The organism is Fructilactobacillus sp. X2R1C1 (assembly GCF_059901435.1).
Genome location: NZ_JBWXUV010000002.1, coordinates 230,687 through 346,029, shown reverse-complemented (window position 1 = coordinate 346,029; position 115,343 = coordinate 230,687). Strand labels below are relative to the sequence as shown.

At 37.0% G+C, this 115,343-nt stretch carries 121 protein-coding genes, 3 tRNA genes and 3 other annotated features (1 of these 127 cut by a window edge); of the genes, 104 read left to right on the top strand and 20 right to left on the bottom strand.

The window, feature by feature from the left end:
- Both leuS and AC6UDG_RS04710 read left to right on the top strand, forming a co-directional pair.
- Window positions 1-143 carry the 3' end of a leucine--tRNA ligase gene (gene leuS, locus AC6UDG_RS04715; protein ID WP_500706633.1) on the top strand. The gene continues 2,275 nt to the left of window position 1, outside the view, so 143 of the gene's 2,418 nt are visible here — the last part of the coding sequence; its start codon lies beyond the left edge, outside the window; the stop codon is at window positions 141-143.
- 73 nt (window positions 144-216) lie between these two features.
- Window positions 217-1,899: a putative polysaccharide biosynthesis protein gene (locus AC6UDG_RS04710; RefSeq protein ID WP_500693626.1), complete on the top strand. Its 1,683-nt coding sequence runs from the start codon at window positions 217-219 to the stop codon at window positions 1,897-1,899.
- 44 nt (window positions 1,900-1,943) lie between these two features.
- Here AC6UDG_RS04710 and AC6UDG_RS04705 read toward each other — a convergent pair whose 3' ends face one another.
- Window positions 1,944-2,768 (bottom strand): NAD(P)H-hydrate dehydratase, encoded by an 825-nt coding sequence (locus AC6UDG_RS04705; RefSeq protein ID WP_500706631.1) that lies wholly within the window; start codon window positions 2,766-2,768, stop codon window positions 1,944-1,946.
- Between the two features lie 110 nt (window positions 2,769-2,878).
- Between AC6UDG_RS04705 and pepV the strand changes: the two genes are divergently transcribed.
- Window positions 2,879-4,282: a dipeptidase PepV gene (gene pepV / locus AC6UDG_RS04700; RefSeq protein ID WP_500706630.1), complete on the top strand. Its 1,404-nt coding sequence runs from the start codon at window positions 2,879-2,881 to the stop codon at window positions 4,280-4,282.
- A gap of 36 nt (window positions 4,283-4,318) precedes the next feature.
- Here pepV and AC6UDG_RS04695 read toward each other — a convergent pair whose 3' ends face one another.
- Window positions 4,319-4,951 (bottom strand): deoxynucleoside kinase, encoded by a 633-nt coding sequence (locus AC6UDG_RS04695; RefSeq protein ID WP_500706628.1) that lies wholly within the window; start codon window positions 4,949-4,951, stop codon window positions 4,319-4,321.
- 157 nt (window positions 4,952-5,108) lie between these two features.
- Between AC6UDG_RS04695 and AC6UDG_RS04690 the strand changes: the two genes are divergently transcribed.
- From AC6UDG_RS04690 to AC6UDG_RS04680, 3 genes are read left to right on the top strand one after another with little or no spacing between them, the layout of a single operon-like run.
- Entirely contained in the window at window positions 5,109-5,795 is a 687-nt protein-coding gene (locus AC6UDG_RS04690; protein ID WP_500706626.1) for a CPBP family glutamic-type intramembrane protease, read from the top strand.
- Window positions 5,796-5,809: 14 nt separating this feature from the next.
- Entirely contained in the window at window positions 5,810-6,436 is a 627-nt protein-coding gene (locus AC6UDG_RS04685; protein WP_500706624.1) for a hypothetical protein, read from the top strand.
- Window positions 6,437-6,439: 3 nt separating this feature from the next.
- Window positions 6,440-6,940, top strand: a complete 501-nt coding sequence (locus tag AC6UDG_RS04680; protein WP_500693632.1) for a phosphatidylglycerophosphatase A family protein — start codon at window positions 6,440-6,442, stop codon at window positions 6,938-6,940.
- A gap of 31 nt (window positions 6,941-6,971) precedes the next feature.
- Here the strand turns inward: AC6UDG_RS04680 and AC6UDG_RS04675 are convergent, their stop codons facing one another.
- Window positions 6,972-7,199: an SH3 domain-containing protein gene (locus tag AC6UDG_RS04675; protein WP_500693633.1), complete on the bottom strand. Its 228-nt coding sequence runs from the start codon at window positions 7,197-7,199 to the stop codon at window positions 6,972-6,974.
- Between the two features lie 588 nt (window positions 7,200-7,787).
- On the opposite strand from AC6UDG_RS04675, the gene AC6UDG_RS04670 reads away from it, so the two are divergent.
- The 3 genes from AC6UDG_RS04670 to AC6UDG_RS04660 all read left to right on the top strand — a co-directional run bounded on the left by AC6UDG_RS04670 (window position 7,788) and on the right by AC6UDG_RS04660 (window position 10,543).
- Entirely contained in the window at window positions 7,788-8,024 is a 237-nt protein-coding gene (locus tag AC6UDG_RS04670) for a hypothetical protein (protein ID WP_500693634.1), read from the top strand.
- Between the two features lie 297 nt (window positions 8,025-8,321).
- A complete protein-coding gene (locus AC6UDG_RS04665) occupies window positions 8,322-9,593 on the top strand; it encodes a BspA family leucine-rich repeat surface protein (protein ID WP_500706622.1) in 1,272 nt (423 codons plus the stop codon).
- A 104-nt stretch (window positions 9,594-9,697) separates the two neighbouring features.
- The gene (locus tag AC6UDG_RS04660; protein ID WP_500706620.1) at window positions 9,698-10,543 is read left to right on the top strand and encodes a glycosyltransferase family 8 protein; all 846 of its coding nucleotides are present in this window, start codon (window positions 9,698-9,700) and stop codon (window positions 10,541-10,543) included.
- Between the two features lie 111 nt (window positions 10,544-10,654).
- Here AC6UDG_RS04660 and AC6UDG_RS04655 read toward each other — a convergent pair.
- Window positions 10,655-10,738 (bottom strand) — tRNA-Leu (locus tag AC6UDG_RS04655).
- Window positions 10,739-10,869: 131 nt separating this feature from the next.
- Between AC6UDG_RS04655 and AC6UDG_RS04650 the strand changes: the two genes are divergently transcribed.
- From AC6UDG_RS04650 to AC6UDG_RS04635, 4 genes are all read left to right on the top strand, one after another.
- Window positions 10,870-11,328 carry a MarR family winged helix-turn-helix transcriptional regulator gene (locus AC6UDG_RS04650; protein WP_500706618.1) on the top strand — a complete coding sequence of 153 codons (459 nt, stop codon included), beginning with the start codon at window positions 10,870-10,872 and terminating at the stop codon, window positions 11,326-11,328.
- Window positions 11,329-11,538: 210 nt separating this feature from the next.
- On the top strand, window positions 11,539-13,086 hold the full coding sequence (locus tag AC6UDG_RS04645) for a UDP-N-acetylmuramoyl-L-alanyl-D-glutamate--2,6-diaminopimelate ligase (RefSeq protein ID WP_500706616.1): 1,548 nt from the start codon (window positions 11,539-11,541) through the stop codon (window positions 13,084-13,086).
- A complete protein-coding gene (locus AC6UDG_RS04640; RefSeq protein ID WP_500695733.1) occupies window positions 13,076-14,332 on the top strand; it encodes a carboxylate--amine ligase in 1,257 nt (418 codons plus the stop codon). The genes AC6UDG_RS04645 and AC6UDG_RS04640 overlap by 11 nt, the downstream gene beginning before the upstream one ends.
- Window positions 14,333-14,336: 4 nt before the next feature.
- Entirely contained in the window at window positions 14,337-15,062 is a 726-nt protein-coding gene (locus AC6UDG_RS04635) for an aspartate/glutamate racemase family protein (protein ID WP_500706614.1), read from the top strand.
- A gap of 22 nt (window positions 15,063-15,084) precedes the next feature.
- Here AC6UDG_RS04635 and AC6UDG_RS04630 read toward each other — a convergent pair whose 3' ends face one another.
- The gene (locus AC6UDG_RS04630; protein ID WP_500693640.1) at window positions 15,085-15,420 is read right to left on the bottom strand and encodes a DUF1516 family protein; all 336 of its coding nucleotides are present in this window, start codon (window positions 15,418-15,420) and stop codon (window positions 15,085-15,087) included.
- A 91-nt stretch (window positions 15,421-15,511) separates the two neighbouring features.
- Between AC6UDG_RS04630 and AC6UDG_RS04625 the strand changes: the two genes are divergently transcribed.
- The 7 genes from AC6UDG_RS04625 (at window position 15,512) to AC6UDG_RS04595 (ending at window position 24,907) form a co-directional block, all read left to right on the top strand.
- Window positions 15,512-15,582, top strand: a tRNA-Gly gene (locus AC6UDG_RS04625).
- Window positions 15,583-15,802: 220 nt separating this feature from the next.
- Window positions 15,803-17,494: an arginine--tRNA ligase gene (argS, locus tag AC6UDG_RS04620; protein ID WP_500693641.1), complete on the top strand. Its 1,692-nt coding sequence runs from the start codon at window positions 15,803-15,805 to the stop codon at window positions 17,492-17,494.
- A 100-nt stretch (window positions 17,495-17,594) separates the two neighbouring features.
- Window positions 17,595-19,709, top strand: coding sequence for a transglycosylase domain-containing protein (locus AC6UDG_RS04615; protein WP_500693642.1), 2,115 nt, complete (start codon window positions 17,595-17,597; stop codon window positions 19,707-19,709).
- A 53-nt stretch (window positions 19,710-19,762) separates the two neighbouring features.
- Window positions 19,763-20,110 (top strand): YlbF family regulator, encoded by a 348-nt coding sequence (locus AC6UDG_RS04610; protein ID WP_500693643.1) that lies wholly within the window; start codon window positions 19,763-19,765, stop codon window positions 20,108-20,110.
- 59 nt (window positions 20,111-20,169) lie between these two features.
- A complete protein-coding gene (locus AC6UDG_RS04605; RefSeq protein ID WP_500706612.1) occupies window positions 20,170-21,381 on the top strand; it encodes a metallophosphoesterase family protein in 1,212 nt (403 codons plus the stop codon).
- Window positions 21,371-23,932 carry an AAA family ATPase gene (locus tag AC6UDG_RS04600; RefSeq protein WP_500706610.1) on the top strand — a complete coding sequence of 854 codons (2,562 nt, stop codon included), beginning with the start codon at window positions 21,371-21,373 and terminating at the stop codon, window positions 23,930-23,932. The genes AC6UDG_RS04605 and AC6UDG_RS04600 overlap by 11 nt, the downstream gene beginning before the upstream one ends.
- A gap of 15 nt (window positions 23,933-23,947) precedes the next feature.
- On the top strand, window positions 23,948-24,907 hold the full coding sequence (locus AC6UDG_RS04595; protein WP_500695728.1) for a 3'-5' exoribonuclease YhaM family protein: 960 nt from the start codon (window positions 23,948-23,950) through the stop codon (window positions 24,905-24,907).
- A gap of 37 nt (window positions 24,908-24,944) precedes the next feature.
- Here AC6UDG_RS04595 and AC6UDG_RS04590 read toward each other — a convergent pair whose 3' ends face one another.
- From AC6UDG_RS04590 to AC6UDG_RS04580, 3 genes are all read right to left on the bottom strand, one after another.
- Window positions 24,945-25,826, bottom strand: coding sequence for a peptidylprolyl isomerase (locus AC6UDG_RS04590; RefSeq protein ID WP_500695727.1), 882 nt, complete (start codon window positions 25,824-25,826; stop codon window positions 24,945-24,947).
- Window positions 25,827-25,946: 120 nt separating this feature from the next.
- Window positions 25,947-26,237: a hypothetical protein gene (locus AC6UDG_RS04585; protein ID WP_500706608.1), complete on the bottom strand. Its 291-nt coding sequence runs from the start codon at window positions 26,235-26,237 to the stop codon at window positions 25,947-25,949.
- Between the two features lie 3 nt (window positions 26,238-26,240).
- On the bottom strand, window positions 26,241-26,681 hold the full coding sequence (locus AC6UDG_RS04580; RefSeq protein WP_500706606.1) for an HIT family protein: 441 nt from the start codon (window positions 26,679-26,681) through the stop codon (window positions 26,241-26,243).
- Window positions 26,682-26,796: 115 nt separating this feature from the next.
- On the opposite strand from AC6UDG_RS04580, the gene AC6UDG_RS04575 reads away from it, so the two are divergent.
- Genes AC6UDG_RS04575 through trmB form a run of 3 tightly spaced genes read left to right on the top strand, consistent with a single transcriptional unit; the run spans window position 26,797 to window position 29,392 of the window.
- Window positions 26,797-27,534, top strand: coding sequence for an ABC transporter ATP-binding protein (locus tag AC6UDG_RS04575; RefSeq protein WP_500706604.1), 738 nt, complete (start codon window positions 26,797-26,799; stop codon window positions 27,532-27,534).
- A complete protein-coding gene (locus AC6UDG_RS04570) occupies window positions 27,527-28,741 on the top strand; it encodes an ABC transporter permease (RefSeq protein WP_500706602.1) in 1,215 nt (404 codons plus the stop codon). The genes AC6UDG_RS04575 and AC6UDG_RS04570 overlap by 8 nt, the downstream gene beginning before the upstream one ends.
- 9 nt (window positions 28,742-28,750) lie before the next feature.
- Complete coding sequence (gene trmB, locus AC6UDG_RS04565) at window positions 28,751-29,392, top strand: tRNA (guanosine(46)-N7)-methyltransferase TrmB (RefSeq protein ID WP_500699530.1); 642 nt, start codon at window positions 28,751-28,753, stop codon at window positions 29,390-29,392.
- Here the strand turns inward: trmB and AC6UDG_RS04560 are convergent.
- Window positions 29,389-29,721, bottom strand: a complete 333-nt coding sequence (locus tag AC6UDG_RS04560; protein WP_500693653.1) for a hypothetical protein — start codon at window positions 29,719-29,721, stop codon at window positions 29,389-29,391. The two genes, trmB and AC6UDG_RS04560, sit on opposite strands and share 4 nt — an antisense overlap.
- Before the next feature lie 82 nt (window positions 29,722-29,803).
- Here AC6UDG_RS04560 and AC6UDG_RS04555 point away from each other — a divergent pair, with 82 nt between their 5' ends.
- From AC6UDG_RS04555 to rpmF, 25 genes are all read left to right on the top strand, one after another.
- Window positions 29,804-30,127 carry a thioredoxin family protein gene (locus tag AC6UDG_RS04555; RefSeq protein WP_500699529.1) on the top strand — a complete coding sequence of 108 codons (324 nt, stop codon included), beginning with the start codon at window positions 29,804-29,806 and terminating at the stop codon, window positions 30,125-30,127.
- Window positions 30,128-30,146: 19 nt separating this feature from the next.
- Entirely contained in the window at window positions 30,147-30,785 is a 639-nt protein-coding gene (gene ytpR / locus AC6UDG_RS04550; RefSeq protein WP_500693655.1) for a YtpR family tRNA-binding protein, read from the top strand.
- A gap of 44 nt (window positions 30,786-30,829) precedes the next feature.
- The gene (locus AC6UDG_RS04545) at window positions 30,830-33,148 is read left to right on the top strand and encodes a DNA translocase FtsK (protein ID WP_500706600.1); all 2,319 of its coding nucleotides are present in this window, start codon (window positions 30,830-30,832) and stop codon (window positions 33,146-33,148) included.
- 77 nt (window positions 33,149-33,225) lie between these two features.
- Complete coding sequence (gene murC / locus AC6UDG_RS04540; RefSeq protein WP_500693956.1) at window positions 33,226-34,557, top strand: UDP-N-acetylmuramate--L-alanine ligase; 1,332 nt, start codon at window positions 33,226-33,228, stop codon at window positions 34,555-34,557.
- 12 nt (window positions 34,558-34,569) lie between these two features.
- A complete protein-coding gene (locus tag AC6UDG_RS04535; protein ID WP_500693657.1) occupies window positions 34,570-35,271 on the top strand; it encodes a Bax inhibitor-1/YccA family protein in 702 nt (233 codons plus the stop codon).
- A gap of 93 nt (window positions 35,272-35,364) precedes the next feature.
- Window positions 35,365-38,028, top strand: coding sequence for a DNA polymerase I (gene polA, locus AC6UDG_RS04530; protein WP_500706598.1), 2,664 nt, complete (start codon window positions 35,365-35,367; stop codon window positions 38,026-38,028).
- Window positions 38,029-38,040: 12 nt separating this feature from the next.
- Window positions 38,041-38,883, top strand: coding sequence for a DNA-formamidopyrimidine glycosylase (gene mutM / locus AC6UDG_RS04525; protein ID WP_500706596.1), 843 nt, complete (start codon window positions 38,041-38,043; stop codon window positions 38,881-38,883).
- The gene (gene coaE, locus AC6UDG_RS04520) at window positions 38,876-39,469 is read left to right on the top strand and encodes a dephospho-CoA kinase (RefSeq protein ID WP_500706594.1); all 594 of its coding nucleotides are present in this window, start codon (window positions 38,876-38,878) and stop codon (window positions 39,467-39,469) included. The genes mutM and coaE overlap by 8 nt, the downstream gene beginning before the upstream one ends.
- Window positions 39,470-39,486: 17 nt before the next feature.
- On the top strand, window positions 39,487-39,978 hold the full coding sequence (gene nrdR, locus AC6UDG_RS04515) for a transcriptional regulator NrdR (protein WP_500693661.1): 492 nt from the start codon (window positions 39,487-39,489) through the stop codon (window positions 39,976-39,978).
- Window positions 39,975-41,318 carry a DnaD domain protein gene (locus AC6UDG_RS04510; protein ID WP_500695716.1) on the top strand — a complete coding sequence of 448 codons (1,344 nt, stop codon included), beginning with the start codon at window positions 39,975-39,977 and terminating at the stop codon, window positions 41,316-41,318. Before nrdR ends, AC6UDG_RS04510 begins: the two co-directional genes overlap by 4 nt.
- Before the next feature lie 2 nt (window positions 41,319-41,320).
- On the top strand, window positions 41,321-42,247 hold the full coding sequence (dnaI, locus tag AC6UDG_RS04505) for a primosomal protein DnaI (RefSeq protein ID WP_500706592.1): 927 nt from the start codon (window positions 41,321-41,323) through the stop codon (window positions 42,245-42,247).
- A 261-nt stretch (window positions 42,248-42,508) separates the two neighbouring features.
- The gene (thrS, locus tag AC6UDG_RS04500) at window positions 42,509-44,482 is read left to right on the top strand and encodes a threonine--tRNA ligase (RefSeq protein WP_500706658.1); all 1,974 of its coding nucleotides are present in this window, start codon (window positions 42,509-42,511) and stop codon (window positions 44,480-44,482) included.
- Window positions 44,483-44,499: 17 nt separating this feature from the next.
- Window positions 44,500-44,624: a sequence feature (ribosomal protein L20 leader region), on the top strand.
- Window positions 44,625-44,662: 38 nt separating this feature from the next.
- The gene (gene infC, locus AC6UDG_RS04495) at window positions 44,663-45,169 is read left to right on the top strand and encodes a translation initiation factor IF-3 (RefSeq protein WP_500693664.1); all 507 of its coding nucleotides are present in this window, start codon (window positions 44,663-44,665) and stop codon (window positions 45,167-45,169) included.
- Between the two features lie 41 nt (window positions 45,170-45,210).
- On the top strand, window positions 45,211-45,405 hold the full coding sequence (rpmI, locus tag AC6UDG_RS04490; protein ID WP_010021583.1) for a 50S ribosomal protein L35: 195 nt from the start codon (window positions 45,211-45,213) through the stop codon (window positions 45,403-45,405).
- 34 nt (window positions 45,406-45,439) lie between these two features.
- On the top strand, window positions 45,440-45,796 hold the full coding sequence (rplT, locus tag AC6UDG_RS04485; protein ID WP_010021582.1) for a 50S ribosomal protein L20: 357 nt from the start codon (window positions 45,440-45,442) through the stop codon (window positions 45,794-45,796).
- Between the two features lie 103 nt (window positions 45,797-45,899).
- Window positions 45,900-46,445, top strand: a complete 546-nt coding sequence (locus tag AC6UDG_RS04480; RefSeq protein ID WP_500695754.1) for a YqeG family HAD IIIA-type phosphatase — start codon at window positions 45,900-45,902, stop codon at window positions 46,443-46,445.
- Window positions 46,445-47,563 (top strand): ribosome biogenesis GTPase YqeH, encoded by a 1,119-nt coding sequence (gene yqeH / locus AC6UDG_RS04475; RefSeq protein ID WP_500706590.1) that lies wholly within the window; start codon window positions 46,445-46,447, stop codon window positions 47,561-47,563. The genes AC6UDG_RS04480 and yqeH overlap by 1 nt, the downstream gene beginning before the upstream one ends.
- A gap of 12 nt (window positions 47,564-47,575) precedes the next feature.
- A complete protein-coding gene (gene yhbY, locus AC6UDG_RS04470) occupies window positions 47,576-47,887 on the top strand; it encodes a ribosome assembly RNA-binding protein YhbY (protein WP_500695713.1) in 312 nt (103 codons plus the stop codon).
- Between the two features lie 11 nt (window positions 47,888-47,898).
- Window positions 47,899-48,468: a nicotinate-nucleotide adenylyltransferase gene (locus AC6UDG_RS04465; protein ID WP_500695712.1), complete on the top strand. Its 570-nt coding sequence runs from the start codon at window positions 47,899-47,901 to the stop codon at window positions 48,466-48,468.
- Window positions 48,461-49,063, top strand: a complete 603-nt coding sequence (yqeK, locus tag AC6UDG_RS04460; RefSeq protein WP_500693668.1) for a bis(5'-nucleosyl)-tetraphosphatase (symmetrical) YqeK — start codon at window positions 48,461-48,463, stop codon at window positions 49,061-49,063. The genes AC6UDG_RS04465 and yqeK overlap by 8 nt, the downstream gene beginning before the upstream one ends.
- Window positions 49,064-49,071: 8 nt before the next feature.
- Window positions 49,072-49,431: a ribosome silencing factor gene (rsfS, locus tag AC6UDG_RS04455; RefSeq protein WP_500693669.1), complete on the top strand. Its 360-nt coding sequence runs from the start codon at window positions 49,072-49,074 to the stop codon at window positions 49,429-49,431.
- Window position 49,432: 1 nt separating this feature from the next.
- Complete coding sequence (locus AC6UDG_RS04450; RefSeq protein WP_500706588.1) at window positions 49,433-50,170, top strand: class I SAM-dependent DNA methyltransferase; 738 nt, start codon at window positions 49,433-49,435, stop codon at window positions 50,168-50,170.
- A 5-nt stretch (window positions 50,171-50,175) separates the two neighbouring features.
- The gene (locus AC6UDG_RS04445; protein ID WP_500706586.1) at window positions 50,176-51,294 is read left to right on the top strand and encodes a nucleotidyltransferase; all 1,119 of its coding nucleotides are present in this window, start codon (window positions 50,176-50,178) and stop codon (window positions 51,292-51,294) included.
- A gap of 82 nt (window positions 51,295-51,376) precedes the next feature.
- Complete coding sequence (locus AC6UDG_RS04440; protein ID WP_500706584.1) at window positions 51,377-51,931, top strand: YceD family protein; 555 nt, start codon at window positions 51,377-51,379, stop codon at window positions 51,929-51,931.
- 42 nt (window positions 51,932-51,973) lie between these two features.
- On the top strand, window positions 51,974-52,153 hold the full coding sequence (gene rpmF / locus AC6UDG_RS04435; protein ID WP_010021570.1) for a 50S ribosomal protein L32: 180 nt from the start codon (window positions 51,974-51,976) through the stop codon (window positions 52,151-52,153).
- Between the two features lie 87 nt (window positions 52,154-52,240).
- Here rpmF and yidC read toward each other — a convergent pair whose 3' ends face one another.
- Entirely contained in the window at window positions 52,241-53,212 is a 972-nt protein-coding gene (gene yidC, locus AC6UDG_RS04430) for a membrane protein insertase YidC (RefSeq protein WP_500706582.1), read from the bottom strand.
- Window positions 53,213-53,282: 70 nt separating this feature from the next.
- The gene (locus AC6UDG_RS04425; RefSeq protein WP_500706580.1) at window positions 53,283-53,567 is read right to left on the bottom strand and encodes an acylphosphatase; all 285 of its coding nucleotides are present in this window, start codon (window positions 53,565-53,567) and stop codon (window positions 53,283-53,285) included.
- 86 nt (window positions 53,568-53,653) lie between these two features.
- On the opposite strand from AC6UDG_RS04425, the gene AC6UDG_RS04420 reads away from it, so the two are divergent.
- From AC6UDG_RS04420 to greA, 8 genes are all read left to right on the top strand, one after another.
- Window positions 53,654-54,421, top strand: coding sequence for a TrmH family RNA methyltransferase (locus AC6UDG_RS04420; protein ID WP_500701034.1), 768 nt, complete (start codon window positions 53,654-53,656; stop codon window positions 54,419-54,421).
- A gap of 87 nt (window positions 54,422-54,508) precedes the next feature.
- On the top strand, window positions 54,509-54,991 hold the full coding sequence (locus AC6UDG_RS04415) for an HDIG domain-containing metalloprotein (RefSeq protein WP_500693675.1): 483 nt from the start codon (window positions 54,509-54,511) through the stop codon (window positions 54,989-54,991).
- A gap of 17 nt (window positions 54,992-55,008) precedes the next feature.
- Window positions 55,009-55,347: a winged helix-turn-helix transcriptional regulator gene (locus AC6UDG_RS04410; protein ID WP_500693676.1), complete on the top strand. Its 339-nt coding sequence runs from the start codon at window positions 55,009-55,011 to the stop codon at window positions 55,345-55,347.
- A gap of 29 nt (window positions 55,348-55,376) precedes the next feature.
- Window positions 55,377-55,572, top strand: a binding site (T-box leader).
- A gap of 37 nt (window positions 55,573-55,609) precedes the next feature.
- A complete protein-coding gene (pheS, locus tag AC6UDG_RS04405) occupies window positions 55,610-56,647 on the top strand; it encodes a phenylalanine--tRNA ligase subunit alpha (RefSeq protein ID WP_500695707.1) in 1,038 nt (345 codons plus the stop codon).
- 14 nt (window positions 56,648-56,661) lie between these two features.
- Window positions 56,662-59,073, top strand: a complete 2,412-nt coding sequence (pheT, locus tag AC6UDG_RS04400; protein ID WP_500706578.1) for a phenylalanine--tRNA ligase subunit beta — start codon at window positions 56,662-56,664, stop codon at window positions 59,071-59,073.
- 13 nt (window positions 59,074-59,086) lie between these two features.
- Window positions 59,087-60,214, top strand: coding sequence for an endolytic transglycosylase MltG (mltG, locus tag AC6UDG_RS04395; protein WP_500706576.1), 1,128 nt, complete (start codon window positions 59,087-59,089; stop codon window positions 60,212-60,214).
- Window positions 60,215-60,226: 12 nt separating this feature from the next.
- A complete protein-coding gene (gene udk, locus AC6UDG_RS04390) occupies window positions 60,227-60,901 on the top strand; it encodes a uridine kinase (protein WP_500693960.1) in 675 nt (224 codons plus the stop codon).
- A gap of 63 nt (window positions 60,902-60,964) precedes the next feature.
- On the top strand, window positions 60,965-61,441 hold the full coding sequence (gene greA, locus AC6UDG_RS04385) for a transcription elongation factor GreA (RefSeq protein WP_500693680.1): 477 nt from the start codon (window positions 60,965-60,967) through the stop codon (window positions 61,439-61,441).
- A gap of 45 nt (window positions 61,442-61,486) precedes the next feature.
- Here the strand turns inward: greA and AC6UDG_RS04380 are convergent, their stop codons facing one another.
- Window positions 61,487-64,126, bottom strand: a complete 2,640-nt coding sequence (locus AC6UDG_RS04380) for a YfhO family protein (protein ID WP_500706574.1) — start codon at window positions 64,124-64,126, stop codon at window positions 61,487-61,489.
- A gap of 147 nt (window positions 64,127-64,273) precedes the next feature.
- Between AC6UDG_RS04380 and AC6UDG_RS04375 the strand changes: the two genes are divergently transcribed.
- The 7 genes from AC6UDG_RS04375 (at window position 64,274) to AC6UDG_RS04345 (ending at window position 69,536) form a co-directional block, all read left to right on the top strand.
- Window positions 64,274-66,337, top strand: coding sequence for a peptidoglycan D,D-transpeptidase FtsI family protein (locus tag AC6UDG_RS04375; RefSeq protein ID WP_500696738.1), 2,064 nt, complete (start codon window positions 64,274-64,276; stop codon window positions 66,335-66,337).
- A gap of 122 nt (window positions 66,338-66,459) precedes the next feature.
- Window positions 66,460-66,609, top strand: coding sequence for a 50S ribosomal protein L33 (gene rpmG / locus AC6UDG_RS04370; RefSeq protein WP_500693683.1), 150 nt, complete (start codon window positions 66,460-66,462; stop codon window positions 66,607-66,609).
- A gap of 55 nt (window positions 66,610-66,664) precedes the next feature.
- Entirely contained in the window at window positions 66,665-67,198 is a 534-nt protein-coding gene (locus AC6UDG_RS04365) for a 5-formyltetrahydrofolate cyclo-ligase (protein ID WP_500706572.1), read from the top strand.
- Between the two features lie 10 nt (window positions 67,199-67,208).
- Window positions 67,209-67,883, top strand: a complete 675-nt coding sequence (locus AC6UDG_RS04360) for a rhomboid family intramembrane serine protease (RefSeq protein ID WP_500706570.1) — start codon at window positions 67,209-67,211, stop codon at window positions 67,881-67,883.
- Between the two features lie 36 nt (window positions 67,884-67,919).
- Window positions 67,920-68,147 (top strand): YqgQ family protein, encoded by a 228-nt coding sequence (locus AC6UDG_RS04355; RefSeq protein WP_010021549.1) that lies wholly within the window; start codon window positions 67,920-67,922, stop codon window positions 68,145-68,147.
- Window position 68,148: 1 nt separating this feature from the next.
- Window positions 68,149-69,111 (top strand): ROK family glucokinase, encoded by a 963-nt coding sequence (locus tag AC6UDG_RS04350; RefSeq protein ID WP_500693686.1) that lies wholly within the window; start codon window positions 68,149-68,151, stop codon window positions 69,109-69,111.
- 20 nt (window positions 69,112-69,131) lie between these two features.
- Entirely contained in the window at window positions 69,132-69,536 is a 405-nt protein-coding gene (locus AC6UDG_RS04345; RefSeq protein WP_500696736.1) for a rhodanese-like domain-containing protein, read from the top strand.
- A 43-nt stretch (window positions 69,537-69,579) separates the two neighbouring features.
- On the opposite strand, the gene AC6UDG_RS04340 is transcribed toward AC6UDG_RS04345, so the two are convergent.
- Window positions 69,580-69,756 carry a DUF3042 family protein gene (locus AC6UDG_RS04340; RefSeq protein WP_500693688.1) on the bottom strand — a complete coding sequence of 59 codons (177 nt, stop codon included), beginning with the start codon at window positions 69,754-69,756 and terminating at the stop codon, window positions 69,580-69,582.
- 92 nt (window positions 69,757-69,848) lie between these two features.
- Here AC6UDG_RS04340 and miaA point away from each other — a divergent pair, with 92 nt between their 5' ends.
- The 24 genes from miaA to AC6UDG_RS04220 all read left to right on the top strand — a co-directional run bounded on the left by miaA (window position 69,849) and on the right by AC6UDG_RS04220 (window position 89,227).
- Entirely contained in the window at window positions 69,849-70,769 is a 921-nt protein-coding gene (miaA, locus tag AC6UDG_RS04335) for a tRNA (adenosine(37)-N6)-dimethylallyltransferase MiaA (protein WP_500706567.1), read from the top strand.
- On the top strand, window positions 70,756-71,280 hold the full coding sequence (locus tag AC6UDG_RS04330) for a hypothetical protein (RefSeq protein WP_500706565.1): 525 nt from the start codon (window positions 70,756-70,758) through the stop codon (window positions 71,278-71,280). Before miaA ends, AC6UDG_RS04330 begins: the two co-directional genes overlap by 14 nt.
- Before the next feature lie 74 nt (window positions 71,281-71,354).
- Window positions 71,355-71,428: transfer RNA gene (locus AC6UDG_RS04325), tRNA-Arg, on the top strand.
- Between the two features lie 98 nt (window positions 71,429-71,526).
- Window positions 71,527-71,599: a sequence feature (ribosomal protein L21 leader region), on the top strand.
- A 16-nt stretch (window positions 71,600-71,615) separates the two neighbouring features.
- Window positions 71,616-71,924, top strand: coding sequence for a 50S ribosomal protein L21 (gene rplU, locus AC6UDG_RS04320; RefSeq protein WP_500693691.1), 309 nt, complete (start codon window positions 71,616-71,618; stop codon window positions 71,922-71,924).
- 5 nt (window positions 71,925-71,929) lie between these two features.
- Window positions 71,930-72,250, top strand: coding sequence for a ribosomal-processing cysteine protease Prp (locus AC6UDG_RS04315; RefSeq protein WP_500701043.1), 321 nt, complete (start codon window positions 71,930-71,932; stop codon window positions 72,248-72,250).
- Window positions 72,251-72,276: 26 nt separating this feature from the next.
- A complete protein-coding gene (rpmA, locus tag AC6UDG_RS04310) occupies window positions 72,277-72,573 on the top strand; it encodes a 50S ribosomal protein L27 (RefSeq protein ID WP_010021538.1) in 297 nt (98 codons plus the stop codon).
- Window positions 72,574-72,687: 114 nt separating this feature from the next.
- On the top strand, window positions 72,688-73,248 hold the full coding sequence (gene efp, locus AC6UDG_RS04305; RefSeq protein WP_039143941.1) for an elongation factor P: 561 nt from the start codon (window positions 72,688-72,690) through the stop codon (window positions 73,246-73,248).
- 43 nt (window positions 73,249-73,291) lie between these two features.
- Window positions 73,292-73,720, top strand: a complete 429-nt coding sequence (locus AC6UDG_RS04300; protein ID WP_500693693.1) for an Asp23/Gls24 family envelope stress response protein — start codon at window positions 73,292-73,294, stop codon at window positions 73,718-73,720.
- On the top strand, window positions 73,717-74,115 hold the full coding sequence (gene nusB, locus AC6UDG_RS04295; RefSeq protein WP_500693694.1) for a transcription antitermination factor NusB: 399 nt from the start codon (window positions 73,717-73,719) through the stop codon (window positions 74,113-74,115). Before AC6UDG_RS04300 ends, nusB begins: the two co-directional genes overlap by 4 nt.
- A gap of 91 nt (window positions 74,116-74,206) precedes the next feature.
- Window positions 74,207-75,070: a bifunctional 5,10-methylenetetrahydrofolate dehydrogenase/5,10-methenyltetrahydrofolate cyclohydrolase gene (locus tag AC6UDG_RS04290; RefSeq protein WP_500706563.1), complete on the top strand. Its 864-nt coding sequence runs from the start codon at window positions 74,207-74,209 to the stop codon at window positions 75,068-75,070.
- Complete coding sequence (xseA, locus tag AC6UDG_RS04285; RefSeq protein WP_500706561.1) at window positions 75,060-76,409, top strand: exodeoxyribonuclease VII large subunit; 1,350 nt, start codon at window positions 75,060-75,062, stop codon at window positions 76,407-76,409. The genes AC6UDG_RS04290 and xseA overlap by 11 nt, the downstream gene beginning before the upstream one ends.
- Window positions 76,409-76,660 carry an exodeoxyribonuclease VII small subunit gene (locus tag AC6UDG_RS04280; protein WP_500693697.1) on the top strand — a complete coding sequence of 84 codons (252 nt, stop codon included), beginning with the start codon at window positions 76,409-76,411 and terminating at the stop codon, window positions 76,658-76,660. The genes xseA and AC6UDG_RS04280 overlap by 1 nt, the downstream gene beginning before the upstream one ends.
- Window positions 76,647-77,519, top strand: a complete 873-nt coding sequence (locus AC6UDG_RS04275; protein WP_500706559.1) for a polyprenyl synthetase family protein — start codon at window positions 76,647-76,649, stop codon at window positions 77,517-77,519. Before AC6UDG_RS04280 ends, AC6UDG_RS04275 begins: the two co-directional genes overlap by 14 nt.
- 7 nt (window positions 77,520-77,526) lie before the next feature.
- Window positions 77,527-78,345, top strand: a complete 819-nt coding sequence (locus AC6UDG_RS04270) for a TlyA family RNA methyltransferase (RefSeq protein ID WP_500706556.1) — start codon at window positions 77,527-77,529, stop codon at window positions 78,343-78,345.
- A gap of 12 nt (window positions 78,346-78,357) precedes the next feature.
- Window positions 78,358-80,064: a DNA repair protein RecN gene (recN, locus tag AC6UDG_RS04265; RefSeq protein ID WP_500706554.1), complete on the top strand. Its 1,707-nt coding sequence runs from the start codon at window positions 78,358-78,360 to the stop codon at window positions 80,062-80,064.
- An 82-nt stretch (window positions 80,065-80,146) separates the two neighbouring features.
- Entirely contained in the window at window positions 80,147-80,764 is a 618-nt protein-coding gene (gmk, locus tag AC6UDG_RS04260) for a guanylate kinase (RefSeq protein WP_500693701.1), read from the top strand.
- A complete protein-coding gene (gene rpoZ, locus AC6UDG_RS04255; RefSeq protein WP_500695688.1) occupies window positions 80,764-80,967 on the top strand; it encodes a DNA-directed RNA polymerase subunit omega in 204 nt (67 codons plus the stop codon). Before gmk ends, rpoZ begins: the two co-directional genes overlap by 1 nt.
- Window positions 80,968-81,071: 104 nt before the next feature.
- Window positions 81,072-82,277, top strand: a complete 1,206-nt coding sequence (gene coaBC, locus AC6UDG_RS04250) for a bifunctional phosphopantothenoylcysteine decarboxylase/phosphopantothenate--cysteine ligase CoaBC (protein WP_500706553.1) — start codon at window positions 81,072-81,074, stop codon at window positions 82,275-82,277.
- Between the two features lie 20 nt (window positions 82,278-82,297).
- On the top strand, window positions 82,298-84,721 hold the full coding sequence (priA, locus tag AC6UDG_RS04245) for a primosomal protein N' (RefSeq protein ID WP_500706551.1): 2,424 nt from the start codon (window positions 82,298-82,300) through the stop codon (window positions 84,719-84,721).
- A gap of 10 nt (window positions 84,722-84,731) precedes the next feature.
- Complete coding sequence (gene fmt / locus AC6UDG_RS04240; protein WP_500706550.1) at window positions 84,732-85,676, top strand: methionyl-tRNA formyltransferase; 945 nt, start codon at window positions 84,732-84,734, stop codon at window positions 85,674-85,676.
- On the top strand, window positions 85,663-87,003 hold the full coding sequence (rsmB, locus tag AC6UDG_RS04235; RefSeq protein WP_500706548.1) for a 16S rRNA (cytosine(967)-C(5))-methyltransferase RsmB: 1,341 nt from the start codon (window positions 85,663-85,665) through the stop codon (window positions 87,001-87,003). Before fmt ends, rsmB begins: the two co-directional genes overlap by 14 nt.
- 9 nt (window positions 87,004-87,012) lie before the next feature.
- Entirely contained in the window at window positions 87,013-87,918 is a 906-nt protein-coding gene (gene rsgA, locus AC6UDG_RS04230) for a ribosome small subunit-dependent GTPase A (protein ID WP_500706546.1), read from the top strand.
- A 2-nt stretch (window positions 87,919-87,920) separates the two neighbouring features.
- Window positions 87,921-88,580 carry a ribulose-phosphate 3-epimerase gene (gene rpe, locus AC6UDG_RS04225; protein WP_500695683.1) on the top strand — a complete coding sequence of 220 codons (660 nt, stop codon included), beginning with the start codon at window positions 87,921-87,923 and terminating at the stop codon, window positions 88,578-88,580.
- 2 nt (window positions 88,581-88,582) lie between these two features.
- Window positions 88,583-89,227, top strand: coding sequence for a thiamine diphosphokinase (locus AC6UDG_RS04220; RefSeq protein ID WP_500706544.1), 645 nt, complete (start codon window positions 88,583-88,585; stop codon window positions 89,225-89,227).
- A 60-nt stretch (window positions 89,228-89,287) separates the two neighbouring features.
- Here AC6UDG_RS04220 and rpmB read toward each other — a convergent pair whose 3' ends face one another.
- Entirely contained in the window at window positions 89,288-89,473 is a 186-nt protein-coding gene (gene rpmB / locus AC6UDG_RS04215) for a 50S ribosomal protein L28 (RefSeq protein WP_500693710.1), read from the bottom strand.
- A 193-nt stretch (window positions 89,474-89,666) separates the two neighbouring features.
- Here rpmB and AC6UDG_RS04210 point away from each other — a divergent pair, with 193 nt between their 5' ends.
- From AC6UDG_RS04210 to rplS, 15 genes are all read left to right on the top strand, one after another.
- On the top strand, window positions 89,667-90,029 hold the full coding sequence (locus AC6UDG_RS04210; protein ID WP_010021513.1) for an Asp23/Gls24 family envelope stress response protein: 363 nt from the start codon (window positions 89,667-89,669) through the stop codon (window positions 90,027-90,029).
- A gap of 30 nt (window positions 90,030-90,059) precedes the next feature.
- Window positions 90,060-91,760 (top strand): DAK2 domain-containing protein, encoded by a 1,701-nt coding sequence (locus tag AC6UDG_RS04205; RefSeq protein ID WP_500701052.1) that lies wholly within the window; start codon window positions 90,060-90,062, stop codon window positions 91,758-91,760.
- A gap of 76 nt (window positions 91,761-91,836) precedes the next feature.
- Window positions 91,837-93,867: an ATP-dependent DNA helicase RecG gene (recG, locus tag AC6UDG_RS04200; protein WP_500706542.1), complete on the top strand. Its 2,031-nt coding sequence runs from the start codon at window positions 91,837-91,839 to the stop codon at window positions 93,865-93,867.
- 15 nt (window positions 93,868-93,882) lie between these two features.
- On the top strand, window positions 93,883-94,914 hold the full coding sequence (gene plsX / locus AC6UDG_RS04195; RefSeq protein ID WP_500706540.1) for a phosphate acyltransferase PlsX: 1,032 nt from the start codon (window positions 93,883-93,885) through the stop codon (window positions 94,912-94,914).
- A 12-nt stretch (window positions 94,915-94,926) separates the two neighbouring features.
- Window positions 94,927-95,199, top strand: coding sequence for an acyl carrier protein (locus AC6UDG_RS04190; protein WP_500693715.1), 273 nt, complete (start codon window positions 94,927-94,929; stop codon window positions 95,197-95,199).
- Window positions 95,200-95,279: 80 nt separating this feature from the next.
- Entirely contained in the window at window positions 95,280-96,011 is a 732-nt protein-coding gene (gene rnc, locus AC6UDG_RS04185) for a ribonuclease III (protein ID WP_500693716.1), read from the top strand.
- Between the two features lie 13 nt (window positions 96,012-96,024).
- Window positions 96,025-99,558: a chromosome segregation protein SMC gene (gene smc / locus AC6UDG_RS04180; protein ID WP_500706538.1), complete on the top strand. Its 3,534-nt coding sequence runs from the start codon at window positions 96,025-96,027 to the stop codon at window positions 99,556-99,558.
- 2 nt (window positions 99,559-99,560) lie between these two features.
- Window positions 99,561-100,871 (top strand): signal recognition particle-docking protein FtsY, encoded by a 1,311-nt coding sequence (ftsY, locus tag AC6UDG_RS04175; protein WP_500706536.1) that lies wholly within the window; start codon window positions 99,561-99,563, stop codon window positions 100,869-100,871.
- A gap of 12 nt (window positions 100,872-100,883) precedes the next feature.
- A complete protein-coding gene (locus AC6UDG_RS04170; protein ID WP_500696716.1) occupies window positions 100,884-101,225 on the top strand; it encodes a putative DNA-binding protein in 342 nt (113 codons plus the stop codon).
- Between the two features lie 10 nt (window positions 101,226-101,235).
- Window positions 101,236-102,681, top strand: a complete 1,446-nt coding sequence (ffh, locus tag AC6UDG_RS04165) for a signal recognition particle protein (RefSeq protein ID WP_500701058.1) — start codon at window positions 101,236-101,238, stop codon at window positions 102,679-102,681.
- Between the two features lie 89 nt (window positions 102,682-102,770).
- Entirely contained in the window at window positions 102,771-103,049 is a 279-nt protein-coding gene (rpsP, locus tag AC6UDG_RS04160; RefSeq protein ID WP_500693721.1) for a 30S ribosomal protein S16, read from the top strand.
- 10 nt (window positions 103,050-103,059) lie between these two features.
- Window positions 103,060-103,308 carry a KH domain-containing protein gene (locus AC6UDG_RS04155; RefSeq protein WP_500696715.1) on the top strand — a complete coding sequence of 83 codons (249 nt, stop codon included), beginning with the start codon at window positions 103,060-103,062 and terminating at the stop codon, window positions 103,306-103,308.
- Between the two features lie 55 nt (window positions 103,309-103,363).
- On the top strand, window positions 103,364-103,879 hold the full coding sequence (rimM, locus tag AC6UDG_RS04150) for a ribosome maturation factor RimM (protein WP_500696714.1): 516 nt from the start codon (window positions 103,364-103,366) through the stop codon (window positions 103,877-103,879).
- Between the two features lie 2 nt (window positions 103,880-103,881).
- Window positions 103,882-104,634 carry a tRNA (guanosine(37)-N1)-methyltransferase TrmD gene (trmD, locus tag AC6UDG_RS04145; protein WP_500706534.1) on the top strand — a complete coding sequence of 251 codons (753 nt, stop codon included), beginning with the start codon at window positions 103,882-103,884 and terminating at the stop codon, window positions 104,632-104,634.
- Between the two features lie 109 nt (window positions 104,635-104,743).
- The gene (rplS, locus tag AC6UDG_RS04140) at window positions 104,744-105,103 is read left to right on the top strand and encodes a 50S ribosomal protein L19 (RefSeq protein WP_500695672.1); all 360 of its coding nucleotides are present in this window, start codon (window positions 104,744-104,746) and stop codon (window positions 105,101-105,103) included.
- Window positions 105,104-105,145: 42 nt separating this feature from the next.
- Here rplS and yjeM read toward each other — a convergent pair whose 3' ends face one another.
- Together yjeM and AC6UDG_RS04130 are read right to left on the bottom strand one after the other, a co-directional pair.
- Window positions 105,146-106,669, bottom strand: a complete 1,524-nt coding sequence (gene yjeM / locus AC6UDG_RS04135; protein ID WP_500706532.1) for a glutamate/gamma-aminobutyrate family transporter YjeM — start codon at window positions 106,667-106,669, stop codon at window positions 105,146-105,148.
- A 58-nt stretch (window positions 106,670-106,727) separates the two neighbouring features.
- Complete coding sequence (locus AC6UDG_RS04130; RefSeq protein ID WP_500706530.1) at window positions 106,728-108,158, bottom strand: C69 family dipeptidase; 1,431 nt, start codon at window positions 108,156-108,158, stop codon at window positions 106,728-106,730.
- 137 nt (window positions 108,159-108,295) lie between these two features.
- On the opposite strand from AC6UDG_RS04130, the gene glpK reads away from it, so the two are divergent.
- Both glpK and AC6UDG_RS04120 read left to right on the top strand, forming a co-directional pair.
- Window positions 108,296-109,792, top strand: a complete 1,497-nt coding sequence (glpK, locus tag AC6UDG_RS04125) for a glycerol kinase GlpK (protein WP_500706528.1) — start codon at window positions 108,296-108,298, stop codon at window positions 109,790-109,792.
- A gap of 15 nt (window positions 109,793-109,807) precedes the next feature.
- Entirely contained in the window at window positions 109,808-111,151 is a 1,344-nt protein-coding gene (locus AC6UDG_RS04120) for an RsmF rRNA methyltransferase first C-terminal domain-containing protein (protein ID WP_500706526.1), read from the top strand.
- Between the two features lie 39 nt (window positions 111,152-111,190).
- On the opposite strand, the gene fni is transcribed toward AC6UDG_RS04120, so the two are convergent.
- The 4 genes from fni to mvk are packed head-to-tail and all read right to left on the bottom strand — an operon-like array spanning window position 111,191 to window position 115,249.
- Window positions 111,191-112,216, bottom strand: a complete 1,026-nt coding sequence (gene fni / locus AC6UDG_RS04115; protein ID WP_500706525.1) for a type 2 isopentenyl-diphosphate Delta-isomerase — start codon at window positions 112,214-112,216, stop codon at window positions 111,191-111,193.
- Window positions 112,217-112,225: 9 nt separating this feature from the next.
- A complete protein-coding gene (locus tag AC6UDG_RS04110) occupies window positions 112,226-113,293 on the bottom strand; it encodes a phosphomevalonate kinase (protein WP_500706523.1) in 1,068 nt (355 codons plus the stop codon).
- A gap of 16 nt (window positions 113,294-113,309) precedes the next feature.
- Window positions 113,310-114,305, bottom strand: a complete 996-nt coding sequence (gene mvaD, locus AC6UDG_RS04105; RefSeq protein ID WP_500706521.1) for a diphosphomevalonate decarboxylase — start codon at window positions 114,303-114,305, stop codon at window positions 113,310-113,312.
- 11 nt (window positions 114,306-114,316) lie between these two features.
- A complete protein-coding gene (mvk, locus tag AC6UDG_RS04100) occupies window positions 114,317-115,249 on the bottom strand; it encodes a mevalonate kinase (RefSeq protein WP_500706519.1) in 933 nt (310 codons plus the stop codon).
- Window positions 115,250-115,343: the final 94 nt, after the last annotated feature.

Sequence of the window (115,343 nt, the reverse complement as noted above, 5' to 3'; positions counted from 1 at the left end):
TTAAAGTTGGCGTGGATGCTGGGAAGGACGAGTCTGAAAAAGTTGCTTTAAATGATGAAAATGTTAAATCATTCCTTGATGGAAAGACTGTTAGAAAGGTAATCGTCGTTCCAAAGAAAATTGTTAATATTGTTGCAAATTAAGCTTGAATAAATTTGAAATTATTTTTCGAAATGGTTAAAATTTATATTTGTAACGTGAAAGTAGGGGAAATTTGTGAACAACGATTTCGAACAAGATGAATTAGAAAAAGAAGAAATTGAAGATAGTGAAAGATCACAAGGTAAGATGGTTAAAGGATCAGCCTGGATGACCATTGGAAGCATCCTCTCACGAATTCTTGGTGCCATTTACATCATTCCTTGGCGATTGATTTTTGGAGCGTCATTGTTTCCGCTTGCCAACACGTTGTATACCATGGGTTACAACATTTATAGTGAGTTTTTGACAATTGCCATTGCGGGGATTCCGTCGGCGGTTGCAAAAGAAGTGGCCCATTATAATGCGTTAAATGAGTATGGGGTAAGTGCGCGACTTTATAAGAAGGGAATTACCCTTTCGGTTATTACCGGAGTCGTTTGTGCACTTTTAATCTATTTTTTTGCTCCAATCTTAGCTGGTAGTGGGGGTAAAAATGCGGTTCCGGTGATTCGTTCGTTAGCATGGGCCGTCCTAATTATTCCTGCGATGAGTTTAACTCGTGGATATTTTCAAGGCTTCCAACAGATGGCTCCGTCAGCAATGTCACAATTTGTTGAGCAACTCGCGCGTGTCATTTACATGTTGGCTTCAGCCTTCTTCATTATGATCGTGATCCACGGAAGTTGGGTAACCGCCGTTACCCAGTCAACTTTTGCCGCCTTCATCGGTGCTATTTTTGGTTTTTTAGCACTAGGATGGTATTACTGGCGACGACGTGATCATTTTCAGGGGCTTATTGCTTCAAGTGATAACGCTATTAACGTTAAGACTAACGATCTTTATAAAGAAATTATTAGTCAAGCGGTTCCGTTTATTATTCTTGGTTCTGGCATTACCATTTTTCAATTAATTGACCAATATTCCTTTTTTAGTATTATGCGTTGGGCAACTAATTATACTAATACTAATTTACAGTATATTTATGCTATTTTTGCGGCTAATGCGAATAAATTGATTATGATTGTGGTTTCGTTAGCTTCCGCCTTGGCAATTACCGTAGTTCCGTTGCTTTCTGAAGCCCGAACCAAAGGTGATATTCATTCAATTAGTAAGCAACTTAGTAATGCGTTAATTTTATTTGAATTCGTCATGCTTCCTGCAGCTTTAGGGATGGCAGCTATTGCTGGTCCGATCAACCGAACCTTTTATGGAACCGCCAATATGGATTTAGGAGCGGACATTTTAACGTTTTCTGCTATCATTTCAATTAGTCTAGGCTTGTTTACGGTGGTTACCGCATTAATGCAAGGAATCTCTGAAAATAGACGAGCAGTTAAATACTTTGTGGTTGGAATTGTAATTAAGTTAGTGGCGCAAGTTCCTTTAGTTTACTTCTTTGGAGCTTTTGGAGCCTTAATGGCAACCGCAGTTGGATTTACAGTTGCTAACTATCTGATTGTGCATTCCTTAAGACATGAGTTTGGATTGGAAATGAGTAGTATTAAATCTAATTCTGTTAAAATTTTAGCGTTTGCTTTGATCACATACTTTGTGGCCTTAATTGTAGTTTATGGAGCTAACTTCTTGTTTGGGATGGTAGTTAATTATAATAGTTCACTAATCAGTTTGTTTGTTTCGATTTTGGCTACGTTAGCTGGTGGATTTGTGTACCTATTCTTGGTACTTAAAAGTCGGGTAGCTGATAAGGTCTTAGGAAATAAGATGCAAAGTGTAAGGAAGTTTTTACACATTCGATAAAAAAAGAAGATCCAGTCAGGATCTTCTTTTTTTATCAGTTAAATTCATGCTTCGTGTTCATGCATGAATCGTGGAAGCTGTTTTGAGATTTGATGAGGGAGAACTACATACTGAGTGGCAGCTAGTTCATCGGCAATTGCACTGTGAGAATAAACAGCCGCTAAAACAGCATCTACCTCGTCGTCAAATTGGGCAACAAACCCACCGATAATTCCAGCAAGAGTGTCTCCCATTCCTCCAGTCGCTTGAGCAGGCGTTCCAGTTGTATTTTGGTATACTTCATCTGGGGTATAAACCTGAGTACGATCAGATTTAAGAACGACAATCCCACCAATTTTGTCGCGGGCTTCTCGGTTACGTGTCTCAGTTTGATCGGCCATTTTAATTCCGGATAAACGTTGCCACTCCATTTGATGCGGGGTAAAAATTAATTTGGCTTGTGGTAATTTTAACCCACGTTCAGCGATCATCGTGATTGCCGAACCATCAATTAGGAGGATTTGATCGGGGGTGACATTATCAAATACGGTTTCCATAATTTCACAACTATGATCATCGGTCCCAAGCCCAGAGCCAATGGTAATAACTTTCATAGCTTTAATGAGTTGAACCATTTGATCAGTGTCGTTATAGTCAGCAAACATTGCTTCGGGTAGCCAAGAGTGGAGCGCACTTTGATTCGTTGGATCCGTGATAGTAGTTGTGAGTCCAACGCCAGAATAAACTGCTCCAAGCGAACTCATTATGATTGCACCACCAAAGTTTTCGTTTCCACCAACTAAAGCGATTTTACCGTAAGTTCCTTTAAAACTATTTTTGGGTCGAATGCGAATGGTTTTAGTTAGAATTGATTTATCAATTTTCTTCATTTTGTTCACCTCGAATGCATTATATCATGCATTGGTTGAATGTTCTCCAAATGAGTTGTTACTTTCTTGATTATGTTAGAATAAGGAATAACTAAGTAGGAGGGTATAACATGGCAATTGACTGGAAAGATAAAGCACAAAATTACAAAGATGATTACTTAAATGACTTAAAAAAATTGATTTCAATTGATAGTTCAAGGGACTTGGAGCACGCAACGGACGAATACCCATTGGGCCCAGGTCCAGCTCATGCATTACAACAGTTTCTCTCTTTTGGTGATCGTGATGGGTTTACCACCAAAAACATTGATAACGTAGTGGGATACATTGAGTATGGTTCAGGCGATGAAACCATGGCAATTTTGTCACATGCTGATGAGATGCCCGGTGGCGCAGGTTGGGATTCCAATCCATTCGAACTAAAGCTTGTGGGTGACAATGCAATTGGTCGAGGAGTTTCTGATGACAAAGGACCAGGACTTGCCGCATATTATGGATTAAGAATGCTTAAAGATGCAGGGATTCAACCGAAGGTCAAAATTCGCTTGATAATTGGAACGGACGAAGAATGTGACTGGACTGGAATGAAACGCTATTTTGAGGTTGAACCAGATCCTTCATTTGGATTTTCGCCAGACGCCGAGTTTCCCTTGATCAATGGGGAAAAGGGTAATGTGACGCTTGAAACGCATTTTGCTTCCAATAAAAGTGATGGTGAGAACACCCTGATGCATTTTAATGCCGGATTGCGTGAAAATATGGTACCACGTGATGCAGAAGCTGACGTTGTTGCTGCAGATGTCTCCAAAATGGCCGATGAATTTGAAAAATATTTAGATAGGGTTCCCGTAACTGGAAGCTATGAAATTGAAGGGAACAATATTAAAATCAGTGTAGTCGGGAGAGCAGCACATGGAATGGAACCTAAGAACGGCATCAATGCTGGAACCTATTTAGCTGACTTTTTGGTTGATTATAGTTTTGATACTAGTGGTGCTAATATCCTGAACTTCATCGACGAAAAACTGCATGATGATTCTCGTGCTCATAAATTGGGGCTTAATTTTACTGATGATGTGATGGGAGAACTAACCATGAACGTCGGTCTAATGAATTTTGATCATGAAAATGGTGGGATGGTCAACACTAACTTTAGGTATCCCAAGGGGATTACTACTGATAAAATTTTAGCTAAAGTTCAAGATGCCGCTGATCGGTTTAACGGGTCAACCAAACAAATTTCGCAAATGGTGCCCCACTTTGTTGATGCAGACGATCCCATTGTAAAAACCTTAATGGGTGTTTATCGCGATCAAACTGATCAGGATGACGCTCAACCAGAAGTTGTTGGTGGTGGTACGTATGCGCGAATGATGAAACGTGGGGTTGCCTTTGGAGCACTTTTCCCAGGAACAGAGGACACGATGCACCAAGCTAACGAATACACACCTGTTAATGATTTGATTTTGGCAATGTCGATTTACGGTCAGTCAATTTATGAATTGTCTAAGTAGAGATAAAAAAACTTTGAACATCGTGTTCAAAGTTTTTTATCGGATCGTTTTTAATTTTTCATCAATTTTTGCCAATACCTTAGAAACGTTTTGGGGATCTTCTAGATCGTACTTTTGAAGATTAATTTTCATCTTAGGACTGACGTTGTATTCGTCATACCATTTTTGGTAAGCTTTCCACATTTTGTAATAATATTCTTCCAGTCCTGGATCGTTGTCCCATTGTTCATAGTCACGACCACGCTTTTTGATTCGGTATAAGATGGTATCGAAATCGCTGTAGGCATAGACTAAAAGGTCAGGACTTGTTTTTGGAAGCTCTTTAAGTTCATCCATCATATTGTCAAGCAGCTTTAAATAAACTTCTAATTCAACGTCAGAAATATTTCCCTCAGCATTATTTTCTTTGGTGAAAAGCGCGTCTTCGTAAATAGATCGATCCAACACGTTGTTGTCTTGTTTTAACGCCTTTTTAATCATCGAAAAACGTTTATTTAAAAAGTATATTTGAAGTAAAAAACCATACTGTTTTGGATCTTTATAATAAAGTGGCAAAACAGGATTGTCTCCCACTGGCTCGTAGAAGGGCTCTGTTCCATAATGTGCGGCAATTTTTCCCGTTAAGGTTGTCTTACCGACACCAATCATTCCAGCTGTAATAATCACCATGCTTAGCTCCTCTTTTAGTTTAATAACGTCTTTTAGTATATCATTTCGAATCAGTTAGGTTAACGATGGATTTGAACACTAATTTTCCTTCTTTGTTTCAGACGTTATTATTATGGTATTCTATGTTAGTGGAAAAATTTGGAGATGAATTGGATTAATGAAGTGGGAAATGAGTTTAATTAAATTTTTGAAAAGAGCCGTTGTATTTATTGGACTAATTTTTTTGATTTTTGCGGTTCAAGTACCAGTTCAAATGATTGGAATTCACGATTATCATGGATTCAAGACTTTTCTTTATGGAACTTCTTACATTGTTATTTTTCTTGTCGTAATTAGTTTAGCGCTATGGGCTTATCGAAGTGTGTACAGACAACGAAGTCATCGGCTTACTGGTCACGATTTAAAGATTATTTTATTGTCAATCTTTAGCTTTTTTGTTATTGAGATTGTGCTTCAAGTTTTAAATAAATTGATTTTTAACCAACTGGGAACAAAGAATAATAATGCCATTTTAAGTCTTTTTCAAAGTAACATGACGGTGTTGGTTTTGATGAGCTTTTCGGCGATTTTTTTATCTCCAGTGTTAGAGGAATTGGTGTTTAGGGGATTTTTTATTAATGCCTTTTTTAATCAAAATGCATTTTGGCTGCCAATTGTTTTTAGTGGATTACTTTTTTCTTGTGGTCATATGAGTTCGAACGTGATTAGTTTTATGATTTATGCTATTTTGGGAATGATTTTAGCGTATGTATACAAGAAGACTGGGAAGATTGAAGTTTCGATTGGGGTCCACTTTTTAAACAACTTAATTGCAACCGGATTTATGCTAATGGCAGCCTTATAGTGGTGGAGTGAAAAATGGATGTAGTTGAATTTAATTATTTTAATCAATTAAAGAATCAATTAGTGGCGGCCGATGAAGAGTTGGAGCAGCTTAAAAAGCAGTATTTACACTGGATCATGAATCTTGATCAACTCAAAAATGATTATGACGTGAACACAATTGATGAATTAGCTAGTGTTTTAAACGATGGGGATGACGATCAAAAGTCAGAGGATTTAAAAAATGCCCTACTCAATAATGATAAGGATTATTTGTTGAATCGGATGAAAGAGTTGAATAATACTGACTTTCAGAAGTGTAACGTAATTAATCAACGAATTCATAATTTAACCCAAAAATTACGTGAAGTTGAAATATTTTATAAGAATGTCGTTATTCCGATAGTTAACGAGATGAAGAAGAGTAAAATAATAGAGGTTATTGGCGTTTTAAGTTCTAGAAATAGTAGTGACGTGGTTTTGAACTTTAGATTTTTATCGAGTTTTGCCGAATTTCAAAGAGATTTTCATAAAGAGATGTACGTTGATGCAATTATAAAGGGTCATCTTAAGGATAAAAGTGTAATGACAATGATGATTACTCAAGATAATTATCCAAACGAATATGATATGACCCTGATGAAAGATATGGAGGAAGATTAACTAATGGTAGATCGAGGAGACTATAAATATCCTGACACTCAGGCGTATAATTTTGTGCTTAAGCGACTGAATGAACATGGAGTAACGATTAAAGATATTGCACAGATTGCAATTGATTTACAGAAAAAATATTCAAATGTTCCTGATTTAGACTATGTTTGTGGGATTGTTAATGATATTTTGCATAAAAGGGAAGTATTGAATAACGCAATGGTAGGGCTTGAACTGGATCGTTTAGCACAAGATGGCGAGTTAGAAGAGCCACTTGAAAGCATTGTCTCTCATGATTTAGGGGTGTTTGGCGTTGATGAAACGTTGGCACTTGGAATTGCTTCAATCTATGGGACGATTGGGGTTACTAATTATGGTGAAATTGACACTAATAAAAATGGAATTGTAAAAGAACTCGATACAAACGGTCAAATTGTCAATACTTTTATTGATGATATTGTTGGAGCTATTGCTGGCGCTACTGCCGCTAAAATTGCACATGATAATGCTTAAAAAAGGTCCTCACAAAAGTGAGGACCTTTTTTTAGTTTGACTTCTTTACTGCTTTGATGCATTTTGAATTAAACCTGAATTCATCATGAATACTGGTTGATTCACCAACGTCATGTCTCACGACTTTTAACCAATCGTCTTGGTTATCACCTAAGCCAGTTGGGTTAACAAATGTAACTTCGACTAAATCGCCAACTTCATAAGGAAGATTTTTATCGTATTCAACTAAATTATAAGTTTCATAAGCTTTTGTTTTCATATTATTTCCTCCATTGGTTAATTATATCAAATTATGTTTTAATCGCTAAAATTATGCAGTAAATTTTTGTCAATAAAGCGACTGATTGGTTATATTATATAATAATAATTATTATATTATGAGACAAAAGTGAATTAATAATTAGGGTAAATACTGATGTCAAGGTATTATAATTATGTTTTGTGAAATTTAAGACTCTATTGTCGTTGTTTTTAATAAAGTTTATAATCTAAATTGTGAAGTAAGCAGTAAGAGATTCATAATGAAATATTGAATGTTGAGATTAAAAATAACTAGATAATTTTGTGAATGCTAATGTAGGAAATAGTGTTCACGTGGTGTTAGAAAGTGTGAGAAGCTTTTAACACCGTAATTAATACTGTCATAAATGATAAGTTGGTGGAAGATAAGTGTTATTGAGTACGTGAAAAATCATTTAATGATAGCCTATGTCTTGTTATAAGATTTGAAATTAAAACAACTATGCGAATTTATTCGTATTTCAATATGATGAATACTCTGAAATACCATTTAGGTCATGCTACTTCGTAGTATGACCCTTTTTGATGGGAAAGGAGGTGAGTCATAATGAAGGAGTTTAAACTAGTAGTTCCAAGTACAGATCGAAGCGTTCGGCTTAGTGGTAGAACTATTTACTATTACAGTATTGGAAATAAAAACAATTACTCCGTTGTTTTTCCATATGATGCCGAATATTTGAACTTACCGAACGGGAAAATGGTTTTTCGCTCGATTACAGACGATTATTTTGGCAAGGCCACAGATGGTAGTTCTTATCACGCTACTATTCGTCTAAACGACTAGTTATTGTAGAACCAGAAGCTAATACTTCTGGTTCTTACATAGACTCCAATGATTTTTATTGGCATGGTGATAGTTTAATCAATGTTTTTATGGATAGATTATAACTATATAAATCCAATGATATAGATTTATAGAAACTAAAAGAGGGAATAATAACGCACATTATTATTCTCTTTTTACATAATTAATGTAATTATTATGGTATTTTTTTCACATGATAAAGCATAAATGTTGACATGACGGCATTTATGGCCTACTTTAGAAGTGTAAGGAAATATAAGAGAGTGAGATGATCTAATGAAAAAGGTAATTAAGGGAGCATTAATCGCAGGTGTGACCGTTGGTTTATTCTTTGGCTTGCAGATGAATAGTTCAGCAAGTCACACTGAAACTACATATGCAGCAGCAACGGATACTAAGGAAATGACCTCACAAGCTAGACCTAGGATTTCTAAATTAAGATATGATCGTGGTACGTGGGGACAGGTCAACTGGAACTATAATGAGATCAATCGGACTTTAACGTTGAGCGGTAAAGATAAAACCTTGGGAACCTATGCATATTCACAACTTGGAGATTTACGTCAGGCTTTAAATGACGCCCGGGTTATTAATATCCAAGATAAGATGTATGCCCCATCAAATTCTGATTATCTTTTTTCTCAATCGGCAGATGATGATCCACTCCACCAAGGCAATCAAGGATTAAAGAACCTGCAAACTATTAATGGTCTCGATAAATTGGATACATCAAAAGTATCCGGCATGGATTATATGTTTAATGGTGATACCGCACTAAAAAGTATCGATGTCACTCACTTTGACACCTCAAATGTTAATCGTATGAGACTGATGTTTGGTGCCGATATTAATCTTAAAGACATTGATGTCAGTCATTTTGACACTTCTAAAGTTGTCGATATGAGTTCAATGTTTGTTGATGACTATGCTGTTAAAAATATTGACGGTTTAACGAGTTTTAGGATTAATCCTAGTAATCGTAGCTTGAGCAATATGTTTCAGGATGACTATCAGTTACAAAACTTAGATTTGACTAGCTTCGATACTCGGGCTGCCTCAAAGGGTAAATATAATGGATTGTCCGCTTTCATGAAGGGTGATAATCAGCTTCACCAAATTAAGTTAGGTGATAAGACAATCTTAAAGGCTCCTGATGCACCTGGTGCAGGTCCAATTATTCCAGAACCGGTAGTAGGTACCCAGTTTGTATTTGACGGAAAAGATTACACTGTTAAATCACCCAATTGGATGAACATTGATAATAACAATCAATTGCAGAATAATTTAAGTCTTGCAGATGGACAATCACATCCCGGTAATTGGATTTGGGCAACCAACTACAATGTCCCTTCGATTTCCATAACTGAACAAGTTAATTTTGTAAATAAAAAGGGGCAGTACGTGAATGCAACTTCAGTTACTGGCATCCCAGGTGAAAAGCAAACTTTAATTGCTCCAACTGGATATCGATTTGAGAATAATAACGCTACCATTACCATTGGAAGTAAAAATGCGACGGTAAACGTTGTTGTTGTTCGAAATAGATAGGTCATAAAGTGGTCCACTTTTATAAATATCGCTACGAAAATTAGTGATACTTATTTTTACAAGTGGCCAAATAGTTTCAAATATTTTTGAAGGGGATAATGTGTATGATTACAATTGCATCTACTACTGATAACAATATGGCGATACCGCTGGCAGTCAACTATTCGTCAATATTGAACCATAATAAGAATTCAATTTTCACGTTTTACGTTGTTAATGATCATTTAAGTTCCAACAGTGCTGATTTGTTAAAGGCCCTGGAAAAAGTCTACGACAACTGTAAGGCAATTAACTTTTTGCAACCCAACACCGCTGCATATAAGGATGCTAATGTAAAATCTCCGGATAGTGCAATTAAGGAAAACACTTACTATCGAATTGAGATTCCTGAAGAAGTTCATGAACCTAAAATCCTTTATTTGGATGCTGACATGGTATGTGTGGGTGATATTTCGAATCTTTTTAATACCGATCTTGATGGCAATATTGTCGGTGCCGTTGAGGATTCTGGCTACGTTGATCGGTTAAAAAGGATGCATGTTAGTGATGAGCCGGGTCAATATTTTAACGCTGGTCTATTGCTGATTGATACGAAAGCTTGGAATGATAATGATACTTCTGAAAAGGTTAGAAAGTTAGCAATTGATAAACCTGATATGCTGAAGTATCAAGACCAAGATGCTCTAAACGCCATTTTTAATGGACACTGGAAAAAACTTGACCCTAAGTATAATTTGCAAAGTCATCTAGTTAAGGGTGAGAGTGGATTAAATCCTATCCCAGAGCGTCGAGCAGCTGAGGCAAATGCACTTAAGCACCCTGTGATTATTCATTACACTAATTTTGATAAGCCATGGATCGTTAAAAATAACCATCTTCATCCATTACGCAATTATTATTACCAAGCTAAGAACCAATTAATTTACGATCTAGGCGATTATATTAGATAAAAAGTAGTGAGAGAGTGGACAATTGTCCACTCTTTTTGTTTACATAATTTAATTACTATTAATGAAAAAAGACGATATCAATAAGCTTGATAACGTCTTGTTAGTAACGAATGCCCGAGATGAGATTCGAACTCATACTCAGTAAACTGAACAGCGACCTGAACGCTGCGCGTCTGCCAATTCCGCCACTCGGGCAATTACTACCTTTCAATCATACAATAAAAATGTCGTAAAATAAACACTCAATTTTGTGGTATCCTTGTATTTATTATTTAATTGTGTAAAATATAAGATAGTACAAGAGTTTTTAGAAAGAAGAGATTATAATGGTTGAACCACGTAAGATTGAAAGCCAGTTGTGTTTTGGAATCTATAATACAAGTAAAAAGTTTAGTCGGTACTACCAAATCGTTTTATCTCCATTTAATTTAACTTATCCACAATACATTACCATGTTGGTGTTATGGGAACATGCCCCAATGACCGTTCGTGAGCTTGGATCTTACTTAGACTTAGATAGTGGGACTTTAACTCCGTTGTTGAAACGGCTTGAAAAGCAGGGATGGGTGACAAGAACACGTAGTCATAAAGATGAACGAGTTGTCATCGTTGACACTACAGAATACGCTAAGGAACATCGTGATAAAGTATATGAACACGTTAATCAATGTTTTTCTGTTTTGGATATGAGCCAGGATGATATTGAAAAATGTTTGAAGATGGTGAATGCAGTTGGTGACCGATTGGATAATGTTAGTGAACAAAAATTAAAAGATGTTAAGTAGTAAAAAGACATTCTGTGTGAACTGGAATTAATTTAGTTTACGCAGAATGTTTTTTATTATATTAATTTATGTTTTCATTATTGGTTTTGAGTTAGTCATTATCTCTTTCTTTTGGTAGAATTGTCTAGGAGTAAATTAAAAACAAAATTAAAGTCCGAATGATTTATTTGGATTTCCATTACAAAAATTAGCGGAATGGAGCTGAATTTTTTGTCACTAAGCATTCAAGAAATTAAAAATATTCTTCGTGAACATGACTTATTAAAATCAGTTAATCAGACTAATGATAATGATTTTAACTATGTTAGTTATGATTCACGAGACATAAAACCGAAAACCTTATTCTTTGGGAAGGGAAACTTTAAGCCTGAATTTGTTACGTTAGCAAAAAAGGCTGGAGCAACTGGAATAGTGTGTGAAGATCATTTATCTGAAAGTAACGGAATGAATGAGATTTTGGTTACTAACATTCAAAAAGCAATGTCTTTGATCTCTGCTGCATTTTTCAATTATCCACAAGACGATTTGTTCATCATTGCCTATACGGGTACTAAGGGGAAAACGACTTCTTCATATTTCACTCGGGATGCAATTAGGAGGGCGAGTGGGGATAAAACCGCCTTATTTTCAACTATCAATACCGTGGTTGGTAATGAACCAAATCAAACATTTAAGTCACATCTAACTACTCCAGAATCACTAGATATTTTTAAGAATATGAGAGCCGCTGTCGATAATGGGATGAAATATCTCATTATGGAAGTTTCGTCTCAGGCATACTTAAAAAATCGGGTTTTTGGATTAAAGTATAACGTAGGTAATTTTTTAAATATTTCTCCCGATCACATTGGGGAAAACGAGCATCCGACTTTTGCAAACTATTTGCACTGTAAAGAACAACTCTTGGTTAATTCAAATAAGTGCATTTTGAATGCCGATTCAGACCACCTGATTGATATTTATTATGCTGCCAAAACCACAACTGATCCCCAAAATATTTATTTGTTTGGTAAAAAGGGGACGACTCCACAACTTGAAATCGACCTTGATTTCACGTACGAGCCAGTTTCAGATAGCTTGACTGATAACGATATTCAATTAAGTTCCATTTCTGATAAAGCTAAAAAGTTAGGCTTAGACGGAAATTATCGCATTGGTATTCCAGGTGATTACAATGAATCAAATGCAACCGCTTCGATCATATCGGCTGGACTTGCTGGCTTTAAACGTGGTGATATGTTAGATGGTTTGGCAGGAGCAAAAATTCCTGGAAGAATGGAAATCTTTAAGTCTAAAAACCATGGGAACGTTCATGTGGATTATGCCCATAATTATGCTAGTATGAATGCATTACTAGGATTTTTAAAACGACAAGACCCCAGTGGAAAAGTTATTGTAGTGGTTGGTAGCCCAGGCAATAAGGGAATCGACCGTCGAGAGGGATTTGGCAAAGCGTTGACTCAGAATGCCGATGTAGCGTTTTTAACTACTGACGACCCCGCTTATGAGGATCCCATGAAGATTGCAAAGGAAATTGATAGTCATATCGATCATGATAAGGTTGACGTTCATTTCGAAATGGACCGTGAAAAAGCCATTAAAAAGGCCATTAATTTTGGCAAACGTGGAGATATCATTGTAGTAGCGGGTAAAGGACGCGATCCTTATCAAAAGATTAATGGTGTTGATACACCTTATCCAACCGATTCGGTTATCGTGGAAGATTACTTGGAGGATTTAAATAGTAATGACAAATGAGAAAGTTCCAGATTTCACTCCAATCTTACTTGGAAGTGATTTTAATGTGTACGGGATGGCGCGTTCTTTCTACGAGTTGTATGGTAAGCGTGTCAAGGCTTATGCCCAGGAACGATTAGCCCCCACAAGATTTACCAAAATTGTGGATCTGACGTTTATTCCCGGCTTTAGTGAGGATCCAGTATGGTTTGAAGAGATGAAAAAGTTAAAAAAGAAGTATGCCAACCACAAAGAACCGGTCATTTTAATTGGGTGTGGGGATGGTTATGCTGAATTAATTTCTAAACATAAGAAAGATTTAGAAGATGTCTTTGTCTGTCCATACGTTGATTATTCGTTAATAAAACAACTTAATAGTAAAGAAAATTTTTATAAAATGTGTGATAAGTATGGAATGCCATATCCCGGCACCAAGATTATTTCCAAAAGCAATTTTGAAGATAATGACTTTGATCAACCATTTGATTATCCAATTGCACTTAAACCAACCAATAGCGTGGAATGGTTGGATATCCGTTTTGAGGGAAGAAAGAAAGCTTTTACCATTAAAAGTGATGCCGAGTATCGTGACATTGTTTCAAAAATTTATAATAATGGTTATACTTCAGACTTGATCGTCCAAGATTTCATCCCAGGTGATGACAGCAACATGCGGGTCTTAAATGCTTATGTTGACAAGAATCATCATGTTAAGATGATGTGTTTAGGCCATCCACTTTTGGAAGATCCGGCACCGTCTGCAATTGGTAACTACGTCACGATTATTCCTGACTTTGATCAACGGATTTATGATCAGATTCAACAGTTTTTAGAGTCGATTGAATTTACTGGGTATGCTAATTTTGACATGAAGTATGATGTTAGAGACGATACGTACAAGTTGTTTGAAATCAATTTGAGACAGGGACGCAGCAGTTTCTTTGTCACCCTAAATGGATATAACCTTGCTCAATGGGTGGTTCGTGATTACGTTCAAGATGACCTAGCGGACCAAAAGACAGTGTATGCCAATCAAGATCCTAAGAAATATTATTTATGGTTAGGGGTGCCCAATCGTGTTTTTCGTAAGTATGCCAAAGATAATGAAGATAAAAAGAAGGCAGAAGAGCTGATCAAAAAAGGTCAGTGGGGAACGACTTTTTGGTATAAAAAAGATGAAAACTTCATGCGTTGGCTACTTATGAAATGGATGGACCATAATTACGCAAAAAACTTCAAAAAATATTTTCATATGAATAAGGAATAAGATAATGAAAAAGTTTTTCACAATTATTGGTGGGATGGGGACCCAAGCGACTGAGAGTTATGTTCATTTACTAAATCAACGGACCCCAGCTCACTGTGATCAAGATTATTTAAATTATATATTAGTTAATCATGCGACGGTTCCAGACCGGACGGATTATATTACTGATCCAGAAAATAATCCGAGCCCACTAGTTCCACTTGAAGAAGATATTAAACAACAGAGCAAACTGGGACCAGAATTTTTTGCGTTACCATGTAATACTGCCCATTATTTTTATGATCAGTTACAGAGTATGACGGATGTTCCAATTTTGCATATGCCTAGGTTAGCGGTAGCCGCAATTGCTAAGAAGTTTCCACACGCTAAAAGAGTGGGGCTAATTGCCACTAAGGGAACTCTAAAGGACAAGGTATATGATAAAGAAATTACTAAAGCTGGATATGAAGTTGTGCACCCTACCGCTGAAATTGCGGATGAAACGATGGATTTAATTTATAAAGGTGTTAAGGAGCAGGATTATGTCGATCCAAAATTATATCATCATATTTTAAATCAAATGGTTAATGAATTGGATAGCGATGTGGTGATTTTAGGTTGTACTGAGATTTCGGTAGCAGAAGAGCGAGCTGGTAATCATGACTACCCTGTGATTGATGCGCAAGCGGAGCTAGTTGATGAATCAATTCGGTTAGCTGAAAAAATGCAAAAAAATAAATCATCCAAGTGATTGGATGATTTTTTAGTAGTAGTTATTGAATGAAAAACAAAAGCCCAATTGAGATTAAAATCGAAATCAATGTCAATAAAATTACGTAGGGTTTTAAATTACCTTGGATTTTTCTCTGGTAACAAATATCAATGAAAGAAATCGCGACGATTGTCATTATAAAACTTAAAGAGACCAAATAACGATGCTCGTTAAAGTGATTCAGGGTAAAAACCACTTCACTAATCAACAAAAGAATGTAAAACGCGCGCGTATAGACGACACCCTTAATAATCTTTTTGTCTTGTTTTCGCGTGATTCCGATTGTTAGTGAGATTAATAAAAGAATCCATAGTAAAGTAATTATGTAGATTAACATGATGTTTAGCCTCCACTTGAATTTTATCATACGGCTCTGTAGAAGTCTTGATGACAAGGGTTATAATTCATGATATAATTATACACGTATTGCGGGTGTAGTTTAGTGGTAAAATTTAAGCTTCCCAAGCTTACGTCGCGGGTTCGATTCCCGTCACCCGCTTTGGGAAGCTACCAACGATGAGAGTGTAGTACTAATTATAATTTCAAAGCAAATCTAAGTTGATGTGAGTTAGATAAATTGTGATTGGGAAGGCGTCCTTTCTAGGTATACAAATTTAATAATGAGTGGGTATTTCCAAATAGAGTGGTACCGCGGGTAATCTCGTCTCTTGCATTGATTTAATTAATGTAAGAGGCTTTTTATTTATGAGGAGGATATTATGGATTACAGACAACAAGTTGCAGACGTAGTTGCTGATGCAACTAACAACCAAATTTCAACGAGTGATATTTACGGAAAAATTGAGAAACCGAAAACTTCAGATAACGGGGACTTAGCATTTCCAACTTTTATTCTAGCTAAGGAGTTACATAAAGCTCCTCAACAGATCGCAAAGGATATCGTCAATAATGTTGATGGAAGTCAGTTTGATAAAGTCGTTGCCGTTGGTCCTTACGTTAACTTCTTCTTGGATAAAGGAAAAGTTAGTAAGCAAGTCATGTCAGAGGTTTTGACGGATAAAGAGCATTATGGTGATAATTACGATGGCAAGGATCAGACCGTGACCATTGATATGTCTTCTCCAAATATTGCTAAGCCAATGTCAATGGGACACCTTCGTTCCACTGTGATTGGAAATTCAATTTCCGAAATTTTAAGAAAAAATGGATATAAAACAATTAAAGATAATCATTTAGGTGATTGGGGAACCCAATTTGGTAAGTTAATTACGGCTTACTTAAAGTGGGGAAATGAAGAGGACGTAAAGCGTCATCCAATTCATTACTTAGTTCAGTATTACGTCAAATTTCATAAGGAAGATCAGAAAAATCCTGAACTAGACGAAGAAGCACGCGAATGGTTTAAAAAACTCGAAGATGGTGATCCCGAAGCTACCAAACTATGGAAGTGGTTTAGGGATGTGTCGTTAGAGGCTTTTAATAATACCTATAAAAAACTGGGCGTTAAATTTGATACCTATAATGGTGAGTCATTTTACAATGACAAAATGGATGAAGTGGTTGACATTCTAAAAAAAGATGGATTGCTTCAGGAATCTCAAGGAGCTCAAGTGGTCGATTTAAGTAACGCTAACCTAAATCCAGCACTTATCTTAAAGAGCGATGGGGCTTCTCTTTACATTACTAGAGACATTGCAACGGCGTTATACCGTGAACGGACGTATCATCCGGTCATGAATCTCTACGTGGTGGGATCCGAACAAACTAATTATTTCCATCAACTAAAAGCTGTCTTAAAAAAGATGGGCATAAAGAATGCGGATGGTGTTCATCATATCCCGTTTGGCTTAATTACGGTTAATGGTAAAAAGCTTTCAACTAGACGTGGAAATATTATTTTATTAAACAAAGTTTTAGATGATTCAATTACCATGGCAAAACAACAAATTGCTGAGAAGAATCCTGATTTACCAAATAAAGATGAAGTGGCTACACAAGTTGGGGTTGGTGCCATTATCTTTGGTGATCTTAAGAGTGAGCGAATCAATAGCATTGATTTCGTACTTAAAGACCAATTAAAATTTGAAGGTGAGACTGGCCCATACGTTCAGTATGCCCATGCTCGTGCTGAGAGTATTTTGCGGAAGTCTGGTAAAAAAGAATTTGATGAATCAGCAAATGAATTGACTGATGCAGGTGCTTTTGAAGTCATTAAGTTACTTCAGGCTTTTCCAGAAGTTGTAAAACAAGCTCGAAATGAATTCGAGCCTTCTGATATTGCTAAGTATTCGCTAAGACTAGCTAAGTCATTCAATAAATATTATGCTCATTCTAAGATTTTAGCGGACGATGATGAGCAAGACGCCCGTCTCGACCTTGTTAAAAGTGTTGCGATTGTATTAAAAGAGTCGTTAAGATTGTTGGGAATTAAAGCACCCGATCAAATGTAGAATAAAGTGGATGTCAATTGACATCCACTTTATCTTTTAAAATCCATTAATGTCCATGTGTTACAATAGCATTTAATGATAAAAGGAGATTTGGACTTTTATGGATAACAACAGCAAAAGTAAGTCAATATTTAAAAGAATTTGGGGTTACTTCAGAAAATTCTGGCGTAGATTTCAAATTACGAGATGGATTATTGTAGTTGTTTTATTCGTTATCTTGGTTTTAAGTAGTTATTTGACGATTGTGGCAAAGACTTCGCACGTTCGTGATCTTCAGTCTAATTTATCAAAATCGACTGTGATTTATGATTCACATCACCAAGAAGCTGGCAAATTGTACGCACAAAAGGGTACTTACGTTCAGATGAATAAGATTTCAAAAAATATTCCTAATGCGATTCTTTCGACGGAAGATCGCAATTTCTATAAGGAACATGGCTATTCGGTTAGTGGTTACGGGAGAGCCATTTTACTTGCAATTAAGAATAGGGTACTGGGTCGTGACTACATTAGTGGTGGAGGAAGTACAATTTCGCAGCAGTTAGCCAAGAACACTTTTCTTTCCCAGCAACAAACTTTAACCAGAAAACTTAAAGAATTATTCATTTCAATTGAGATTGAGAACGTTTATTCAAAGAACCAAATTTTGACGATGTATATGAACAACGCTTACTTTGGTAATGGCGTGTATGGGGTCGAAGATGCCTCGAAGCGATACTTTGGGCAGTCTGCGGAAGATTTACCGGTCCAGGATGCAGCTGTGTTAGCAGGGATGCTATCGAATCCTAGTAATAATCCGATTGATCATCCGGAGGCGGCACGTCAGAGGAGAAATGTGGTTCTTGATTTAATGGCAAAGAACCATAAGATCACTAATTCAGAGGCAAAAAAATACCAAGCCATGCCGTTGAACACTAAAAATTCCTATCGTTCTACTAATGGGTATAAATATCCCTATTATTTTGATGCTGTTATTAATGAGGCTATCTCAAAATATGGATTAACTGAATCTGACATCATGAATCATGGGTATAAAATTTATACGAATCTAAATCAGCAACAGCAGCAAAGCTTTCAGACTGATTTTAAAAATCCTAATTTGTTTCCTAATGATGCTTCGGATGGGACCAAGGTCCAAGCTGCATCAGTTGCTTTGAATCCAAAAAATGGTGGGGTTCAAGCGGTTGTTGGTGGACGTGGTAAGACGGTTTTCCGTGGTTATAATCGTGCGACCGATATTAAACGTCAGCCTGGTTCGACGATGAAACCACTTGCGGTCTATACGCCAGCTCTTGAAAACGGGTATTATTATGATTCTGAACTTGAAAACCAGAAGAAATCGTATGGATCAAACCACTATACTCCGCATAATTACAATGATGTTTATACAGGAAAAGTTCCGATGTACCAAGCTCTGGCACAGAGTATGAACGCGCCCGCAGTTTGGTTATTAAATAAGATCGGAGTAAACAAGGGATACGATTCGGTTAAAAAGTTCAACTTACCGGTCACGGATAAGGATAAGAATCTAGCATTGGCCCTTGGGGGCTTGTCCAACGGAGTTTCCCCACAACAAATGGCTGGTGCCTATACTGCTTTTGCTAATAAAGGGAAAATTTCACAGCCGTTCTATATTACTAAGATCGTTGATTCGACAGGGAAGACGGTCGTTGATAATGAACATCCAAGTTCAAAACAAATCATGTCTCCTTCAACGGCACGACAGATGACAAGTATGATGCTTGGTGTCTTTGATAATGGAACTGGTGTTGATGCTAAACCGAGCGGGTATCAAGTTGCCGGAAAAACTGGAAGTACTGAGGCTGATAATACTCCAGATTCCGATGCTACCAAAGATAAATGGATCATCGGATACACTCCTAACGTTGTGGTAGCAACTTGGGAAGGCTTTGATAGTACCAACTCTACGCATCATTTAGAGAATTTGACTGGGACCGACGTTGGTCCGTTGTACAAGACACAAATGCAACAAATTCTTCCGTACACCAAGGGAACCCAATTTGGTGTCCAAGACGCACAAACGGTGGCACGTGATGGTGATGAAGATAATGATACGCAGAATTCTAAACTATTTAAGGGTATTACTAATGATACTGGTAAAGTCGTTAAGGGAATCGTTAAAGAAGGTGCCAGTGGAATTAAAAAGGGTGCCTCAGAAGTTATTAGCGGTGCGAAAGCTTTACTAGGCCGATAGCTTCACGTATGTTAAAATATACACTGTAACAATATTTAAGGAGGGAAATAATTATGGCAGAAAATGATGTAATGAAAGACGCACAAACTTTACAGGATGCACTAGTAAAGACTGATGAATTTAAAGAACTCCAAGCCACATACGATGAGTTAAAGAAGGACAAAGATGCTTTTAAGACATTTAAGGACTTTCAAACTAATCAAAATGAATTAAGACAAAAGCAAATGGCTGGTCAACAAATTTCGCAAGATGATATGAAAAAAGCTCAAGATCTTGCCAATAAAATGAACAGTCTTGATATCATCAAAAAATTGATGGGTAAAGAAAAAGCAATGGGCAAAGTCATTGATGATGCTAATATGTTAATTACTAAGCCTTTACGTGATATGTATGAAGCTTAATTGATCGTTAATCGGAGCGCCCATTGGTGCTCCGATTTTTTTGTATGGGAGAAATTATAATGAAGTTTATTCATGCGGCAGATTTACATTTGGATAGTCCGTTTTTAGGAATCAGAGAGGATGCTACCACTCCGAGTAAGCTGTGGGACATTTTGCACGAGGCTCCATTCGATTCATTAAAGAAGATTATTGATGATGCCATTTTAGATGATGTTGATTTTGTTTTGCTAGTGGGAGATTTGTTTGACAGTAGTCACCAAAGTGTCAAAGCCATTAGTTTTTTGATTAAACAGTTAGAACGATTGGATGAACATGATATTCCTGTACTTCTTTCGTTTGGTAATCATGATTATCAAAGTGAAGGTGCCAAAAATTTCAATTTTCCGGCTAATGTTTACGTATTTCCCAAAGAAGTGACGACGCACACATTGACTCTTAAAGACGGAAGAACAGTTGCTATTACAGGTTTTAGTTACGCTACTAGGAATATTTCAGATGATATTATCTCTGGATTTCCAGAACGTTCAAACGCTGACTACCAAATTGGGATGGTTCACGGTGCTATTAAGGGTGGCAACGACTCACAGTATGCACCGTTTACCATTAACGAAATGGAAAATTTGGGATATGATTATTGGGCATTAGGGCATATTCATAAACGTCAGCAGTTAGGTCATCATCCCTTAATTGAATATCCGGGGAATATCCAGGGCCGTCATAAAAATGAAATGGGTGAAAAGGGGTACTTATTAGTCAGTGATGAGACTAATGGAGGTTTAAACGTTCAGTTTGAACCCACCTGTCCGCTCATTTGGTCAAATCTTTCAATGAATTTACGGGGAACTGACTCAGAAGAAGCGGTCGTTAATCAAATTATGGAGAAAATTGAGTCGAGTGATTTTTCTAAGCTTAATTTGTTGAGCGTGAAGTTAAATATGAATGAAGAAGCCAATTTTTCATCAGAAGAACTGCTCGACCGGGTTAAGGAAAAGTTACAATATGATTTTGAACGATTTAATGCTTGGGTTTATGAAATTGACGTTGTTGATAATTCTGGGATGAAATTTAATGATCTAGATCAGAAATTCTGGGATGACACTAAGCATGAAGTTTATAATGAAGAAAACCTTAAAAATTTGGCGAAGAAGCTTTTTAAGCACTCTTACATTCGTGACAACTTTTTAAGTGATGAAGCCATCTCTAAATTACTTGATGAAAGTATGAATTTAATTACTAGTAAAACGAAAGGGAACGTGAAGGATGAGGATTAAAAAAGTTGAAGTATTCGGCTTTGGAAAACTTCATAATTTAACACTGAACTTTAGTGGGTTCCAGGTTATTTATGGTAGAAACGAGGCTGGAAAAACAACCCTCTTAAATTTCATTAAAGATGTTTTATTTGGCTTTCGGGACAGTCGGAGTAAGCGAGACTTCACTCCCAAAGATGACTATAAAATGGGTGGTCGTTTAACGGTTGAACAAAATGGAACTACTTATCTTGTTCAAAGAAATGAAGGTAAAAATGGTGGGTTATTAACCGTTTTTGATCAAAATAAAAATGAATTACCTGCTGGAATTTTGGATAAAATTTTAGGTCCAATCAATCGGGAATCATATGATAACCTGTTTTATTTTGGCAACGTTGATTTAAATGATATTTCGAGATTAAATCGTGAAGAATTGTCAAAACGAATCCAGCGTGTTGGGGTCGTAGGGATTGATAACTGGATTGAACTAGAGGACGAAAATCAGGAAAATGGTGGTAAGATCTATAAGCCGACTGGTAAAAAGCCTGAGTTAAACCGACTTTTAGTTGATCGAGAAAGATTAAACGCGAAAGTACATGAAGCCAGTAATGAATATCCCAAGTACCATGAATTGACCATTCAAGCTAAAAAAGAACAAGAAAAAAAGACTCAGAATCGCAATAAAAGAAATAAATTTTCTGAGCGATTAAATCAGGTTAATCAAGATTTAGCGAACTGGGATAAATATGCTCAATTAAGACAGTTACAAGACGATAAATTAGCGGTTAAACACGGCTTTTCTGAGCATGACTTTGAAACATTTCAAGACATCCAAAATAAGATTAGTAATATTCAATTAGATGTTAAGAATGATGAACAAAACATTATTGATTTTAAGAATACGCATCAGGAATCCAATTCTGATTTGAAATTTTACAATGATAATGCTGATTTAATTCGTAATTTATATTTAGAACTGGACGGCCAAATCCAACAGGTCAGACGGATTGAACAGCTTGATCATGATATCAAAACATATCAGACTCGTTTGGCTAATGATGAATTTGATGCTGGTGGAAGTGAAAGTATTCCGTTTAATGATGATGAGATTGACAAAATATCGACCTTAATAGATGAGTATCAAAATGTAAAAGCACAAATAAACTATCAGGTTCATGCGATGCCCACAAATGAGAGCGGAGATAATTCGTTATCATTAATTGCTGATGCGGTTGGTCTAATAATTATTGGAATTGGAATTTTTATGGGTGGAGTAACTCTTCCTATTTTGGTGGTCATTGGGTTATTGTGTATTGGTTTTGGCATTTATCGTTATGTGCAAAAATCGAACCAACCAGTTAAAGAGGAGAATGATACTGACCATTTAAAGCGAAAATTGACTCAGATTGAGCAAGAGTTGGGTCAAATGGGAAACGAGCATCACATCCAGAGTATTCCATTTAACCAATGGACAAGTGCTTTACAAAACTCCATTAAACGACGTGACTTAGATCGTGATAGTTTACAGAATTTCATTGGAAACCAAAAGACAATGAATGAGAAGGTTGAGAGTTACCTCGATCGTTGGAATTTTGCTTCCAGTAAAATTGGTTTAAGTGATTCCGATAATGAAATGGTAGCGTTAAGTAAAATTAGACAGTTCATCTCAAATGTAAATGATCAAAAGCGAAATGCAGAACAGGTGAGCCATGAATTGAGTAGTTTAACTTCAATGGTTGATCGCCATCGTGAGCAGTTGAAAGAAGTAAGTGATCGTCTTGACCATTTCCTAAAGGAACGAAACGTTGCAAGTAGTAGTGATTTTAAAAAATTATACGATGAGCAGCGGATCGCTACGGATAAAAACAAACGTAAAGTGGAGTTAGAAAACTCACTTGATCAGACAATTGTTGAAAGATTACAAAAATACGATAATGTTAATCAGTTAAAAAACGTGATTAATGATCTTCAGAAACAAATTGGACAGTTGGACGCAGATTTTTCCGATCAATCTGATCGGTTGGCGCAACTTAACGTGCAAATTAATAACATGGAAAAAGATGGGACGCTTGATTCATTGACCCAGGAATTGGCCAGTATGGATACTAAAGTTAACGAATTGGTTCAAAAATGGTTGGTTTACCAGTTAACTAATCAGTGGATTGAAAAAGTACTCGATGCCGCTAGTAGTGGAAGAATTCCTAAAGTTAGAAAGGATGCAGCTAAATTCTTTGAAACACTAACGGACGGTCATTATAGTAAAATTGATTATAATAAGAGAAGTATTACGGTTGTTAACTCTGATGGAGTTAAGTTCAAGGTTGAGGAACTTTCAAAAGGAACCATGCAGCAGTTATACTTATCGTTGGTTTTTGCGTTAACGTTGGCTTTTAGTGATGAATATCCAATGCCAATTATGATTGATGATGGTTTTGCTGACTTTGATCACTTTAGAACTGATAAGGCAATTGAATTAATGAAAGCTTTGGCTAAAAGCACGCAGGTGATTTATTTTACGGCTGATGATCGAATTAGACACGATGTAAGTGGCGATCATTTAATTGAATTAAAGTAGTGGAGGTGGAGTCAAATGAGCAAAAAATTGAAAGAATATCAAATGGATGAAGAAATCGATGCGTTTGTATTGGTTAAGTCGGCCGATACTAGAATTGCTAAGAACGGAAAACAATTCATTTCGTTTGTTTTTGAAGATAATTCCGGAGAGATCGGTGGAAAACTTTGGGGTGCCAGTAATGAGGATGTAAAGACTTTTAAAGCTGGGCAGGTCGTTCACATTAATGGCAAACGGGAAGCTTACCAGGGAAGTCCACAAATTAAGATTAATCATCTTCGACAAACAGAATCTGGTGAACCCAGTGATCCATCTAAGTTTATGCAACATGCTCAAATGACTCGTTCCGAGATGGAAGAATATATTGGTCAGACAATTTTCGAAATTATTAATCCAACGTGGAATCGAATTGTTCGGGTACTTCTTAAAAAGCACCAGGATGAATTCTTTACTTTTCCGGCAGCTAAATCGAATCATCATGCTTATGCAGGCGGATTAGCATTTCACACCATTTCGATTTTGAAGCTGGCCAAGGAAGTCGCTAAGCTCTATCCACAAGTTAATTCTTCACTTCTGTATGCAGGTGCCATCCTTCATGATTTAGGCAAGACTACTGAGCTGTCAGGACCTGTTTCGACATCTTATACTAGTGAAGGTGATCTGTTAGGACATATCAGTATTATTGATGGGGAAATTGTTGAAGCTGCTGACCAACTAAAAATCGATCAGCATTCTGAAGATTTATTACTTCTAAGACATATGGTGCTCTCACATCATGGAATTAAGGAGTATGGATCCCCGGTTACGCCTGAATTGCTGGAAGCGCAGATTCTCCATGATTTAGATGAACTTGATGCTTCAATTAACATGATTACTGGGGCTTTAAATGATACGGAAGCAGGATCATTTAGTAAACGAATTTTTGGAATGGATCGAAATAAGTTTTATAAACCTGATAAAAAAGAAAATGGTCAGTAACTTTTAAGTTACTAACCATTTTCTTTTTTATGATTGATTATTTCATTGGCTTTGGAGTTGATGTGTAATCAGCCAAGATGTTTTGTAAGTCTTTGTCTTGGATCTTTACATCTCCATCTTTAAGAACTTTTGAAACGACAGCGTGTAAGACATTACTATCGCTCATGCGTTCAGTTGCCAACTGGTCTTTTAATTCAGCTTTGTGATCCTGATATTTACCCTTGGAAGGGTGGTTGACCATTTGGATTACTTGGTATCCAGCTTTAGTTTTGACAGGTTCTTTGGTGTATTCACCATTTTTGAGTTTAAAGGCAGCATTTTTGAAGTTATTGTCAAGACTTGGATCCATATTATCGAATGGAGCCATCTTGCCGCCGTCTTTCTTGTTAGCATCAGTTGAGTACTTCTTGGCTAAGTCAGAGAATTTTTGACCGTTTTCTAAGCCAGAAATTACTTTTTCAGCGTCACCTTGATTTTTGGTGGTAATCTCATTAACGGTTACTTTAGGTTGATATTTCTTGAATTGGTTTTGCAAATCTTTGTCAGAGAAACTTGTGTTAGCAATCACAGCTTGCTTTAACAGAAGATTATCTTTGATTTGTTCTTTTAAACTTTTCTCAGTTAAACCTTGTTGACTGAGAAGGGTTTTAAATTGAGAACCATATTGTGACTTGTATTGGTTAAATTGGTCATCAACTTGAGATGATTTGACTTTATTACCATATTCTTTGTTAAGAACTTTGTTCAAAATCATAGTTTGGAGAACTGTTTTACCCTGTGGGGTCTTCTTCATACTATTGTAATATTGACTTTCTGTAATTTTACCACCACTAGTAGTAGCAACTGTTTTACTACCACAGGCAACCAGTGAAACACTTAAAAGTAATCCTGCAACTCCAACGAGCCATTTTTTCTTCATATATTAGCACATCCATTTCTTCAAAATATTAAAGTACTCAATACATTCAGTACTCCATTTATTTTTAATATAACATATATTTGATGCAAATTAATATTTGGTCGAATAATTTAATTGAAATTAAATGTTATTTATTTCGTTAGATAAAAGATCAATTCTAGGCTTTAGCTGAAATTGGGCTTCCTGTACGTCACGATTAAGACCATCTATTATTGGTTTTGCATCATTTAAAGCTTTTGTGAATTGGTTTAAATTTTGGTTAACTGAACTAGCTGAATGAAAAATGTTTTTAAGGTCGGCAGTGGTTACGTTATCTGTGGGATTAGACTTCCTTTTTAAAAGTAGTAGACCCGTAACAGAAACACCAACTATTATTCCGGCACTAACTAAGCAAGCGGTCTTTTTTTTCATGAGTTAATCCCCCAATTGTTTGGTAATTGAATTGGCAACTTCTTGGTATTTAGTTTCGTCATATTCTTTAGAATTATCAGAAAAGTTAATTGAAAAAGTATCATCCACACTGTAACGGGGAATTAAATGAAAGTGAGCATGTGGAACAGATTGATAGGCAATTTTCCCGTTATCATTGACAATATTCATTCCCTTGATGTTTGGGTTAGAATTTTTGACCGCACGTGCAATTTCTGGTACTTTCGCAAATACTTTACTAGCTGTAGCTGAGTCAAAATGAAAAATATCCTGAATATGTTTTTTAGGAATCACCAGAGTGTGGCCTGGAGTTGTTTGGGAAATATCTAAAAATGCAAGAATTTCGTCATCTTCATAAACTTTATAACTAGGGATTTCACCCTTGACAATTTTACAAAAAACGCAATTTGGATCGTAATCAGTCATATAAATCTCTCCCTTCAAGTTAATCCAATTATACACTAACATTACCTGCATAATAAGTGATAGCAAGCAATTATGGTATACTGATTACAATAATGAAAAGAAATGAAGGGTAAATATGAGTTTGCAAGTAGAAGACTTGACTGGTGGCTACTCTGGTATGCCAGTCTTAAAAAATGAGACTTTTGATGTTAATGATGGCGAATTAGTTTCTTTAATTGGTTTAAATGGTGCTGGGAAGTCAACTACCATTAATCATATTATTGGACTCATGAAGCCATTTACTGGAACCGTTAAAGTCAATGGTTTGCAGATTGGTCAAAACATTGAAAAATACAAACAACAAATTGCATATATTCCGGAAATGCCAGTATTATACAAAGAATTAACTTTAAAAGAACACATTGATACTACTATCATGGCTTATAATTTGGATAAACAAGTAGCGTGGGAGAAAGCTAATCAGTTACTTAAGACTTTTCGGTTGGATAAACGACTTGATTGGTTTCCTGCCAACTTTTCAAAGGGAATGCGTCAGAAAGTGATGATTGTTTGTGCGTTCATTACTAATGCGTCGCTTTATGTAATTGATGAACCATTTTTAGGTCTCGATCCGCTCGCGGTCGATGATCTTTTGCAGTTGATTGAAGAAAAGAAGAGTAAGGGTGCCAGTATTTTAATGTCGACTCATGTTCTTGATACCGCAGAAAAGTATTGTGATCGTTTTGTGTTAATTAACAAAGGTGAGATTCAAACGGAAGGAACGATGGAACAGATTAGAAAAGAGTATCCCAATGATGGGAAGTCACTTTCAGATATTTATCTGTCTTTAGCAAGGGATGATAAAAATGAATAGGATTTTCCAAAAAAGGTTAAGCAATCATTTAATCGAAATGACTAAATACCTTAAATATGTTTTTAACGATTTTTTTGTGATTGCGATTATGTTCTTTGTGGGTGGCCTTGGCTACGCTTACTCTGGATTTTTAAAGCAATTATCAGGCAATTTATGGTGGGAGCGCCCGATTGCGATTTTGATTTTACTAGTGGTGCTTCAACTTGGTGGATTGGCAACTTTAATCAAGTCCGCTGATAAGGTTTTTATGGCCCCTAAGGAATACCAATTTGCTGGTTACTTTAAGGGAGCATTTCTCTATAGTTTGTTTATGGCATTGCTGATTGATTTAGTAACGTGGTTTGTACTAATGCCATTTTTAAGTGTTTCGATTGGATGGACAATTTCAGAGTTAATCGGGTTGTTAATCGTAATTTTGCTTTTGAAAACCGGTTGGATGTCATATCAAGTAATCAAACTCTATTTTCAGTTAAATCGACATGTAGTATTAGCCGGTGTAACTGAGTGGGTTATCCCCCTTATTATTCTGGTATTAGCATTGTACTTTAATGTTTTTATAGCTGCACTATTAGCATTAGTTGTGGCTGCATTGTTAATGTATGTCGCTATTCTAACCAAAAATAAGATCTTAAACTGGAATTATGCAATTGAACATGAAGATTCTCGTATGAATCTGATTTATCATTTTTATAGTTTATTCACCGAAGTCCCTGAACTTTCAGGTCGGATTCACCGCAGAAAATACTTGGATCCAATTTTTAAGTTGTTAAAAAAAGATCAAGGTCACGTCTATTCGAATTTGTATCTTCGATCATTATTAAGAGACAGTGGACCAGGGTCTCTTTACTTTCGCTTAATAATTATTGCCGTTATTTTGGTATTGATTATTCCTAATCAAATTATTGTTTCGTTAATGACAATTATTTTTGTTTATTTAGTCGGATTTCAGTTAATCCCATTTTATGAGCATTTTGAAAGTAATGTGTTTACCCATATTTATCCGGTTAGTCAGAAGATCCAGCTGACGGATTTTCGACAGATCGTTCAAATTTTACTTTTGTTTGAATGCTTTATCCTCCTGATTGCAATGTTAATCGCCCGGATGTCGGTTCCTGTAATCTTAATAACGGTGGTAATTTGGATTGTTGAGGGATATGTCTTAACGATTCCCTATTTAAATAAAAAAGTTAAACAAATTAGAAACTGAGGTTAAATGATGAGAGTTAGAAATAAGCCCTGGGCAAATCAATTTATTTTAGATCATCCTGAATTAATTGTTGATGATCCAGAAAAATACATGGGAAAGTGGGAAACACGTTTTTCTAGAGACGCCCCAATTTATGTCGAAATTGGTTGTGGTAAAGGAAAATTTATTACTGAAATGGCAGAAAAAAATCCCAATATTAATTTTATTGGGATTGAAATTCAAAAGTCAGTAATTGCAATGGCACTAAAAAAAGTCGTAAATAGTCGTTTAGATAACGTTCAATTGATTCATACTGATGGCGGTCTTGTGAACACCATTTTTAAAAAGGGTGAGGTTTCAAAAATTTTTCTAAACTTTTCTGATCCCTGGCCAAAGAAACGACATACAAAACGGCGACTTACCTCGCCGCGTTTTCTTAAGAGTTATCAAGACGTGTTACCTGACCAAGCTAAACTGGAGTTTAAAACTGATAATCGTGGATTATTTGAGTATTCGTTGGTTAGTTTGAATAATTTTGGGATGAAGTTTGAATCCGTTAATCTTGACTTGCATGCTAGCGATGCTGCTAAAGATAATGTAGAAACTGAATATGAAGAGAAATTTAAAGAAAAGGGTCCAATCTATAAGATTGTAGCCCAATTTGTTGATTAACTAATCGACTTTGTGTTTAAAAGTTGAACGTTATCGAGGTTATTTGTGGTCAAATCGAATGTAAATCCATATGATTTAATGTCATGGTTATCATCGTCTAAAATGTTGATTCCGCCAAGGAACTGGCCATCTTCGTTTTGGTTAAAGTCGATCCAGTAACCATACAACTCACTATTATCAAACTTTTTGCTTAATGTATCGGACAAGTGACGTCTAACCCGATCTTGGTCGCGTTCTTGCTTGAATTTAATAAGTGAATACAGCGAAACTCCCGCAATTACGGATCCAGTAATAAAAGCTAGTTTGTGTTTTATGATAATAAAAAGCATCCCTTCGATTGAATTTGTTGAATTTATTATATAACATTTTTAATACGAGTGGGTTATAATATTAATGTTTAGGAGGGATACGATGGAACAATTACCAGTAATGAATCTTAACGAATTAAAGCAAAAAATTAAGCATGGAAAGTACATCCTATTTTTCTCTGCCACATGGTGTCCAGATTGTGCGTTTATCAAGCCTGTTATGCCAGAAATTGTAAAAGATTTTCCAAACTATGACTTTATTGCAGTTGATCGAGATGAAAATATCGATTTAGCTAAGGAAATGAACATTTTTGGAATTCCAAGCTTCGTTGCCTTTGATAATGGGATTGAGACTGGTCGTTTGGTTAATAAAGATCGAAAAACCAAGGAACAAGTAGAAGATTTTATTAAATCTCTTCCACAATAAATTCGGAGGTGAGCTAAATTTGATGATCGCAAGTTATAATCCAAGCCAAATGGGTGATGTTTTGGTTGTCATTCTTGGAGAAGGATCGGAACCACAGAAAATATCAAAATCAAATGATATTGTTCAGATTAAAGATAAGAAGGGACACGTAGTTGGCTATAATTTTTTCAATGCCAGTGAGATTTTAGGGAACTTAAAATCAGAGAATGGAAAAGTTGATCTTTCAAGTAACGATGTTGAAGTTTTAAATGATGCGTTGAAAGAGGCTGGGTTTAAAACTTTCTTACCTACTAGTACCGAACCAAAGTTTGTGGTTGGCTACGTTGAAAAAATGGAAGATCATCCGAAGTCTGATCATCTTCACATAACTCAAACAAAAGTCCAGAATGGGGAAATGCTGCAACTTGTTAGTGGGTCTCCCAATATGAGACCGGGAATCAAAGTTGTCGTAGCGGAAGTTGGAGCCATGATGCCAAATGGACAAATTATTTGGCCAGGAGAGCTTCGTGGGGTAAAAAGTGATGGAATGATTTGTTCTGGAAGAGAATTAGACATTCCTAATGCACCCGATAAACCAGGAGCTTTAGTTTTACCCGATTCTTATGAAGTTGGGCAACCATTTGATTTTGATAAAGCAAAAAATCTTTTTGACGAATAGTTTCTATTCGTTTTTTTATACATAATTCTTTAAGGGTGATTAAATTGGAACATTATGATGGACCGGCATTTTATCGTAAATACTTTAATGGGAAAGTTCCCTTTAAGAGTAGCGATAAAAAAATCAATGATTTTCATAGAACAACAAAAAAATCAAATCAAGAAATTATCCGTAGTGACGATTCTAATGTTAAACAATCAGCCTATCAGTCTCGTTATCAACCAAAGTATCAGAGCGGATTTCAATTGCGATTTAAAGATGATAAAAAGCACTATGTTGAGTCCCGAAATTCCTTAGTGGAAAGAACAAAAGAATTTACTCCGCGTTCCCGTAACCAAAATAGTAATTTCTATTCCGTTCATCAGTCAGTCGGAAAACCATATCAAGATGCAGCCGTTGAATTGGAGAAGAATGATGATGATTTTGTTCTTTATCTAAATCCTAAAGATCCAACTGCCGTTCCAGCTGATGATCTAGATTTATGGGAAAATGACGTTCAACCAATTGTTAAAGAAAATGTAAATAAGAATGAAAACATTGTGGATAACTCTAAGCCTGTGGATAACTTTGAAGATGATAAAGAATCTTCAGCCAGTAAACGTGAATTAGGCCACTCGCTCGCAGATATCTTTAAAGAGGAGAGTGGCTTAGCGGCTAATCTAGCTTTGTTTAGTGATGATAGAAGAGATAATGATGATCAAAACGCATCAGGTACGGTATCAAGTAATCCCACTTTAAGTGAATCGGATCCACAAGATAAGTTAAAAGAACCTGATGAAAGAAGCGATAACGAGAAGACGTTTTCTCCAATTGATAGTACTGATAAGCGTCAAGATGAGGAAAAAGCACTTCTTCAACCTGCTAACGAACTTACTGATTCAAAAAGTGAAACCACAACGAATCATAGGCATTTGTCAGATACTTCAAGCAATCAGGAGGATCAGACTAATTATCAATTTCCTCGTCGTGACCTACTTAATCCACCAATTTCGACTTCTGATGATGGTTTGAATGAATGGATTGAAAAGCAAGTTCAAACACTTGATGATACATTAAGGGCGTTTGGGGTTCATGGTCACGTAGTTGATTGGACCGATGGACCGACCGTTACTCAGTTTCAAGTTAAGTTGGAACTTGGTGTTAAAGTAAGCAAAATCACTAACCTAACTGATGATTTAAAGATGGCCCTAGCAGCCAAAGATATTAGAATCGAGGCTCCAATTCCTGGTAAGTCGACGGTTGGAATCGAGATTCCTAATCCAAAGCCTAGACCAGTGATGCTTTCAGAGATTCTAGATTCAAATGAATTTGAATCTAGTCATTCACCGTTAGAAGTAGCATTAGGGATGAGTATTGGTGGCGCTTCTAAGACTGCCGATATTCAAAAAATGCCACATGCTTTGATTGCTGGTGCAACGGGATCTGGAAAGAGTGTGTTCATAAATAGTTTGCTTGTTTCATTGTTGTATCGCAATTCACCCCGTGATTTAAGGATGATTTTAATTGATCCTAAGGCGGTTGAATTAGCGCCATATAATGGGATTCCACATTTATTAACTCCGGTTGTTTCAGATCCGAAAGAGGCTTCTGCTGCTTTAAAATGGGTCACTGAGGAAATGGACAACCGTTATGAGCGGCTAGCTGTTGCTGGGGTCAGAAATTTAACTCAGTATAATCAAGAAGCACATAAAAATGGTCGTGATGCGGATAAGTTGCCACAAATCCTAGTTGTCATTGATGAACTTGCTGATTTGATGATGGTTGCATCAACTGAAGTCCAAGATTATATTGTTAGGATTACACAAAAGGCTCGGGCAGCTGGGATTCACTTGATTGTTGCCACTCAAAGACCGAGCGTTGATATTGTAACTGGGACCATTAAGAATAATATTCCAACACGAATTGCCTTTATGGTTTCAAGCCAGATTGATTCAAGAACAATCATTGATCAAAGCGGAGCTGAACGACTACTTGGTAAGGGAGATATGCTTTATCTGGGTAGTGGTGCCAGTCAACCAGTGCGACTTCAGAGTGCTTTTGTTACCAACCAAGAAGTTGAGCGAGTTTGTGATCAAGTTCGAAGTCAGGAAACACCAAAGTACGAGTTTCAGCCCAAATCATTGCTTAAAAGTGCAGAACAAGCTCAACAACATGATGACTTGTGGAAATCAGTTTTGAGTTATATTGCAGACGAAGATGGAATTTCAACTTCAAAATTGCAACGAGTGTTTTCCATTGGATACAATCGTGCTGCAAGTATTATTGATGATTTGGAGCAAAATAATTTTATTTCAGGTGAGCATGGATCTAAACCGCGAGATGTTTATTTGACGAAAAATGAACTTGCTAAATTGAATATTTAAATTTTTAGATTTTCATTACTTTAATTGGTATTATTAAACCAGACAATAAAAAGGGGAATTCCAACTAAATGACTAACATAAATAAAGACACTACTTATTTTTTTGTAGGAATTAAGGGTACTGGGATGAGTGCGATGGCACTTATTCTCCATGATCGCGGTTGTAAGGTCATGGGTTCTGACATTGAAAAATACACCTTTACTCAGCAAGGATTAGAAAATGCTGGAATTAAGATTGAACCATTCAATCCTGATAATATTAAAAAGGGAATGACGATTATTAAAGGGAATTCTTTCCCTGATACGCATCCGGAGATTGAAAGAGCCGAAGAGTTAGGACTAAAAATTTATAGTTATCCTGATTTCTTGGAAGAATTAATTGAGGGATACACGAGCATCGGAGTATGTGGTGCTCACGGAAAAACCAGTACCACTGGACTACTTTCTCACGTATTAGGCGGGATCGCACCAACTGATTATCTGATTGGTGATGGATCTGGGAAAGGAACCACTGATGCGCGTTTCTTTGTCTATGAGGCCGACGAGTATCGCCGCCATTTTCTGGCAACTTATCCGGATTATGCCATTATGACTAACATTGATTTTGATCATCCGGATTACTATACCGGAATTGAGGACGTTTTTGACGCTTTTCAAACCTTTGCAAACCAGGTTAAAAAGGCTATTTTTGCTTGGGGCGATGATCAGAATTTACGGAAGTTAAAAGCTTCAGTTCCAATTTATTACTATGGAACTAGTGATGATGACGATTTTCAGGCGGTGGATATTAAGCGAACAACTGCTGGATCGACTTTTCACGTTAAATATGACGGAAAGGACCTAGGGGAATTCAGTATTCCTTTGTATGGAGAACACAATGTCTTAAATTCTTTGGCGGTAATTGCCGTTGCATATTTTGAAGACGTTAATTTGGACGAAATCAGACGTGAACTTCAAACTTTCAAGGGGGTTAAGCGTCGTTTTTCTCAAGTTAAAGTTGGCGATATGACAATTATTGATGATTACGCACATCATCCCTCTGAGATTAAGGCCACTTTAGATGCCGCTAGACAAGAATATCCCAATAAGGAGATCATTGCTGTTTTTCAACCCCATACTTTTAGTCGAACGATTGCCTATCTTGATGACTTTGCTAAAACGTTAAGCAAAGCAGATAAGGTATACGTTACTAAAATTTATAGTTCTCCAAGAGAAAAGTCGGGACACGTTAAGAGCGAGGATTTGGTTAATAAAATTACCAAAGATGGTGGCTTAATTGAGGAAGAAAACATGTCTCCACTGTTGCAATATCACGATGCCGTGGTAATATTTATGGGTGCTGGAGATATTCAAAAGTACGAAAGAGCCTACGAGGAATTGTTAAGTCATTTAAGTAAGAAGGTTAATTAAAGGAGAATAAAAATGAATAATTTTGATGGAGAAAGTGGTCGTCGGGTAGTTGGCGATAATGCTGGACTCAACGCGTTTTTTACCAAAGTATATGGGATTATGGGAATTGCGGTTTTAATTTCTGCTATTTCTGCGTATTTAAGTAGTGTTTTTATGCCAAACATCAGTAGTGGAGCCTCAGGATTAGTAATTTTAATCGTTTGGTTCATAATTTCCTTTGTGATTTCGGGATTTGCACAAAGTAATCCGACGTTAAGCTTTATCGGATTATTGGTTTTCTCGGTTTTAACAGGGCTTTCACTTAGTTACATTTTCATTGCCTTTAATCTTGGTACCATTGGAGCAGCGCTAGTATCCAGTGCTAGTATTTTCTTGGTAATGAGTGCGATTGGTTTCACTACTCACAGAGATTTAACCAAGTTAAGCACGCAATTGTTTGCAGCATTAATTGCTTTAATTATTGCGATGGTAATTAACTTATTCTTGAGAAATCCATGGATTGAGTTATTTATTTCAGCCGTTGGGATCATTATTTTTACTGCGTTGAGTGCTACTGATACACAAAACTTAAAGAAAATGTACATGCAGTACTCTGGTAACATTAATGTAAACGGACTTGCAATTTCTGGTGCACTTCAGTTGTATCTTGATTTTCTAAACCTATTTACATTTCTTCTTGAGGTCTTTGGTATTTTTGGAAATAATCGAGATTAATAAAAAAACATGGTCGATTGACCATGTTTTTTTTCGCAATTGAACTGATTATAAGTGTTAAAATAATAGTAATTAATTCTAAAGGAGAATTTTATGGCAGACAAGAAATTATTATTAATTGACGGAAATTCTTTAACGTATAAAGCATTCTTTGCGTTATTTACTTCCTTGGAACGTTTTACCAATGAAGACGGATTGCACACCAGTGCGATCTATGGTTTTAATCGAATGCTAGATGACATTTTAAAGGATGTTCAGCCAACGTCAGCTCTTGCCGCTTTTGATGCAGGTAAAACAACCTTTAGAACCAAAATGTACGAAGATTATAAAGCCGGACGGGCAAAAATGCCCAACGAATTACGTGAGCAATTCCCGTTTGTAATGGATTTGCTCCATGATCGGGGAATTAAAACCTATGAATTAAAAAACTATGAAGCTGACGATATTATTGGGACGCTTTCAAAGAAAGCGGCTGATGACGGCTATCAAGTTACTATCATAACGGGAGACCGTGATCTTACCCAACTTTGTTCGGATAAAGTTACCGTTGCGATTTCGAAGAAGGGTGTGAGTGAAATTGAGAAATACACGCCAGACTTTGTAAAAGAGACGATGGGAATTACTCCTAGACAGATTATTGACGTAAAGGGTCTTCAGGGAGACAACTCGGATAACTATCCGGGTGTTGAAAAAGTTGGTCCAAAGACCGCGATCAAGTTAATTCAAAAATTTGATAGTATTGATAATCTTTATAATCATATCGATGAAGTTTCTGGTAAAAAATTGAAAGAGCATTTGATTAAGGATAAAGACCAGGCATTTTTGTCTAAAAAATTAGCCACCATTGACTGCAATGCTCCCCTCACAATTTCATTATCAGATTTAAAGTATGATGGTCCCGATAATGATAAGTTAGTTGATTTTTATAAGAAAATGAACATGAAATCCTTTTTAAAGGAAATGGAAGGATCAGAGAGTCAGTCGGCTGAGAAACTTCCAGATGTTAAATATACGATTTTAAATAAAGACAATTTAGCCGAGTTAGATCACTTGTCAGAAGATGTTGTCTTTAACATTGAAATGTTGGATGAAAATTACCATACTGCTCCATTTGTTGGTTTTGTTATTGGGGATAAGGATCATTGGTTTGTAAGTAAGGATATTGATCTTTTAGATGATCCGAAAATAAAAGGCATTTTAGAAAATCACGATATTAAAAAAAATGTTTTCGATGCTAAAGCGCAAATTGTGGCTGCCAATCGCGAACATATTCAGTTAAATAACGTTGATTTTGACATGTTATTAGCTTCATATTTACTGAATACCCTTGATAATAGTAATGATTTGGCCAAAGTGGCTAATCGGCACGGATATTATGGGGTTAAACCGGATAGTGAGGTTTATGGAACTGGAAAGAAAAAACAGCTGCCAGAAAATGATGAGACTTTTTTTGCTCACATTGTCAGGAAAGCATTGGCAATTAATGATTTAAAAGATAAAATGATTGATGATTTAAAGAAACACAATCAATTAGATTTGTACCGTAACATAGAAGTTCCATTGTCTTATGTGCTAAGTGCAATGGAGATTGAAGGAATTACGGTGGACGTAGATACCCTCGAAGCATTGAAGAGTAAATTTACTGAGCATTTATCAGAAATTGAGCAGTCGATTTATCAGGAGGCTGGAGAAGAATTCAACATCGGGTCACCAAAGCAGTTAGGTGAAATCCTGTTTGATAAGTTGAAATTACCAGTTGTGAAAAAAACCAAAACAGGGTACTCTACGTCGGTTGATGTGTTAGAAAAAATTGCGGGTCTGAATCCGATTGTCGATAATGTCCTGGCGTACAGGCAACTGTCAAAATTGATTTCAACTTATATTGATGGAATCAAAAAAGACATTTATTCTCGTGATCATAAAGTTCATACCCGTTATCTGCAGACCTTAACTCAAACTGGAAGATTGTCCTCGGTTGACCCAAACCTTCAAAATATTCCAGTTCGAACTGAAGAAGGTCGCAAAATTCGTGAAGCGTTTGTTCCTCGTCATAAGGGATGGCAACTATTTTCATCGGATTATTCTCAAGTTGAATTACGTGTCTTAGCTGCCATTTCTGGAGATAAGAACATGCAGGGAGCTTTTAAAAATGGGGAAGATATTCATGCAGCGACCGCACGACGGATATTTGAACTTCCAAGCAACGAGGATGTTACTCCCGAGTTGAGAAGACAAGCAAAAGCTGTCAATTTTGGGATTGTCTATGGAATTAGTGCTTATGGACTTGCTAAAAATACTGGCATATCACGAAAACGGGCTCAAGCATTTATTGATAAATATTTCAAGGAATATCCAGGGGTCAAAAAATACACCCAAGATAGCGTTAAGTTCGCCGAAGATCATGGGTATGCCGAAACCATCATGAAACGTCGTCGCTACCTGCCGGATATTAATTCTAAGCAATTTCAGAAGCGTTCGTTTGCCGAAAGAACAGCAATGAACTCACCCATTCAAGGGAGTGCTGCCGATATTGTTAAAGTTGCAATGATCAGAATGCAAAAAGAACTTAAGAAACACGGTTTAAAGGCCACGATGTTACTGCAAATTCATGATGAACTAATCTTTGAAGCACCAAAAGAAGAGATTCCAATTTTAGAAAAATTAGTTCCAAGTGTTATGGATTCTGCGGTTGATCTGGATGTACCGCTAAAAGTTGAAAGTCATTACGGACCAAATTGGTATGATATAAAAAAATAATGGGGTGTAGGAATGCCTGAGTTACCTGAAGTTGAAACGATAAGAAGAGGGTTAACCAATCTTGTACAGGGTAAAAAGATTGTTTCCGTGGATGCTTTGTATCCAAAAATGTTGAATTTACCAGTAAAAGAATTTGAAGATTTGTTAGCTGGTAAGGATATTTTACAAATTGATCGGAGGGGTAAATACCTCTTAATCCGGCTAAGTGACGATTATACTTTAGTTTCTCACTTACGAATGGAAGGTAAATATGATGTGGTACCTGAGGGTACTGAGAATCAAAAACATACTTACGTTGTTTTTCATTTAAGCGATGGTCGAAAGCTTCGTTACAATGACACAAGAAAATTTGGAAAGATGAATTTAGTTAAGGATTCTCAGGTTTATGATTTCTCAGGATTGAATAAAATTGGACCGGAGCCAACTGAGAAGGATTTAACGTTTGATTATTTAAAGAAGCAACTGCATAAGTCTCACCGAAAAATTAAGGCATTTTTATTAGATCAATCTAACATTGCTGGGATTGGGAATATTTATGCTGATGAAAGTTTGTGGTTATCTAAGATTCATCCGGAACAGGCTACTAACTATTTAAGTGATCAGGAAATTGAAACTTTAAGGGAAAACATCATTAAAGAAATTCAGTTAGCTATCAAGGGTCATGGAACAACGGTGTTTACTTATAAAAATGCCTTTGGTGAAGAGGGCAGCTTTCAAAATCATCTTCATGTTTATGGTAAAAAGGGACAACCGTGTGAGCGTTGTGGAACTACTATTGAAAAAATCAAGGTTGCACAAAGAGGTACTAGTTTCTGTCCTCATTGTCAAAAAGTTCATGGTGATCTAAGTGAGTAAAGTTATTGGATTAACCGGTGGAATTGCAACCGGCAAATCGGCTGCAAGTGATTATTTAGTTACTTTAGGGGTTTCTACATTAGACCTAGATTCCATCACACATGAATTGGAACAAGATAATCGTGAGTTAATTCATCAAATTAGTGAGCAGTTTGGCAGTTTAGTGATTAAAAGTAACGGGCAAATTGATCGAGGTGTTTTGGGTAAGATTGTTTTTTCAAATCGTGATGGTATGAAAAAGTTAGTCCAAATTGTTAACCCATACCTTTTTCGTGAAGTTAATACTCGACTAAACAAGTTACAAGACCAACGTTTGGTGATTTTAAACGCTCCCACCCTTTTTGAAAATGGATTTCAGATTTTAACTGATGCTAATCTGATGGTTACGTGTGATCCAATTGTTCAACTGCAACGGTTAGTTAGAAGAAATGATATTTCAATAAGTCGAGCTAGTAAAATGATTGGTGCTCAATGGGCACAACCAATAAAAGCACGACTGTCTGATTGGTGTATTGATAACTCTGGCACTTTCGATCAATTGAAGTCGTCGGTTAAAGATTGGTATGATTTAGTAAGTGTTATGTAATTAGTGAAGGTGAAAAAATGCAATGTCCACGGTGTCATCATATCGGTTCAAAGGTTTTAGAAAGTCGTCGAGTCAAAGATGGTGAAAGTATTCGTCGAAGACGGGAATGTGAAGAATGTGGATTTCGGTTTACGACATTTGAAGTGATTGAATCAAGCCCCTTGTTAGTTGTAAAAAAGAACGGTGATCGAGAAGAATTCAATCGTTCTAAGATTTTGCGTGGAATTGTCAGATCATCTGAAAAGCGTCCAGTTTCGATGGAACAGATGAACCATATTGTTGATAAGGTTGAAAAAATAGCTTATGACGCTGATGATGGCAGCCATGAAGTGGCTAGCCAAACTATTGGTGAGGGTGTTATGAAGGGACTGAAAGAAGTTGACGAAATTGCTTACATTCGGTTTGCAAGTGTTTACCGCCAATTTAAGGATATGTCAGTCTTTTATAATAAACTCAAAGAATTAATGGATGATGAAGACGAAAATAATGAGGATAAGAATAAAGAATGATCAACGGAATTAATCCTAAAACTGATTTTAAAGTTTATCGATCACAGCCCATTAGTGATGTTGAACGTCATTATGTCGATTTGTTGTACATGCCCGTCATTGGTAAAAATGCATATGCCTTATACAATTGTTTATGGTTAATTGATGATGAGAAGCACGTTAATTTTGAATTAATGTCTGATCTTAGCATTGATGCCAAAGAACTAGATGATTCACTTATGAAACTTGAAGGATCCGGTTTGCTTAAGACGTATGTTGATCATTCTTTTGAAATCGACTTGTATGAGTATCAACTTTTACTGCCACTTAATCCTGACCAATTCTTTAGTGATAGTCTTTTGAGTCTGTTATTACTTGAAATGGTTGGTGAAGATCGCTATTTACAACTTTCAGATGAACTCTTACCAGAACATTTTGATTTTAGTGGGTTAGATGATCAAACTCGTAATTTCCTGCAAGTATTTTCAGTTAATAATGAGAAAGTAAATGACCAACCAAGTGTAATCAAGGCAGTTCGACACAAGACTAATGTAAAAAAAGATTCCTTTGATGATAAGCTTTCAAACGATCAGTTTGACTTTAAGCTATTGATGAATATTTTGGATAAGTCCTTTGTTGAAAATGAAAGTGTTAAAAAGTATGAGACACTCTTTAGTAACACCAACCGATTATATGGAATTGGTGAACTTGAGATGGCACAATACATTGAGAAGGCCAGTAACTTGGTTAACAATCGTTTTGACCCTAAAAAGTTTAAGATATTAATTTCTAGACGAAATCAAATAAAGGCTCCAGCAGAAAATCAATCCAATCAAAACCATGTCCATGAGGCAGACAAGTTACAAAGTAAGCTAACGGCCAAGGAACAGCAATTGGCCCAAATTGCGGATTCGTCCGCTCCAGTAGAATTTCTTGATTCATTAAAGAGTGAAAAGGGTGGTTTTACCACTTCTGCTGAAGAAAGGATTTTATCTGAACTTATTAATCGCAACACTTTGAGTAACGGGGTGATCAATATCCTTGTTTATCACATCTTGATTGACGAGGGGAAACCTACCATCAATAAAAATTTAATTGATACCATTGCAAATGATTGGGCGCAAAGAAAAATTAATAGTGCATCGAAAGCGATTGACGATATTAAGCACCGTCAGGAACAGGTTACTGAAAGTAAAAACAATCGACAAAGAAGATACCGAAGACGTACAAATGTCAAAGAAACATTGCCTGACTGGGCTAAGGAAAATAAAAGTCGGGGTAATGAAAAAATTTCGACTACTCAGCGAAAACGAATTGCTGAGAAATTAAATTCATTAAATAAAAAGTCTGGGGATGAGTAATCATGAAGAATGTTAGTGATGAGATGAGCCAATTGATGAAAAAGAAAAATTTGAATCATAATTACCAACAGTTAATGAATTCGGTTTATTCTGATCCAGACGTTAAACAATTTTTAAGTGACAATGAGAGTGAGTTAAGTGATGATGTTGTGAAACGGTCGGCATCAAAACTGTATGAATTTGTCAATGAAAAGAAAAAGTTGGAAGAGGGAAGCGCTAACTTTGCTAAGGGATACCAACCAACCTTGGTTTTAAGTGACCATTTGATTGACGTTTCGTACGAACCTACGCAAGCGTTGTTAAACAAGCAGAAGCGAGAACAATTTGCGTCACGCATTAAGTCCATTTCAATGCCCAAAGAAATTAAATCGGCAAATTTAAGTGATTATGAACAGACAGCTGAACGAGCTCAAGCTTTGGAAGGAGCACTTGATTTTATTGGTTCATATGAAAATAATCCTCAGCATTTTCAGAAGGGGTTGTACCTATACGGTCCCTTTGGCGTAGGTAAAACTTATTTACTTGGAGCAATTGCCAATCGTTTGGCCTCTGACGGTTATAGTTCGGTTTTGATTCATTTTCCAAGTTTTGCCGTTGAAATTAAAAATGCAATTGGAAACAATCAAGTTGGCGGTAAGCTGGATGAAATTAAAACTGCTCCAGTTTTGATGATTGACGATATTGGAGCAGACTCAATGTCATCTTGGATCAGAGACGACATTCTTGGGGTTATTTTAGAGTATCGAATGCAAAATGAGCTTCCCACCTTTTTTAGTTCTAACTTTTCTATGGATCAATTGGAACAAGAGCATTTAAAGGTTAATGCTCAGGGAGATGTGGAACCACTTAAAGCTAAGCGATTGATGGAACGAATTAAATTTTTAGCAAAGCCCATTGAACTTGATGGTAGGAATCGCAGGAATAAATAATGATTATTCTTGACATGTAACAGGTCGTTGTTTAGACTGTTAATTGTTAAGGACATGAGTGATTACGAATTTCACAGAGAGGATAGGTTTTCTGGAAACTATCTGTTTGGAGTAACTTACTTACCACCTTTATTAAATGACATTAATAAATAGGTTTTAAACGAGATGTCCAAATAAATGGACGAATTTGGGTGGAACCGCGCTAATGGCGTCCCTAGTATTGATTTACTAGGGACTTTTTTTATGAAAGGAATGAGTAAAATGGCTAAATTATCATTTGAGTTTCCAGATGGTAACAAGAAAGAATTTGATTCGGGGGTTACTGCGGCAGATATTGCCAAGTCAATTTCAGTTAGTCTAGCCAAAAAGGCAGTTGCGGCTAAGATTGATGGAAAAGTTGTTGATTTGATGCAACCACTAAAAGATGGTGGCAAGATTGACATCATTACTTCCGGTTCTGATGAGAGTCTTAAAATCCTACGACAGGGTGCTGCTCAGTTACTGGAAACGGCGGTCAAAGAAAAGTATCATGATATTCGCATTGGTGAAATTGCCGCGGATGAAGATGGTTTTTTTGTTGATACTGACAAAGAAGATCGTCAAGTTAGTTCAGATGAACTTGATGAATTAGCTGATAAAATGAAAAAGATCATCAAAAATAACGCTACGGTCGAAAGGGTTTATCTAAGTAAAGATGACGCTTTAAAAGAAGTTGATGGTGATCCTTATCAAGCACAACTAATTGCCAACATTGATTCTGATAATATTCTTTTTTACAGTATCGATGGTGTTAAAACGCTAGCTCAAGGGGTAGTAGCTCCAAGTTTGAAAGATCTAAAACACTTTAAGCTCTTGTCTGTTGCTGGTGCTTATTGGGAAGGTAAGTCATCCAATCCAATGCTTCAAAGAATTTATGGCACGGCTTTCTTTAAAGCTGATGACCTAGATGAAGATTTGAAGAAGCGTAAAGAGGCTAAAGAGCGTGACCATCGTGTTATTGGGAATAACCTCGACTTATTCTTTGTCGATCCAAAGGTTGGGGCTGGTCTTCCTTACTGGATGCCAAAAGGTGCAACGATTCGTCGTACAATTGAGCGTTATATCACTGATAAAGAGATTGCTCATGGTTACCAACATGTTTATACCCCAGTATTAGCTAATTTGGATTTGTATAAGCAATCTGGTCACTGGGATCACTATCGAGACGACATGTTTCCACCAATGAAGATGGATGATGACGAAATGTTGGAATTACGTCCAATGAACTGTCCATCTCATATTCAGATTTACAATCATCATATTCGTTCTTATAAAGAGCTTCCTCTACGAATTGCTGAACTAGGAATGATGCATCGATACGAAAAGTCTGGTGCACTTAGTGGTCTTCAACGAGTTCGTGAAATGACTTTAAATGATGGTCATACGTTTGTTGCACCCGATCAAATTCAAGAAGAATTCAAAAAAATCTTGAATTTGATGATGGAAGTTTATCATGATTTTGACATTAATAACTATACGTTCAGATTAAGTTATCGTGATCCCAAGAATACCGAAAAGTACTTTGACGATGATGAAATGTGGAACAAAGCGCAAACGATGTTAAAGGGCGCTATGGATGACTTGGGCCTTGATTACGTTGAAGCTGAGGGTGAAGCTGCATTTTACGGTCCAAAGCTTGATGTTCAAACTAAGACGGCTCTAGGAAATGAAGAGACGTTATCTACCATTCAACTTGACTTTATGTTACCGGAACGATTTGATCTTCATTATGTTGGTGAAGATGGTAAGGAACACCGTCCGGTTATGATTCATAGAGGAATTGTTTCTACCATGGAACGATTTACCGCTTACTTAATTGAAATGTATAAGGGTGCTTTTCCGACATGGCTTGCACCCGATCAAATTCAAATCATCCCGGTTAGTGATGAAAAACACGGAGATTACGCACGTAAATTAAACGAAAAGTTTCGTGCGTTAAACTTACGTTCCAATGTCGACGAGCGTGGTGAAAAGATGGGATACTTGATTCGTGACGCACAAACCAAGAAGATTCCATATACGTTAGTTGTTGGTGATGATGAAATTAAGAATAATACCGTTTCTGTTCGTAAGTATGGTGAAGATGACAGTCGCGATATGTCAATTGATGACTTTATTTCAGAAGTTCTTCATGATATTGCTACTTACTCACGTAATGATGATGAAGATTCTAAGTCAGTTGACAAAATTAAATAAAATTGGTACTATTATGTAGTCAAAAGCAGAAGCTTCCCGCTTCTCGCCTGAGTGATTTTGATCGCTGGGCAATCTACGAATGAAAGTCCTAATGTTTTTAGGTGTAGCGGGTGCTCTGTAGCATCCGCTATTTTTCTGCTTAAAATTACCTGGAGGTGAATTACCATAGCAAGAGATAAGATGGTTAACGAGGGTATCCATGCTCGCGAGTTGAGATTAATCGGTGCTAATGGAGATCAATTAGGAATCAAATCTACTAAAGAAGCTTTGTCAATTGCTGAAGAAGCTAATTTGGATTTAGTTGTTGTTGCTCCCAAAGCAAAACCACCTGTAGCCAAGATTATTGATTACGGGAAATATCGGTTTGATCGCCAAAAGAAAGAGCGTGAAGCTCGAAAGCGTCAAAAAACTGTTAGTGTTAAAGAAATTAGGTTAAGTCCTACGATTGATAGTAATGACTTCAACACCAAACTTAAAAATGCCAAGAAGTTTTTGACAAAGGGTGAACGTGTTCGAGTTTCTATTAGATTTAAGGGACGTGCCATTACCCATAAAAGTATTGGAAGAGATGTCTTAAATAAAATGGCGGAAGCTACTTCTGACGTTGCCGATGTAACTCAACGAGCAAAGATGGATGGCCGAAGTATGTTCTTAATGCTTGCACCAAGTAAGAATGAAAAGAAATAACTCATTTAATTGGGTTATGAATCGATGAGGAGGAATATAATATGCCAAAATTGAAATCAAATCGTGCTGCCGCAAAGCGTTTTAGAAAAACTGCTAATGGTGGTTTAAAGAGTGGTCATGCCTACACTAGTCACCGTTTTCACGGTAAAACTAAGAAGCAACGTAGACATTTACGTGGAACACGTATGATGGCTAAGTCAAACTTGAAGACTTACAAAGAATTACTACAAAAATAAGCGAATAATATAGTTTGTATAGGGGGATTTTAATATGCCACGAGTAAAAGGTGGAACTACCACACGTAATCGTCGTAAGCGTGTTCTTAAATTAGCTAAGGGATACCGCGGTGCTAAGCATCGTTTATTCAAAACTGCTAAAGATCAAGTAATGAAGTCACAGGAATATGCCTTTCGTGACCGTCGTGCCAATAAGGGTAATTTCAGAAAGATTTGGATTGCAAGAATTAACGCCGCCACTAGAAATAATGGATTAAGTTACAGTAAATTCATGCATGGTTTGAAACTTGCTAACATCGATATGAACAGAAAAATGTTAGCTGACTTAGCAGTTAACGATGCTGATGCCTTTTCTGCATTAGCGGAAAAAGCCAAAGCAGCATTAAAATAAGCCTAAAAAACTTTCACCGCTCTTGTTTGGTGGAAGTTTTTTTATCGGATTGGGATGCTCCCAATCTATACATAAATGATTTAAAATAGAAACATCAATTCTTATTTACAGAGAGGTCTATATGCTATCATTATTCAAACCGACTTGGATGGTTAACAATATTTATCAAATTTCCCCAGAAAAACTTGAAAGTTACGGGATTAATGTAATTCTGACCGATTTAGATAATACCCTAATTCCGTGGAATAATCCTGAGGGAACCGTAGAACTCCGCGATTGGCTCAAAAGAGTTCGAGATCATGGAATCAGGGTGATTGTGGTTTCAAATAATAATCGGGAAAGACTAGAGAAAGCTCTTACTAGTCTTGAGTTACCATTTATTGCCCGGGCTTTAAAACCACTTACTTTTGGGATTTTAAGGGCTCTTAAAACGTATCGTTTAAAACGAAGCCAAGTGGTAATGGTGGGAGATCAAATTTTAACGGATATATGGGCCGCTAACAATACTCGAATTAGAAGTATTTTGGTAAAGCCATTGGTTACTTCAGATGCGTGGAACACACGGATTAATCGTTTCTTTGAAACGTTTGTATATGCACAATTGATGCGAAAGTACAGTGATTTAAAGTGGAAGGATGATATTGATTAATGGATAATGATGAAAATAATGAGCCCTTATATTGCATTGGGTGTGGGGCACAAATTCAAGATACCGATCCGAAACAGGCTGGTTACACGCCTAAATCAGCAATCAAGAAGGGAATTGATTCTGGAAAATTATACTGTCAGCGTTGTTTTAAGCTTCGTCATTATAATCAAATTGAACCAATTAGCATCTCAAATGATGAGTTTGTAAAGTTATTGAGTGAAATTAGCGACACTGATTCGTTAGTAGTATACGTCGTGGATGTATTTGATGTAGATGGAAGTATGATTCCTGGGATTCAGCGCTTTGTTGGTAACAATCCGATTATTTTAGTTGGTAACAAATCAGACTTGTTGCCATCGTCGTTCAACCAGAACAAAGTTAAAGATTGGTTACGTCAAATGGCAAATAAGAATGGAATTAGACCCATTGATATTGAATTAGTATCTGCCAAGACGAATCAATCAGTCGACGATCTGTTAAAAGTCATTTCAAAAAATCAGAAGGGGCGAGATGTCTATGTGGTTGGAGTAACTAACGTTGGCAAATCTACCTTAATTAATCAAATTATCCAACAAAGCACTGGTGAGAAGCAGGTTATTACGACCTCTAAGTTTCCTGGTACTACCCTCGATTTGATCAAAATACCGTTGGAAGATGGAAAAGAATTGATCGATACACCTGGTGTCGTTCATGAAGATCAGATGGCTCACTATTTAAGTTCTAAAGACTTGAAGTATGTTTCACCGCAAAAACGGATTAAACCCAGGACTTATCAGTTGGATCCAGGGCAGACGTTATTCTTAGGTGCGATTGGCCGGTTTGATTTTATCTCGGGGGAACGTCATGGCTTTACCGTTTATGCTGACAATAATCTGATGATTCATCGAACCAAATTAACAAATGCTGATGAATTTTTTGAGAAGCATGCCGGTGAATTATTGACCCCACCAACTGGTAAGGACAACGTCGTTGGGTTAAAACGACATGAATTTAAAATTACTGACAGAAGTGATTTAGTGATTGAAGGACTGGGATGGATTACCGTCCCGAAAGGCTCCACGGTTGCTGGATATGCTCCTAAGGGTGTGTCAGTGTTAGTTAGAAAAGCAATGTTTTAGGAGTATTTAATAATGAATTTAAAGGGAAAACAAAAACGATTTTTAAGAGCAAAAGCGAATCATATGCGGCCCATTTTCTCAGTTGGAAAGAATGGGTTAGATGAGACTTGGATGAATGAAGTTAAAAATGCTGTTGATCACCGTGAATTAATTAAAATTAATCTTCAACAGTCTGCCGATGTGGATGTGAGTGACGTTAAACAATTTATTGAGAATAACTCGGACATCCAAGTTGTCCAAACGATTGGTAAGACACTTTTATTGTTTAAGGAATCGAGTAAGGACAATTATCGTAAATTATCGATTGAAGTGGCAAATTTGTAGGAGATTGATTGATGCGCAAAAAGGTTGGAATTTTAGGTGGGACGTTTAACCCCATTCACTATGGTCATTTAATTATGGCTGAACAAGCTTTAACCCAATTAAACCTCGATTTAGTTCTATTTATGCCTGACTATTTGCCACCACATGTTGATCATAAGTCCGCAATTGATGCTTCTGATCGGGTTAACATGATTAATTTAGCCATTAGGGATAACGCTAATTTTAAAATTGAAATGATTGAAGTAAATCGCAAGGGGAAAAGTTATAGTTATGATACGATTAAGGAATTAACTAAAATTCATCCAGATGTTGATTATTACTTTATCATTGGTGGCGACATGGTCGAATATCTGCCAAAATGGTATCGAATTGATGATCTTATTAAAATGGTTAAATTTGTTGGGGTTAATCGTCCGGGTAATTCTGAGTCTTCTAAGTACCCAGTAAGTTTTGTTGACTCACCTGAGATAGCTATTTCATCGTCTTTAATTAGATCACATCTTGAAAAGGGTGAAAGTGTCAGATATTTGTTGCCAGATGCGGTGTTACGGTACATTAAGGAGCATGATTTATATGGATAAAGAGAAAATTAATTATCAAAAATATTCTAAGTATGATCGTGATCAAATTGTTGCCAAACTAAAAGCGACGTTAAAAGAGAAAAGGTTTCAACATTGCTTGCGAGTTGAAGAGACCGCCATTACCTTAGCACGAGAGTTTAATGTGGACGAAACTTTAGCTGGACTTAGTGGTCTGGTTCATGATTATGCCAAACAACGGCCGGATTCGGAATTTATTGACATTATTAAGTCCCATCATTTGAATCCAGAACTACTTAATTATGGAAATGCTATTTGGCATGGCTACGTGGGTTATCTGATTGTGGAATCAGAACTTGGGATTCATGATAGTCGAATTCTAAACGCGATTAAATATCATACGATCGCATCGCCTGACATGGACAAAGTTGCACAGATTACTTATATGGCTGACTACATTGAGCCGGCCCGTGATTTTGATGGGGTTGAAAAAGCTCGTAAGATTACCAATCAAAATTTATGGGATGGTGTTAAATATCAAACTAAAAGTACCATTTCATATTTGGCAAGCAACGGAAAGGCAATTTATCCCGGTGCGATTACAGCTTTTAATGTAATTGTTGCTGGTAAAAAGTAGGGGATTATATGGATAATAATAAGATTTTACAAAATATTGTTGAAACTGCTGATAGTAAACGCGCCCACGATATTGTGGTTTTAGACATTGAAGAATTGTCGTTGGTCGGTCGTTATTTTGTCATTATGGATGCTCCTAGTGTTCGTCAGGTGAAGGCAATTGCAAATGATATTATTGATCGATTGAGTGAGGAGCACGTTGAAGTTTTACGGGTCGAAGGGCTAAATACAGGATCTTGGGTATTAATTGACCTCGGTGATATTATTATTCACGTCTTTAAGAGTGAACAACGGTCCTTTTACAACTTAGAGAAGCTTTGGTCCGACGCTCCTGATCTTGATATAACTGATTGGGTCAGTGAAGACTGATATGATTTATTCTGAGTTTGCGTCATTTTATGATAAATTATTTGACAATCATCTATATCAAAAGTGGTATGAGTTTGTAGCTGATAACGTCCCTAAAGAAAAGCATATTTTAGATTTAGCCTGTGGGACTGGTCGCCTTTTGGTTACTTTAAAAAAAGCAGGTTATGTCGTATCTGGAGCTGATTTATCGGATGATATGCTGGCAATCGCAAATGATCATTTAAATGAAAGCCATGTGTCTGACGTGGCGTTAATTAATGCCAATATGTTAGATTTGGATGGTGTACCCAATTATGGTGTCATTACGTGTTTTGACGATTCGATTTGTTATTTAGAAAATATTGAGCAAGTTAAAACAATGTTTGCTCAGGTTAAAGGACATCTTGTTAAGAACGGTAAATTCTTATTTGATGTGATCACCCCTTATCAGACCGATGTTGTTTATCCAGGCTATATGTTTAACACCAACGATGGTGACCATGCTTTTATGTGGAATACCTTTGTTGGTGATTTTCCTCATTCAGTGGAACATGATCTATCTTTTTTTGATTACAATCGGAATATTAACGGTTTTGATGAATATAATGAAACCCATAAAGAACGAACCTATCCCTTGGTAGAATACACTCAGGCACTGAATGAAGTCGGATTTAATAACGTTAAGGTGACGAGTAACTTTGGAAAAGATAAGGTTAAAGATGATACTACCCGTTGGTTCTTTGTATGTAGTGAGGAATAATCCAAATGAAAGCTGTTGGAATAATAACCGAATATGATCCTTTCCATAATGGTCATCTTTATCAATTACAGGAAGCTAAAAGACGAACTGAAGCGGATGTAACGGTAATATTTATGAGTGGTAATTGGACTCAGAGAGGTGAGCCAGCTATCTATGATAAATGGATCCGAACTCAGATGGCTTTAGATAACGGGGTTGATTTAGTAATTGAACTTCCAATATCGAATGCGGTTCAACCTGCCAGTATTTTTGCAGAGCGGTCGATGAAACTTGTAGAAGCTCTGAGCTGTTCATACTTATCGTTTGGTAGTGAGCACAGTGACTGGGATTTTACAAAGTTGGCATCTATTGACGTTCATCCGTCTGATGATTTTCATAATTATAATTTTTCCTATCCAAAATTATTTCAACGAACCATTAAAGAACAGAGTGGAATTGATTTAATTAAGCCAAATGATACACTTGCGTATTGGTATGCAAAGGCCAATCAGAAGTTGGGTTCCCCTTTAAAGCTAGTTCCGGTTAAACGGTACAGTAGTGAGCATAATAGTGGAGAGTTGAGTGGAAAAATTGCGAGTGGCAAAGCTATTCGCGCTTCAATTAAATCACATGATCATCGTTACCAAAAGTTTATTCCCAATTCTTCTGTCGTCCTAGACAACGAAAAACCAGTTTTCTGGTCAGATTTTTGGCCCTTTTTACGTTATGAATTGACTCAGAGTTCGATAGCTGATTTAAATCAAATTTATCAGATGACTGAGGGATTAGAGAATCGTCTAAAGCAAATGGCGGTCAAAGACACAACCTATCAGGCGTTTATTAAAGATGTTAAGACAAAACGGTATACCTACACTAGGATTCAAAGACTGCTGGTCTATACGTTATTTAAAATAAAGAAAACACAAATGATTAGTTATAATCCAGTTGTCCGAGTTTTGGGAATGAACGATACCGGGAAAAGTTATCTGAATCAAGTTAAAAAAGCAATCCCATATCCGATCGTTGATCGAATTGGAAAAGAAGAATTTAATAATACGTTGGAACTTGAATGCCGTTCTGGAATTCTTTATGGAATGATCAATGGTCGAATGCAAGATAAATTTACTTATCCCATTGTTATATAGAAGACCGTGCTATCAAGGATAGGACCTTGACAATGAATTTTATGGTATGTATAATTAGTCGTGTTGCATTGGAGGTTAAATTATGAAGTGGTCATTTGAAAAACTACTAGGATATAAGAAAGAGCCGTTTACAACCCATGAGACAGTGGATTTAAAAGACGATTTAATGAATCGATATCCGAAAAGTATTCTTGATGCCACTTCCTTTGACGTTGATGTATCTGCCACTCCTGACAACGGAGATGTGATTATAGATGCTCACGTCAAGGGTAGTGTAACAGTTCCTTCTTCACGATCGTTAACCCCAGTTAAGTTACCCATGGATTTTAACATTAGTGAGATTTATGTGTTAACTGAAACTGCGCTAAATCGATATGATAATGAAGAAGTAGTGTTAGTTGTTGGTGATAACTTGATGATTGATTTTGATAAAGCAGTTGCTGATAACATAATTGTCAACATTCCGATGCAAGTTCTTTCACCAGAAGAGCAGAAAGGCAAAGCAATGCCTGAAGGAAATGACTGGGAAGTTATTTCTGAAGATGATTTTAATCGACAGGTGGAAGAAGATAAAAATGTTGATCCACGTCTTGCAAAATTAAAGGATTTCAAACCTTCAGACGATGACAAGACTTAAAAATTCACTAGTGGAAATCAAATTAAGAGGAGGTTGTGAATAATGGCTGTACCAAAGAGAAAAACTTCTAAAGCAAGAAGAAACATGCGTCGTTCGCATGACAGTTTATCAGTTCCTGGCATGAGCCCATGTCCTAACTGTGGCGAACTACGTAAGTCACATTTTGTATGTCCTAACTGTGGTTACTATGACGGTAAAGAAGTAGTTGCCAAAAAGGGTTAATTTAAAATAAAGAACTTCAAAAACACCATGGGTTTTTGAAGTTCTTTTTTTGTACTAAAAAACCGACAATTTAATTGTCGGCTTTATTTACTCGTTATGATTATGATGCTGTTGTTTTCCCGCATTACGTTTTCGGTTGTTTTCGTGTTCAATCTCAGTCTCGGATTCTCCAGGTTTAGAAACTGTATTTTTGGAGCTGGTTGTTGAACTTGGTTCGGCCCCTGTCTCAATCTCTTCTTCTAATTCTTTTGGAATGACAACTTTGGGAGGATTCTTTTGGGCTTTTTCATTAATTTGTTTTCTAATTCGTGGACGGGACAAATTGATGATAAAGGTCTGAACGCAGGCAAATAATCCGCCAATAAAGAAGTAAATTCCTAATCCAGCTGGGGATGAAAGAGTAACAAATAGAATCATGATCGGACTAATTAACATCATAATCGCCATTTGCTTTTTCTGTTCTTTAGGGATCCCAACGGTTGAAAGGTACCCCTGAAGTGCATAAGCCAGAAACGACAAGACGGCTAATAAGATGCTGGATTGGCCTAGTTTAATGCCCATAAAGACGGTATGAGAAACTTCAGGTGAGTAACGAATAGCTGCATACAGAGCAGCAAACACTGGCAACTGGATCAATAATGGCAAGCATCCAATCCCACCTGTCATACTGATTCCGTTGTCTTTATAGAGTTGCATCATCTGCTGATTTAAGGCAACCTGCTGTTCTTTGGTCGTTGCTTTTTTTAGGAGTTGTTGAATCTTGGTCATTTGTGGTTTAACCAAATTCATTTTTTCCTGTTGAATAGTAGATTTTTTCATCTGACTAATCATCATTGGTAAAAGCAAGGTTCTAACAATTACGGTAATTGCAATTAAAGCCCATCCATAGCCACCAACGTATTGTGCTAGCCAATCCATAACGTGTTGCCCGGGAACGGCTAAATAATGATAAACGAATCCAAAGGGACGTCCCTTTGAATCGGTTCTTACACATCCAGTTAAAAAAATGCCAACCACGGCAATAAAACCGAATAAACCTAGTTTCTTAATTTTTTTCATTTAGTTAACTCCTAACTTTTAAGTAACATGTTACATACTAACCTAATAAGAATATTTCAGCAATTTCAAGTTAGATTTTAATTGAAAATGAATTTGGAACTTTTGGAAGTTTAATTGACTGTGTTTTAATGTTTTGGATCTTAGCAAAACCATTGGGTGCAGTTTTAATTGAATGAATAAAATCGTCTAACTCCGATTTAGTCCCATTTGCGATGATTAAAACGGTTCCGTTTGGCATGTTTTGGACACTTCCAGTAATCGAATATTGATCTGCGATTTTTTTAGTACTATATCGAAATCCAACGCCTTGGACAAGTCCTGAAACGATTATTTTGACTGACTGATTGTTTGACAAAATGATTCTCCTTAAAAGCGTTTACCGTAACTGTGATATTATAATAACAACAATATCAATTCTAATTCATTTTAAGGGGAATATAAATGGAAAGAATTAATTCTAAACAAAACCAAACCATTAAAGATATTAAAAAGTTACATACCAGTAAGGGAAGAAAAAAGAGTGGGGAGTATTTAATTGAAAGTTGGCATCTGGTATCCGAAGCAAGGAATTATCTTAAAGCAGATCAGTTGGTAACCATCTTAGCAACCGAAGATCAATATTTGGCTCATGGAGATGACCTTTCTGGTGAAAATATCATTGTTATATCAGATGAAGTGGCTACTGAATTAAGTGATACTTCGACAACTCAAGGAATTTTTGCCGTGTGTAAGATTGAAGAACCAAAGATTGATGTTGCTAAAGTTAGCGGAGCTTGGCTTCTGCTTGATAACGTTCAAGATCCCGGTAATATCGGAACGATGGTAAGGACAGCGGATGCCGCAGGTTTTTCTGGAGTGATCTTTGGTGACGGAACTTCTAGTGAATATAACGGGAAGGTTTTACGTGCCATGCAGGGAAGTCAGTTTCATCTTCCGATTATTAAAATGAATCTAGAACATGCCGTTGAGATGTTTAAGAAGCTAAAAATTAAGGTATATGGGACAGAGCTTAATTCCAGTGCCATTAACTATCGAGATGTCCCTTCTAAAAATGATTTCGCTTTAATTATGGGTAATGAGGGGAATGGAATGAGCCCTGGCTTACTAAAATTAACTGATGATAATTTGTATATTCCCATTGAGGGGAAGGCTGAATCTTTAAATGTGGCAATTGCGGCTGCTGTTATCATGTTTCGAATCAAAAATTAAATTGTTTCTTAAAGTGAGTCCTTATGATTGAATGGAACTTATCTAATTGGGTAGAATTAATCTAGAGACGGATTGGAGTAATGTAGTATGGAAACAGAATCGTGGAAAGATGACCCTGAATATGTTTCAATCATTTCTGATTTGTTAGAAAGTCCGCAAATTCAAAAATTAGGTGATTACACCCAACATCACCATTCGACTAGATTGAAGCATTCAATTGCAGTGTCTTATGAGAGTTATAAAATTGCTAAAAAGATGAATTTAGATTATCGAGCGGCTGCCCGTGGCGGATTATTGCATGATCTATTCTATTATGATTGGCGAACCACTAAGTTTGATTTAGGTTCACATGCATATATTCATCCACGTGTTGCTTTAAGAAACGCCAAAAAGATCACTGATATCACTCCGAAGGAACAAGATATTATTCTAAAACATATGTGGGGGTTAACCCTTGCAAGACCCAAGTATATGGAAAGCGTGATTGTTTCACTTGTTGATGATTATTCGGCAGTTGATGAATTTTTCTCACCGATGAAGAAAAAAGTTAAAGGATTATTAAAAAGATAAGTTAGGAGGATATGAGAATGGATTTAACTGATAAAGAAATCATTCATTTGTGTCCTAAATTTCAAGTGGCGTTTCAAATTCTAGGGAAAAAATGGAACGGTTTAATCATTGAATCATTTTTATTGGCCGGACCACTTCGATTTCGCGAATTAGCCAATAAGGTTGAGGAATGTAGTGATCGTGTATTGACCGAACGCTTAAAAGAGTTGGCTAAAGTGGGAATCGTAAAAAGACAAGCTGATAAGAACTCTGGAGTGGTTTATTATCAGTTAACTTCTAAGGGTGAAGAACTTCGTCCGATTATGAAGGCGGTTCATGGATGGTCTGACAAGTGGTGTGATCCTGATCATGCTTGACCAGTGATAAAAATTGCTATAATATTTATTTAAATACAATGATAAAAGAAGTAGTAGACCGACGAACACAGAGAGTTCATGTTAGCTGAAATTGGACGTTACGGTTGAATTCGCTTTTTGATGTTAGCATTGAATATTAAAATGTTCGGTCGATGTCGTTATTCATCATTATAAGTGCACACTTTGGTGTGAATTTGGGTGGTAACGCGATGCTTCGTCCCTTTTTTGGGATGGAGCTTTTTTTATGGAATTGGAGGTTAGTATGGCTTTAAAAGAAGATTTAGAACAAATTAAATCCAGTGGGTTGCAGGATATTGAGGCTACTAGTGATAGTAAAGCTTTAAATGATTTGAAGGTGAAACTTTTAGGAAAAAAGGGCTCAATTACTAAAGCCCTTCATGGAATATCATCACTTCCAGTCGAAGAAAGACCAAAGATTGGTAGCTTGGCGAATAAAGTTAGAGACGAACTTTCAAAAAAGATTGATTCCAAAAGATTGGAATTAGATCAAGCTGCTCTAAACCAAAAGTTAAAGGATGAAAAGATTGATGTCACCCTGCCAGGGGACTCGGTTCCAAAGGGGCATCCTCATGTTATCCAACAAATTATTGATGAAATTGATGATATTTTTATTGGAATGGGCTACCAGGTTCTTTCGGGTCCGGAAGTAGAAGAGGAAGTTTATAATTTTGAAATGATGAATCTGCCGAAGAACCATCCCGCAAGAGACATGCAGGATACTTTTTATATTACCAAGGATATTTTAATGAGAACTCATACCTCACCGATGCAGGCACGAGCACTTCAAAAACATGATTTTTCTAAAGGGCCCTTAAAGATGGTTTCACCGGGCGTAGTTTATAGACGTGATACTGATGATCCAACTCATTCTCACCAATTTCATCAGGTAGAAGGAATTGTGATTGATAAGCACATTACGATGGCTGATTTAAAGGGAACTCTTGAAGTAATGACACACAAATTGTTTGGGGATAAATTTAAAGTCCGTCTCAGACCAAGCTACTTTCCGTTTACTGAACCTTCAGTTGAAGCAGACATTACCTGTTTTAATTGTAATGGAAAGGGTTGCGATGTATGTAAAAATACAGGTTGGATTGAGGTCCTTGGGGCAGGAATGGTTCATCCTAACGTTTTAAAAATGGCTGGAGTAGACAGTAGTGTATATGGTGGATTTGCCTTTGGGGTGGGTCCCGACCGATTTGCCATGCTGAAATACGGAGTAGACGATATTCGAGACTTTTATCTTAATGATCTACGTTTCTTGTCACAATTTGATTAAGGGAGGAAATAAATTTGCTGATATCTTATGAATGGTTGAAAGACTACGTTCAAATTAAGCTTTCTCCAAAAGAACTAGCTAATAAAATTGAAAAAACGTCAGTTGAAGTTGACTCCGTTTTTAAGCGGAGTGATGGATTAAAGAAAATCGTGGTTGGAAAAATCTTGTCCATTAAGGATCACCCCGATGCAGATCACCTTCACATTACGCAGGTCGATGTCGGCGAACAGGAACCGATTCAGATTGTTTGTGGTGCGCCAAACGTTCAGGTAGGTAAAAAAGTCATTGTTGCCTTATCTGGCGCTCGAATTGCCGATAACGTTAAAATTAAAAAGTCCAAGATGCGTGGGGTTGAATCAAATGGTATGCTCTGTGCCTTAGATGAGATCGGGTTTGATAAGTCATTGGTTCCTGATGAATGGAAAGACGGAATCTATTTCTTACCAGAGAATGCCCGAATTGGTGACGAGGTTTATAACTATTTGGGAATGAATGAATCGTTAATTGATTTGGACGTCACTCCTAATCGTGGAGACATGTTAAGTGTTCGTGGAACTGCTTATGATTTGGGGGCGGTATTTAATGAGTCGGTTGACTTCATCGAACATGCTAGCGCTCCAACTGGAACGCACGACAGCAAGGAATTTGTTTCAGCAAAGGCTGATACTAATTTAGCGCCAATTTATAAGCTTAAAGTTGTTAAGGGCGTAAACGTGAAGCCTAGTCCACTTTGGCTTCAAATTAAATTATGGAATTCGGGCATTAAACCAATCAATAATGTCGTTGATATTACTAATTTTGTTATGACTAAGGTTGGACAGCCAATGCATGCCTATGATCTTGACAAACTAAAAACTAATAAGGTTGAGGTTAGAAATGCCAAAGATGGTGAGTCAATTACGACTCTAGATGGCAATGACCGTAAATTAACCGACACGGATGTTGTTGTTGCGGCTGACCAGCCAATTGCTTTAGCAGGACTAATGGGTGGAAAAAATTCGGAAGTTACTTCTGACACTAAGAATATTTTATTAGAGGCAGGAGTTTTTGATCCAGTTAAAACCAGGAAGATGGCACAAAAACAGCTCTTACACACGGATGCCTCACAACGCTTTGAACGGGGAATTGACCATGGAAACGTTGAACAAGCACTTGAGTATGCTTCGGGAATGACCCAAGATTTAGCTCTTGGTCAATCTCAACAAGGGGTTGTTAGTGGGAGTGATGTTGAGGTTAAGCCACGAGTGATTTCAATTTCAACTTCTCACATTAATCACGTTCTTGGGACTAATCTTAGTGACGAGGAAATCATTTCAATCTTTAAACGTCTAGGTTTCTCAGTTGAGGCATCTGGAGACGATCTGACGGTCACGGTTCCTACTAGATGCTGGGACATTCAAATTGATGCTGACTTAATTGAAGAGGTTGCCAGAATCTATGGATATGACAATATTCCGTCAACATTACCAATCACTCAAACGACTGAAGGTGGACTAACACCAAAGCAATTAATGATTCGAAAATCTAGAGAAACACTTGAGGGGCTTGGATTAACGCATGCTATGTCATACTCGTTAACTACAAAAGCCAAGGCAAAGATGTTTATGATAAATGGTAGTCATGAGACTAATTTGCAGTGGCCAATGACAGAAGATCATGCCGTTTTACGTATGAATTTAATTTCAGGATTATTGGATGATGTGGCATATAACCAGGCTCGAAACGTGCTTAATGTGCCACTTTATGAGCAAGGTCGTGTTTTTTATAAGCAAACTCCTGATCAGATAAGACCAGACGAAGTGGAACATATTGCTGGTGCCATTTCTGGATCGTTAGTTGCTCCAAGCTGGGACCAGAAAGCTAAGTCAGTTGATTTTTATCAAATTAAGGGAATTCTTGAAAAATACTTAGAAAGTCTTTCCTTAAAGGGTGACGTTACTTATGTTGCGACTGATAAAATTCTCGAAATGCATCCAGGTAGAACAGCGCTTGTTAAACTAGATGATCACATCATCGGTTTTGTGGGAGAAGTTCATCCAGAAGTCGCTAAACAATTTAAGATTAAAGAAACCTATGTTTTTGAACTTGACCTTGATTATTTAAATGTGGCTCCTAAGTCTGGACAACAATACCAAAAGGTTGGTCAGTACCCTGCTATTCATCGTGATATTGCTATGTTAGTGGATCGTACCATTACTAATGAGGACATATATAATGTAATTATTAGGAGAGGTGGCGCCTACTTACAGAATGCTGCCGTATTTGACGTATATCAGGGGCAAAATGTGCCTGAAGGCAAAAAATCAATTGCCTATTCATTGATTTTTGAAGATCCTAACGCCACTTTGAAAGACGAGACTGTTGATAAAGCGGTCGATAAAATTCAAAAACGTTTGACCACTGAATTAAGCGCTGAGATTAGATAAGGGTGGATTCATAATGAGTGAGAGAAAAAGGCATTTGGGTGGTTTTATTTCCAAAATTAAAACTAGTTCATTTGGGAAGAAAATTATTTATTCCGTGATTGCAATTATTGTAATTTTAGTAATTGCAATTGCGTTATTTGGACATCACTATTTTAAAACTTCACTTCAACCACTGGATCCTCATGATAATGAAGTGACTCAAGTTGACATTCCAAGAGGTGCTTCCACCAAAAAAATTGGGGCAATCTTACAGAAGTCAGAGGTAGTTAAAAGTGGGATGGTATTTAATTACTATGTAAAATCACACAACATTACTAATTTTAAGTCAGGATATTATCAATTAAGGCCGTCGATGTCCCTAGATACAATTGCTAGGAGTTTACAAAAGGGAGGAAGTTTTGAACCCATTCAAAGTAATGATAGTAAAGTTACCGTTCCAGAAGGAGCTAACATCGACCAAATTGCGGATATTGTGGCTAAAAATACCGATTTTTCTAGGGCAGAATTTATTTCCCTGATGAAGAATCGTAATTTCTTTGATGAAATGACCAAGGATTATCCAGAATTACTGGGGTCCGCTAAAGATGCCAAGGGGACCCGCTATCTTTTTGAAGGATACCTTTATCCAGCGACATATCCCGTCCCTAAACATTCGTCGTTGAAGATGATGGTCAGTTTAATGCTCGCTAAAAGCAATCAAATGTATGGTCCATATTATCAAAGAATGAAAGAGCAAAAGCTGACGGTTCAGCAAACTTTAACGTTAGCATCTTTGATTGAACGTGAAGGTGTAGGTCAAAATGATCGTAATAAGATGGCTGGTGTGTTAAGAAATCGCATTGATAAAAAGATGCCACTTCAATCGGATGTGGCCGTTTTGTATGCACTTCATAAAAACTCAAAGACACTTTCAAAACGTGATTTAATGGTTAATTCCAAATATAATCTTTATGTTAATAAAGGGTTTGGTCCTGGACCATTTGATAACCCTTCGGTAAGCTCAGTCCAAGCTGTGCTATATCCAACTGATATGTCTAAAGGATATTTATATTTCTTGGCCGATCCGAAAACTAAAAAGATTTATTACGCTAAAACCTTAAAAGAACAGCAAAATAACATTAAAACTCATATGGATCGATAGTGGAGGATTAAAATAGTGAAAAGCAAAAAAAGACCCGTAATTATTGGAGTTACCGGAGGCTCTAGTAGTGGTAAAACAACGGTAAGTAGGTCAATCTTGAATCGTTTGCTGGGACATTCAATTGCAATCTTGCAGCAAGATTCTTACTATAAGGATCAATCCAATATGACGATGGACGAAAGAAGACAGGTTAACTACGATCATCCGCTTGCTTTTGACACTGATTTAATGGTTAAGCAATTGAAGCAGCTGTTAAACTATGAATCAATTGAGAAACCGGTTTATGATTATTCCAAATTCACCCGTAGTGGTGAAACTGTCACTCAAGAACCACGTGATGTAATTATTGTTGAGGGGATTCTAATCCTTGATGATAAAAGGCTCCGGGACCTAATGGATATTAAAGTTTATGTAGATACTGATGCTGATATTCGCGTCATTAGGCGGATTGAGCGGGATACCAAAGAACGTGGTCGAACGCTTGATTCGGTAATTCAACAATATTTAGCAACCGTTCGCCCCATGCATCTCCAATTTGTTGAACCCACGAAACGATATGCTGATATAATTATTCCTGAGGGTGGCAAAAATCAAGTAGCAATTGACTTACTAGTTACTAAAATTCAGTCAATTTTAAATGACGTTGGTGACGATCCGATTAGTAATGCAATTGATACGACAATATAATTAAGTTGCCAAACTTTAATTTAAATGGTATTTTAATTTTGAATAAAATAGTGAGGTGTAAGAATGGCTGAAGATGAAATGTACCCGATGACTGAAGAGGGGAAAGAAAAGCTCGAAACTGAATTAAAAGATTTAAAGGTCAATCAAAGACCAAAGATTGTTGATCGAATCAAAGTCGCTAGAAGTTACGGCGATTTATCTGAAAACTCTGAATACGAATCTGCCAAAAACGAACAAAGTATGTTAGAGAGCAGAATTGCTACGGTAGAGCACATGCTACAATATGCTCAAGTGGTTGATAAGGAAGAGACCGACGAAGATGAAGTGACCGTTGGAAAAGAAATTCAGTTTAAGGAACTACCTGATGAAGAGCCAGAGACATTTACAATTGTCGGAGCTGCTGAAGCTGACCCGATGAGTGGAAAAATCTCGAATGATTCTCCAATTGCACAGGCTTTGCTTGGCCATAAAGTAGGGGAAAACGTTGATATTGATATTCCTGCTGGCGTAATGCATGTCAAGATATTATCAGTTAAATAATAATTTTAATTTAAAATAGGGCAATCGTCTCAAGTGACGATTGCCCTATTTATTATATCTTTTTTTAAACCAACTTCTTAAAATTAAGGTGAGAAGTGTCAAAGCACTAATGATTATTCCTATATTTAAGAATGGTGGCCAATATGAAAGCTGAATGTGCTTCATTCCCTTTCCAGTTTTAAGTGCAATGAAGTAATGATCCCATTTCGTGATTGAATGTTTCTTTCCGTTTATTTGGGCACTCCAGCCCTTCGAATACGGAATACTTGAAGCAATTACTGAATTAGAACCGTTTGTCTTTATATCAGCCTTTACCGTTCGTGCGTTTGGGCTGGATATTTTTTTGGTTCCCGATCGAAGTTTTCGATCGGTTTGCTTAAATAAAGAATTATTTAGCTGGTATAAAGTAAAGTTTTCTAACCAAAGTGATGACTTTTTCAAGCTGATTTTTACTTTAATCTTTTTGTTTTTTGCATTATTGGCAATGTTAATGATCTTAGTCGAATTAGATTCAGGACTAAGTGATAGTTGGTTACCATCAACTGATAAATCACAGTTACCGTTATTTAACGCTGTTCCCATCGTTAAGTAGTAAGAGTCATTAGTTTTTGGCTTAAACGTGAGATCAAGCGAGGCCGGCTGTAAGACGTTGACTTTGTTGAAGATGGTGCCAGTAAGTTGATTGTGTTTGGTTACGTTGTTATATCTGACGTGATTGAAGTTACTGCTCGAAAAGAGGTGACTTTGGACTTGGTTGTCCCCCGTTAGATTTGACCATAATTGTGCTTGGTATTGAATGGGATCTGGACTGGCAGCATTTTTGTGGATTGATTGGTTACTGGCTCTAAACATCATTGGTAACGCATACGGGTCTTCGTATATTGAGAATCCCTCAGATGATCCCATGTTTTTGTATGAGTTTTGGTCATATCGTTCTGGGAATTCTCTAATACCTGGAACGTCAACTGAAGCTGTGTAGGGACGAGCCAGATGGTATTTCATTGAGAGCAGTGCATCTGAAACCATAGTCCCACTGGAATATTCGATTACGCCATCGCCATTTGGCTGACCAATTTTTCCAACTAGATTAGACATTTTAGGATTCATGACGGATGAAAATAATGAAGCACCATAAAAATTAAAGTTAAAGGGGTCGTTTTTAGTTCGGGAAAAGTCTTTGCTGATTCGATATGGGCCATCTAAAGAATGATGTTTCAGGTAAGTTGTGACATGATCTAATTTATTTACGTAACCACGGTATTCTGAGTTACTTAAGTATGAGATGTTATTTAAAGAGAGAATAAGATTAATGGTAATCCCAAAGACAATTAGTGAAAAAACACCCAAATTAAACCATTTTTCATTCCGGAAGTGGGTTAATAAAACGATGATGGCGGCTAAAATCATAAGTCCCTCAATCACAATTGTGAACCATTTAAGGTAGTTATATTGAGGCATTCTAATGGTGGTATAAGCGACCATTAGTGCAAGCAATAAAATTATGAGCCACGTTCCAATTTGCTTAAAACTAATTGCCTGAATGTGAGATAAGCTAACTAGCGCGACCATGATGAACCAGAAACATATTACAAACGAAAAACGGTAGGGGTACCAGATTGGGAACTGAAATGCGTGCCAAAATAAGTCGAGCGTCTGAAAACACGTTGAAAACAGTAAAAAGATGGTCATTACCAAAGTTAAAACTCGAGTTCTTTTGGAAAAGGTTTTATTAACAAAAAAGAACAAAAATAGTACCAAAATCGTTTCTGAAATAAAAAGGTTTGGTAAGCCCTTGGGCATTTGGTCAAAATTAAAAGCACCAGGAGCAAATTTAGTTACTAAGTCAAGCATTGGATATTCAAATTTAAAGTTCAATTTATCAGAAAATCCCTGGCCCTTGGAGTTAATCAGTGAATAAATGGTGGGCAGAAGAATGAAAGCAGCTAACCCCACCGAAATTAATCCATTTGCGACTAGTCGCAAAAATCCAACAAACATATCTTTGATATTTGAAACATGGATGGCTAAATAGTAGATAGTTAGTGATACGATAAAAATCGTAATCATGTATGCCATATAATAGTTGATGATCAACATAGCGGTATATGATGTAATGAAAAGTAGTTTTTGGTTGTTTTTTAAGAGTTTAACTAAACCAAGCACAATTAAAGGAAGTAAAATCATGGCATCAAGCCAAATGATATTTAGGTTATTTGCAATCATCCAACCATTTAATGCATATGCAGTTGCAAATGATGACAGTATGAGTGAAGAATTAGTAAGATGAAGTTTGCGAACTAGAATGGTAAAGGTCAAACCAGATAAGCCAATCTTTAAAAGTAATAGGATGAGAATCCCTGATGGGAGGGATGCGTTATTAAAAAAGAGTAAGATAAGGTTTAATGGACTCATTAGATAGTAAGCCCAAGTCCCGATCATTTCATTCCCTAGTCCGTTAGAAAACGAATAAAGAATTGATGAAGGATGGTGCAAGAGGGCTCTTCTAAAATATGCAAAAAAATCAACGTACTGTTGTCCTAAATCAACCGTTAAAATCGTATTATTTCCGAAGGGTGCCATATTGCGATATGCTGCGTATAATGCCATAATAACTAGTGGTATTAAAAAGCTTAGGATTAATGCGAAGTTTTTAGATAGGCTCTTTTTTATTTTTTGGTTAAGCATTTAATTACCTCATTAATTTATAAAGCAATGAATTATAATAAGATTAGATTTGTCGTTTTTCTAATAAATAGAGTATCATATATAAATTAAGAAAAGCGCCATAAGTGATGAATTCGAGTTATTGATTAGTTAAGGAGCGTTAGCATCGTGAGAAACTTTTTTGATCGGTTATTTAGAAGAAGGAGTCGGGATTCAAGCCGGCGAAACGGTAATTCCAAAATTCCATTTCGACTGAATTTTATCTTCGCAATTGTTGGAATATTGTTTGCAGTTTTAGTATTTCGACTAGCATACATGCAGATTTTTCAAGGATCAGTTTATAAATCTGATGTTAATCAGAGCGATAATTCAGTTAAGTATGGTAATGTTCCGCGTGGGATGATCTATGACTCAACCGGGAAAGTTTTAGTTGGTAACAAAACTCATCGGGCCATCACCTATACTAAAGGATTAAGCGTAATGCCCCAGGAGATTTATAATGATGCCAATAAACTTGGGAGTTACATCACCCTCCCAACTAAAGGGCTTACTAAAAAGCAGATTGGTGAATACTACTTGGCCGATAAGACTAACCTTACAAACGCTACTAAGGAAGTTCCTAATGGAACAAAGTTAGCGCCACAAGCAGCTTACAATAAAGCTTTAGATATGATCCAAAATGGGAAAATTGTAAAGGTTACTCCTCAAATGAAGAACGCAGCTGCTATTTTTACGGAAATGAGTGGGGCTTATCAATTATCAACTACCAACATTAAAACTGATGGTGTAAGTAACAAAGAAATTGCTGAAGTTGGTGAACATGCTTCTGAAATGCCTGGAGTTCAGGTTGGAACAAGTTGGTCTCGTGATTATCCATCTGGAAACGAGATTCAAAGTATTGTTGGAAATGTTTCATCTAGTAAAACTGGGTTACCTTCTGATCGGGTTAATGAACTTTTAGCTGAAGGGTATTCAAGAAATGATTCAGTTGGACAAAGTAATTTGGAACAACAATATGAACCAATTTTACGTGGCTCTAAGTCCCAGACCGAGGTTAAAGTTGGAGGGGATAACAAGATTGTTAAAGAAGTTAAGAAGTATCCAGGCCAACGGGGCCAGAATCTTCAGTTGTCCATTAACTCTAAGTTTCAAAATAAACTCCAAGATTTAGTTAAAGGTGCAGAGTCTGGGGGCGTTGGTGATTCAACGGGGGCTTATGCCGTTGTTATGAACCCAAAGACCGGTGCGGTAATTGGAATGGCTGGTGTTAACCGTGATCCTAAGACTGGTAAAGTGACACCAAACGAATTAGGAACCATCAACAGTGCCATTGTAATGGGATCGGTTGTTAAGGGTGCAATGGTTTCAGGGGCCCTAATGGATAAGGTTATTACACCGAATAACAGTACAATGGAAGATATGCCAATTGATATTGGTGGAGCTAAAAAGAGTTCTTGGTTTAACAAAAATGGTGAGGCCAACATGCCGGTTAACGCCCAGGGTGCTCTAGAGGTTTCCTCTAACTCTTACATGATGCAACTTGCTATGAAAGAAGGGGGCTTCAGGTATAAAGCAGGAGGATCACTTAACATGAGTCCCAACATTTTTAACATCGAACGAAACTACTTCAATCAATTTGGTTTAGGTGTTAAGACTGGGATTGATCTACCGGGTGAAACTGCCGGCATTCAAGGACCATCAACGTTTGCTAATATTGGGAAGTCTTTGGATGAATCATTTGGTAACTATGATTCGTACACTACGATTCAATTAGCCCAATACATGTCCACCATTGCTAATGGCGGATATCGTTTGAAGCCACATGTGGTTCAAAATGTAAGATCAACCAATACCAAGAACGGACAACTTGGAGCTGTTCAAAATACGACGATGCCAACGGTGTTAAATGAAATTCCAATGACACAACAAGAACGAAACGTTGTTACACAGGGATTGTATCAAGTAGTTCATGGTACCAATAAATATAAAACCGGTGGAGATTTGTCAAGTCTATCTCCCGAAGTATCTGCTAAGACGGGTACTGCCCAAACATTTTACAATGGTAAACCAACTGTTACTCTGAGTTTGGCCTCCTATGCACCATCAAAGGATCCACAGGTAGTGGTCGCATTAGCCATTCCTAATCTTCCGGTTGACGCTGAAAGTAATAACTTGAATCTTGCTAAACAAATTTATCAAGCATACTGGGATGATGTTCAGAATAAGCCATAAAATACTGTTAAGTAAAATTACTTAACGTTCTTTAAATGAGACTGGATATATAGTGCTAAAGATGTTAATATTATGATTGTTGAATTAGTTATAAAAAACGAATATGTTTGGAGGTATTTGACATGCGTGTTCATATCACTTTGGAATGTACTGAATGCCACGAACGCAATTACTTATCAACTAAGAGTCGTAGAAATAATCCCGATCGCTTAGAATTAGAAAAGTATTGCCCACGTGATAGAAAAGTTACTTTACATCGCGAAACAAAATAAGATTTTGGGTTTTTACCCAAAATCTTTTTTATTATAAAATTAATGGGTGATGTAAATGAATAAAAATAAAGTTAGAGAATTGGTTTTAAAAAGAATGAAAAATGCTAAGCCATCGGATCAATTCTTTTATGGGTTGTATGAAGCGCTCTTTGACCTTCAAGAATGGCAGAACGCCAAGGTGGTTGCCACAACCATGAATACCTCCATTGAGATTCCCACAGCTCCCATCATTTTTGCGGCTTTAAATGATGGGAAAAAGGTGGTGGTTCCTCATACACTTCCTAAGCATCAGATGGAGTTTGTTGAGCTTAGCCACACTTTAAAGTTTCAAAAGACTAAGTTTGGGATCTGGGAGCCCGTTAATGGAAAGACGATCATCAGTAATTTGATTGATTTGATGGTGGTTCCAGGAGTTGCTTTTAATCCTGATAGTAATCAGAGAATTGGTTATGGTGCGGGATTTTATGATCGTTATTTATCTCGATTTGACGGCTATAAGGTTTCACTGGCCCAAAAAGCACAAATCGTTTCTGAGCTAAATTGGAAGCCAGATCCATTTGACGTTAGATTGGATCGGATTATTTTTTAGAGGATTTAAGATGATCAAACAAAAACTTAAAAGAGTCAATAATTATCCCTGGGTAACGTACTTATTACTGTTCATCATGGTAGTTGTATATTTAATGATGACTTTAAGTGGTGGCTCAGAGAACACCGTTAATCTACTAAAGTTTGGTGCACAATATAACCCCTTAGTAAAAGATGGTCAGTGGTGGCGTCTAATTACTCCCATTTTTGTTCATATTGGTTTTCAACATATTTTAATTAATGGAATCACCTTATATTATTTGGGAAAATTAATTGAACCAATCGTTGGTCATTTAAGATATTTTGTCATTTTTATGGTTGCAGGATTTTATGGAAATTTAATGAGCTTCGCGTTTGGAAGTGGAATTTCAGCAGGATCCAGTACCGCTATTTTTGGATTATTCGGTGCCTTTTTGATGATTGCTTTTCAGTATCGTGGTGATTCATTTGTCAGAAGTACTGCAAAAACGTTTATTCTTTTTGTGGTAATTAACCTTGTATTTGATATCTTTACGCCTGGTATTGATATTTTTGGTCATATTGGCGGATTCATTGGTGGTTACCTGATTAGTTTTGTTGTAGGATTAAAGCACAATATCAATTTAAATAAAATTATGAGATTATTTTATGCAACCGCTTTAATTATTGGTATAATAATAATGTACTATTTAGGTTCTGTTCGTTGACACGTTGTACATAGTTAATTTAGGATGATGATTAAAATGACAACTCTATATGATGTTCAACAACTGTTAAAAAAATTTGGAATATATGTATATGTCGGTAAACGACTTTGGGATATTGAAGTAATGGCCTTAGAACTCGACCATCTTCATGATGCTCATGTAGTTAGTGATCGAGAGTTTACATCCGCAAAACTAGTATTAACACGTGAACACAGGATTGAAGAAAAAAACTTAAAATCTAAAAATGAGACGGGAGGTCTATAGAATGGCAAAGAATTTGATTGGAATTGACTTAGGTGGTACCACTACTAAAATGGCTTTTTTGGACGAAAATGGTGAGGTTCTTGATAAATGGAGAGTACTCACTGATACTAGTGATAAGGGCGCTCACATCGTTGAGAATATTGTTAAGTCAATCAACAAACATATCGAGGATTCTGACAAAACCATTAATGATTTTGTTGGAATTGGAATGGGAACACCAGGAACTGTAAACCGTGAAAAGGGGACAGTTTCCGAAGCTTTTAACCTTAACTGGAAAGATGAACAACCAGTTCGAGAATTGATTCAGAATGGGGTTGGATTACCATTTCAATTAGACAATGATGCCAATGTGGCTTCCTTAGGTGAATACTGGAAGGGTGCAGGCAGTACTGAAGACGACGTAGTCTTTGTTACGTTAGGAACTGGAGTTGGTGGTGGAGTCATTGCTAACGGTAAACTCCTTCATGGCGTTAATGGTGGAGCAGGTGAAGTTGGACACATTGCTGTTCAACCAAATGGTTATCTTTGTACCTGTGGCAAAAGGGGTTGCTTAGAACAGTACGCTTCAGCAACTGGAATTGTTCACGTAGCTAAGGATATGTCTAAAGATTTTAAGGGACATTCACGGTTAAAGGATCTCGAAAATACTGATGAAAAAATCACTTCAAAAATGGTTTTTTACCTAGCAGATAATGGCGACATTTTTGCTAATCAGGTTGTGGATAAGATTTGTTTTTACCTTGGACTAGCCTTATCTGATATTGGAAATACTTTGAACCCAGCAAGTATCATTATTGGTGGTGGAGTTTCGAATGCTGGAAACACTTTGCTTCAACCAACTACTAGATATTTCCAGGAAAATGCCTTTCCATCAATTAGAGATTCAACTAAAGTTAAATTAGCTCAGTTGGGTAATGATGCTGGGGTAATTGGTGCAGCTTCGTTAGCATTACAATTTAGATAAAAGTATTGGAGAGATTTTAATTGAGTAGTGTGATAGTTTCAGTTCTTTATTTCCTGATCACTCTAGGAGTGGTTCTGTTAATTTGGTGGTTATACCATGAATTTACTATTTTAATGGCCAAACGCTATTGTAAGTTTTTAAATGAAGATGAATTTCAAAGTGGGATTCGCAAATCGCAAGTTATTGACTTACGTGAAAGTAAAGCTTTTAATGATGGTCATATTCTTGGTTCAAGAAACATGCCATATTCAACTTTTCGAAGTTTTTATCAAGAACTGAGACCAGATCTACCAGTTTATTTGTACGATCAGAATAAGACTTTGAGTATGAAAGCTGCCAAATTCCTTCACAAAAAGGGTTTTAAAAATATTTCAATTCTTAACGAGGGTTACCAGCGATGGGATGGCAAAATTAAAAAGGGTTAACTAAAAAGAGAACTCGATCGAGTTCTCTTTTTATTATTAATAATTAACTTAAATGAGCTGAATGACTTTTTCTGTTTGCTCTTTTACGGTTTTCATTAATTTTGGACTCTTGTTCCTCCATTGGTTGAACCACCGTTTTCTTGAATGAAAGCCAAACCCCTGCAGCGATTCCAATACATGCTGCAACTCCCGTAGTAAATCCTTGTGTAAATTTACTCATAGTCATTGCCTCCTTTTTTATTATCTACTTGTCCATTATGCGTTATTTGCGCTAATATATCCAGTATAGAACATCATTAATTAGGTGAATTTATGAACAAATTATTAGCAATTGTTGGTCCAACGGCTGTTGGAAAAACGGACTTATCAATTAAAATTGCAAAACAGTTTAATGGAGAAATTATTTCTGGCGACTCAATGCAGGTTTACCGTCATCTAGATATTGGTACTGCCAAGATTTCTCGAACGGAGCAACAGGGAATTCCTCATTATTTAATAAACATCATTGATGTTGACGAACAATATTCGGTGGTTGATTTTGTTGAAGCTGCTGAAAAATTAATTAAGGAAATTACGAATCGAGGGCATCTTCCAATTATTGTTGGTGGCACTGGATTTTATCTTAATTCACTCTTAAGGGGATTAAATTTAGGAAGTAAGAATGATCCTGAGATTAGAGCAACATTGATTAATGAACTTAACGAATTTGGTCCAATGAAAATGTGGGATAAATTAAATCAGGTTGATCCTGTAACGGCATCAAAGACACCTATGCAAAACACACGACGCATTTTACGGGCTCTCGAAGTATACCTTGTTAGTGGAAAGCCAATTTCCAAGCAGAATAATCAAGGACAGCAGTATGATGAATTGATTGTGGGACTTAATACGCGTCGTGATGTCCTATACCAGCGGATTAATCAACGAGTAGACCAGATGATGGAAAACGGGTTAATTAAAGAAAATAAATGGCTTTTTGAAAATGGGGGGAGTAAAATTCCTGCTAGTAAGGGAATTGGGTATCGCGAATTCATCCCATATTTCAAGGGTAACGAAAGTTTGGATCAAGTAGTAGAAGATGTTAAGCAAGACTCAAGGCACTACGCTAAGAGACAACTAACGTGGTTTAGAAACAAGATGGACGTTACTTGGTATGATTTAGTTCAACATCCCGAAGAAATTACACAAATTGAACAGCAAATTAAGGAGTGGCAAAATAATGATGGATATTAACAAAATGGTTTCTAATACAGTCAACTTATATCGGCAGTTAGATGCTAAAAATCAAACAATCTGGAAACCCGGAACTCATGTTTCAAGTTCTTACGTTTCGTTAGACATTCACTTTTCTGAATTGGCTAAAAATTCTGGGATGCTTAAAACAGACATCACTAGTTCCGAGAACAATCGTGACAACCAGCTCGAAAGTTACATTAGGACTCTCAGGGACTTTTTGCTAATTGCTAACCTACAAAGTTGGGTGGATGTGATTACTGTGGATGACGAAATGTTAAATAAGTTATTAGGAATGAAAAAGACTGATGACATTAATTCTTTATATTTATCAATGCTGAATATGTTACTAAAAAGTTATTATGAGAAAAGCAAGATCGGATATAAGCACGCTTGGACTTTATTCTTAAAGTTCGGCCTTGTTGATTTAGGCTTTAGTCCAGATACAATCACCGATAGATTTAACAGTCTACTGCAAGATGATTTAAAGCTGGTTTTAAATGATCATTAAATCAAGCAATGTACTAAAAACCATTGACTTATAGTTTGATATTCAATATAATTATTCTTGTTGTTTGAGTTTATGTCGCAGTAGCTCAGCTGGATAGAGCAACGGTCTTCTAAACCGTAGGTCGAGCGTTCGAATCGCTCCTGCGACATCTCGAAAAAGGCACACGCTTAATATCTGGCGTGTCCTTTTTTTATTTGACTTATAACATTAATTTTTATATACTTATGATGTTGTAATTGTGGACTTCCACAGCTACAACCGCTCAGTTTGAGTTTTAAAGCCCAGTGGGTACTTAATACTGGCGAGTCTAAGCAAATTATAAGGAGGTGCACTACATGTACGCAATTATTGAAACAGGTGGCAAGCAATACAAGGTTTCTGAAGGTGAAGCCATCTTTGTTGAAAAACTTGATGCTAACGAAGGTGACAAGGTTACTTTTGATGATGTTGTCTTTGTTAGTGGCAAGACCCCTAAGGTTGGTTCACCATTAGTTGATGGTGCTTCAGTCGAAGGAAAAGTTGATAAGCAAGGTAAGGGTAAGAAGATCCGTATCTTTAGATACAAACCTAAAAAGGGTGCTCAATCAAAGAAGGGTCATAGACAACCTTATACTAAGGTTACTATCAACAAGATTAACGCTTAAGTCGTATGATTAAAGCTACATTTGATTTAAATCATAATTTAATAACCGGATTTAAAGTAACTGGCCACGCTGATTCTGGTGAGTACGGGCATGATATCGTCTGTGCAGCAGTATCAGCGTTAGCAATTTCTTCTGTGAACGGGTTAATTACCGTTTGTGACATTGATCCATATGTAGAACAGAATGAAAAAAATGGAGGATATCTCCAAGTTAAGATTCCGGTTGAACATTTGAATGATGTTAAGGTCCAAACGTTACTTAAAAGCTTTATGAATGGACTTATGGATATTTCAAAACAGTATTCGAATTACGTTGAAGTAAAATAACACTTTTAATTTGGAGGTGTAAACGCATGTTAAAAATGAATCTACAATTTTTCTCTCACCATAAAACCGGTGGTTCATCATCTAACGGTCGTGACTCAGCTGGACGTCGTTTAGGGACTAAAGCTGCTGATGGCTCATCAGTAACAACTGGTACAATTTTATACCGTCAACGTGGAACTCATATCTATCCAGGTAAGAACGTTAAACGTGGTGGAGATGACACATTATTTGCTTTAGTTGATGGGATTGTTCGTTTCGAACGTTTAGGTCGTGACAAACGTCAAGTTTCTGTTTACCCTGAAGCAGAAGTAGCAACTAAGTAAATCCAAAGAGGCCTAGCGTTAACGCAGGGGTCTCTTTTTTTATCAATATCGTAACTTGCTTTTACGTGATCAATATTGATATGATAGGAACATAAATATGTGGGAGGCATGAAAATGTCAATTTCAATTGTAAAAGTAAAAAATGGTATGACCATTCAAGCTGACAATAACATCTGGAAGATTGTTAGTTTTCAACACGTAAAGCCCGGTAAGGGTGGAGCATTTGTTCGTACTAAGTTAAAGAATTTAAGGACGGGAGCCGTTCAGGAAAAAACTTTTCGGGCTAGTGCTAAAGTTGAAAAAGCTAACATTGAAACCAAAAAGATGCAATACCTCTATGATGATGGTAGTGGACTTGTCTTCATGGACATGGATAATTATGAACAACTAACGATTCCAAGAGAGCAAGTTAAAGAAGAAATGAACTACTTACAAGAAAATATGGAAGTTCAAGTTATTCAGTACGGCGGTGAAACTTTGGGAGTTGAAGTGCCTAAGACGGTCACACTTGAAGTAGCGGATACTGAACCTGGGATTAAAGGTGATACTGCTTCCGGTGGTTCTAAACCCGCTACTATGACCACTGGTTTAACGCTTCAAGTTCCATTCTTTGTAAATAAGGGTGATAAGTTAGTGATCAATACTGATGACGGTACTTACATTTCTCGGGCATAATGGTCAGAATGATCTGATTGTTTAGCCAATTGGGGGTTATATTATGGCAGCAGACGAAAGTTTCATTACACTCGACAATAAGAAATCAGACCTAGGGTCGATTAAAATTGCACCTCGTGTGATTGAGGTCATTGCTGGAATTGCGGCCGTGCAAGTTGAAGGAGTTAACCGGATGCGTGGTAGTTTTTCTTCCAGTGTTAACGAATTATTTGGAAGAAAAGAGCGTGGTAAGGGCATCAGATTAGCAATTGAGAATGGCAAATTGAATGTTGATATTTTTGTATACCTAAATTACGGGGTTTCGGTTCCTAAGGTTGCTTTAGAGATTCAAAACCAAGTAAAACAACAGTTGTTGTTTATGACTGACCTTCGTATCGGTTCCGTAAATGTTCACGTTGAGGGAATGATTCCTCCAAAGAGTACTGGTAAAGTTGATACTGATAAATTATTCGATAATGAGGATAAAAAGTGAAAATAAGTCGACATCAAATTAGAGAGTTAGCTTTTCAAACCTTATTTGCGATGGAAAGTAATGATGCTGTTGAACCAAGTGAATTTTTTGATTATCTTACAAATGAAGATGTAAGGGCACCAGAATATTACTTGGAAATCGTTAATGGGGTAAGAGAGCATAAGAGTGAACTTGATAAGATCATTACGGATCACTTAGCGAATAAATGGTCGATTGATCGAATTAGTAAAGCTGACCTAATTATCTTAAGAATTGCGCTGTATGAAATTAAGTATGAAGAAGCAACGCCAAATAAAGTTGCCATTAATGAAGCTTTAGAATTAGCTAAAAAGTTTTGTGATGATAAGTCACGAAACTTTATTAATGGCGTTTTAGATAGTGCGATTGAAAAATAGGAACCCGTTATGGGTTCTTATTTTTTTACATTTAGCTAGAACAAAAATAATATGCTAGAATTGTACTAATAATGTATCGGGAGATGTTTTCGTGGTTAGCATAATTGATGGCAGAAAGGTTGCAAAAGACCTGAACTTAAAAACAAAAAAGCGAGTTTTTAAACTAAAACAAGCTGGAATTAATCCAGGATTAGCGGTAGTAATCGTTGGAAATGACCGGGCAAGTCAAAGATATGTTCGAAGCAAAGAAAAAAAGGCAACAGAGTTAGGCATCTATTCCGTTAAGAAAGCTTTACCTGAATCAACCACGCAAGACGAATTGATCCAAATTGTGAGAAGTTTGAATGAGAACCCTGAAATCAATGGAATCTTAGTTCAATCGCCACTTCCTGATCATATTAACGAAGACAATGTGATTGAGGCAATTGATCCTACAAAAGATGTGGATGGTTTTCATCCCGTTAATGTCGGCAAGTTATTTCTTAATCTTAAGGAGAATTACCCGGTTGCATGTACTCCGAAGGGCATTATGACTTTACTATCGGAGTACCATATTGACTTAGATGGTAAAAACGTTGTGATTGTTGGCCGTAGTTCAATTGTTGGAAAGCCAATGTTAGCTTTGATGCTTAACGCCGATGCAACTGTGATTGACGTTCATAGTCACACTGATGATGTTTCAAAGTACACGAAGCAAGCTGATGTAGTTATTTCAGCGGTCGGCAAGTATGCCATATTAAATGATGATGATTTTAAACCAGGTGCCGTTGTTATTGATGTTGGTCAAAATATGGATGAGAATGGTAAATTGGCTGGCGACGTCGAATACAAATCAAAAAGTGACAATATCGAATATATCACTCCGGTGCCGGGTGGCGTAGGACCAATGACAATCGCAACCTTGATGCAACAAACGGTTGATATGTGTGAATGGAGCAAAAAGAGTGGCAAGTAAATATTTAACTGTATCAGCTTTGACGCAGTATATCAAAAAGAAATTTGACGTTGACCCATACCTAGGACGAGTTTACCTTACCGGTGAAATCTCCAACTTTCGCTTGCGACCAACTCATCAATATTTTAGTTTAAAGGATGACAACTCAAAAATTAACGTTACGATGTTTAAATCGGCCTTCTCTAAGGTTAAATTCATGCCAGAGGAGGGAATGAAAGTCCTTGTTACTGGACATGTTTCCGTGTATGAAAAAACCGGAATGTATCAGTTTTATATTGATCACATGGAACCGGATGGAGTAGGTCAACTTTATGAAGCCTACGAACAGTTAAAAAATAAACTTGCCAAAGAGGGCTTGTTTGAGGAAATTCATAAAAAACCTCTTCCAATGTATCCTAAGAGAATTGCTGTAGTCACGTCTCAAAGTGGTGCAGTTATTAAGGACATCATCACTACCGTTAGACGGAGATTTCCGATTGCTCAAATTGTCCTGTTTCCAGCAGCTGTTCAGGGTGAGAATGCAGCGAGTGAGATCGCTCATCAAATTAACCGAGTCAACGAAATTGGCGGCTTCGATACTCTTATTATTGGTCGTGGTGGTGGTTCTATTGAAGATTTATGGCCATTTAATGAAGAAATTGTCGCAAGAGCTATTTATAATAGTAAAATTCCAGTGATTTCATCAGTTGGACATGAAACTGATACAACGATTGCTGATTTAGTTTCTGACAAACGGGCAGCAACCCCGACCGCAGCTGCGGAGTTGGCAGTTCCTGTGCTTAGTGATGTAATTCTTGATTTAAAGACTAAACAGACTAGGATTTATAATGCCATGGATAACATTTTGGCCCGTTCGAGGTCACAATACGATAAAGTAATGAATTCTTACGTTTTTAACCAGCCCGAACGTCTTTATGAATCCTATGTCCAGCAATTAGATACTTTAAATACCAAACTGGGTACTAACATGAAAGATTTACTAAATCATTACCATAATCAACTTCAAGCTTATTTAGAACAACTAAAATTAAACTCACCGGTTCATAGCATCAATGCAAACCAAAAACAGGTTAATTATTATCTTGAATCGATGAAAAAGTCCGTTCAAGTGATTTTGAAAACAAAACGGAATCAGTTAAATTCAAACGTCAGTGCACTCGACCATCTCAGCCCACTACGTTTAATGAGTTCTGGATATGGGATGGTTACAAACGATCATGAGAAATTAGTTAAGTCGGCTAAGGATTTAAAAAAGGATGAACACATTCGTATTCAGTTCAGTGATGGAAGTGCTAGTGCAACCGTTGATCATGTTGGACTTAAAGGAGACAGTAAATAATGGCAGATAAAAAACCAACTTTTGAAGAAAATATGGATAAATTAGAAGAAATTGTTAATCAACTTGAACAGGGGGACGTACCTTTAGAAAAAGCCCTTTCAGAATTTAAAGATGGAGTTGAGTTAAGTAACGAAATGCAAAAGACACTTTCAAATGCACAAAAAACGCTTACTAAAATGATGGATGACAGTGATAATGAAATCCCATTTGATCGTGATCAACAAGGTGGAGACAGTGATGACACCCAATAAACAAACTCTTTCAGAATTTAAAGCTGAATATATTCCGAAAATCGATCAAACTTTAGAAACAAACATTGATAAGTCGAGCTCGATAAAATTAATTGTAGATGCCATGAAATATTCTTTGATGGCTGGTGGAAAACGATTACGACCATTATTGACGTTAGCCACCCTAAAAACTTTGAATTACGAAGTTGACGAGTCCACCATTAAAACCAGTTCTGCGGTTGAGTTAGTTCATACCTATTCTTTAATTCATGATGATCTACCAGCCATGGACAATGATGATTATCGTCGTGGTCAACTCTCCAATCACAAAAAATTTGGCGCTGATATTGCAACTTTAGCTGGAGACGGATTGTTGACGTTAGCGTTTAACTGGCTTTCAAGAGCTGATTTGTCAGCTGTAAAAAAAGTTCAATTGATTCAGTTATTGTCCCATGCTGCTGGTCCAGACGGAATGGTAGCTGGTCAAACTGTAGATGTTAGTTCAGATAACCAACATTTGAATCTGGATGAATTAATGCATTTACATAGAAACAAAACCGGTGAGCTGTTTCATTATTGTGTTATAGCAGGAGCGACCATTGCTGATGCTGATCAAGCAAGTCGGAAATGTTTATCTGCGTTTGCTTGGAATTTTGGGCTAGCATTTCAAATATTTGATGATATTAAAGATGCTCCTAACCTTGAAAATCGGGATGATGTTGATAAAAATACGTATGTAAATTTGTTGGGAATTAATGGAGCAATTCAAAAATTAGATGAGACTGTTAGTAAAAGTCAAGAGGCATTAAGTAAGTTGCCGGATGAATTTTCACCCGATTTGTTAGATTCATTTTTATCTTATTTTGTGGTGAAAAAGTGAGGTTATAATGGCAAAGGATAAAGAGCGGGTTGATGTCTTACTTGTCAAGCAAGGATTGTTTGACACACGCGAAAGGGCAAAAAGAGCCGTCATGGCTGGTGAAGTACTTGGAAAAAATGAACAACGCATGGATAAGCCTGGGGTGAAGATTCCAGTTGAAACCAAGCTGCATTTAAAGGGAAATGCACTTCCCTTTGTCAGTCGGGGTGGATTAAAATTAGCAAAAGCACTCAAAAGTTTTAATATTAGTGTTCGTGATAGAATCGTTTTGGACATCGGATCCTCCACCGGTGGATTTACGGATGTAATGTTACAAAATGGAGCTAAATTGAGTTACGCCTTAGATGTTGGGACAAACCAATTAGTTTGGAAGCTTAGAAACGACCCTCGTGTTGTTGTAATGGAGAATACTAATTTTCGGTACAGTAAACCAGAAGATTTTACTTGTGGAGAACCTAGTTTCGCCTCAATTGACGTTTCTTTTATTTCTCTTAAATTAATTTTAAAGCCCTTAAAATCAATTTTAGTTAAAAATGGGGAAGTAGTGGCATTAATAAAACCCCAGTTTGAGGCTGGTCGTGGAAACGTTGGTAAGCATGGCATTGTAAGGGACAAAAACGTGCATAAACAGGTGATTACTAACGTCATTCAGTTTGCGACTGAGGCTGGTTTTTCTGTTTTAGGACTTGATTTTTCTCCCATCAAGGGTGGTGAAGGGAATATCGAATTCTTGATTCATCTAAAGTCATCTGATGACCCTGAAGTAGGAAACGATGTTGCAGTTGAAGATGTCATGGATCGGGCTTATAAAAGTTTAAATAATTAAGAAGGTGAGAAGTTGTTACAGGAAATTTCAATCAAAGACTTTGCGATTATTGATCAATTGGAAGTTAATTTTTACTCAGGGATGACAGTTCTGTCAGGAGAAACTGGTGCAGGAAAGTCGATTATTATTGATGCCGTTGGTCTACTTGCTGGTGGTAGGGGATCGTCTCACTTTATTAGAAAAGGTGCGAACAAATCAATTTTACAGGGAATGTTTGCCATTCCTAAAGATGGTCTTACTGCTCATGTGTTGGATAAATTTGGGATCGAACATGATGATGATACGGTAATTTTACAGCGTGAATTATATCGTAATGGCCGCAACGTATGTCGCATCAATGGCATATTGGTGAATACAAATACGCTAAAAAAAGTTGGCGAAACTTTGGTTGATATTTATGGACAAAATGAACATCAAGCGCTGATGCAACCTGATAAGCACATTGGGTTACTTGATGAATTTGCTGGCGACAGCCTCAAACCTACGCTTAAGCTTTATCAGGAACAATATGAAAAATACCTTAAATTAAAGAAAGAATTAAATAATAAAAATAAAAATGAAAAAGAATGGGCTCAACGCATTGATATGCTTAAGTACCAGGTAAATGAAATTGAAACGGCTGATTTAACGGATGGCGAAGAAGAAGATCTGATAGCCGAAAGGGATCGTTTAAATAATTTTCAAGCCATTAGCGATAGTCTAGGAAGAAGTTTTAATGATATTAATGGTGATGAAAGTATTAGTCCGATTGATATGATCGGGGATGCCATGAATGCTCTTGAAGATTTAGAACGGTTAGATGATGAGTTTAAGTCAATTTCTGAGAATGTTAAAAATGCTTATTATACGCTGCAAGATGCTTCTGGAGAGATTAGTAATCAGATGGATAATTTGGAGTTTGACCCTGACAGATTGAACGAAGTTGAGCAACGCTTAAATACTATTTTTGAGTTAAAACGAAAATACGGTGATTCGATTAAACAGATTTTAAAGTATTACGATAAAATCTCTGGTGAATTAACTGATATGGAGACGGATGAAAAGAGTGGCAATAATTTAGAAGAACGCTTCAATGCTTCCGTCAAAGAATTAAATAAACTTGGGAAAAAGTTAAGTGATATTAGACATCAGCAAGCCGAAAAGTTAACTGCTGAAATTCATCAACAATTAGCTGATTTGTACATGGATAAAACGCAGTTCGAAGTTCGTTTTTCCAATTTACCTAAAGATACTTTTAATCGAAATGGAATTGAAGAAGTTGAGTTTTACATCCGAACGAATCCGGGTGAGGACATGGCACCGTTATCCAAAATTGCCTCAGGTGGTGAACTTTCTCGAATTATGTTAGCTCTTAAAACGATCTTTTCCCGCGTCCAAGGAGTAACTTCAATCGTGTTTGACGAGGTAGATACGGGTGTTTCGGGAAGAGTGGCTCAAGCAATTGCAGATAAAATTAGTGCAATTGGTAAGAAATCCCAGGTTTTGTGTATCACCCATCTGCCACAGGTTGCCGCCATGGCTGATAATCATGATTTCATCTCGAAGCATGTTGATTCTAATAATCGAACGGAAACTTCGGTTCAACCCTTATCAGGTGAGCAACGAGTTAAGGAACTTGCTAGAATGTTAGCAGGAACCACAGTTACTAAGTTAACCATGGAACACGCTTCTGAACTTTTAAACTTGGCCAATCAACAAAAAAGACAAAAAATTAAATAGCATTCATTTTATCTCTTATTGATTAATTGATTTATAAATTGCATAATATATATAAAGAAGTTACGAAAAAGGAGCGGTTTAAGTGAGTGAAAGAGGAATGTTAATTGTTCTTTCTGGTCCAAGTGGAGTGGGGAAGGGAACGGTTAGAAAAGCCCTTTTTAATGAGCCTGATGTCGATTTCAAGTATTCAATCTCGATGACTACCAGAAAACCCCGTGAGGGAGAAGTTAACGGGGTTGATTATTACTTTGTTTCAAAGGATCAATTTGAACAGAATATTAAAAATGGTAAGATGCTGGAGTATGCTAAGTATGTTGACAATTATTATGGCACCCCGTTACAATACGTAAACGAGACATTAGATTCAGGAAGAGATGTTTTTCTGGAAATTGAAGTTAATGGTGCCATGCAGGTGCGTGCCAACTGCCCCGATGGAGTTTTTATTTTCCTAACTCCACCTGACATTGATTCACTTAGGGATCGTTTGGTTGGCCGTGGGACTGATGATATTGAAGTTATCAACAAACGAATTGAAAAAGCTTCTAAGGAAATCCGAATGATGCAAAACTATGATTATGCAGTTGTGAATGATAAGGTTTCAAATGCGGTAGACCGAATTAAAACAATTGTTAAAAGTGAACGTTTAAAGGTAAACCGTGTTATGCCAAATTATCTTAATAAATTAGGAGATGAAGTTTAATGTTTATTTATCCACCACTTGAAGATTTATTGCAACACGTTGATTCAAGATATTCGCTCGTTATGTTAGCAAGCAAAAGAGCTGAAGAACTTGATCAGGGTGCGAAGCCATTGCTTCCCCATTATAAGTCAGTAAAATCAGTTGGAATGGCGTTGGAAGAAATTGCTGCCGGCGTGTTAACCATCGCTCCAAAAAGTAAGTAAGAAAGGACTTTTGTGATGAATCTCATCACAGGGTCTTTTTTTATTAAATGAATAATAAGGGATGTGTAGTATAATTAATAAGAAATACTTTGGAGGGTATAATTTTGTTAAACGGGAAGCAAATTGTCTTATTTGTATCTGGTAGCGTTGCTGCTTATAAGGCAGTTTATTTATTGAGACTTTTAAAAAAGAATGGTGCTAGTGTCAAAGTTGTAATGACACCGTTTGCCAAACGATTTGTCTCGAAATTAACTTTTCAAGTTTTATCGAAGAATGATGTCTATGATGATCAAAGTTATTTTGATGACTCAACAACGATTAATCATATTGGGCTAGCTAAATGGGCCGATTTGGCAATTGTTGCCCCTGCTACCGCTGATTTTATTTCTAAAACAGCAAATGGGATTGCGGATGATTTTGCAAGTACGACTATGTTAGCCATGGAGTGCCCCAAGTATTTTGCGCCAGCAATGAATGATGTCATGCTAAAAAATCCAGCTACCCAAAGAAATCTTCAAAGATTAAAAGATGATGGTATCGAATTTATTGAGCCACAAGTTGGTCCACTAGCCGAAGGATATTCAGCTCTAGGTCGACTTGCTGAACCAGAAGAAATTTATCAGTTTGTGGTTAGTCAATTAAGTGATCATGATGACCAACCTCTTTCTGGGGTTAATATACTAGTAACTGCTGGTGGTACTAGAGAACCAATTGATCCGGTTAGGTACTTATCAAATAATTCATCAGGAAAGATGGGATATGCAATTGCTGAGGTTGCTAAAGAAATGGGGGCTAAAGTGACACTTGTAAGTGCCAACAGTCAGTGCCAGATTCCAGATGGTGTGAAAGTTATCAAAGTTAGTTCTGCTGATCAACTGGAGCACCAGGTACAACGCTTATTTTCAGATAATCAGGTTTTGATTATGGCTGCTGCAGTTAGTGATTTTAAACCTACTCATGCGGAAAAACAAAAAATCAAGAAGGATCAAGACCATGATTCTTTAGATCTCCATCTAATTAAGAACGATGATATTGTTGCAAAAGTGGCACAACAGAAGAACCCTAATCAGGTGGTGGTCGGTTTTGCGGCCGAGACCAATGATCCTCTTAAAAATGCTAAGCAAAAGTTGATGAAAAAGAAATTAGACCTAGTGGTATTAAATGATGTTTCCAATTCATTAATTGGTTTTAATAGTGATGATAATCAGGTTTCAATCATCTCAAAGGATGGTTTGGTCAAAAAGACAGAAGTTGAGTCTAAATTAAAAGTTGCTAGTGAAGTGTTAAATGTCGTTGTTGACCTTTTATAGCTAATCTGTAATATGCAAGAATGGAAAGAAGGGGTAATTTGAAAATTGCAAAAGTGATTGTTGATGTTCCGACCATGCAAACAAATGTACCCTATTCATACTTAATTCCTACTGGATTAGAAGATCAACTGAAACGAGGCATGAGGGTCATTGTTCCATTTGGGAATGGAAACAGAAAAGTTGAAGGTTTTGTCGTTGATATTACAGATGAGAAACCGGACCAGCTTAAGCAACTCAAAAAGATTGATAGTACCATGGATTTGAGCCCAGTGTTGAACGACGAAATGATTGAACTTTCTAAGTGGTTGGCTGATACAACTTATTCTTTTCGAATTAGTTGTCTTTTGACCATGCTTCCTAATGCGATGAAGGCAAGATATACAACCTATGTAAAAGCAACTGGAAATCTTGCCGATCAAGAGCTTAATGATAAGTTTAAGGACCAGAGTATGGTTCCGTTTGACAAGGAGCATTTTAATAGTACTGAGATGGGGAAACTTGCTAAGTTACGTAAGAACAATAAAATCCAAGTGATTTACAAAGTTCAAAATGAAGCCAAAAAGAAAACGGAAACGGCCATTTTAAATCAATTAAGTGATTTTGGTCAGGCAAAAAAACAACTTCGTAAGAATGCCACTTCTCAATTAAACTTACTTTCTGTCTTAGAGAACCATACTGATCAACCAATTATTCAGACCCACCTCGTTAATGATCTTAAAATATCCAATTCAGCGATTAGCAGTTTTGAAAAGAAGAATTGGATAAAAAAAGTTCAGGTTGAGAAGTATCGTGATCCGTACAAACATGACATTACAATTGATCAACCAAAAAAGTTAACCGTTGATCAAGCACATGCTGTTCGTGAAATTGATCGTTCCATTGAAGCCCATCGAAATGAAACCTATCTACTTGAAGGAGTAACTGGATCAGGTAAGACTGAGGTTTATCTTCAATCCATCCAAAAGGCTCTGGATTTAGGTGAGACGGCGTTGATGTTAGTTCCAGAGATTTCTTTAACCCCCCAGATGGTTAATCGAGTTAAAAATCGGTTTGGTAATCAAGTTGCTGTAATTCATAGTGGTTTGTCAACTGGGGAAAAGTATGATGAGTGGCGTAGAATTAATAATGGAAAGGCAAAGGTAGTAGTAGGGGCAAGATCAGCAGTTTTTGCTCCTCTTTCTGATATTGGGATTATTATTCTTGATGAGGAACACGATACAAGTTACAAGCAGGATGATAATCCGCGTTATCACACGCGGGATGTTGCCATTTGGCGTGGCAATTATCATCATTGCCCAGTCGTACTTGGGAGTGCAACACCTTCGCTTGAGTCAAGGGCTCGTGCCGGAAAGGGAGTTTATAAATTTTTACGCCTTCCCGATCGCATTAATCAAAGGCGTTTACCAGAAGTTTCAGTTGTTGACATGACCAGAGAGGAAGAGACTCATGATGGAATCTTTTCGCACCAATTACTTAGTGCGATTAAGCAAAGAATTGAAAAGCACGAACAAGTAGTGTTAATGCTTAATCGTCGGGGATTCTCGTCTTTTCTGATGTGTCGAGATTGTGGCTATGTTTTAAAGTGTCCCAACTGTGATATTTCTTTGACGCTTCACATGGATTCTCATACGATGAAGTGTCACTACTGCGGATTTGAGGAACCAATTCCTAAGTATTGTCCCAACTGTCACAGTAAAAATATTCGTTACTTTGGTACTGGAACTGAAAGGGTAGAGCGACAATTACATGAACTCATTTCAAAAGCGCGAGTAATCAGAATGGATGTCGATACAACCCGGAAAAAGGGTTCTCATGAGAAGTTACTTCGTGAATTTGGTGAACATCATGCTGATGTTTTACTAGGAACGCAGATGATTGCTAAGGGACTGGATTTTCCGAATGTAACTTTGGTGGGGGTATTAAATGCTGATACTGGATTGGATTTACCTGATTTTCGTTCTAGTGAACGAACGTTTGATTTATTAACTCAAGTTTCCGGACGAGCTGGACGAGCTGATAAGGATGGAGAAGTCATTATTCAGACCTATAATCCAGATAATTATGTGATTCAATTGGCTAAAGACCAGGATTATGAAGCATTTTATCAAAAAGAAATGCAATTAAGACATTTAGCTGATTATTCTCCATACTTCTTTACCATTAAAGTTTCAATTAGTTCACTAAATGAGAGGCAGGCGGCTAATGAATCTTATGAGGTTGCTAATTATCTTAAAAAGTCGCTTGATCAAACTACCATTATTTTGGGGCCAACCCCTAGGCCGATTGCTCGAATGAAAAAACGTTATTATTTCCAAATCATTATTAAGTACAAACGTGACTTAAAACTCAATGAAAGCTTAAAGCATATTTTACAAATATCACAAAAAGAAGTTAGAAAGGGTTTACGGATCGGGATTGATCCAGAACCAGTCAGTTTTATGTAGGTGAATTATTATGAAATCAATTGTATTTATGGGAACGCCTGAATTTAGTGTTCCAATCCTAAAAGCTTTAGATCAGAACTACAAAGTGTTGGCAGTGGTAACCCAGCCAGATCGACCGGTGGGGCGAAAACATCAAATTGAAGAATCACCGGTTAAGAAAGCTAGTCAAGATTTGGGGTTACCGGTACTACAACCGCAAAAATTAGGTGGAAGTCCCGAAATGGAAGAAATCATTCAAATGAAGCCAGATTTTATTATTACTGCTGCATTTGGCCAATTTTTGCCGACTAAATTGCTTGAAGCAGCGCAAATTGCGGATATCAATGTTCATGGATCTTTACTGCCGAAATATCGTGGTGGGGCTCCGGTTCAATATGCCATTATGAACGGAGATAAAGAAACCGGAATTTCGATTATGTACATGGTCAAAAAGATGGATGCTGGTGACGTTTTAGCTCAACAACCTGTTAAGATTGAAAACACCGACGATACTGATAGTATGTTTAAAAAGTTGAGTTTAGTGGGACGTGACCTTCTCTTAAAGACTTTAAAAGAAGTTATTAATGGAACTGCACATCCCCAAAAACAGGATGAAGAACAAGTTGTGTTTTCGCCAAACATTAAGCGAGAACAAGAAGAGTTAGATTTTTCTCAACCTGCTAGTTTGGTTGATGCAAAAGTCAGAGCGTTAAGACCCGATCCGACCGCATTTGCAATGGTGAATGGGAAACCAAATAAGATTTGGGAAACAACGGTTATTGATGAGCAGACTGATTTGGATCCTGGTAAGGTGGTTAGTAAAGATAAACACCATTTAAAAATTGCTGCTGGGAACGGAACGGTTTTGGGAATTGAAGAAATTCAACCGTCTGGGAAGCCAAAAAAGTCAATTACCGAATATTTGAACGGCAACCAGAAATTAGAAATTGGAGATCAATTTATTGACAGAAAATAACTCAAGTAATCCACGATACTTAGCCGTAAAAACACTAGAGCGTGTTCATGGCGGTGCATATTCTAATCTTCAAATCAACAATGTGATCGATTCTAGCACGATGAGTCCCAAAGATATTTCCCTGTATACTAATATCGTTTATGGTGTGATTCAGCACCGGTTGACGTTAGCTTATTATGTTGACCACTTAGTAAAAAGATCTGACAAACTTGATGGTTGGGTGAAAGAATTACTGTATACAGCAATTTATCAAATGCAGTATTTAGACAAAATACCAGATCGTGCGATTTTTGATGAATCAATTAAGATTGCCAAAAAGCGTGGGCATGATGGTATTAGACGACTTGTTACCGGAGTCCTTCACCACATCCAACGAAATGGATTGCCGCCAATTGATAAAATTAAAGACACTGCCACTTATGACTCAATCTTTTATAGTGTTCCGCTGTGGATTGTAAAGCAACTTAATGAGCAACTTGGTATGGATAAGACGGTTGATATACTTAAGAGTATTAATCAGCCAGCTAAGCAATCAGTCCGGGTAAACCATCGTAAGATTTCTGATGATGATTTAAAGAAGAAATTTGTCCAAGAGGGATATGAGGTTAAGAGTAGTGAAGTAGCTGATCATGCGCTTATCTTATCTGGTAAAAGTGCTAGTGGTAGTCCTCTGTTTAAAGAGGGTTTGTTTACGATTCAGGACGAAAGTGCCATGTTGCCAGTTCAATCCATGGACATTAGAAATGATGACTATGTACTAGATGCTTGTGCGGCTCCTGGTGGTAAAACCACGCAAATTGCTGAATATTTGACTACTGGTAAGGTTGAAGCTTTAGATCTGCACCTCAAAAAATTAACCAAAATTGAGCAAAATGCAGCCCGAATGGGTGTGAAAGATAATATTGAAGTTCATGCCATTGACGCTCGTAATGTTTCTGAATTATTTGGTGAAAGTACTTTTGATAAAATCCTGGTTGATGCTCCCTGTTCGGGACTTGGATTGATGAGGCGTAAACCAGAGATTAGATACGATAAGACACTTGATGACGTTTTACATCTTGTAAAGATTCAAACTGAAATTTTGAATGCTGTGGCACCAACACTCAAAGTGGGCGGACAGTTGGTATTTAGTACATGTACCATCATGAATCAAGAAAATAGTGAGAATGTCAGCAGGTTTTTAGATCAGCACCAAAACTTTAAACCGGTTTGGGTCAAGACAAGAAAAGACCTAAAGCCAAATCGTGATACAGATGCTTTAAAAATTTATCCAGACGACTATGATTCTGATGGCTTCTTTATCGCGGGCTTTCAGAGGATTCAATAGGAGATTAATGTGAGAAAAGGTAAGATTTATCAATCCTTGAGTGGGTTCTATGACGTTGAGTCCGATGAAAAAATGTACCGGACGAGAGCACGAGGGAACTTTAGAAAAAGAAATATTAAACCCATCGTTGGCGACCTGGTTGAGTTTGATGAAACTAATGTGAACGAGGGCTACATTTTAAGGGTTTTACCACGGGTTAATCAATTAGTTAGACCACCAGTTGCTAATACTGATCAGGCAATTGTAGTTAATTCAGCCATTGAACCTGCTTTTTCTTTCTCACTATTAGATAAGCAACTTGTGGCCCTCGAAAAGCAGAAGATTATCCCGATTATTTATCTTAGTAAGACTGACTTGTTAACGTCAAAAGCGCAGGTTGATTTTTTTAAAACGGTTGCGGCTGATTATAGGAAAATTGGTTATGAAGTTGTGTTGCCTGATAAAAAAGATGATGTAAATGCAGTGAGCGATGTTTCGAAGTTACTTCCTCACAAACAATCAATCGTAATGGGTCAGACCGGGTCCGGCAAATCAACACTGCTTAACGAAATTGACCCTAAGTTAAAGCTTAAAACTGGAGTCGTATCTAAGTCTTTAAGTCGAGGGAAGCATACCACTAGGAAGGTGTCTTTACTAACGGTAAATGGCGGCTTGATTGCTGACACACCAGGCTTCTCTTCTTTTGATACTTTGGAAATTAAGTCAAATGAATTAAAAAATTATTTTCCGGAATTTGTACGTGCTTCACCCAACTGTAAGTTTCGTGAATGTCTGCATGTTAATGAACCTGGTTGTGCCGTGAAAGCTGGGGTTGAAAGTGGTACAATTCTATCGAGCAGGTATGATGATTATCTGCAAGAATATCATTTATTAAAAGCACAAAAGCCAATTTATAATAAGAAAAGAGGAAATTAAACATGATTAAAGTTGCTCCTTCAATTTTAAGTGCGGATTACGTAAACCTACAAAAAGACATTGAAAAGGTCGATAAGGGTGGTGCGGAATTACTACATATCGATGTTATGGATGGGATGTTTGTTCCAGCGATTGCCTATGGTCCAGGCTGGGTCAAAGAGATTCGCCCCATTACTGGATTAACACTTGACTGTCATTTAATGATTGAGAATCCTGAAAGATATATTGATACTTTTGCTGATGCTAACGCAGATATTATTGGGGTTCATGTTGAATCAACTCCCCATATTCATCGTGCTCTTCAAATGATTAAAGATAAAAACGTTAAAGCTGAAGTGGTAATTAATCCGGGAACCCCAGTGGAGATGATTAAGCCAGTCTTGTACATGGTTGATCAAGTTCTTGTGATGACTGTTAATCCCGGATTTGGTGGTCAAAAGTTTATTCCTGAAACGATTAGTAAGGTTAGAGAATTAAATAAATTACGTGAAGAAAATGATTCATATTCCTATGACATTGAAATTGATGGTGGTGTTAACAATAAGACGGTGGTTGACGCCTATAAAGCTGGCGCAAACGTCGCTGTAGCTGGTTCATATGTTTTTGATGCAAAAGATCCTGCTGCTCGTATTCAGGCTCTTAAGAACGCTACTAATTTTTAGTTATGAATAAGGTAAATGTCGTTGTTGGGGGACCAATTGAGTTATGGCCATCTAACTTAAAGACTAAAAAAATAAAGGGTCCCTTCATTGGGGTTGATCGAGGAAGTTTACGACTAATCAAATTGGGCATTATTCCTGAATACGCTGTTGGTGACTTCGATTCGGTTTCAGATTCGGAATTTAAAATAATATTACAAAAGGCCAAGCATGTTATTCGGGTTGATCCGGTAAAGGATGAGACTGATACTGAATTGGGTATCAGGACCGCTGGCAAGTATTTTCCTAAGAATGAGATCGATATTTATGGCTTTTCAGGCGGGCGTCTTGATCACTTGCTGACCAATTTTTTGATGGTCTTAAAGCCAAATATTAAACCCTATCTTTCAAAGCTGAGACTCATTGATAGTCAAAATGTAATCCGATACTTTCTAAGTGGGTCGTATCATATTAAGAAAATCACTGGAATGAAATATTTAGACTTTTGTCCGCTGTTACCAATGCATTTAACGCTCAGTGATGAAAGATATCAATTAAATCATCATTGGGTGGGGTATCCAACTTCTTATTCAAGTAATGAATTTATTGGAGATAGTGCTTCGTTTGTTTTTGATGAAGGAGTATTGATGGTGATTCAAAGTCGAGACTAAAAACAGTACAACCATTCAATGGTTGTACTGTTTTTAATTAATTAATTAAAATAATAATGATTATACTCTGGTAATCTTACCAGATTTTAAAGTTCTGGCACTAACCCAAACACGTTTGGGCTTACCATCAACTAAGATGCGTACCTTTTGTAGGTTTGGCTTCCAACTTCTTCTTGATGAGTTTAAAGCGTGAGAACGACGATTGCCGAAATGAGTTCTCTTACCATTAATTTGATCCTTAGCCATAATATCCCTCCTTACTTTGGAATTCTTTTATATTCAATAGTTCACCTAAATAACTTACCATAATACCGTCATAAATGCAAAGTTTCTTTCAAGTAAATGTCCTTGACACCATGATTCATATTTTTGTTTTATAATGGGGTGTGGTAACATTAGATATCGTTATGAGCTCGAAAGGATAAGGGGGATGCAAACGATGGCTGTAAAGTTAAACACTCAATATGGATCAATTGATATTGATAATGATGTAATTGCTACAGTAGTCGGCGGTGCCGCAACTGATAATTATGGAGTTGTTGGCATGGCTAGCAAAAACCAATTTAAAGATAATATGAATGAAATTCTTCGAAAGGATAGTTACTCAAAAGGAGTAGTTGTCAGAGAAGTTAACAAGAAAGTTCAAGTTGACGTCAACGTCATTGTGAGTTATGGAACCAAGATCTCTGAAGTTTCTCGTAATGTTCAGTCAAAAGTTAAATATAATTTGGAATCAATGTTAGGGATTAATGCGGATTCAGTAAACGTAATTGTTCAGGGTGTTAAGGTTATTAACGACTAGTGGTTTGAGTATAAGGAGGATTTGATAATAGTGTCATTAACTAAGATTACTACTAAAGAGTTCGACCAAATGGTTCAAGCCGCCGCGGTCGTTCTTAATAATAATACGGATTTTATTAATTCGTTAAATGTTTTCCCAGTTCCAGACGGAGACACTGGAACGAACATGAGTTTGTCATTATCAAGTGGGGAAAGTTACGTCGATAAATCAAATGATGATACGATTGGCGGTAAAGCTTCTGCACTTGCTAAGGGTCTATTAATGGGAGCGCGAGGTAACTCTGGTGTCATTATGTCTCAGATTTTCCGTGGTTTTGCAAAAAACGTTGAAGGTAAAAAGGATCTTGATGCTCAAGAATTTGCAGATGCTATTATCGCTGGAGCTAAGACTGCTTATAGTTCGGTCATGAAGCCCACTGAAGGTACCATCTTGACGGTAGTTAGACTAGCTGCTAAAGCTGGTGAAAATACTGCTTCAGATACTGATGATGTTATAAGGGTAATGGACTCAATTCTTGATGCTTCTGAGAAAGCTCTTAAAAAAACTCCAGATCTTCTCCCAGTATTAAAGCAAGTGGGAGTGGTGGATTCTGGTGGACAGGGATTGGTATTTGTTTTTCAAGCTTTTGATGATGTTTTAAATGGTCGAAAGATTGAAGATAAAGGCGAACATCAACCTAATTCTGAAGAAATGAACGAAATGATTGATGTTGAGCATCATAAGAGTGCTCAAGGTAAATTAAACCCAGCAGACATTGTTTATGGGTATTGTACCCAAATTATGGTGCGAATTGGGAAGGGAAAGCAGGTTACCCAGAAATTCGACTACGATACTTTTTATAACTATCTGGCGAAATTAGGGGACTCACTTTTGGTTATTAATGATGATGAAGTGGTTCGCGTTCACGTTCACACGGAGCATCCTGGCAAGGTCTTATCGTGGGGACAACAATTTGGTGACTTAGCAACCGTTAAAGTTGATAACATGCGACTGCAACAAGAGTCAATCATGGAAAGCGATGAAAAAGCTCAAAAGACCGATGATTTAAAGGAAGAAAAAGAGCATAAAAAGCCGCGTGACTTAGCAATTATTGCGGTGGTTGCGGGAGCAGGTTTAGAGAAGCTCTTTAAGAGCTTAGGAGTAACTAACATCATTAGTGGCGGACAAACGATGAACCCTAGTACGCAAGATATTGTTGACGCTGTTAATAACAGTAATGCTAAAAAGGCGATCGTTCTCCCTAACAATAAGAATATTTTCCTATCGGCAGAGCAAGCCCAGGGAATCACAGACATTCCGATGGAAGTTGTCCACACCAAGACAATCCCACAAGGATTAACCGCGATGTTCTCATTTGATCCTGATAATACTTTTAAAGAAAACCAGACCCAGATGGACGACTCTTTAGATACCGTTAAAAGTGGCCAAGTGACGACTGCTGTTCGTGATACAAAGATTAATGGAATGGACATTAAAAAGGGTAGTTACATGGGAATTATTGATGGAGACATTCAGGTCCTTGGTTCTTCTTTAGATGATGCAGCTATTAAGATGCTGAAAAAAATGTTAGATGATGATAGCGAAAACGTTACGATTATTTTTGGAAAAGACGCTGATCAAGATGATGCTGATAAAGTTTCGAATGCTGCCTTATCAGTGGACGATGAATTAGAAGTTGAGACTCATGAGGGGGATCAACCAGTTTATCCGTTGATTATTTCCGTTGAATAGGTAATATTATATAGATAGATACTTAATAAGACTGCTAGTCCTTGTGGATTAACAGTCTTTTTAGGAGGTGAATTTGATGAGTGGGTTAGATGACCATGTGGAAACGCTTAGAGGAGTCGGTCCCAAAAAAGTTGAAGCTCTAAATGATTTGGGGATTGTGACCATTTATGATTTACTGACATACTTTCCATTTCGTTATGAAGATTTTCGAACTAAAGATCTTTCTGAAATTTCTGATCAGCAGGTGGTCACTCTGAAGGGTAAGGTTGCTATCAATCCAACGGTTAATTTTTTTGGAAGACGTAGAAGTCGTTTAACTATTAAGTTACTAGTTGGTAATGATGTGATTCCGGTGTCCTTTTTTAATCAGCCGTGGCTAAAGAAACAGGTTGAAGCCGGGGATGAAATTTTGATTTACGGAAAGTTTGATGCAAATAAAAAATCGATGTCCGGAATTAAAATTTTGAAAGCTGGTGATGGCGAAAAATTTGGTTCGATTTATCCCGCTAGCCATAAGATTACCCAGAATACCATTCGCCAATTGGTAACCGAAGCCTATGATCAGTACCAAGGTCAAATTGAAGATTTCATCCCCAATTGGGTTTTAAAAAAGTATAAATTAGAAAATTTAAAAAGTGTCATTTCTAACATGCACTTTCCAAAAAATCAAAGAGCAGCAGCACTCGCACGTAGAACCGCAAAGTTTGATGAATTTTTCTTGTTTCAAATGCGAATGCAAACTTTAAAACATCAGAAAAATCAGGCCCCTAATTCTGCGATAACCATTAATCGTGCTAAATTACAGACGTTTGTGAGTTCTCTTCCGTACGAATTGACCCTGGCACAAAAAAAGGTTATTTCAGAAATTTTATCTGATCTAAAGCGTCCATATCAGATGAATCGGCTTTTACAGGGAGATGTTGGGAGCGGAAAAACGGTTGTAGCGGCTATCGCAATTTATGCTGCGGTTCTTTCTGGGAAACAAGCCGTAATAATGGCTCCCACTGAAATTTTAGCCGAACAACATGCTGACGGACTTGCTGAGCTTTTTAAGGATACTAGTGTTAACATTGGACTACTGACTGGTGATACTTCTAGAGCGGCTCGAAATGAACTTTTACCCCGTATTGAAAGTGGCGAGATTAACTTGGTGGTGGGTACTCATGCATTGTTTCAAAAAGAGGTTAAATACCATAATTTAGGATTAGCTGTCATTGATGAACAGCATCGGTTTGGAGTTAACCAAAGAAAGGCCATGCGAGAAAAGGGTAAATCGACGAACGTGTTATCAATGACCGCTACGCCTATTCCACGAACTCTATCGATCACAGCGTATGGTGAGATGGATGTCTCGGTAATTAATGAGTTACCAGGTGATAGAAAACCAATTAAAACGGCTTGGATTAAGAATCAACAGATTGATGCAATGCTTAATTTTGTCAAAAAGCGCTTAAATCATGGAGAACAAGTTTACGTGGTAGTCCCCCTTATCGGTGAATCTGAAGCAGTGGATATGAGAAACGTGACTGATACATACCAAAACTTTCAGCAAGAACTTGGTGATAAATACACGGTTGGCTTACTCCATGGTCAAATGAGTGATGAAGACAAAAATAAAGTAATGGATGCTTTTAAGACTAATAAGGTACAAGTTCTAGTTTCTACTACAGTAATTGAAGTCGGAGTTGACGTTTCCAACGCAAGTACCATTGTGATTTATGATGCTGACCATTTTGGGTTGGCTCAACTACATCAACTTCGGGGTCGTGTGGGGCGAGGGGACCAGCAAGCTTATTGTATTTTAATTGCTGATCCTAAAAATGAAACTGGTAGAAAACGAATGAATGTGATGTGTTCATCAACTGATGGTTTCTTTATTTCACAAAAAGATTTAGAATTAAGAGGTCCTGGGGACATTCTTGGTAAAAATCAGTCTGGAATGCCAACTTTTAAAGTTGGAGATCCAGTTGCTGACATTAATATTTTGAGCACAGCGCAGACCGTTGCAAAAGAAATTGTTGATGATGTTAACTGGGAACATGAACCGCAGAATCGAAAGTTAGTAAAAAGACTTAAATCTTTAAATCAAGATGTTAAGTTTGATTAAGGAGCTTTGCCTATAATGATAAAAATTGCTGTTGATGCAATGGGTGGCGATAATGCACCTGATGAAATTGTCAGAGGGATTGAGCTTGCTCGTGATGAAATGGATCACGTGGAGTTTCAACTCTTTGGTGATTCTGATAAAATCAATTCGTTGTTAAATAACAAAGAAAATATCAAAGTGATTCAATCAGATGAAGTTATTAAAATGGAAGATGAACCCGTTAAAGCAGTAAAAGAAAAAAAGGGATCAAGTCTGGTAATGGCTGCTCGAGCTGTTAAAGATGGAACAGCTGATGCATTTTATTCCTGTGGAAATACTGGGGCCATTCTAGTTGCTGGTTTATTGATAATCGGTAGAATCAAAGGAATTGATCGTCCGGGACTGGTTACTACTTTACCAGTAATTGATAACGATACTGGTTTCACGTTAATTGATTGTGGAGCAAATGCTGATGCTAAGGTTGTTAACGTTTATCAGTATGCACTACTAGGTAAGTATTATGCTGAAAGAGTCTTAAAGATTAAAAATCCACGGGTTGGGTTGATTAATAATGGCACCGAGTCTGACAAAGGAAATAAGATCCATCAAAAAATGTATCATGCTTTAAGAAAAAATGATGACATTAATTTTATTGGTAACATCGAATCACGAGGGTTGCTGGATGGAGTTACCGATGTAGCGGTAACCGATGGCTTTACCGGTAATGCGGTTTTAAAGAGTATTGAAGGAACTGCATTGTCAATGATTAATATGTTAAAAGACGGCATTATAAATGGTGGAGTGAAGTCCAAAGTGGGTGCTTTATTACTCAAGGATACTTTAAGAAAGATTGCCCACAAGATGGATTACACTAAGTACGGGGGTGCCGTCCTACTTGGATTGAAGGCCCCAGTGGTGAAGAGCCACGGTAGCAGTAAGGCTAAGACAATTAGAAATACGATACTTCAAATTCAGCAAATTATTAATTCTAATTTTGTTGATTCAGTGAAAGAATATTTTTCTAATCATACTGATGAAATGGATAGTATTAAAAATGGTGAACAGTAGGAGGGATCACTGATGGATAGAGAAACAGTATTTAAAAAAGTAGCAGAAATCACCTCAAGTCGTTTTAAGGTTCCGGTTGATAAGGTAACGAATGACTTAAACTTTACTAATGATTTAGGCGCTGATTTTATTGATATGGCGGGATTTATCGTTGAATTAGAGGATGAATTTGGCGATGTTTTCACCAGTGAAAATACTGAGAATATCAGTGATGTCGGCGATCTAGTGAATGTAATTATGCGAGATATTGATCCAAAAACGAAAAAACACATTGCAAAGAAATAAATGATTCGTTGTTATGACGGGTCATTTTTTATTATGCAATTATCGTAATTTAGGCATTAATGATATAATTAAAAGAAAAAATGTTACCTTTGGAGGAAATAGAATTGCAAAAGCAGTTTGATGACTTGTTAAAAGACAAGTTTAATATTAAGTTTAACGATGAAGCACTTTTAGATGAAGCAATGACCCAAGCATCATACGTGAACGAGCATCCCGGTCAAGGATTAAAATTTTATGAACGTCTGGAGTTTTTAGGGGATGCTGTCTATCAATTAGTGGTTTCAGACTACATCTTTAGACGTTTTCCAGAATTACCACAAGGTCGACTGACTAGATTAAGGGCTGCTATGGTTAATGAGCATAGCTTTAGTCGTTTTGCCCGTGAATGTCATTTTGACAAGTATATCCGACTCGGCAAAGGTGAAGAAAAGGCGAATGCCAGACAACGTGACTCACTTTTATGTGATATTTTTGAATCATTTATTGGAGCGGTGTATCTCGATCAAGGAATAGAAACGGTGAGGAATTTTTGTCAGATTGTGATTTTTCCTAAGCTTGATGAGGGTTGGTTTGACGAATTCTTTGATCATAAAACTGAATTACAGGAAGTTGTTCAAGAAAATGGCCCAGTCGATTTAGACTATGAACTAGTTAGTGAAGATGGTCCTGATAATGACCGTAAATTTAAAGTTGCGGTAAAAATTAACGGCAAAGAAATGGGAGTCGGGTTAGGACATTCCAAGAAAGATGCAGAACAGAAAGCGGCAAAGAAAGCACTCAATGAACTGGGAGTAAGCACAAGTATTAAGTAAATGAGGCATTAAGGTGAAGTTAAAATCAATTGAGATTGCAGGATTTAAATCTTTTGCAGATAAAACCACAATTGACTTTCAGGATGGGCTTACTGGAATTGTTGGTCCAAATGGTAGCGGAAAAAGTAATGTCATCGAGGCAATTCGTTGGGTTTTAGGTGAGCAGTCGGCCAAAACTTTACGTGGTAAAAAAATGTTAGACGTCATTTTCTCTGGGTCCAAGGGGCGCAGAGCTCTTAGTCGTGCAGAAGTTAGCATTTATTTTGATAATTCTGATCATTTTTTGGATTCTGATTATACCGAAATTAAAATCACACGTAAAGTTTATCGAAATGGTGATAGTTCTTATTCAATCAATGATAAAGATTGTCGTTTGAAGGATATTAATAATCTTTTTATGGATACTGGATTAGGTGAAGGTTCCCTTTCAATTATTTCGCAAGGGAATGTTGATGAAATTCTCAATGATGATGCTGAAAAAAGGCGATCAATTATTGAGACAGCTGCTGGAGTTTATCGATATAAAAAACAAAAGGTGGAAACTGAACAAAAGTTAGCTGATACTCAAGGAAATTTGGATCGAATCTCAGATATTATTAACGAGTTGGACAAACAAATTGGGCCTCTAAAGGAGCAAAGTGATGCTGCGTCCCTCTATTTAGATAAGAAAAAGTATCTTGATCAATTGAAGTATTCTAAATTAGTGATTAAGATTAAAAATCATGAAAACGTGAAAATGAATCTGGAAAAGGAGCTCAAAAAGCAAAATACTACTTTTACTAATCTAAAAATACAAATTAAGGAAGTTAAAGAACGCAAACAAGGGTTAACGAATAAGATTAAAAGTTTGGGTCAAAAGCGTGAACAACTTCAAAATCAACTTTTAAGTGACACTAAATCACTCGAATCAGCTCATAGTGATCAGCAGTTATCTCAGCAACGACGTGAATTTAATCAACAAAAGATTAACGACTTAGAAAGTAAAGTAAGTGATTTAAAAGAGCAACTGGGAAACGTTAAAAACAATATTACTGATAATCAAAGCCAAATTAGTAAAAAGCAGGCTCTCATTTCCAACTATTCTCATAAGATGAAGCAGCTTGAAACGGCTCCTATTCAACAAAATTTATTGGAAAAGCAAACAGAACTTGAAAATATAAGAAATGATTACATAGATTTGATGCAGTCATTAGCCAGTGCCAAGAATAATTTAAAGTTAATGCAAAAATTATCCAAGCGTAGTGATAGTGAGGTAAAAGAGAAGTACCAGCGGATTAATGCGATTGAAGATCAAAGCAACCTTTTAAAGCAAGAAATCACTTCAGAAGAGACCGAATTATCGAAACTTCAAAACAACCAGAAACAAATGGTGGATGAATTAAAGCAAGTTGATAAGAAGTTGTCAGATTCAAGGGACAAAGAAAAAGAATTAAAGGCAAGCTGGTATGCTGCATTACGTGTTTTTCAGGAGACTAAAACGGAACGAGATAGTATTAAGTCAATCTTGGAAAATCATAATTCGCTTTATCGCGGGACGCGAAACTTATTAAAAAGCAAAGCGAATTTAACTGGTATTAAAGGAACAGTAAGTGATTTTATTGAAGTTCCTGATCGTTATGTTATAGCCATTGAAACAGCACTGGGAAGTCAGATTCAGCAGGTTATCACCGAGAACGTTAAAGACGCTAGAGAAGCAATTCACTATTTAAGCGAGAAGAAACTGGGAAGGGTTACGTTCTTGCCTATGAATGCCGTTAATGAACGTTATTTATCCTCTAATGTGTTAAATGAGGTAAAATCGATTTCTGGCTTTGTTGGAATTGCTTCGAGCTTGGTCAAAATGCCATCGAATATGACACGGATTAAGAATCACCTGCTGGGTGGTACGATGATTGCAGTTGATTTAAAAAGTGCTACAAAGATCAGTAAGACAATTGGTCATAAGGCTAAAGTGGTAACTTTAGATGGGGATGTCGTTAATGCTGGAGGTGCAATCACCGGTGGATCGAATCGCAACCAGTCCACTGGCTTACTAAGTCAAAAAGAAAAATTGGTCCACTTAAATCAGCAAGTTGAAGAAATGAGCCAGAAGATGAATGCTGGTGAGGAGACTATCAAAAAATTCCAAGATCAGCACACAATAAAGCAGAATAAGCACGATGAACTTCGTCAAAAATTAAATGAATTAAAAGGAGAGATTCAAGCTAAACAAAAAAGCATTAGTATGAATCAAAGTAGTTTAAAGGAGTCTCAAAGAAATGCTGATGCAATTCGATTACAATTAAAAAACACAACTAGTGATGATGGTGTAAATGAGATTGATCTTTCTCATAAGATTAATGATTTAAAAATGCAAATTAAGCAAAATCAGTCTAAGAATACCTCAATCAAAAGGCAGATTGAAAAGATTACTCGGAATGTTAACGAAAATAATATCAAATCATCTGAAATCAAAGAAAAGTTGATTCGCTTAAAGGAACAAAATAGTCAACTCAAGTCCAGTAGGGAAAGTCTTTTAAAACAAAGGTTGAATTTTGAAACTCAATTAAAAAGCTTAGCCAATAGTATAAACGGACTTAAGCAATCAATTAATCAAGAAGTGGTGGCAGTAAAAACTAATATTCCCGAACTAGAACAACAAATCCAAAGTACTAAGCGGGATGTTAACGATCTTAATTCAAAAATTGATAAGTTTAACCAAGATGATCAAAAATATGATCAGCAAGTTTCCGATCTTCAGGATCGTTTAATTTCTCAAACAGGAATAGTTCAAAAGCTAGAATCAAATTTAAAAACAGCTATAGATAACCTTGATTCTGAGCGTTATCAACGAGATAACATGATTAAAGGAACTAGCTCAATGAAGAAGGTGGAACTTGAATTACCCGAAATCGATTCATTGATTAAATCACTCCAATCTGAAATTGACGAGTTGGGTCCGATTAATGTTAATTCGATTGATGCCTATGCAGAAGTAAAGGATCGTTACGAATTTATGAATCATCAACTTGATGATTTAATTGAATCTAAGAGTCAACTGATTGGGATAATGAATGAAATGGATCAAACGGTAAAAGTTAAATTTAGCGAAACTTATGATAAAATTGCAACTGCGTTTAGTCATATTTTTCGCAATATTTTTGGTGGTGGGGAAGCCAAACTAAAAATGGATGACCCGCATCATTTACTTACAACCGGGATCGATATCTTGGTAAAACCACCCGGAAAGAAATACCGTAATCTCAATTTACTTTCTGGTGGTGAGAAAGCTCTAACGGCTTTGGCACTGCTTTTTTCAGTTCTTGAGGTAAAACCAGTTCCGTTTGTAATATTGGATGAAGCTGAATCTGCTCTTGACCCTGCCAATGTGGATCGTTTTGCGCGGTATATGCAGAGTTTAAAGAATAATACACAATTTATTGTAATCACCCACAGAAAGGAAACGATGATCTATGCGGATCATCTTTATGGAGTTACAATGCAAGATTCGGGTGTATCTAAGGTTGTTTCGGTCAACTTAGATGAATCTAAAAAACTAGGAGAATAATTATGGGTTTATTTGATATTTTTAAAGGTAAGAAGAAAGAATCTGACGACAAAGAGAGCAAAACCACGCAGTCTAAAAGAGAAGATGAGAAAGCAAAGGTTACTGGTGACGACACCTCTGATCAAGGTGACCACTTTCAACAAACTGAAGAAAATGAAGTTAGTCAGAAAAATGATGGATCAAGCGAGAGTGAGAACGATGGAGCTGATGTTTCTGAAGAACCGGAAGAACAAACGCAAACATCAAAAGATGGTGTTCGAAGCACTGACGATAACAAGTCAGATGAAAAAGGCCAGTCTGTGGTTGATACAGATCATTCTTCTAATAAAAATGAAGATGTCAAAGAGTCTACTGATGATGTAACTAAGCAGCCCGAATCAGCTGAAAAAGCATACGAACATGGTCTGGCAAAATCACGGTCTTCGTTTGGACAAAAATTAAATGCGCTATTTGCTAATTTTCGCTCAGTTGATGATGACTTCTTTGATGATTTAGAAGATACGCTGGTCGAATCCGATGTTGGATTTGAAACTGCAATCCAACTAACTGATGAACTAAAAGAAGAGGTTAAATTAAAAAATGCCAAGAAACCAAAAGAAGTTCAAAATCTAATCGTCCAAAAGATGATCGATTTGTATGATGCACCAAGTGATAAAGATAGTTCAATCAAATTATCCCAAACCGGCCCAACCGTGATTTTATTTGTTGGTGTCAATGGAGTTGGAAAAACGACAACCATTGGTAAGATGGCCAATAATTTTAAAAAGCAAAATAAAAAGGTGCTTTTAGCTGCTGCTGATACATTTAGAGCAGGTGCCATTGAACAATTAGATGAATGGGCCAAACATGATGGTGTTGATATTGTTAAAAAGTCAGCTGGAAGTGATCCAGCTTCGGTTGTTTTTGAAGCAGTAGATAAAGCCAAAAAAGAAAATTATGATATTTTATTTGTTGATACTGCCGGAAGATTACAAAATAAAGTTAATTTGATGAATGAACTTGCTAAAATTGATAAGGTCATTAAGCGTGAAATTCCAGACGCCCCTCAAGAAGTGTTGCTGGTGATTGATGCAACTACTGGTCAAAATGCTTTGAATCAAGCCAAGATGTTCAATGAAATCACTAACATTACGGGAATTGTTTTAACAAAGCTTGATGGAACTGCCAAGGGTGGAATTGTAATTGCAATCAAAAATAAGCTTAATATTCCGGTAAAGTTCGTTGGACTTGGAGAAACGGTTAATGATTTGCGTAAATTTGATTCTAAGAGCTTTATTGACGGTTTATTTAAGGGATTAATTCAAGACAATTAGTGGTGACTTTAGATGGACATTAAAAAGAATAATCGGATTAATGCTTTGTATGATTTTTATGGTGAATTACTCACTAAGAAACAGGCAGAGTACATTCAAGAATACTATGCAGATGATTTTTCGTTAGGTGAGATTTCAGAAAATTTCAATATTAGTCGCCAAGCGGTTTATGATAACATTAAAAGAACTGAGCAAATTCTTGAAGACTATGAAAGTAAAATGCACCTATATCAATTATTTGTATTACGCAATCAGCAAACCGATGAAATTAGAGATTACGTTAAGAAGTATTATCCAAATGATGAACACTTAAATGAGTTAGTGGATCACTTAGAAATTACGGAAGAAAATTAGGGGTGAAAAGATGGCTTTCGAAGGTTTAACCGATCGATTACAAAAAGCTTTTAAAAACTTAAGAGGAAAAGGCAAGGTTAGCGAATCTGATTTGCGTGAAACGATGCGGGAAATTAGATTAGCATTACTAGAAGCGGACGTTAACTTTAAGGTGGTTCGTCAGTTTGTAAAGAAGGTTCAAGAAAAAGCTAAGGGCGCTGATGTTCTTGAAGGATTAAATCCGGCCCAACAAATTGTTAAGATCGTTAACGATGAACTGACTAACATGATGGGTGAATCTGCCACTCCACTAGTTAAATCAGACAAGATTCCTACAGTCATTATGATGGTAGGACTTCAAGGAGCAGGTAAAACTACTTCAGCAGGTAAATTAGCTAAAAGGCTTAAATCTGAAGATAATGCGCGTCCATTAATGATCGCTGCCGATGTTTATCGTCCCGCAGCAATTGAACAGTTAGAAAAGGTGGGCGAACAAGTTGATGTTCCAGTATTTCAAGAGGGAACGGATGTTGACCCAGTACAAATTGTTCAAGATGGTTTAAAGGAAGCTAGCAAAAATAATAACGATTATGTGTTAATTGATACGGCCGGTCGGCTTCAAATTGACGAAAACTTGATGGATGAATTAAAGAATATTAAAAAGGTGGCCAATCCAAATGATATTCTTTTAGTTGTTGATGCTATGACAGGTCAAAATGCCGTTGATACGGCGGTCGGATTTAACGATGCTTTAGATATTACCGGGGTTATTCTAACAAAGTTAGACGGAGATACTCGTGGTGGAGCTGCTTTGTCAATCAGGGCTGTGACTGACAAACCAATTATGTTTGTGGGTCAAGGTGAAAAATTAGATGATTTGGATGTATTTCACCCAGATCGAATGGCTTCTCGAATTTTGGGAATGGGAGACATGCTCTCGTTCATCGAAAAGACTCAGAAAGAGTATGATGAAAATCAAGCTAAGGAATTAACCGAAAAAATCAAGGAAAATTCTTTTGATTTTGATGATTTTGTTGATCAATTAGAACAAATTCAAAAGATGGGTCCAATTCAAGATTTGGTTAAAATGATTCCAGGAATGGCCAATAATCCGGCATTGAAGAATTTAAACGTTAATCCCAAAGATTTAGACCACATTAAAGCGATTATCTATTCAATGACTGATGAAGAACGATCCAATCCGGATGTGTTAAATCCTTCAAGGAGACGTCGAATTGCTCGCGGATCGGCTCAACCGATTCAACAAGTCAATCGACTCATTAAACAATTTGATCAAATGAAGAAAATGATGAACAAAGTGTCTAACGGAAATATGTCGGGTTTATCAAATATGATGGATTCTGCTGGAATGGGTGGAGGAATGACTGGTAAATTATCGAACCTTGCCATGAAGCGGATGAGTCGCAAGATCAAAAAAAATAAAAAGAAGCGACGAAAAAATAAAAAAAGACATTAATTTCAGACTGTAAAGAAAAAAACCTTTACATCATTAATATTTATTGGTAATATTAGTAACTGTTAAGAAAACTATTAGGAGGTGTGTTTATGTCATTAAAAATTAGATTAAGAAGAATGGGTTCAAAGAAGCGTCCATTTTACCGTATCGTGGTTGCTGACTCACGTAGCCCTCGTGACGGTCGTTTTATCGAAAATGTTGGTACTTACAATCCATTAACTGAACCTGATCAAGTAACTTTAAAAGAAGAATCAATCATGGACTGGTTGGAAAAAGGTGCTAAACCTTCTGATACTGTTCGTAATATTTTGTCAGATGCAGGTATTATGAAACAATTACATGATGCTAAATTAGCAGCTAAGAAATAAGTGATTGATTATGGTTAATTTTGATAATTTAATTAAAACAATCGTTAAGCCATTAGTTAAGTATCCTGATGATATTAGTATTAATCATCAGGATACTGATCAATTTAGCGAATATATATTGTCTACCAATCCTAATGACGTTGGACGTATTATTGGAAAAAAGGGTCGAGTTGCTCAGACGATTCGAACCATAATTTATAGTGTTCACGTTAATGATGGAAAGCGAATTAAACTCGTTATTGATGATGGCAAAGATTAGCTCTTAGATAAAACTCGTTTTTATTTAAGAGTTTTTTTATAGAAATAGGTGAACTATGGATTACTTAGAAATTGGGAAATTAGTAAATACTCAGGGAATTAAAGGTGAAGTACGAATAAAACCTACTACTGATTTTATTGATCAACGCTTTAAAGTTGGTAATCTTGTTTATGTATTCCCCAAAGACGGAAAAATGGAAGAATTGAAGATTGACGGGGTTAGAAGCCATAAGGGATTTATTCTGTTGCATTTTTCTGGTCGCAATTCTATAAATGATGTTGAATACCTTAAACCTGCCATCCTAAAAATTACGTCGGAGCAAAGAAAAAATACTGACTTACAACCAGGCGAATATTTCTATCAACAAATTATCGGCATGGATGTTATCGATAAAGATGATAATAAAATTGGTGTAATAAGTGATATTATGGATATGCCTGCCAATGATGTCTGGGTAGTGGAACGTGAAAATAAAGATGATTTGTTACTTCCAAAGATTGATTCGGTCGTAAAAAAAGTGGATATTCCTAATCATAAAGTAGTCGTTGAGTTAATGGAGGGAATGCAGTAACGATGAAGATCGATATATTGAGCCTTTTCCCTAATATTTTAAAGGGCCCTTTGAGTGAATCCATTATCGGTAAGGCCATTGAAAAAGAAATCATAAATATTGATATTACTAATTTTCGTGATTTTTCGACTAATAAACATCATAACGTGGATGATACCCCCTTTGGTGGGGGAGCTGGAATGTTACTTAAGCCTCAACCAATGCTTGATGCTTTTGCGCATTCTCAAGAAGTTTCAGAAAAACAGGGTTATTCATCTGGTAGAGTCATTTTAACTGATCCGGCAGGGAAAAAATTTGATGAAAACGATGCTGCAAATCTTGCCAAAGAGGACCATTTGACCTTTTTATGTGGTCACTATGAGGGCTTTGACGAACGAATTAAATCCGTAGTAACTGACGAGTATTCAATTGGTGATTTTGTCCTTACGGGTGGTGAATTGCCTGCGCTAGTAATGATTGATGCGACCGTTCGACTCATTAAGGGTGTCCTTGGTAATCAAGAGTCAGCCCCAGGAGATTCTTTTTCAAGTGGATTGCTTGAATATCCTCAATACACGCGACCAGCAGACTTTAGGGGGTTAAAAGTTCCACCGATTTTAACTAGTGGTGATCATAAAAAAATTGATGATTGGCGACAGAAGGAATCTTTAAGAAAGACATATTTAAGACGACCAGATCTGATTAATTACAACAAACTGTCAAAAAGGCAAAAGGAATTATTGGCGGACGTTAAAATTGAGGAAGAAGATCGGTAAGTATTGAGTTTTTTGGTTTGTATGTTATAATTTTAAGTGGTCTTTTATGGCTAAATAAAACGGTATTCCGCTGTCGAGAAGATAAGAATGCTAGTTAGGAGAAATGATTATGCGTCAAAATAAATTGATTGATAAGATCAATAGTGATCAACTTCGTTCAGATATTCCTGAATTTCGTGTTGGTGATACCGTTACGGTTTCCGTAAAGGTTGTTGAAGGTAGTAACGAACGTATCCAGAAGTTTACTGGTGTTGTAATTAAACGTCATGGTTCAGGCATTCAAGCTACTTACACAGTAAGAAGAATTGCCAGTGGAGTTGGGGTTGAAAGAATCTTCCCATTACATTCACCACGAATTGCTAAGATTGATGTTGTTAGACGTGGTTCAGTTCGTCGTGCTAAGTTGTATTACTTACGTGATCGTTCTGGTAAGGCTGCTCGTATTAAAGAAGCAAGTCGTAAGCATTAATTTTATGTAAAAAAAAAGAGTTCGCATTGCGAACTCTTTTTTTTATTGGTCATCAACTTCTTTAGCAGTTTTAGTACCTCTTCGACTGTTGTATTCATACATTAACCAACCAACCAGTGCAAAAGCTAGTGGTCCTACAATGGTCCAGAAGGCGGTGGTATAATCGTGAGTCAGGATTGGTTGAATAGCAGTAAAACCAATTCCTAACACTAGTACAACCAAGATAATGGTTACCATGATGTTAGTAGCAATTCGATTCTTATAAAAGACAAAGGGACGAGGAACATTTTTTAGTTTCTTGAAGAATGGGAAAGCTCCAACTAAGAATAAGTATGGGAAAGTTGTCGAAATATTAGCCATGTCAGTTAAAATTAAGTAAAATTGTTGAGCATTATTGCCACTGAAAGAAATGACAAAGATAACGGCAACAACGACGAATGCTTGAATCCACATTGCAAACCCTGGCATGCCATGTTTGTTTAATTTAACCACTTTTTTAGGCCATAAATCTGGATTAGATCCCTCAATAAATGATTTGATTGGGGAATATATCAGAACAAAGAAAGAACCTAAGTATGGAATAAACATCCCTAAACCGGCTACTCGGGCCATGAAGCGACCAAATTCCATTGCTGATCCAGCTGAAAAGCCAAGGGTTTTAGCGAAAACATAACCAAGGTTATTCATTAAAACGTAAGTGATGTTACCCAGGTTGACCGAACCCTTTCCGACAACTTCATGCCAGTTAGCTGTAATACCAACCAAAAAAATGGATCCAGAATAGATGACTGCCATGATGATTGCGGCAATGATGACCCCACGGGGAAAAGTCTTCGTAGGATTTTTGACCTTATCAACGACTCCACCAATTGATTCCATTCCTCCATACGCAAAAATCGCATAAACAACAAATGACATGATGGCGATTGGGGTTACGAATAATGGATTAGGGGATTGAATGAAACTTTTAGCGCCATTGACTGGCTCAGCAAGTTGGCCCTTATTTAAGACCCAAACAATTACTGATAAGATAGCAAAGATCAGTGGCAAAGCAATTGATAATACTCCCCCGATGTTTGCAATCTTAGCAATTGAATCAAAACCATGACTCGCACACAAAGTAATAATTAAAATCCAGGCAATCCCAAGGATTCCAATTGTTTGCATTGGGGTAAAAATTCCGAACAAATGCCATGTTTGGGTTTTGTCCGTTCCGAAAATAATGTTAGAAAATGGGATCCAAACCTTAGAAGAAGTCGAGATCATCCAAATGATCCATGATGATAGCCAGATAAAGGTTCCGATGAAGGCTAAGCGTTCACCAATTGACTCTTTAAGCCAGGAATAAATTCCACCTTTAGCACTACTGAAAGTGGAACCATATTCGGCAAACATTAATGAAACCGGTAAGAAAAATACTAGTGCTCCAAATATGTACCAGATAATACTGGCGTAGCCCATTTGATCATAGGCGACGGTCGTATTACCAAAGCCAAATATCGCAGTGAGTATCATTAAAACTAAAGACATTAAGCCTAATTTACTTTGCTTTTTCCCTTTAGACATAAAGTCACTCTCCTTGATTAAATTTAATGGAAATACTAATAAAGTATACTCTCTTTTTTTATAGATTTAAATCTTGGTGATAGTTGAGAGGAGAGAAGTCCGTTGAGTTTGTAATCAAGTATTGACCAAGGTTCTTAAAGCTACGCAAAGCGAGTTTACTTGCCTTAGAACTGGCCTCATTAGCAAGCTGAGTTAGTTCCGTTGAATCCAAGCCGTCGGACTCTTGTTCTACCTGCTGTAATATTTGTTCGTATTGTTCGATTAAATTTTGTTGCACGTTTTTAAGTTTGTCACCAAATTCAAGGTAGTGGGGGTCAACTAAGATTCCAACTAGCTTGAAGATCCAGTAAGCCGATTTAGGATCAAAATCCATCTTGACGTGGTACTTATATGCTTTGGGAGTATCAGAAATTCCCTCAAGAAATGGGACGTAAGTACTCTGAGCCGCTACACCCATAGCAAGCCAGTGAATTCCACCAATTTCAATTGGTAGATTAGGTTTGATTTGGAGCACGTGTGATTCTTGGGTTTTGGCTAAACTCACGGGACGAAATCGAGTTCGATCAGCTTCTTCGCCTGCACCAATTGGATCGAACTGAGTTCCCTGATAGTGTGAACTGAGCAACTTTTGGGCATCGAGCGCCGATATTAATTCTTCACTTTTCCTTGTAAAGGGGAGGTCTTGGGAAGTGGGATCCTGCTTGATTTCTGGGTTAAACATTTTTTGTCCGTACCAAACTCGAGGGGTGTTGTAGTAGGTGTCTGATAAGTCATGGGTTCCAAAAATGTGTCTAAAGTTAAAACCAGAACGATCCGGATTTAAATTGTTTTTTGATACAAAGTCCCTAATCCCTGGTGACCACATGAAGTGATCATTATCTTTAAAGTTAACTTCTTCAATGGCCATTTGATTAGCAACGATGGCGTATTCATCGTCAGGAATTCTTTCAGCGATCCATTGGTGTCCGGAACCGATCTCTAAGTACCAAACTTCTTCTTTATCGGACATAAGGACTCCGTTGTTTTCACTGGCCCCATATTTTTCAACAATGTTACCAAGACGTTTGACGGCTTCCTTTGCGGAATGGACATAAGGCAAGACTACGGTTACCATGGCTTCTTCGCCAATTCCATCTTTTACAAGGGGATCATAACCTAGGACACGTGCGTTAGCGTACGTACTTTCAGTTGCGCTCATAGCAACCCCATATTCGTTAATGCCATCCTCTTCAAATAAACCATCTTGGTCTGTCCATTCAGGAGTAGCAGTGTATTTCCCTCGCGTCTTTGGTAGTGGCATCTTGAAGCCGTTGTCAGTTGATTTGAATTCTTGATTATCCTTATATTCTTTATGTTCGTGGACAACAAATCGTTTTGGCCATGATGCTTTAGCATCTTCATTGCGACCAATTAAAGTGCTGCCATCAACCGTGGCATCTTTTCCAACTAAAATGCTAGTACATGCGGAATATTCATTAAAACTTGTCATTTAGATTGCCTCCTATTAAATCACATGTAAGTATTCTACCATATTGCCTTTGTTATGGTATAACTTCACGTTTGGTATGCTAAATTACTTAGGGTATAATTAACATACAACATTTATTTGAAAAAACGAGGGAAAATATGAGTAGCAAGCAATACATAATGGCAATTGATGAAGGAACGACCTCTACCCGAGCAATGTTATTTGATCATGATGGCCAGATTGTGGGAAAAGTACAACGTGAGTTTAAACAATCTTTTCCTCATCCAGGGTGGGTGGAACAAGATCCAATTGAAATTTGGAATGCCGTTGAATCTGTGATTTCTGAGGTATTGATTAACTCTGAAGTTCCTCCCTATAAAGTGCGAAGTATCGGCATTACTAATCAACGTGAAACGACTGTAATTTGGGATAGACGAAGTGGAAAGCCCATCTATAATGCTGTGGTGTGGCAATCAAAACAGACCAGTGAAATTGCTGATCGGTTAATAACTGATGGTTACGCTGATTTAATTCACCAAAAGACGGGACTGATTGTTGATTCTTATTTTGCTGGTACGAAAATTAGATGGATTTTAGATCATGTAAAGGGATCCCAGAGACGGGCGGAGAATGGAGATTTATTATTTGGAACCATTGATTCATGGTTGCTATGGAATCTGACCGGCGGAACCGTTCATGCCACTGATTATACTAATGCTAGTAGGACAATGTTATATAACATCAACGATTTGAAATGGGATGATGATCTGTTAGAGCTCTTCGATATTCCTAAGAAAATGTTACCTAAAGTGAAACCATCGTCACACTTCTTTGGATATACGAAGGGATATTCATTTTTAGGGGTACAGATTCCAATTGCCGGAATTGCCGGTGACCAACAAGCATCATTATTTGGACAATTAGCATTACAACCCGGAATGACGAAGAATACTTATGGAACGGGTGCCTTTATTATGATGAATACAGGAAAAACGCCAAGGTTTTCTAGTAATGGATTGTTAACCACAATTGCCTACGGATTGAATGGAGAAGTTAAATATGCTTTAGAAGGTAGCATTTTTGTGGCTGGATCGGCAATTCAATGGTTAAAGGATGAGATGGGTTTAATTTCATCGGCTAAGGCCTCTGAGCAAATGGCTTATGATGCCAAAACGAGTGACGGAGTTTACGTAGTGCCAGCGTTTACTGGACTAGGGGCACCATATTGGGATCAGGAAATTCGTGGATCGATTTTTGGCTTGACATCATCAACGACGCGTAATCAATTAGTTCGTGCGACCATTGAATCGTTAGGATTTCAAACAAAGGATGTTCTTGATACGATGGTAGAAGAGACTAAGATTCCGGTTAAATCACTAGTAGTAGATGGTGGAGCTGCTAAAAATGATTACTTAATGCAGTTTCAAGCCGATATTTTAAATGATCAAATTGAACGGTCATTAATTTCAGAGACTACGGCACAGGGAGCAGCTTATCTGGCTGGTTTGGCGGTTGGATTTTGGAAGGATATTGATGAAATTAAAAGAAGTAAGCGTGTTGGTACTTTTTTTGAATCACATATGAGTGGCGATAAAAGAAAAAAACTATACAAGGGATGGAAGATGGCCGTGAGAGCTGCCAAGCAATTTGAATAATAAGGACTTATCAGTATGAAATTACCTGAAGATTTTAAAAGTAAATATCATAATCTGTTAAAAGATGATTATCAAAGTTTTATTGATTCTTTTGATGAAGACTCTTACAATGCCTTTCGAACTAATCCGCTCAAAACTAAAGCTGATGTTCGTTTGGATATGACAAGCCCGATTTCCTATACCCAAAATGGTTATTACGGAAAAATTAGCGGGAAAACCGTCGAGCATCAGAGTGGTTACGTTTACAGTCAGGAACCATCTGCCATGTACGTAGCAGAGGTGGTTGATCCTAGTATGGGAGATCAGGTATTAGACTTGTGTGCTGCCCCAGGAGGAAAGTCGACTCATTTGGCTGGTATGATGAAAAACAAGGGCTTACTTGTATCAAATGAGATTGACCGGAGCCGAGCTAAGGTTCTAGTTGAAAATCTGGAACGGTTTGGGGTGTGGGATCCTTTAATCTTGAATGAAGATCCACATAACCTGTCAAAGCATTTTCCAAGGTATTTTGATAAGATCTTGATTGACGCACCATGTTCGGGTGAGGGAATGTTTAGAAAAAATCATGACGCAACAAAATACTGGTCAATTGATTATCCGAAAGAGTGTGCTGTGCGGCAAAAAGACATTGTAAGAGAAGCCGTTAAGATGTTAAAACCAGGTGGACAATTGATTTATTCAACTTGTACTTTTTCACCAGAAGAAGACGAACAGATAATTGCTTGGATCTTAGCTAATTATGATTTTAAGGCTCTCCCGATTAAGAAGTATGATGGGATGATCGACGGAAAACCGGAATGGGCGGATGGAAGCGAAGAGTTAACTAAAACGGCTCGTCTGTTTCCTAACTTATTTAAGGGTGATGGGCATTTTATTGCCAAGTTGCAGAGTACAGATGTTGGAAAATCCAAAAAGATTAAGCATCAAAGAAGTAACGTCTCAAGTAGTATAAAAAAAGAGTGGAAAGAGTTCTGTAACGTTAACTTTAAGCGCGATTTTTTGACAAAAGATTTTCTAGAATTTGGGAGTACCCTGTATTCATTTAATCCAGCAATCCCCGATTTAGATGGTTTAAAAGTAATGCGACCCGGAACGCCACTTGGAACGATTAAAAAGAATCGGATTGAGCCTTCGTATGCATTGGCATTGGCAATTAATCCTAATGACGTAAAAAACATCGTTAAAATTACTGATCATCAGTGGCAGAGTTATGTCCATGGTGACACCGTTGCCGTGGATCCCAACTTAAAGAAGGGGTGGTACTTAATTCAATGTCGCGGAATGAGTGTTGGATTTGGTAAAGTCGTGAATGGGACGTTAAAAAACTTTTTCCCTAAGGGATTAAGGTTTAAAGCATGAGAAAATAAAAAGACCTTCGTTTTTTAAACGAAGGTCTTTTTATTTGCGTTGATTTAAGTAATTTTGTAATTCTGGACTAGTTACTGATTCACATTGACGCAGTTCAGTAATGTTGTGTGCGCCTAGTGCGGTGAAAATGGATTTAATGCCAATAATCCAATCGTTAATCATTTTCACGGTCTCGTCTTCACCGTCATCAATTAGTTTCACCAAAATCTGACTCGCAATGCCAACGGCATCGGCACCCAAATACAAGGATTTGACGATTTCCATGGGATTAGTGATGCCACCAGTTGCTACGATGTTCATGCTAGGAACTTTTTGGGATTCAAAGAGAGATTCCACCGTGGTAATTCCCCAGTCTTTAAAATAGTCCATTTCTTTTTGATGACGACGGAAGTTCTCAATTTGAGCAAAGTTAGTTCCGCCACGACCACCAATGTTTACATATTCAACTCCAAGGTCCAAAAGGGTTTGAATTGATTTAGAACTCATCCCGAATCCAACTTCCTTGACGATTACTGGCACTTTAATATTTTGGACAATGTTTGAAATATTGGATAGCCAGTTAAATGAATTTGATCCCTCGGGCATGATGAGTTCTTGAACTGAATTAACGTGGATCTCTAATGCATTAGCTTGAAGAATATCAATTGCTTGCTCAGCCGCTTTTGGGGTTGTCCCAGCACCAATGTTAGCAAAGATCAGTCCATCTGGGTTTTGCTTTCTAATGATCGAAAAGGTATCGATTAGTTCCGGATGTTTGATTGCTACACTCTCTGATCCCGAAGCCATTGCGATTCCACAGCGCCTTGAGATAGAAGCTAGGTGAAAATTTAATTTTTTGGTATACTCACTGCCACCAGTCATCGCCTCAATGTAGAAGGGGACCCTTAAAGGCAGCGAGCCTAATTGAGTTGAGATATCTACATCCTGATATGTCATTTCAGGGAATGTTACTGGCATAAAATGAACCTGATCGAATCCAGCTTCAGATTCCGTATGGTGAAATTTTTTAGCAAGCGAGACGTGTTCATCTTTTCGATGTGACTGTTGGTTAGTCATTTGTTTCTCCTAATTATTATGAATCTTAAGGTTTAGTAGCTTAATTCCATGGCGGTTCCAATCGCTAACAAGATCATCGATATTATCATCCTTATTAATAATGACGATCCCACAATCACCGCCACCAGCTCCCGAAGTTTTGGCTGCACCACCAAAATGATCGGCAATGTCAATTAATTCTTTTAGCTTTGGGGTTTCAATTTCAACGTTGGCAAATTCACCGAGTTTTAAAAGGAGCTTGCGGTTGTTTTCAATGTTCTTTTGGATCATTTCCAGATTAGAACTTTTAAAGCCATTAACAATATTTAAGACACACTCCTGACTGAAGTGAAGAAAGTCTTGATAAAGTTCAGAATTTCTGGCTTTTTTTAGCTCCACTCGATCAACTAGATTTGAAGTTGAAGCGGGTGAACCTGACCATCCAATTAATAATTGTAAATTCTTTGGTGCTGTTAGCGGCATAATTTTTAAACTAGGCCACTTTAAATCTAACAGTTCCACTAAATCCACATCTTTACGGGCATTGGCTAACCACTGTCGGTCAAATGAATGGTAAGCAATCCAACCGCCGAATACACTAGCAGCTACATCGCCTAATGAACCATTTCCTTGAACTTCAAAATGAGCAATTGCGGCTAGCTTGAAGAGTTGCATCGTAGAAAGGTTAATGTCGTAGAATTCGCATAAGGCTTTAACGGTTGCAACCGTGACGGCAGCTGAAGAACCTAATCCGTACTTACGTCCATCGGCACTATCGAGTTCACTATTTACGATTATATCGTATGTTTTTAAACTTTTATTGAGAGTTTCAACGTATTCTTCAGTTACTTTAATCGCTGAAATGATGTACTGAAAAGGATTATCACGATTATCGAAGACCATGCGATGGCCTAATCTCTTCCAATGGAGCATATTTTCATCGTACTGTTTTGAATAGATGCTTCCAAAATCTGAACTTGCTTTAATGCCAACCCTAACAAAGCGATCACATGCAGCGATGATAGCAGGGTAGCCGGTCTCAACTACTGCATATTCACCAGCTACGTACAATTTACCCGGTGCTTTTGCGGAAATCATGTAATTAATTACTCCCTTAATTTAAATATTCGATTCCAGGACCTGGAGTGGTAGCAACCACGTTTGATGATCCAAAAGTGCTTTTAAATCGATTTACAACTTGGTTTAAATTATCATGTTGGACTAACACTTTTACATTTGGACCAGCGTCAATTGTAAAATAGCAACTGATGCCATTGTCTCTTAATTCGTGAACAATTTGAATTGCTTTAAGTGTATCTCCATTAAAATATGTAAAAGCTGGATCGGAACTGAACGTGAGGGCGTGCATTTTCATGGCATTTTCCTCAGCAGTGTGGCCCATTAAGTCGAAGTTATGAGTACGAATTGCTTTTCTCATCGTGGTCATGTCATGACTAGTAACTTTTTTCCATGCTTGATAGTAAGGGGAGGTGGACTTAGAAATTTTCATACCCTCTCTACTAGAAATCTTTTTTTCGTTTCGATTAATAATAACAGCTACTAGGTTAATGTCCCAATCAATGTCTTCTTCAACTGGAATGGCAAAGGAAGTTTCGTCACTATGACCCTTTTCCCATTTGACGAAACCGCCAAAAATAGAGCGCGTTGCTGAACCTGATCCTCGTCTAGCGAGCCTAGAAAGATCTTTTTTAGAAAGATTCATTCCAATGGCTTTACTAGAAGCGGCAGCGAGAGCAGCAAAACCTGAAGCAGATGAAGCAAGCCCAGCAGCAGTAGGGATATTGTTATTTGTCTTAACGTGGGCGTGAATATCAACATTGGCTTTTTTTCGAACGATGTCAAGAAAGCTGACAATCTTTTTTTCTTCCGAATCATTAATTAGATGATTGTTAAAAGTGATTTGATCAGAACTTAGAGATGGGTCAAAGCGAACTTCAGTATCGGTATAGAAGTCATTTAAAGTTAAAGACAGGCTACTGTCTTCTGGAATAATGAGTTGACTATTGGCCTTTCCCCAATATTTGATTAGTGCAATATTAGTATGAGCACGAGCCTTCTGGGTTCTATAGATATTAGTATTGTCGGACATAATAAATCTCCTTACTTCATTTCATTTAATGATTGGACCCAAACTCCTTGTGCTCCACTTTGTTTAAGGGTTGTCTTGATTTTTTGCGTGGTGGTTTTAGAATCTGACAGAGCAATAATGCATCCACCGAGTCCGCTTCCCGTTAGTTTAGCACCGAGGGCACCCGCCTGATTAGCAGCATTTACCAGGGTATTAATTTCTGTTGAACTAACTCCCAATTTTGAAAGATCATTTTGGGCCAGATTCATTAATTTGCCGGTTTGTTTGAGTTTATTGTATGTCAGAGAATGTTTAGCTGCTTCAGCTAAATCCCCGAGGTCGTTAATTAAATCATTCGTATTTTGAAAGTTATGGTCCATTTCATCTCTTACCATTGAAACCGCCGTGGAAGTATTACTTGAAATGCCGGTATCAGCAATGATGAGAGTTCCTGTGCTTGAAACGGGGAAATCATAAAACTGACCCTTTTCAAATAAGATGGGATTAAGTGCGCTGACGGTTTTAGCGTCAATTCCACTTGGATTACCATGAGTTATCTTTTCCTCTACATCGGTAAATTTCTTAAGCTGGTTAGCGTTTAGTTGATGATTAAAGAAATGAAAAAAGGCTTTGGTAACTGCACTAGCTGTTGCAGCGGATGAACCCATCCCTCTCCCCAACGGAATTGCACTATCAATTTTGATATTAATTGGGATGCTATTAGGATTTAATGATTGGTTAAGACGATTAATAAGTGTCTGTAATCCATTCATTGAAGAAGGAAGAGCACTAATTGGACCATGGTAGTATTTACTGAATAGTTGATTGTTACCATCAGAAGTAATGGTGGTTTTCACTTTAATTTGTGGCACAGGAAAAACAATCGCAGGCTTTTGGTAGACGGCACTGTGCTCACCTAAAAAAATTATTTTTGCATGACTCAACCCGGTTGCAGTCGTGTTCATATTTCAATCGCTCACTTTCCAAACATACCTATTTTATCATAATTTAGAACATGACCAATATATTTTAGAATACTTTACTAATGATTAAATGTTG

Coding starts and splice junctions, on each gene's coding strand:
- rpmI (WP_010021583.1), top strand. CDS start 45,211: ATGCCAAAATTGAAATCAAATCGTGCTGCCGCAAAGCGTTTTAGAAAA.
- AC6UDG_RS04670 (WP_500693634.1), top strand. CDS start 7,788: ATGAAGGAGTTTAAACTAGTAGTTCCAAGTACAGATCGAAGCGTTCGG.
- AC6UDG_RS04640 (WP_500695733.1), top strand. CDS start 13,076: ATGACAAATGAGAAAGTTCCAGATTTCACTCCAATCTTACTTGGAAGT.
- AC6UDG_RS04555 (WP_500699529.1), top strand. CDS start 29,804: ATGGAACAATTACCAGTAATGAATCTTAACGAATTAAAGCAAAAAATT.
- AC6UDG_RS04680 (WP_500693632.1), top strand. CDS start 6,440: ATGGTAGATCGAGGAGACTATAAATATCCTGACACTCAGGCGTATAAT.
- rpmA (WP_010021538.1), top strand. CDS start 72,277: ATGTTAAAAATGAATCTACAATTTTTCTCTCACCATAAAACCGGTGGT.
- dnaI (WP_500706592.1), top strand. CDS start 41,321: ATGAAGAATGTTAGTGATGAGATGAGCCAATTGATGAAAAAGAAAAAT.
- AC6UDG_RS04570 (WP_500706602.1), top strand. CDS start 27,527: ATGAATAGGATTTTCCAAAAAAGGTTAAGCAATCATTTAATCGAAATG.
- AC6UDG_RS04575 (WP_500706604.1), top strand. CDS start 26,797: ATGAGTTTGCAAGTAGAAGACTTGACTGGTGGCTACTCTGGTATGCCA.
- rpoZ (WP_500695688.1), top strand. CDS start 80,764: ATGTTTATTTATCCACCACTTGAAGATTTATTGCAACACGTTGATTCA.
- AC6UDG_RS04415 (WP_500693675.1), top strand. CDS start 54,509: ATGGAAACAGAATCGTGGAAAGATGACCCTGAATATGTTTCAATCATT.
- AC6UDG_RS04660 (WP_500706620.1), top strand. CDS start 9,698: ATGATTACAATTGCATCTACTACTGATAACAATATGGCGATACCGCTG.
- AC6UDG_RS04630 (WP_500693640.1), bottom strand. CDS start 15,420: ATGTTAATCTACATAATTACTTTACTATGGATTCTTTTATTAATCTCA.
- fmt (WP_500706550.1), top strand. CDS start 84,732: ATGAAATCAATTGTATTTATGGGAACGCCTGAATTTAGTGTTCCAATC.
- AC6UDG_RS04675 (WP_500693633.1), bottom strand. CDS start 7,199: ATGAAAACAAAAGCTTATGAAACTTATAATTTAGTTGAATACGATAAA.
- polA (WP_500706598.1), top strand. CDS start 35,365: ATGGCAGACAAGAAATTATTATTAATTGACGGAAATTCTTTAACGTAT.
- AC6UDG_RS04445 (WP_500706586.1), top strand. CDS start 50,176: ATGAAAGCTGTTGGAATAATAACCGAATATGATCCTTTCCATAATGGT.
- miaA (WP_500706567.1), top strand. CDS start 69,849: ATGAACAAATTATTAGCAATTGTTGGTCCAACGGCTGTTGGAAAAACG.
- AC6UDG_RS04585 (WP_500706608.1), bottom strand. CDS start 26,237: ATGAAAAAAAAGACCGCTTGCTTAGTTAGTGCCGGAATAATAGTTGGT.
- AC6UDG_RS04355 (WP_010021549.1), top strand. CDS start 67,920: ATGACAACTCTATATGATGTTCAACAACTGTTAAAAAAATTTGGAATA.
- AC6UDG_RS04610 (WP_500693643.1), top strand. CDS start 19,763: ATGGCAGAAAATGATGTAATGAAAGACGCACAAACTTTACAGGATGCA.
- AC6UDG_RS04535 (WP_500693657.1), top strand. CDS start 34,570: ATGAATAATTTTGATGGAGAAAGTGGTCGTCGGGTAGTTGGCGATAAT.
- priA (WP_500706551.1), top strand. CDS start 82,298: ATGGAAAGAAGGGGTAATTTGAAAATTGCAAAAGTGATTGTTGATGTT.
- AC6UDG_RS04615 (WP_500693642.1), top strand. CDS start 17,595: ATGGATAACAACAGCAAAAGTAAGTCAATATTTAAAAGAATTTGGGGT.
- pepV (WP_500706630.1), top strand. CDS start 2,879: ATGGCAATTGACTGGAAAGATAAAGCACAAAATTACAAAGATGATTAC.
- plsX (WP_500706540.1), top strand. CDS start 93,883: ATGATAAAAATTGCTGTTGATGCAATGGGTGGCGATAATGCACCTGAT.
- rpmF (WP_010021570.1), top strand. CDS start 51,974: ATGGCTGTACCAAAGAGAAAAACTTCTAAAGCAAGAAGAAACATGCGT.
- recG (WP_500706542.1), top strand. CDS start 91,837: ATGAGTGGGTTAGATGACCATGTGGAAACGCTTAGAGGAGTCGGTCCC.
- AC6UDG_RS04300 (WP_500693693.1), top strand. CDS start 73,292: ATGGCAGCAGACGAAAGTTTCATTACACTCGACAATAAGAAATCAGAC.
- glpK (WP_500706528.1), top strand. CDS start 108,296: ATGAGTAGCAAGCAATACATAATGGCAATTGATGAAGGAACGACCTCT.
- AC6UDG_RS04220 (WP_500706544.1), top strand. CDS start 88,583: ATGAATAAGGTAAATGTCGTTGTTGGGGGACCAATTGAGTTATGGCCA.
- thrS (WP_500706658.1), top strand. CDS start 42,509: ATGGCTAAATTATCATTTGAGTTTCCAGATGGTAACAAGAAAGAATTT.
- AC6UDG_RS04560 (WP_500693653.1), bottom strand. CDS start 29,721: ATGCTTTTTATTATCATAAAACACAAACTAGCTTTTATTACTGGATCC.
- infC (WP_500693664.1), top strand. CDS start 44,663: ATGGTTAACGAGGGTATCCATGCTCGCGAGTTGAGATTAATCGGTGCT.
- AC6UDG_RS04280 (WP_500693697.1), top strand. CDS start 76,409: ATGGCAGATAAAAAACCAACTTTTGAAGAAAATATGGATAAATTAGAA.
- AC6UDG_RS04350 (WP_500693686.1), top strand. CDS start 68,149: ATGGCAAAGAATTTGATTGGAATTGACTTAGGTGGTACCACTACTAAA.
- AC6UDG_RS04635 (WP_500706614.1), top strand. CDS start 14,337: ATGAAAAAGTTTTTCACAATTATTGGTGGGATGGGGACCCAAGCGACT.
- AC6UDG_RS04590 (WP_500695727.1), bottom strand. CDS start 25,826: ATGAAGAAAAAATGGCTCGTTGGAGTTGCAGGATTACTTTTAAGTGTT.
- rpmG (WP_500693683.1), top strand. CDS start 66,460: ATGCGTGTTCATATCACTTTGGAATGTACTGAATGCCACGAACGCAAT.
- rpsP (WP_500693721.1), top strand. CDS start 102,771: ATGTCATTAAAAATTAGATTAAGAAGAATGGGTTCAAAGAAGCGTCCA.
- AC6UDG_RS04605 (WP_500706612.1), top strand. CDS start 20,170: ATGAAGTTTATTCATGCGGCAGATTTACATTTGGATAGTCCGTTTTTA.
- rimM (WP_500696714.1), top strand. CDS start 103,364: ATGGATTACTTAGAAATTGGGAAATTAGTAAATACTCAGGGAATTAAA.
- AC6UDG_RS04650 (WP_500706618.1), top strand. CDS start 10,870: ATGGTTGAACCACGTAAGATTGAAAGCCAGTTGTGTTTTGGAATCTAT.
- rplT (WP_010021582.1), top strand. CDS start 45,440: ATGCCACGAGTAAAAGGTGGAACTACCACACGTAATCGTCGTAAGCGT.
- trmB (WP_500699530.1), top strand. CDS start 28,751: ATGAGAGTTAGAAATAAGCCCTGGGCAAATCAATTTATTTTAGATCAT.
- AC6UDG_RS04600 (WP_500706610.1), top strand. CDS start 21,371: ATGAGGATTAAAAAAGTTGAAGTATTCGGCTTTGGAAAACTTCATAAT.
- AC6UDG_RS04695 (WP_500706628.1), bottom strand. CDS start 4,951: ATGGTGATTATTACAGCTGGAATGATTGGTGTCGGTAAGACAACCTTA.
- fni (WP_500706525.1), bottom strand. CDS start 112,216: ATGACTAACCAACAGTCACATCGAAAAGATGAACACGTCTCGCTTGCT.
- trmD (WP_500706534.1), top strand. CDS start 103,882: ATGAAGATCGATATATTGAGCCTTTTCCCTAATATTTTAAAGGGCCCT.
- AC6UDG_RS04170 (WP_500696716.1), top strand. CDS start 100,884: ATGGACATTAAAAAGAATAATCGGATTAATGCTTTGTATGATTTTTAT.
- nrdR (WP_500693661.1), top strand. CDS start 39,487: ATGCAATGTCCACGGTGTCATCATATCGGTTCAAAGGTTTTAGAAAGT.
- AC6UDG_RS04690 (WP_500706626.1), top strand. CDS start 5,109: ATGAAGTGGGAAATGAGTTTAATTAAATTTTTGAAAAGAGCCGTTGTA.
- ftsY (WP_500706536.1), top strand. CDS start 99,561: ATGGGTTTATTTGATATTTTTAAAGGTAAGAAGAAAGAATCTGACGAC.
- yhbY (WP_500695713.1), top strand. CDS start 47,576: ATGAATTTAAAGGGAAAACAAAAACGATTTTTAAGAGCAAAAGCGAAT.
- ffh (WP_500701058.1), top strand. CDS start 101,236: ATGGCTTTCGAAGGTTTAACCGATCGATTACAAAAAGCTTTTAAAAAC.
- mutM (WP_500706596.1), top strand. CDS start 38,041: ATGCCTGAGTTACCTGAAGTTGAAACGATAAGAAGAGGGTTAACCAAT.
- AC6UDG_RS04190 (WP_500693715.1), top strand. CDS start 94,927: ATGGATAGAGAAACAGTATTTAAAAAAGTAGCAGAAATCACCTCAAGT.
- AC6UDG_RS04120 (WP_500706526.1), top strand. CDS start 109,808: ATGAAATTACCTGAAGATTTTAAAAGTAAATATCATAATCTGTTAAAA.
- AC6UDG_RS04365 (WP_500706572.1), top strand. CDS start 66,665: ATGAATAAAAATAAAGTTAGAGAATTGGTTTTAAAAAGAATGAAAAAT.
- AC6UDG_RS04380 (WP_500706574.1), bottom strand. CDS start 64,126: ATGCTTAACCAAAAAATAAAAAAGAGCCTATCTAAAAACTTCGCATTA.
- AC6UDG_RS04705 (WP_500706631.1), bottom strand. CDS start 2,768: ATGAAGAAAATTGATAAATCAATTCTAACTAAAACCATTCGCATTCGA.
- mvk (WP_500706519.1), bottom strand. CDS start 115,249: ATGAACACGACTGCAACCGGGTTGAGTCATGCAAAAATAATTTTTTTA.
- rpmB (WP_500693710.1), bottom strand. CDS start 89,473: ATGGCTAAGGATCAAATTAATGGTAAGAGAACTCATTTCGGCAATCGT.
- AC6UDG_RS04665 (WP_500706622.1), top strand. CDS start 8,322: ATGAAAAAGGTAATTAAGGGAGCATTAATCGCAGGTGTGACCGTTGGT.
- AC6UDG_RS04410 (WP_500693676.1), top strand. CDS start 55,009: ATGGATTTAACTGATAAAGAAATCATTCATTTGTGTCCTAAATTTCAA.
- mltG (WP_500706576.1), top strand. CDS start 59,087: ATGAGTGAGAGAAAAAGGCATTTGGGTGGTTTTATTTCCAAAATTAAA.
- rnc (WP_500693716.1), top strand. CDS start 95,280: ATGTTACCTTTGGAGGAAATAGAATTGCAAAAGCAGTTTGATGACTTG.
- efp (WP_039143941.1), top strand. CDS start 72,688: ATGTCAATTTCAATTGTAAAAGTAAAAAATGGTATGACCATTCAAGCT.
- yqeK (WP_500693668.1), top strand. CDS start 48,461: ATGGATAAAGAGAAAATTAATTATCAAAAATATTCTAAGTATGATCGT.
- AC6UDG_RS04275 (WP_500706559.1), top strand. CDS start 76,647: ATGACACCCAATAAACAAACTCTTTCAGAATTTAAAGCTGAATATATT.
- AC6UDG_RS04270 (WP_500706556.1), top strand. CDS start 77,527: ATGGCAAAGGATAAAGAGCGGGTTGATGTCTTACTTGTCAAGCAAGGA.
- AC6UDG_RS04595 (WP_500695728.1), top strand. CDS start 23,948: ATGAGCAAAAAATTGAAAGAATATCAAATGGATGAAGAAATCGATGCG.
- AC6UDG_RS04130 (WP_500706530.1), bottom strand. CDS start 108,158: ATGACAAGTTTTAATGAATATTCCGCATGTACTAGCATTTTAGTTGGA.
- AC6UDG_RS04450 (WP_500706588.1), top strand. CDS start 49,433: ATGATTTATTCTGAGTTTGCGTCATTTTATGATAAATTATTTGACAAT.
- pheS (WP_500695707.1), top strand. CDS start 55,610: ATGGCTTTAAAAGAAGATTTAGAACAAATTAAATCCAGTGGGTTGCAG.
- AC6UDG_RS04210 (WP_010021513.1), top strand. CDS start 89,667: ATGGCTGTAAAGTTAAACACTCAATATGGATCAATTGATATTGATAAT.
- yjeM (WP_500706532.1), bottom strand. CDS start 106,669: ATGTCTAAAGGGAAAAAGCAAAGTAAATTAGGCTTAATGTCTTTAGTT.
- rplS (WP_500695672.1), top strand. CDS start 104,744: ATGCGTCAAAATAAATTGATTGATAAGATCAATAGTGATCAACTTCGT.
- AC6UDG_RS04340 (WP_500693688.1), bottom strand. CDS start 69,756: ATGAGTAAATTTACACAAGGATTTACTACGGGAGTTGCAGCATGTATT.
- mvaD (WP_500706521.1), bottom strand. CDS start 114,305: ATGTCCGACAATACTAATATCTATAGAACCCAGAAGGCTCGTGCTCAT.
- AC6UDG_RS04510 (WP_500695716.1), top strand. CDS start 39,975: ATGATCAACGGAATTAATCCTAAAACTGATTTTAAAGTTTATCGATCA.
- AC6UDG_RS04440 (WP_500706584.1), top strand. CDS start 51,377: ATGAAGTGGTCATTTGAAAAACTACTAGGATATAAGAAAGAGCCGTTT.
- AC6UDG_RS04360 (WP_500706570.1), top strand. CDS start 67,209: ATGATCAAACAAAAACTTAAAAGAGTCAATAATTATCCCTGGGTAACG.
- argS (WP_500693641.1), top strand. CDS start 15,803: ATGGATTACAGACAACAAGTTGCAGACGTAGTTGCTGATGCAACTAAC.
- AC6UDG_RS04330 (WP_500706565.1), top strand. CDS start 70,756: ATGATGGATATTAACAAAATGGTTTCTAATACAGTCAACTTATATCGG.
- AC6UDG_RS04110 (WP_500706523.1), bottom strand. CDS start 113,293: ATGATTTCCGCAAAAGCACCGGGTAAATTGTACGTAGCTGGTGAATAT.
- AC6UDG_RS04420 (WP_500701034.1), top strand. CDS start 53,654: ATGGAAAGAATTAATTCTAAACAAAACCAAACCATTAAAGATATTAAA.
- yidC (WP_500706582.1), bottom strand. CDS start 53,212: ATGAAAAAAATTAAGAAACTAGGTTTATTCGGTTTTATTGCCGTGGTT.
- AC6UDG_RS04465 (WP_500695712.1), top strand. CDS start 47,899: ATGCGCAAAAAGGTTGGAATTTTAGGTGGGACGTTTAACCCCATTCAC.
- AC6UDG_RS04315 (WP_500701043.1), top strand. CDS start 71,930: ATGATTAAAGCTACATTTGATTTAAATCATAATTTAATAACCGGATTT.
- AC6UDG_RS04155 (WP_500696715.1), top strand. CDS start 103,060: ATGGTTAATTTTGATAATTTAATTAAAACAATCGTTAAGCCATTAGTT.
- AC6UDG_RS04580 (WP_500706606.1), bottom strand. CDS start 26,681: ATGACTGATTACGATCCAAATTGCGTTTTTTGTAAAATTGTCAAGGGT.
- rpe (WP_500695683.1), top strand. CDS start 87,921: ATGATTAAAGTTGCTCCTTCAATTTTAAGTGCGGATTACGTAAACCTA.
- rsfS (WP_500693669.1), top strand. CDS start 49,072: ATGGATAATAATAAGATTTTACAAAATATTGTTGAAACTGCTGATAGT.
- AC6UDG_RS04685 (WP_500706624.1), top strand. CDS start 5,810: ATGGATGTAGTTGAATTTAATTATTTTAATCAATTAAAGAATCAATTA.
- greA (WP_500693680.1), top strand. CDS start 60,965: ATGGCTGAAGATGAAATGTACCCGATGACTGAAGAGGGGAAAGAAAAG.
- rplU (WP_500693691.1), top strand. CDS start 71,616: ATGTACGCAATTATTGAAACAGGTGGCAAGCAATACAAGGTTTCTGAA.
- yqeH (WP_500706590.1), top strand. CDS start 46,445: ATGGATAATGATGAAAATAATGAGCCCTTATATTGCATTGGGTGTGGG.